We start from the raw sequence: 115,343 nt of genomic DNA, 5'->3' as shown, positions 1-115,343 counted from the left end.
AGAGCGGGAGCCTCCCTTTGCAGAGAAGTCCCGCTCTTGTTCAACATGCAAAAGACCCGGTCTTAGACGCCGGAAACCTTGGCCACTTCAGCAGCAAAGTCATCAACGGTCTTTTCAATGCCTTCGCCCAGGTGGAAGCGGTCAAAACCAGCCAGCTTGACGCCAGCTTTTTTAACAACGTCCTTCACGCGGGTTTCGCCGTCATGCACCCAAACCTGTTCCAGAAGTACCACTTCTTCGTAGAACTTGCGGATACGGCCTTCGACCATTTTTTCAATAATGGCTTCAGGCTTGCCGGATGCACGGGACTGTTCGATCAGAACAGCGCGTTCACGCTCGACTTCTTCCTGGTTCAGGCTGCTGACATCCAGCGCGGACGGACGGGTAGCTGCAACATGCATGCCAACCTGGCGGCCAAGCTGTTCAATGGCTTCATCAGCCGTCGGAGCTTCAATAGCTGCCAGAACGCCAATTTTGCCCAGACCGGGGCGCAGAGCGCCATGCACGTAAGTTGCCACCACACCAGACGGCACGGTGAACACGCGTGCGCGGCGCAGGGTCATGTTTTCGCCGATGGTGGCGATCAGGTGGGTCAGTTCGTCAGCAACGGTGCGGCCCGTGTCCAGCGTAGCTGCCTTGATGGCTTCCAGATCATCACCAACCTTGAGTGCAACCTGAGCAACGGATTCCACAAAGTTCTGGAACGCTTCGTTACGGGCAACAAAGTCGGTTTCGGCGTTGACTTCCACCATGGCGGCGGTTTTGTCGCCAGAGGCAACGGCAACCAGACCTTCTGCTGCCACACGGCCGGATTTTTTGGCGGCGGCGGCAAGGCCCTTGGTGCGCAGCCAGTCAATGGCGGCTTCAATATCACCCTGCGCTTCGTTCAGCGCCTTTTTGCAATCCATCATGCCTGCGCCGGTTTTTTCGCGCAGTTCCTTGACCAATGCTGCGGTAATTTCCGCCATATTCCTACTCCTTAGAAAACCGCAACGCGCCCCTGGCAGGGCGCGTGGCAGAACATTCCGTTGCCTGTAAAAACCACAGGCATCTCATGCAAAAAAACAGCCCGGTTTAAGCCGGGCTGTTTTTTAAAGGCTTCAGCCTGCTGCCGGAGCTTCTTCCGCCACCGGAGCCGCTTCCAGAGCGGGTTCAACCGGCAGTTCTTCAGATGCACCCACGTCATGGCCCGCTGCACCCAGTTCGGCGGAAATACCGTCGAGCACGGAAGCGGAAACGAGGTCGCAGTAAAGGCCAATGGCGCGAATGGCGTCATCGTTGCCGGGGACCGGGTAGGTCACGCCGCGCGGGTCGGAGTTGCTGTCCAGAATGGCCACAACCGGGATACCCAGCTTGTTGGCTTCTTCAATGGCCAGCTTTTCCTTGTTCGTGTCGATCACGAACAGGACGTCGGGCAGACCACCCATTTCCTTGATACCACCAAGGGAGCGTTCCAGCTTGTCGCGCTGGCGGGTCAGTTCCAGCACTTCCTTCTTGGTCAGGCCGGAAGTCGCGCCTTCGAGCGTTTCTTCAATCTGGCGCAGACGCTTGATGGAGCCCTGAATGGTCTTCCAGTTGGTGAGCATGCCGCCCAGCCAGCGATGGTTGACGTAGTACTGACCGCAGCGGCGTGCTGCTTCTGCAATCGGATCCTGTGCGGCGCGCTTGGTGCCAACGAACAGAACGCGGCCACCGCCAGCTACAACATCGCGAATCGCCTTAAGGGCGCGGTCGAGCAGGCCAACGGTCTGCTGGAGGTCGATGATGTGAACCTGGTTGCGCACACCGAACAGGAACGGCGCCATGCGCGGGTTCCAGCGGCGTGTGTGGTGACCAAAGTGAACACCAGCTTCAAGCAGCTGGCGCAGTGTGAAATCGGGCATCGCCATGGGGCGTATTCCTACCTAACTGGTTAAACCTCCGCGAGACACCACCCAGCCATCTGACTGGGCACCAGAGGTGTATGGCCCCGCGTGTGTTATACCCCGGCCTGCGCCGGGGCGGCTCTATATGGCGTTTTTTGGCCCTGCGGGCAAGGCCAAAAAGTGCGTTCAGCCCTGCTTGAGCGGTTTGGCGTAACGGTTGGGCACCCCGCTGCGGGCCAGCAGCTCGCGCAGGCTTTTGACAACAGGGAACACTTCCACGTTGTGGTCCCCGCCCAGTTCACGCCACGCGTTCTGTTCCATTTCCACAATTTCGCGGTCTTCTTCAAAGATGCGATGCGTAAACAGACCCAGCACCGGCCATGCCATATCAAGCAGGAAAGTCCATTTGGGCTTTTTAACCGACAGCAGACCAAACGCCTGAGTAACCTGCTGGGTTTCCCCCAGCGGCAGGTAACATGCCCACAGGTCCATGATCAGGTCGCCGTCTTTATCGTGGATCTGGAGCGTCTGGTACGGATAGGTGGTGCGGATGGACACGACCTCTTCCACCGGCTGTTCGCGCCCGTCATCATGGTGTTTGCCAAAAATCAGGGCTTCGGCCAGCGGCTGGTTGCCCCCTTTGCGCGCAAAGCTGTAGCGGGCTTCCATAAAGTTGTCGCCCTTGTCCTGCCCCAGAAAACGGGCCGTGATGGAACCCATCTGGCGGCGGTGCAGGAACTGATGGTTCATGTCCATCAGGTTTTCATGCATGAACGTGTAGTGGCACTTCAGGCGCGGACTGAACTGGCGGGTCTTGTATTCGGGGTTCCCCACCTGCGCGATGTCGGGCACGGGCACCTTGTCCGCCAGTTCTGGGTCACCGGGGAAGATAAAGATCAGCCCGCTTTTTTCGCGGCAGGGGTAGGATTTAACCGGGCGGCCCACACCTTCCTTGTTCAGGTAGGGCACGGTTACGCATTTGCCCTGCTGGTCAAACGCCCAGCCATGATAACAGCACTTGATGCAGCCCTTATCGTCCACAACGCCTTTGCTCAGCGGGACCTGGCGGTGGGCGCAACGGTCTTCCAGCGCATAGACCGGGCCGTATTCGGGGCGGATAAGCGCAATGGGGTGGCCTGCAAAGCGGGCGGCAAATGCCTTGCCCTGCCGTACCTTGCTGGACCATGCCACAGGGTACCAGAAATTGGGATCAACATCGATCTGCCTCAGATCATAACGGGGGGCATGACCCTGCTCCGCCTGTTGCTCCGTGGCTGTTGCTGCCTGTTGCATGGTGTCACCTCATCAGAATACCACAGACCGGCTGTTCCGATGCATATCATTCCGGCCTGAAAAGGACGGGCGAACGATTGAGCATTCAGGCAGGTCTGCACAAGCCCTTATCGTCGCATGCCTGCCCTCTAAACGAAAAGGGCATAAATCAAAACCGGCTTATACGCTCTGCCGCAGGCATTGCTCCAGCTGCGCGGTGTGTGGTTCGTCCACCGGCAAGGGCCTTCCGTCCAGTGCGGTCACCACCCGGAGCGAAAGGGAGTTGACCAGCCACACGCCGCGTGCGCGCAACAGGTCCGCCGGGGCAAGACGGGCCTCGCGCACAAGATTCTGCTCCAGCAGGCGCTCACGGGCAATGCCCGCCAACGCACCTTCGGCCCCATGGGGCGTGAGCAACCCCGCATCCGTTGCCACCAGCAGGTTACTGATTGTACTTTCCGCCACCCGCCCCTGCGTATTGAGCAACAGCGCATCCTGCGCCCCCAAACGCTCGGCCTCCTGCCGGGCCAGAATACCGGGCAGATAATTCAGGCTCTTGATATAAGACAGGGGAGAAGCCTCATCCCGCCGGATCAACCGGCTGGTCACGGCCTGAATATGGGCAAGACTGAACTCCCCCGGGGCCGCCGTGAGCAACACGGTAGGGTGCGGATGAACCGGAGGCAGCAGCCCCCTTGGCCCCTCCCCGCGCGCCACGCTCAGCCGCAGCACCGCGTTTTGCAACCCGCATGCCTGTAGCAGCGCCGTGGCCGCCTCCTCCACCACACCCACCTGCGGCACGGGCATGCCCAGCACACCTCCGCCCGATGCCAGACGCGCCATGTGCCGGGGCAGATGCAGAACCTGCCCGCCAACCGCGCGCATGGTCTCAAACAGGCCATCACCCAGCGTAAAGCCACGGTCTGCCGGGCTTATGCAGGCCTCATCACGCGCGAGGAGTGCACCATTGAGCCAGACGACGGTCATGCTCCCTCCGCAAAGGCAGCAAAAGGGGCGAGCTTCAGGCGCATTTCCTCATATTCCTTTTGCGGGTCGGACAGAATGGTAATCCCGCCCCCCGTGCCCATACGCAATTGCCCCCCATGGGCAACAAAACTGCGGATGATCACGGAGCTATCCATCCGCCCATCCACACCAAGGCAAAAAACCGTCCCACAGTAAGCCCCACGGGGTGTGGCTTCCAGTTCGTCAATAATTTCCATGGCGCGGTGTTTGGGCGCACCTGTTACGGAGCCGGGCGGCAGGGTCGCTGCCAGCAGGTCAAACACATCACACCCCTGCCGCAAATGCCCCTGCACTTCGGAAACAAGATGGTGCACATGCTCAAACCGTTCCACCGCCCATAATTCTGGCACACGCACGCTGCCAATACGGGCAACACGCCCGATGTCATGGCGCATGAGGTCCACAATCATCAGGTTTTCAGCCCGTTCCTTGTCGTCTGCTGCCAGAGCTTGAGCCAGAAGCAGGTCCTCCGCCCCGCTCTGGCCCCGTGGGGCTGTGCCTTTTATGGGGCGGGTTGCCATATGCCCGTGCCGGTCAACCTGCAAAAACCGCTCTGGCGAGCATGAAAGCAGCGAAAACCCTGCCCCACAGGATAAAAACGCACCAAAGGGTGCCGGGGCCACCTGCCGCAACCGGCGATACAGGCCAGATGCACACACATCTGCTGGCAGGTCCGCAACATGCTGGCAGGTAATGTTAACCTGAAAAATATCCCCCTGAGCAATATAGCGTTGCGCCGCACTAACTGCCCGGCAGTATTCTGCTTGTGTCTGACTGGCACGCAAATGCAGCAGGGGCACCTGTGGCGCAGGCTCCGCGCGTTCAGGCAGGGCGGACCAGAGTGCCTGAGCCTGCTCACGAGCATGGGGCGTTAACCCGCCACGCGCCAGCCCTGCCAGCACCACCTGCCGGTTTTTGCGGTCCCATACATAAGCATGATCGTAAAAAGCTGCGGAAAATACAGGAGCATCCCCTTCCCCATGCCGGGACGGAACACCTTGCAGGGCCCGACCAAATGCGTAGCTGGCAAAGCCAACCCAGCCACCGCAGAACGGCACATCAGCCTGATAGGTACCAACCTTGAAACCTGCCTGTATTTTACGCAGAATATCCAATATCTGCTCAGGCGTTCCTCGAGCCTGAGACACCCCATCCACTTCCACTCTATCTGCAAAAACCTGTAGGGTATGGCGTGGATTGTGGCAGAAGATACGCCACCGGCTGCGCGCGTCCAGCACTCCGCCACTATCGAGAAAAGCGCACCACGGGGCACCGCCCCACAGGGCCAGAACCGTATCCGGCTCCCGCCATGGCAGGGTGCGCGTCCATGCCACGGGCTAGACCTGCTCCACGCGGGAAATACCATTCAGGGTACGCAACTTCTGCCCGAGCAGAGGGGTCACCTTGTAGCCACCACGCAACCGGATTTCCACATCGCAGCTTTCAGCCACACCGGGCAGCAGCACAATGCGGCCTGCTCCGCCTTTCTGGTCGCTCAGCACGGTTTGCAGGGCAGGCAGAGCTTCTTCCTTTTCCAGCCATATCCGCAATTCGCTTTGGCCTTGGGCGGCTGCGTCCTCCAGCTCCACAATGTCGGACGCGGTTATGCGCATGGCCTCGCCCTCCAGCTTAAGCTCGGCCGTAACCAGCACAGCCCTGCCCGCCACCAGACTTTCCCGCACACGGCCCAGCACTTCGGAAAATACCGTGACCTCACACCCACCTGTGGCATCGGACAGGCGTACCCATGCCATTTTATTGCCTGTGCGGGTCGGGCGTTCCTTGCGGTCCACCACGCAGCCCGCAATTTTAACCCGCCCTACCCCGGCTTCTGCCGCGGCAAGCAGTTGGGAGGATTTAACAACCCCCAACCTGCGCAACACGGGGCCGTAGGAATCCAGCGGGTGGGCTGTCATATGGAAGCCGATTGCTTCTGCTTCCATGGCCAGTTTTTCAAACTCCGGCCAGTCCGGCCCTTCGGCCAGACGCAGGGGTTCCTTCTGCCCGCCACCACCAAACAGGCCAATCTGGCCAGATGCCGCCTCCTGCGCCTGACTATGGGCACGGCGCAAAAGGGCATCGGCAGAATGAAAAACACGCGCCCGGTTTTTATCCAGACATTCAAACGCGCCTGCCTTGGCCAGATTTTCCATTTGCATGCGGTTGATGTGTTTGGGGTCTATGCGCGTTGCAAAATCGGCCAGATCGGCAAAAGGCTTGTCCCCTCTTGTGGCAACCAGAACCTCCATGGCCCCAAAACCAACTTTTTTAACCGCGGCCAGTGCATAACGAATGCCATATTCACCATTGGGCATGACCTCCACGGCAAAGTCGGCCTCTGAACGGTTGATGTCTGGCGGCAGCACGGCAATACCCATGCGCTCGGCTTCCTGCCGAAGAGCGGCCAGTTTTTCCGTCCGCTCCCGCGCGAGTGACATACAGGCCGCAAGGAAGGCCACAGGGTGGTTAGCCTTCATCCATGCAGTCTGGTAAGAGACAAGAGCATAGGCCGCAGCATGGGATTTGTTAAACCCGTAATCCGCAAACTTGGCCATGAGGTCGAACACCTCTACCGCCTTGTCGTGGTCTATGCCGCGCCCGGTCGCCCCTTTGGTAAAGATCTCGCGCTGGTGGTCCATTTCCGCACGGATTTTTTTACCCATGGCGCGGCGGAGCAAATCTGCCCCACCCAGACTGTAGCCCGCCATCTTCTGGGCAATCTGCATGACCTGTTCCTGATAGACCATAATACCGTAGGTCTCTTCAAGAATATCGCGGATTTCCTCGTGCGGGGGTTCCCATGCCTCTCCATGTTTACGGCGGCAGTAATCGGGAATATTGGCCATTGGACCGGGGCGGTACAGGGCCACGGCGGCAATCAGGTCTTCCAGCCGGGTGGGGCGCATCTGCTTGAGAACATCGCGCATGCCAGCACCTTCGAACTGGAAAACGCCTGCCGTATCCCCCCTGCTGAGCATGTCATAGGTTGGCACATCATTGAGCGGGATGCTCGCCAGATCCACCTCCTTGCCCATGCGGTGGATAAAATCCACACCGCGTTTGAGAATGGTCAGTGTTGTCAGGCCCAGAAAGTCGAACTTGACCAGACCGGCCTGCTCAACAAACTTCATGTTATACTGAGTAACCAGCGTATCGCTCTTGGGGTCTCGGTACAGTGGCACCAGTTCCACCAGCGGGCGGTCCCCGATCACCACCCCGGCGGCATGGGTGCTGGCGTGGCGGAACAGCCCTTCAAGCTGCTGGGCAATTTCGAGCAGTCTGCGCAAAGCCTCGTCGTTATCACGCATTTCCTGCAATTTGGGTTCGCCTGCTATGGCTTCCTTGAGCGTAACAGGCTTGGCAGGGTTGTTGGGAATAAGCTCGGCCACACGGTTGACCATGCCATAGGGCAGCCCCAGCACACGCCCCACGTCACGCACGGCCGCACGGGCCTGCAACTTACCGAAGGTAATGATCTGGGCAACCCGGTCGCCCCCATATTCACGCCGGACATACGCGATCACCTCGTCTCGCCGGTCCTGACAGAAGTCGATATCAAAGTCAGGCATGGAGACACGTTCGGGGTTAAGAAACCGTTCGAACAGCAGGTTGAAGGGAATGGGGTCAATATCCGTAATGGTCAACGCCCATGCCGCCAGTGAACCTGCACCCGAACCACGCCCCGGCCCTACCGGAATATCATGCGCCTTGGCCCACTGGATAAAGTCCGCCACGATCATGAAGTAACCGGGGAACCCCATTTTGGAGATAATATCCAGCTCGAATGTCAGCCGTTCGCGGTAGCGGTCCTGCGTTGCGTCATCCAGCGTCATGGAGGCCATGCGGCGCTCCAGCCCTTCCCACGCCATGGCGCGCAGGGTCTGGTCCTCGGTCGCACCTTCACGCACTTTGGGGCAGACGGGCAGGAGGGGTTTGCGGGTTTCCACCTTTATGGCGCAGCGACGGGCAATTTCGAGCGTATTGTCACACGCATCGGGCAGGTCCGCGAACAGGGCGCGCATCATCTGCGGGGGTTTGAACCAGTGTTCGGGGGTCACGCGGAAGCGGTCTTTTTCCGCCATGGTGCGGCCCTGGGCAATACACACCAGCGCGTCATGCGCCTCGTACATTTCCGGCTTGGGGAAAAAGCACTCATTGGTGGCCACAAGTGGTAGACCAAACTGGCTTGCAAGGCCCAGCACACCCGGCTCCACCGCTTTTTCCACAGCCAGCCCGTGGCGGTGCAGTTCCACCACCAGCCGGTCGCCAAACGCTTCCTGCATACGGGCCAGCCAGCGTGTGGCCTCGTCCTTCTGCCCTTCGGCCAGCATCTGGAACAGCGGGCCGCGTGTGCCGCCACTAAGCAGCATCAGCCCTTCGGCGCGTGCGCAGAGTGTGTCCAGCGTTACAAACGGGTCAGACGGGTCGGATGTCTTGAACCCTTCGGATGAGAGGAACTGGAGATTGGTCAGCCCCACCTCGTTCTGGGCCAGCAACACTACCGGCTCAGCCGGGGCACCGGGCTTGTCATTGCGGGCAGGCAGGCCGATCTGGGCCCCGATAATGGGCTGAATGCCACTTTTTGTACAGTACTGCGAAAATTCCAAAGCGCCGAACAGATTGCCCGAATCGGCAATAGCCACGGCAGGCATATGCATTTCCTGCGCGAGGGATGCAATTTCCGGCACCCGGATTGCCCCCTGGCTAAGCGAGTAGGCAGAGTGCACACGAAGATGAACAAAATCAGCGTAGGACATACGCCCCCTATAGCACAGGCCCGGCCCCTCTCCACCGGGTTGTCTGCACTTTAAATCCCGCATGCTGTAAAACCGCCCTCTCTGGAACCGCGCGCCAATCAGCACTACAATGCGGATATTCCTGCCCTGTCCGGGCAATCCCCTTATGGGGGTTCATCTGTTTTTCAGGATTTTTCATGCGGATTATCAGATCCAGAACCGAACTGGCCACACTGGTAGCCCAATGGCGCAACGCGGGCGAAACCATAGGTTTTGTGCCCACCATGGGCTCGCTCCACAATGGCCACCTTACCCTTGTTAACGCATTGGATGGGCAGGCCACGCGCCGGATTGTGAGTATTTTTGTCAATCCGATCCAGTTTGATAACGCAGCCGACTTCCAACTTTACCCCCGTGGGCTAGAAGCCGATGCCGCCCTGCTGGAAGGCACAGGCAAAGTGGATGTGCTTTACGCCCCGGACGGGGCAGAAATGTACCCTAAGGGTTTTGCAACCCGCATTACAGTTTCCGGGCTGGATGGCATGTTGTGTGGCGCGGACCGACCGGGCCATTTTGATGGCGTTGCAACGGTTGTTACCAAGCTGCTGCTCCAGACCGGTGCCGACATAGCCGCATTTGGCGAAAAAGATTACCAGCAGCTCTGCCTGATCCGCCGCCTTGTGCAGGACCTGAACCTGCCCGTGCGCATAAAACCCGTACCCACCGTGCGCGAGGCCGATGGACTTGCCCTGTCCTCACGCAACCGCAGGCTCACCCCCCAGCAGCGCGAACAGGCTCCTTACCTGCCTGCGGCATTACGGGCCTGCATTGCGGATATTCAGGCTGGCAAAGCGGTTGATGCCTGCCTGCAATCCTGCCGTGAAAACCTGAAAATCCATGGATTTAACGTGCATTATCTGGACCTGCGCTCGGGCAATACACTCCTTACGACCGAAACGCTCATACCCGATGCACGCCTGTTTGTTGCCGCAAGTCTGGGCGACATCCGCCTGATTGACAACATGGCGGTTGCGTAAACTCCGTTACCTACCAAGCCTTTTTGCACAGGAAAGACAACAGCATGAGCATAACCCGCCTTGAACCTGAAGAACGCCTGAGTGGCGCTGTTATTCACAACGGTCTGGTCTATCTGGCGGGGCAGGTCGCGGATGACGCCACACTGGATGCGCAGGGGCAGATGGAAGATATTCTGCGTCAGGTGGATGCCATTCTGGCCAAAGCCGGAACAGATAAAAGCCGCCTGATTTCAGTCCAGATTTTTCTGGCCGACATGGCCGATATGGCAGGCATGAACCGCGCATGGGATGCATGGCTGGACAAGGGCAACAAACCCGCCCGCGCCACGGTAGAAGCCAAGCTGGCTGATCCGTCCTGGAAGGTGGAACTCACCGGCGTTGCCGCTCAGGCCTGAGCCCACACCCCACATTCCGCCGCCCGTGCTGGCACACCACTCGGGCGGCAAAGACATGCGCGAACTCACACAGAGCGTTTGAAGCTACGGTGTAGGGATTTATATTTTAGGGGGGAATAAGTGTGGCTCCCGAAGTAGGACTCGAACCTACGACCCAGCGATTAACAGTCGCTTGCTCTACCAACTGAGCTATTCGGGAATAATTATTTTACAACCACTTAGCGGCATTTCAGGGCATAATCTTTTTCAAGATGCCGCCCGTTGTGCTGCTGAATGGGTGTATAACGGCAACCCTTTGAGGGTGCAAGACCCTTTTTATATTACAAAATGTTAATCAAACTTCCCCTGTAAACGCCCCCCCGTTTGCCCCGCCGTTTCCGCCCGCACCGTCTCTACCAAAACCCCTACCGCTGCCTGTTGGCCCATGCACGGGGCAGTATGACCTACCCTCGCGCCGCACATTTTGCGCCGCATCCAAACTGGCAGAACACATACCTGCGTACACATCGCCAGAATGTACAAAGAGCTTTTAAAAAACCTTTCCAAAACAACAAACAATAAAAATAATAGTACAGTTTCCTCCTCACCACTACGGCCATAAGGCTCTGGCATGCTCCTGTTTTTTTGATTTTCTGCCCCCTTAACCGGGACACCTCCGCCAACACGGTGTAAGATAACGCATATGAGCGCACCCGCACCTTCCCCCTTTTCACGCCGTGCCCTGCTCTGGGGGGCCGGAAGTTGCGTTGCCGCAGGTGGCGTTGTGCTTCTGGCCAGCCAACAGCACCCCCGCAAGCCCCGCAAACAGCCCGATGGCGTTTACCGCAAGCTCCGGATTGCCTGGCCAGAGGCCGCCATGTCCCCCGTGCTGGCAGCCGCACTGGAGAAGAACTTTTTTGCCCAGTATAATCTGGACGTGGACCCCCTGCCCAATATCCATAACGGGCAGGAAGCGCTTGCAGCACTGGCGCAGCAAAAAACCTCTTACGCGCTGGCCCCTGCTCTCACATGGCTTCAACACCTGCATTCGGGGTTGCCGGCTCATCTGGTTATGGGGGTACAGTCGGGCAGCCGCCGCCTGCTGGTGCGGCGGAGCAGCGGCATTACACGGCTGGACCAGCTTATGGGCCGCAACGTGGCGGTGCCAGACCAGAACGCGGCAGACAAACTGTTCTTCTGTATCATGATGCGCCGCAAGGGCATGGATGCACTCAACCACATCAACTGGGTTGACCTGCCCATCCCGCAAATAGAACAGGCTCTGCATGACCAGACAATAGAAGCTGTGGTCACGCATGATCCCGATGCGTGGAGCCTGCTCCAGAACTACCCGGACCTTCTGTACGAACTTGTTGGCAGCGATACAGGCCATTACGCCGCACGCACCAGCCTTATTCTGGGCGTTGCAGACACCGCACAGGACAAAGACCCCACAGCCGCCACGGCACTGGTCATGGCCTTGCGCGACGCGGCCCTATGGGTCAACACCCACCGCGATGATGCCGCAACCCTGATAGCCGATAACGCCGCCGGTCTGCCCGTTGCCAGTGCCCGCAGCATGTTGCGCAACGAGCCGGTTATCCGCCCCCTTGTCGGCCACGGCCTGCGTGAGCAGATCGCGCAGTACTGCGATGAACTCCAGCTTGTGGGCATGATGGCCGATGGAGAGGATTCCACCGCCCTTGCCCGTGCCTACACCTTGAATGTTCTTCACGAATAAACGGCTTTTTCTAACCGGCTGCCTGTATCACACGCTCAGGCAGAATGACCGGAACCACTTTACAGGGAACGCCCCTTCCTGCCCCGCCCCTGCCTGCGCGGCAGGCGCACCTCGCTGGCCAACACGCCCAGAATAACCAGCGCGCCACCCGCCAGCGCTCTGGCTGGCAGCATATCCCCCGCCAGACGCCCCACCAGCCCGGCCCATACGGGCTCACCCGCATAAATAAGTGTTGCCCGTGTGGGAGAAACTGTTTTTTGCGCCCAGTTCATAACCAGTTGAATAACCGCGCTCATGGCACCAAGGCCCAGACCGGGCAGCACCCACCACCACGTCAGAGCCGGTACGTGTTCGTGCATAATGGGCATGGCAGCAAATGCCAGCAGCCCGGCAACCAGCAACTGCACGATCGCTACCCGAAAACTGTTAATGGCGGGGGAGGCAAAACGGCTGATCAACACAACTTCCATCGCAATAGCCACAGCGCTGACCAAGGTTACAACCTCCCCAAACTGGAGGTGCATATGGGCTATGGCCTGCGGGCCGGTTAGCAGCACCAGACCGGAAAACGCAAACAGCACCCCCAGCCACACCATAAGATGAGGGGGTTTGCGCAGGAAAAACCACTGCAAAAACGGCACAATAGGCACATACATGGCCGTAATAAAGGCCGACTGGCTGCTGGAAATGCTCCCAAGCCCCAGAGTTTGCAGCGCATAGCCAAAAAAAATGGCCACCCCCACACAGGCCCCCGCCTGCACTTCCCGCAGGGTCAGGTCCAGCAGCAGGCGGCGGAACAGCAGCATGGAAAGCAGAGCCGCCGTGGTAAAGCGCAGCCCCACAAAAAACATGGGCCCCGTGTAACGCATGGCCGTATGCACGACCAAAAACGTTACCCCCCACAGAACGGTAATGCAGACCAGAGCCATCTCCTCACGCGAGAAGCTCCGGAATACACGTTTCTCCCCCGCAGGTAGCGGCGCGGGCTGGGGCTGGTCAGGCACGTTCAGGCACTCCTGGCCGGGCCTTGGAACCTGCCCGACCGTATGATTACGTTAATCCGCCCACAAAGCGCGCAATACGCTGGCAGGCTTCGGCCAGAACCTCATCCGAGGTTGCGCAGGACAGACGCAGGTAGGGGGACTGCCCAAAGGCGCTACCGGGCACTGTTGCCACGAACTCTTCATCCAGCAAAGCTGCGGCAAAGTCGTGGTCAGTCTCTAGCAGGCGTCCGGCGGCTGTTGTGCGCCCAAGGCAGGCGGCCACACCGGGATAGGCATAAAAAGCCCCTTCGGGCATGGCGCAGGTCAGGCCCGGCACCGCACGCAGGGCCTGCACCACGTTGGTACGGCGGCGGCTGTATGTGGCAACCATGGTCTGTACAAGGTCCGGCGGCCCATCCAGTGCGGCAGCGGCAGCCGCCTGCGCAATGGAACACACCCCCGATGTGGCGTTCCCCTGCACACCGCGCATTGCGGTTAAAAGGTCGGCTGGTCCACCGGCAAACCCCACGCGCCACCCGGTCATGGCATAAGCCTTGGAAACACCATTAAGCGTAATGGTGCGGTCCTTGAGGTCGGGCGCCACGGCGGCGATTGATGCGGAGCGTGCTCCGTCAAACACCAGATGTTCGTATATTTCGTCCGACAAAATCCATATATCGGGGTAATCGCGCAGGACTTTGGCAAGAGCGGCCAGATCCTCGGCCGGGCAGATGGCCCCGGTAGGGTTGTTGGGGAAGTTCAGCACAACCCAGCGTGTACGGGGCGTAAGAGCCTGCGCCAGCACATCTGCCCGGAGCCTGAACCCGTCCTCCTCCCGGCATGGAGCAAACACCGGCGTGGCCCCGAACATGCGCGCAATCAAGGGGTAGCTGACCCAGTAGGGTGTTGGCACCACCACCTCGTCCCCCGCGTTCAGGGTCGCCATGAAGGCGTTGAAGATGACCTGCTTGCCCCCGTTGGAAACCATGATCTGCTCGGGCGTGTAGTCCAGCCCGTTCTCCCGCGCGAACTTGCGGGCAATGGCCGCCTTGAGCGCGGGCGTACCATCCACAGGGGGGTATTTGGTCTGCCCGGCCAGCGCAGCCTGATGGGCGGCTTCCACCACCGCAGGCGGCGTTGCAAAATCGGGCTCGCCCAGAGCAAGCGAGATAACCGGCCTGCCCTCCGCCTTGAGAGCCCGGGCGCGCCGGGCCATCTCTATTGTTGCGGGGGCTGGCAGGCCATTCAGGCGGTGCGCAAAACTCCGGGACATGGTTTACAGCAGACCTTCACAAAAATTCTGGATCCGGGTGCAGGCATCCCGCAGGCTCTGCGTATCGGTTGCGTAGGAAATACGCATATACCCCGGATACATGAAGGCCGACCCATGCACGGCTGCCACGCCTTCTTCTTCCAGAAGGGCCGTTACAAAATCCTCATCCGTTTTAAGCAGTTTTCCGCCAGCGGAGGTTTTGCCAAGGCATTTTTCAATGCAGGGAAAAACATAGAACGCCCCTTGGGGAACATCGCATTCCATGCCCTTGGCCTGATTGATCATGCTGACCACCATATCACGCCGCCCCTGATAGGTATCGACCATGGTCTGGATAAAGTCCTGCGGGCCGGTCAGGGCTTCCACCGCTGCGGCCTGCGCAATGGAGCAGGTATTGGAGGTGGACTGCCCCTGCAACTTGTTCATGGCCTTGGTCAGTTCCACCGGCGCGCCGGAAAAACCAATACGCCAGCCGGTCATGGCATAAGCCTTTGAGACACCGTTCATGGTTACGGTGCGGCTGCGCAGGCGGGGTTCGACCTCCACGAATGTTGCGGGGCGAAAACCGTCGTACACAAGCTTGGCGTAAATATCGTCCGTAAAAATCCACACATGCGGGTGGCGCAGCAGCACATCACACAGCGGGCGCAGGTCTTCGGCCGAGTAGGCAACCCCGGTGGGGTTACAGGGCGAGTTCAGGAACACCCATTTGGTGCGCGGGGTAATGGCGGCTTCCAGCTCATCCGCCTGAAGGCGAAAACCGTTTTCGCGCTTGCAGGGCACCACCACGGGTACGCCTTCGGCCAGCGTGACAATATCGGGGTAGGACACCCAGCATGGCGCGGGAATAATGGCCTCATCACCCGGGTTCAGGGTCGCCATCATGGCATTGTAAATGATCTGCTTGCCACCGGTGGAAACAATAACTTCCTCAGGCGTATAATCCAGCCCGCTATCCAGCTTGAAGCGCTCTGCCACGGCCTTGCGCAGTTCAGGCGTGCCGGCCACATCCGTATAACGGGTCTGGCCTGTGGCAATGGCCTTTACGGCGGCCTGAGCAATGTTGTCGGGTGTGTTGAAGTCCGGCTCACCCGCAGAAAGGCTGATAATATTCCGCCCCTCTGCCTTCAGCGCCCGTGCACGCGTTGAAATGACGATTGTCTGGCTAGGACTGATCCTGTTCAGGCGGTCAGCAACAAGGCTCATGGTTTTCTTACTTTCCGACACAATATTTTAAGGCACTCGGCACCTACGCGGGCACAGACCCGGACAAAGGCGGCAAATGCGCTGCTCCGGCGCGCACAGTAATCCTCTTCCGGTCAGGGCGGAACCGGAGATTCCACCTGCTCTGTCTTTTTTGTTCTGCGCGGGCTTTTTCCCTGTCATGCAAAAGGGGGGGCAGTGGGCAGGAACACCTAACCCTGCAAGGGCGCGCTGCCATGGGGAGCCGCCGCAAACACGGCCTTGTCCCGCACCTGCTGGGCACTCAGCCCGCTCTGGCGCATGGCGCGCACGCTCAACGCACCATCACGCTTGGCCAGACGGCGGCCTGTGGCATCGCACAGCAGGGGGTGGAACGCGTAATGCGGGGCGGGCCAGCCCATAAGGGTCTGCAACAACCGGTGTAGGCTGGTGGCGGGGCGCAGGTCCTCCCCCCGTGTGACCAGCGTGACACCCTGCGCAGCATCATCACACGTCACGCACAGGTGGTAGGATGCAGGCACGTCCCGCCGGGCCAGAACCACATCGCCAAACAGTTCGGGGTGGCAGGGGACCGGGCCACAGGCCAGATCATGGTAGGTGAGCGGACCACAGGCCCCTGCCCCGCCATGCTCCCCGCCACTCCGGGTGCGGGCCAGCGTGCGGGCACACTCCATGGCGCGCGCCATATGCAGGCGCAGCACGTATGGCTGGCCCTGCGCCATACGCTGCGCCCGTGCATGGGCATCCAGCTGGCGGCAACGGCCGGGGTAGAGCAGGCTGCCATCGGGGGCGGTATGGGGTGCGGAGAACATGGCCGCACTCTCCCGCGCAATATCCGATCGGGTGCAAAAGCACGGATACAGCACGCCCATATGCTCAAGCGTGTCCAGCACGGCCCTGTAAACCGCCATACGGGTAGACTGGTACAGAACCGGCCCATCTGGCACCAGCCCGAGCCATGCGAGGTCTTCCAAAATGGCGGTGGCAAAGGCAGGTTTGCAGCGCTGGGGGTCTATATCCTCCATCCGCACCAGCCATTGCCCCGCAGGCTGCGCGAGGGTCCAGCCGAACAGGGCGGACGCCACATGGCCCAGATGCAGCGCCCCTGTGGGGCTGGGGGCGAACCGCGTAACCCATTCTGTTTTGCAACGATCATTGTACTGTAATCGAATAGTCATATTAATCTTACCAGATCTATAAAGCTGTCCGATATCGGTGACTATTGGCCCACATTTTCTTGCCACACCTCTTTGCGTCTGCAATAGTCCTGCCGGTAATTATCTCGACGACGCACTTCTGCTGGCGGTCGGCTTGAGTTGTTCTGACCCCTTCGGAACTGTGTTCTCGTGCTAACGAGGAGACACATCTTGGCCGATGGCAGTACTCTAAACTATCCAGCCCTTGTTCTGAATGCAGACTTCCGACCACTTTCCTATTTTCCGCTTTCCCTCTGGGCATGGCAGGATGCCATAAAAGCGGTGTGCCTGGACCGGGTTTCGGTCCTGAGCGAATATGACATGGAAGTGCATTCACCCCGCCAGGCCTTCCGCCTGCCCAGCGTGGTGGCCCTCAAGGACTATGTGCCCGCCGCCCGCAAACCGGCCTTTACGCGCTTTAACGTATTTTTGCGCGACAACTTTTCCTGCCAGTATTGCGGGGAGCGCCACCCCACGCAGGAACTGACGTTTGACCACGTTATTCCCCGCTGCAAGGGCGGGCGCACAAGCTGGGAGAATGTTGTTACCGCGTGTGGCTGCTGCAACCTGCGCAAGGGCCCGCACATGCCGCACCATATTGGCATGCTGCCCCGCCGCACCCCTGTACGCCCCACATCATGGGAACTACAGGAAAACGGACGGGCTTTTCCACCCAACTACCTGCACAAAAGCTGGCATGACTATTTATACTGGGATGCGGAACTGGAAGGTTAAACCCGCCCACACGGCCTAGCGGGTGTAGGTGTAGCCGTATTCATCCGCCAGTTTTTGCAGGTCCGGTGCGCCCTTCAGGTCAAGGGGGAGCGGCTTGGCCTTGGCCTCGCCCAGCACAAAACCATTATTGCTCATGCGCTGGCAGGTATTGGCCGCCAGTGGAAAACTCAAAAACATGGGGCCAGCCATCTGCTTGTGCAGGCAGCTTATATCCGTATCCAGCATGGGCACACGCCCGATTTCGGATGAACACCCAGCCAGCAGCAAACCGCCCGCCGCCATTACACCCAGAGCAAATTTGTTTGTTTTTTGCGTCACGGACCAGCTTACCTCTGTTTTTGCCTGTCGAGCGGCTTTTAAGCACCGGTTACTCCGGCACACCCCATGGTGCCATGCCTGCCCCCCAACAACCAGAGAGCGCAGCTCACGCCCCCTTTCCGCTGGCTGCATGACACGGCACAATGCCGCTCAGCTTACCTCGTAACCAGCACCACGAATGGCGTCCCGCAGGGAAGAAACACCAACACGTGCGGGGTCATACGTTACCTTGACCTCACCATTGGCCAGATTCACATCCGTACCATCCACACCGTCAATTGCGGCCAGCGCACGTTTTACGGACGAAACACAACCGTCGCATGTCATTCCTTCGACCATAAAGCTCGCTGTCGTCTGGCTCATTGCGTTTGCATCCTTTTTACAAAATTCCATACATGGCGTTTTTACACGGCCATTCTGCTTCTTCCATAACGCAACTCCGCCTTGATGCGAAACAGTGATGTGCAGCCCATACCTGCCCCAAAGCATGATATAAGACCCACATGCCCAACTTTGCGCCCCCTCAACCCGCCACGGAGCCTGCACGCCCCCTCTGGCGGAACAGCTTTATGCACCGGCTTATGCTGGCAACCCTGATCAGCCAGATGGAAAACCGCCTGCTGGCCGAAAACAGCGCCACACAGACGCTGGAACACTGGCTGCGCGAGCACGCACTCCTTGGCGCGCATGAAACCCTGCGCGCCGAGCGTGAAGCCGGTGCCCACAGCCCCTGCCCGCCCGACCTGCTCGCCGCACTGGACCTGCCCACCACACAAGGTGGTCAAAACCTGCGCTACCGCAAAATACGGCTGGCAGGGCACAACCGCATTTATTCGGAAGCGGAAAACTGGTTTGTGCCAGAGCGCCTGACAAAAGCCATGACCGAGGCACTGGAGCAAACCGACACACCCTTTGGCCGTGTTGTTTCCCCCCTGCGGTTTACCCGTCAGCTGATCCGGCGGGAAACCCTATGGTCCCCCTTGCCAGATTTGTGGGAAATGCAGCCCCACCCGCCAAACAGCACAACGGGGGCAGACCCACTGGCTCTACCCCCGCATCTTTTCCGGCATATTGCCCTGTTACGGACCCATGTCGGCACGCCGTTCAGTCTGGTGGTGGAAACCTACACCCCGCAGGCCTTTGCCTTTACTCCGCCCCCTGTGCGTTAAACACCGCACAGGCCAGCAGAGGCAGCACCAGCACTCAGGCAAACGCCTGAGTGTGGGTGAAACTGTTTGAAAGATGCGGGTTACGCATCTTCCCCCATACGGGTCTTGTCCACAAAAGTTTCGGTCGCATCATCCAGCGCGCGGGTTTTGCGCCCGCCGGGGCCATGCACGTACAGGTCGTTACGGTCCACCTTGTCCACCGCATCGGGCTGCACGGGCATAAGGTAGCGCGCAGGGCGCTGGTGGTCGGCAAGCTGGAGTTCGGGGTTAAAGACCGAGTTGAACTTCCACAGCATTTTAACAAAGTTGGTCTGGCCGTTCTTGAGCAGGTTAACCGCAATCCCCGCCGTGTCCTTGAGTGCCTGCCAGCCCATATGTTTGGTGTTGAGCACCTGCTGGGTCTTGACCAGTTCTTCATAAAACTCGGGCAGAGGCAGGGTGGTGGGCAGCACGGCATGCTGAATATCAAACAGGCGATAGTCACGCGTGGTCAGGCGGCGTGCTTCCTTGTGCCAGATTTCCGTCCCCGGATAAGGCGTTGTGACGGAAATGTTCACAATATCGGGAATTTCCAAGCACCACTGCCGCACAGCTTCAAACCGCGCACGATCCCACGATGGATCGGCAATGATATTGATGGCCACGATCAGCCCTAAAGAGCGGGCATATTCAAGGGCCTCAAAGTTCTTGTCGAGTGAAACACGCTTGCGGAACTGCTTGAGCCCTTCCTCATCCACCGCTTCCAGACCGATGAAGATGTAGGAGAGACCGATCTCGCTCCAGACCTTGAACACTTCCTTGTTGCGCAGCAGCACGTCTGCGCGGGTTTCGAGGTAATATTCCTTTTTAATGCCACGCTTTTTAATTTCGTTGGCAATGGCCATGCCGTGTTCTTCATGCACAAAGGCCACGTCATCCACAATAAAGATGCCGGGTTCCTTGATCTCCTCCAGCTCATCCGCAATGACCTGCGGGCTGGCCGTGCGGTAGGAGCGACCATAGAAGGTCCAAGCCGAGCAGAACGTGCAGTCCCACGGGCAGCCACGGGCAAATTCAATGGAAGCTGCGGGGTCCAGCGTGCCAATAAAGTACTTGTTGCGGTGGCGCAGCAGGTCACGCGCGGGGCGGACCTCATCAAGCGATTTGACAAAAATGGGGGGCGGGCCTTCCCCGTCCAGCGTAATGGTGCCGGGGACTTCCAGAATATCCGTGCCGTTCTGCACCGCATCCAGCAGCAGGCCGACCGTAGCATCGCCCTCCCCTTTGAGAATGCAGTTGACTGTCCCTTCGGAAAGATCAAGCACATCTTTGGCGATAAACGAAACCGAATGCCCGCCAATAAACTGGAACACCTGCGGGAAGCGGTAGCGTGTTTCACGACACAGATCGAGAATTTCCGGCACATTGGCCAGATAGCTGCCCGAGTAGCACACGGCATCGGGCTGGAACTCGTCAACCAGCTTCCAGTAATCTTCGTGCGTTTCGGCCTGAAGGTCGATAATCCGCACGTCGTGTCCGGCATTCCGCGCAGCACCTGCCACCAGTTCCAGCCCCAGCGGCTCCAGCCGCAGGAAAACCTTGGTGTACATCAGGGCGCTGGGATGAACCGCCAGAACTTTCATGACATTCCTTTCTGCCTACTGCGGGCCGGGAATGCGAACGGCATCCCGCCTTGCCCATAACGCTCGAGCATAAGAAATGATTATATAAGAAATGCACCCCATTGCCCTATCCTGCAGCCGGGTATCTCCCATGCGCAAGACGTCTGGCTTGGCGTTTAAACGCCATTATGGCGGCCCCGACGTATGCGCAAGGCACAACGCCGGGGTGTGACCTGCCAGAATTAGGGCAGGATTTCCGTTTCTGCAAAGAAGAAGCGGATTTCGTTTGCAGCATTTTCCGCGCTGTCGGAACCATGCACGGAGTTTGCTTCAATGCTTTCAGCAAACTGGGCGCGAATGGTCTGGGGGTCGGCCTTTTTGGGGTCGGTTGCACCCATGACTTCACGGTTTTTGGCAACGGCGTTTTCGCCTTCAAGCACCTGCACCACAACCGGGCCGGAGATCATGAAGGACACCAGATCGTTGTAAAAAGGGCGTTCCTTGTGCACAGCGTAAAAAGCGCCAGCCACAGCGTGGGACAGCTGGACGCGCTTTTGCGCAACAATGCTCAGGCCTGCATCTTCAAACACGGCGTTGATCTTGCCGGTCAGGTTACGACGGGTTGCATCCGGCTTGATAATGGACAGAGTACGTTCTTTAGCCATAAGGCCCTCCTTGGGTATAAACGCAGATATCCGCCTTGGTCTGGCGAACGTTCAGCGTTTCCATCTAGAGCATATCGGCGCTGGCTGGTAGGTACCACACAGAATGTAATGAACAATTCCAGAAGAAACGAGACTTGAGTTGAGCCTGCTTGTCATCTCCAACCTTAGCCTGCGTATGGCTGGCCGCGTTCTGCTGGACCAGGCGAGCCTTTCCATCGACCCCGGCCGCAAGGTCGGGCTGGTCGGGCGCAATGGTGCTGGCAAGTCCACCCTGCTGGCCGCCATTGCGGGGGATATTGCCCCCGATGGGGGGGAAATCCGCCTATCCTCACGCGCGCGCATGGCCCGCGTTAAACAGGAAGCCCCAGCAGATGGCGCCAACCTGCTGGACACCGTTCTGGCAGGCGATACCGAGCGCTCAGCCCTGCTGGCCGAGGCCGAACAGGCCACAGACCCCATGCGCCTTGGCGAAATACACGAACGCCTGCGCGCCATAGGAGCAGACAGCGCTCCCGCGCGTGCCGGGGCCGTGCTGGCGGGGCTGGGCTTTAGTGCTCAGGCGCAGATGCGCCCTGTATCGGACTTTTCGGGCGGGTGGCGCATGCGTGTCTCGCTGGCCACGGCCCTTTTTCTGGAACCTGACCTGCTGCTGCTCGACGAACCCACAAACCATCTGGACCTTGAGGCCACACTCTGGCTGGAGGACTGGTTGCGCCGATTCGCAGGGGCTGCACTTATTGTCAGCCATGACCGTGGCCTGCTCGATTCCTGCGTGGACGCCATCGCCCATCTGGAACGCGGCAAGCTGAGCCTGACCCCCGGTGGCTACGAAAATTTTGTCCGAATCCGTACCGAACAGGCGTTGCAGCAGACCCGGCAGGCCGAAAAAATTGCCGCCCGCCGCGCTCATATGCAGTCTTTTGTGGACCGCTTCCGAGCCAAGGCCACCAAAGCCAAACAGGCACAGGCCCGGCTCAAGGCGCTGGAAAAACTGCCCGTGATCGACGCTGTGGTGGAAGATACCGCTGCGCACTTTTCCTTCCCCGAGCCCGAGCAGCTCCCTCCCCCCATCCTGAGCGTCAACCGCGCAAGCGTGGGGTATGAGGGCAGGCCTGTGCTGAGCAACCTCTCCTTCCGGCTGGATATGGAAAGCCGGATTGCCCTGCTTGGCGCCAACGGCAATGGTAAATCTACCCTCGCCAAACTGATAGCTGGCCGCCTTGAGGCACTTTCGGGCGATGTGGAGCGCAATGCCCGGCTCCGGGTTGGGTATTTTGCCCAGCACCAGACCGAAGAACTGCATCTGGACCAGACCCCGATCGAGCACATGGCGCGTGCCCTGCCCAAAGCCACCATGCCGGTCGTACGCGCGCAGCTAGCCCGGTTCGGGCTGGATGTGGACCGGGCGGAAACTGCGGTCAAAGACCTCTCGGGCGGGGAAAAAGCCCGCCTGCTGCTGGCCCTTGCCACGCGAGATGCCCCCCAGCTGCTTATTCTGGACGAACCCACCAACCATCTGGACCTCGATGCGCGTGATGCGCTGATCCGCGCTCTGGCGGATTTTGAAGGGGCCGTGGTGCTGATCAGCCATGACCCGCATCTGGTGGAACTGGTGGCGGACCGGCTGTGGCTGGTGGCCGATGGGCAGGTCACCCCGTTTGAAGGGGATATGGCCGAATACCGCACATGGCTGCTTGAGCGTAGCCGCGCCAGCAACCGCCCCAAACAGGACGCCACAAGCCAGAACAGCCGCAAGGACGAACGCCGCGACCGGGCCGAAATCCGCAAGGCACAGGCTCCCTTGCGTAAAATTGTTAAGGATGCGGAAGCCAAGCTGGCCAAGCTGGCCCTTGAGCGCACAAAGCTGGAAGCCGCACTGGCTGACCCGGCTGTGTACGAACCGGGCAAGGCGGCAGAAGTAACCCGCCTGAACACCCGACTGGCCGCCATTGCCAAAGAGGAATCCGAAGCCGAAGAACGCTGGCTAACCGCCGAAGCCCAGATGGAAGAGGACACGGCCAGCGCCCCATAGGCGCAACCCGGTGCCTCTCCACCTCCCCTTTTCCGGTTGGGCTGGGGGGGGCTTTCAGGCCGTTATGGATGTTGTGGAAGAGGTGTAATTCACATCGTTCTCCTCAAGCACCTTGCGAAGAGACTTAAGCGATTCAATGTTTTGCTGGACGTTGAAGACGCCGTTTTTTTCCTGATAATCCAGTAACGAATCAATCATGGCGTACATGTTGGTTGAGCCACTCACGAGCTTTCCGCCATTCACGCCTTCCAGCGCATAGCCATCCATCAGAGCCATTGTCACACTTTGGTGGAGCGAAATCTTGCCCTCCAGCGACAGCTCCCGCCGTGCGGATTCCATTTCCTGCGGTGTCATGTTGCTGAAATCCAGCCCGAGCGATTTCCTGTTCTGGCTTTGCTGGGCCGCGCTCGCCGGGCTGTTCAGGATCTGGTAGGGGCTGCTGATTTCCATGCTCACACACCTTCAGTATTGATCTGCTTTTTGCACCTGCCCGCTCAGGGTTATAAATAAACAGCAAGCTGGTCGAGTAAAAACCACGGCAATACCTCCGGTAACGGCCCTATGCGCCCTCCGGGCCGCAAAGCAGCCCTTATGCACGCACAAGGCCTGTTGTTTGGCTTACGCAGCACCACCTTCTGCCAGCGCGGCTTTTCTGGCGTCCAGCGTTTCCACCCGTAGCGAGAGCAGGAAAAGCACCAGCCCCACGAGCGAGAGCGCCATACCGGCCCAGCCTGTGGCTTCCAGCCCAAACCCCACAGCCAGCACCATCCCGCCCAGCCAGGCCCCAATGGCGTTGGCAAGGTTGAAGGCCGCGTGGTTCATGGAGGCGGCAAGGGTCTGTGCATCGGCCGCCACATCCATCAGGCGGACCTGCATGGCCGGGCCAATGGCAATGCCACCACCAAGCATAAAAACGGCCAGCGCCGTCAGCCAGACCGAATGTGCAACCAGTGCAAACAGCCCCAGTGCAGCGGCATTCCACAAAAACGCAAAAATGGTTGCCCATTTCAGGTTCCTGTCCATCAGGTGGCCACCTGCCCATGCGCCCGCACACATGCCAACACCCCAGAGCGCCTGAAAAAGCGGCACGCCCCAGAGCGGCACATGGGTCACATCCTGCAATGTCACGGAAAAATAGGTGTACACGCAGAACATGCCGCCACACCCCACCGCCACGGTGCCCATGACGTACCAGACCTGCTTGCGTGAAAACGCACCAAGCTCCGACAAGGCCGAGCGCGCCCGGTTAGGCGCATCATACGGCACCCATGCCAGCACCATAAGGCAGCACGCAACGCCAATAAGACCAATAAACAGGTAGGACAGCCGCCACCCGAAATACGACCCGGCATAAGTGGCAAAGGGAGCCCCCACCACATTGGCAATGGTCAGCCCTGAAAAAACACGCCCCACGGCCCGCCCACGGTAGCCACGGTCCACCAGCCCCGCAGCAACCAGTGCCGCAACCCCCATAAAGGAGCCATGCGGCAGCCCGGTTACAAACCGCGCCAGATCAAGCATACCCAGCGAGGCGGCCAGTGTGCCCAGTGCATTGGCTACGGCAAACCAGCCCATAAGCAGCACCAGCAACTGCTTGCGCGACATTTGCGCGGCCATGACCGACACAACAGGAGCCCCCACCACAACCCCCAGAGCATAGGCCGAAATAGCCTCCCCCGTGCGTGGAATACTGGCATGCATGCTGTCCGCCATCTGGGGCAGCAGCCCCATTGCCGCAAATTCTCCCGTGCCGATGGCAAAAGTGCCCACCGCCAGAGCGAGAATGGCTTTGGAGGCAGCCGCCAGCCCACCGTCGTTCCCGCCAGACATGTCCGTTTATGCTCCTGCAACTATATAAAGAATTTTCTTCTCACATCCGTGCATGAATGGATAAGAGTACACAAAAAAGTAAGACATCGTGTGCTTACAGATTAACGAACGGACAGCCGTTACACAGCCTCCCCCGATCCTGAAAGAGTTTTCTTGCATGCCATCCGATAGCGGTTCCCCTCCCCCACCCACACCACGGCCGGACTCGCCAGTGTTTGGCCCCGAACATATTGCCCGCATCCTGCGCCTGTCCGTGGGGGCTGTGTGTATGGGCCTGCTCATATGGCTTTTGGGTGATGTGCTTATGGTGGTGTTTGCCTCCGTGCTGTGTGCGGTGGTGCTTTACGGGCTGGCCCGCATCCTGCGCCGCCACCTTGGCGTGTCGCACGCATGGGCGCTCAGCATTGTCGTGCTGGCCCTGCTATCCAGTGCCGCCCTGCTGGTCTGGAACAGTGGCCCCGCCATTGTGAGCGAGGCCATCCGCCTGCAAGAAGCCCTGCGCCAGCAGGAAATGGCCTTGCGGGGCACCCTGCAGGGCACACCCACCGGGCAGATGATCCTCAACTACCTGCCTGCCTCCCTCGGGGGGCACCATACCGGGGGCGATAGTGGTCTGGCCTCGCTTGGCTCACGTATTGCCGGGTCCATGACCGGCATACTGGGCTCTGCCTTTGGTGCCATAGGCACGCTGGTTGTGGTACTGATTGCCGGGCTGTATTTTGCCATGTCCCCCGCCACCTATGCCAATGGCCTGCTGCGTCTGGTGCCAGAAGAACGCCGCCCGGTCATCCGGCAGTTGCTGCTGCGCGCGGGGCAGACCCTGTGGGCATGGGTTGCCGGCCAGTCGCTGGACATGCTGGTGGTTGGCACGCTCTCGGGCATCGGGCTGTGGTTTATTGGCGTGCCTCTGGCACTGGCACTGGGTGTACTGGCGGGGATGTGTAATTTTATCCCCTATATTGGTGCCATTATGGGGGCTGTGCCTGCCCTGCTGCTTGCTCTCTCGCTCGGCACGCGTGAGACCATTATGGTGGCCGTGCTGTATAGCGTGATCCAGTTTTTTGAAGGCAACGTGCTTGCCCCCGTTATCCAGCGCCATGCGGTGCAGATGCCACCGGCCCTTACCGTGCTCTCCCAGACTTTGTTCGGGGCTATTCTGGGCTTTCCGGGGCTGATTTTTGCTTCCCCCCTTACGGCGGTTCTGCTGGCAATCCTTGATTCCCTCACAAAACCCCTAGCCGAAACAGACCGTATATGAAACATTTCCGCACTAACCCGTGACAAGAACATATATTCCTTGTAAGAATTTGGTAATCCGTTTGGGTAATTGAGGTCTGTCTATGCGTGTTCTTCTAATAGAAGATGATCAAACGGTCCGTAACTTTGTTGCCAAGGGTCTGTCCGAAGCAGGTCATCTGGTGGAACAGGCGGCAGACGGCAAGCAGGGGCTCTCCCTTGCCTGCCAGGATAAGTTCGATGTCATCATCCTCGACCGTATGCTCCCCGGTGGGGTGGAGGGGCTCCATATTCTGGAAACCCTGCGCCGTGAAGGGAACCTGACCCCTGTTCTCCTGCTGTCCGCTCTGGCGGATGTGGACGAGAAAGTCGCCGGGCTTAAAGCGGGTGGGGATGACTACGTAAGCAAACCCTTCTCCTTTTCCGAACTTCAAGCCCGGCTGGAAGCCCTTGTGCGGCGCAACCGCAACGAGGCCCAGCCCCTGACCAAACTGAGCGTGGGCGATCTGGAAATAGACCTGCTCTCCCGCGCTGTGCGCCGGGGTGGGCAGAAAATAGACCTGCAACCGCGCGAGTTCCGGTTGCTGGAATTTTTAATGCGTCACACCGGGCAGGTCGTAACCCGCACCATGCTGCTTGAAGGCGTGTGGGACTACCACTTTGACCCGCAGACCAACGTGATTGACGTCCACATCTCCCGCTTGCGCCAGAAAATAGACAAACCTTTTGAGCACGCGCTGGTGCATACCGTGCGCAACGCCGGATACATGCTGCAAGAATGACCGGACCAGGCCGATTTATGCAGACCATTTTACGCAAGGTCCGCATACAATCCGTCAGCCTGCGTTTTGGTCTTGTTTACAGTGTTCTGTTTATCAGCTCCGCCATACTGTTCCTGTCGTTTGTATGGTGGGGCACCATTGGCCTGCTGGAACAGCGCGTACGCCACTCCATTGCGCTTGATGCCCATGCCCTGCTGACAGAATGGCGACATGACGGTATTCTGGGGCTGGAAAACCTGATCAGCAACCGTCTGGCGCAGGATATAGACGACAACGCCCTGTACCTGCTGAGTGCACCGGACGGCAAACTGCTGGCTGGCAATCTGGCCCACTGGCCCGTACGGCTCGACCCTACCCAGATATGGCAGACCCTGCCCGTGCTCCGTGATGGGCAACTCAACCTTGCGCAGGTCCGCGTATGGACGCTGCAAGGCGATTACCTTCTGCTCATCGGGCGCGATATTAGCGAACGCACCCAGATCCAGCGCATGCTCACCGATGCCATGGTCTGGACCTGCCTTATGGTCGGGTTGCTGGCCATTGGCGGGGGCTGGGTTGTGCGCATCCTGTTCCGGCGGATCATCCACTCCATCAACCGTACAACCCTTGCCATTACGCAGGGTGATATGTCCCGCCGGATTCCCGTATCCGGCATGGGGGACGAACTGGACGATGTGGCCCTGACCATCAACCAGATGCTCGACCGCATTACCCGGCTGATGGATGGGGTCAAACAGGTTTCCAACTCCATTGCCCATGACCTGCGCACCCCCATTGCCCGTGCCCGTGCCGAGCTGGAAGATGCCTCCCGCTCCGCCACAAGCGAGCAGGCTCTCCGTGCTGCCATAGATCAGGCCGTGGTCAATCTGGATAACGTGACCGGCATTTGCGAAGCCCTGCTGCGCATTGCCCAGATTGAGGCAGGCACACGCCGCTCGGCCTTTGCCATATTCGATCTGGCCACCACCTTGCGCGACATTACGGAATTGTATGAAGCCGTAGCAGATGACCACGGCCTTAAATTACGGACAGATTTACCCCCCCACCTGCCATTCTGGGGGGATCAGGCCATGTTCCAGCAGGCTTTGGCCAATATTCTGGACAACGCCATCAAATTCTCCCCCCCACAAGGGGCCATAAGCCTGAGCGCGTGGCATATTCCCGCCCCGCCCGCTACGGAGCGTGAGCAGTCAGGCACCATCCGCATTATGGTGGTGGACAGGGGCATTGGCATGAACGAAGCAGACCTTGCCCGGGCATCGGAACGCTTCTTTCGGGCAGAGCGGGCGCGCCATACCCCCGGTTCGGGGCTGGGTTTATCCCTTGTGCAGGCCATTGTGGAACTGCATGGCGGCACATTGCGTTTGTCGCACAACAACCCCGGTCTTGCGGTGACTATAGATGTGCCCGCAATACATGATTATCCAGATAAAACCTAAACTATACGTAATATTACAATGATGACGTAAATCTATTAACGTTAATAGATCGTTTTTGGTGGATAGTTTTGTTGAAATAACATGCAATTGCGTCTCTTAGTGTCTCTATGAATTTCCGCTTACCCCTTGTTCTGTCATTAGCTTTGGCGTGCGTTATTACGGGCGGTTCCGTCACCCTTGCCAGTAACACGCACCTGCCAACATCGCTGCCGTTTGGCTGGCACTTTTTTCCCGCTCCCAGATTATCCACCCCAGTTGTTGTTACGTCTGACAGTCTCTCCTTCTGCCTTGAACTTGCCCATTTGATAGATTCATATTCAGCCACGAAGTCTTCTGCCTCCGTCTCCAGCCTGAAGGCGGAAGGCATAAACCTTTGCGAAAACGGGCATGTCCGTCCCGGACTGGTGCGCTTGCGCCGCGCCCTACTGAATGCAGAAGGAGCACCATCGTGACTCTCCTCCCATCTTTCAAATCCATGGGTCTTGTGGCTCTGGCTTCGGGCATGGCCGTGCTGGCCCACACGCCTGCCGCCCATGCCGAGGACAACAAAGAGCCTTATACCCGGCTGGAAATCCATGCCACAGGCACAACAGAAGCGGCACCAGACAAGCTGAGTGCGCGCTTCCGGGCGGAAAGCCAGAACAAGAATGCGGCCTCCGCCCAAGGGGGTGTCAATGCTGTGGTCAAAAAAGCCACGGATGAAGCCGCCAAAAATGCCGACATCAAAGCCGCCGTCCTCCAGTATTCGGTGTACGAGACACGGCCCGAAAAAGCCTCCCCCTACTGGACTGCCAGCCAGACCCTGAGCTTTTCTGCCACAGATGGCAAAAACCTGCTGCCACTGGCCGGGCAACTGCAGGCCAAGGGGCTTATTCTGGAAGGGCTGGACTGGTCACTTTCGGACGAAAAACGCCAGAGCCTGTTTCTGGAAGCCGAAAAAAAAGCCATTATCGAGCTTAAAAAACAGGCCGATACACTTGCGCAGTCCCTTGGCCTCCACGTAGCCCGGTTTACGCAGATCAGTGTTTCTGATCAGGGCTACCCCCACCCTATGCCCATTATGCTCCGGGCTGCTGTTGCCGGTGCGGCAAACGATTCGCTTGATGCCAGCCCCTCCAGCACGGCGGAAACCCAGACCGTGCGCGCGGACCTGCGGGCAACCGTTCTTCTCGAACCCTGAGCAGACCTCTGGGGTCGGGTATCATAGTGGTAAGCTGCGCCCCAAAACCGGGGCGCATAAACGCTGCATAAAAGACTGCACGCACAAAAAAACCGCCCGGGGGCCAACCTCGGGCGGTTTTTTATAACCAGTCCAGACAGAAAAATGCTTAGCGCGGTGCCAGCACCATAATCATCTGGCGGTTTTCAAGGCGAGGCATCTGCTCAACCTTGGCCAGTTCATCAATCTCTGTCCGAATCCGTTCCAGGACCTTGATCCCCAGTTCCTGATGCGCCATTTCGCGCCCACGGAAACGCAGTGTGACCTTGACCTTATCCCCGTCGCCAATAAAGCTTTTCACAGAGCGCATCTTAACCTGGTAGTCATTTTCGTCGATGTTCGGACGAACCTTGACTTCCTTGATTTCAATAACTTTCTGTTTTTTCTTGGCTTCGTTGCGCTTTTTCTGCTGCTCGTACTTGAACTTGCCGTAGTCAAGAATCTTTACTACCGGCGGCTCAGCATTGGGGCTTATTTCCAGCAGGTCCAGCCCAACGCCATAGGCACGGGCAAGCGCATCACGCACGGACATAACGCCCGCCATTTCGCCTGTTTCATCAATCAGGCGAACCTGCGGCACACGAATTTCTTCATTCACGCGCGGCCCTTCTTTGCTGGGTGCCGCGGGGTAAGGGGATCTGACTATGGTCGGCTCCTGTAATACATTTCAAAAACAAACAGAAGCACCGTTACCCGGTGCTCCGCCTGCGGTTAGTATGTGCGCAATTCTCCGCTGTTTATCAAGCGGTCCATGCAATAAATCAGGGGCATTGCAGCATTGCCACAAAAACCCGGCCTGCTTCACGCCTTTTTGCGCAGGTCAGGTGGTGTCGCTTCGTGGCTGAGTGCAGCAATGGCCTGATCCAGCGTTAGCACCTCCTGCGCCTGCGAGCCAAGGCGGCGCATGGCCACAGTACCTTCCTCTGCCTCGCGCCGCCCGACGACCAGAATAACCGGTACGCGGCCTACGCTATGCTCACGGACCTTGGCGTTGATCTTGTCGTTACGGACATCCGCCTCAGCCACCAGCCCGGCATTACGCAGGGCCGCGGCAACATCCTGCGCATAGGGTGCGGCATCGCTGACAATGGAGGCCACAACCACCTGAACAGGTGCCAGCCACAGCGGGAAGCGCCCAGCGTGCTGCTCGATCAGAATCCCGAGGAACCGCTCGAACGAGCCCAGAATGGCGCGGTGCAGCATAACGGGGCGGTGCTTGGCCGAGTCCTCGCCCACATAGCTGGCATCCAGCCGTTCGGGCAGAACAAGGTCCACCTGCAAGGTGCCACACTGCCAGTCGCGGCCAATGGCGTCACGCAGCACGAATTCGAGCTTGGGACCGTAAAATGCCCCCTCACCCGGGTTATATTCGTACTCGACCCCGGCAACGGTGCAGGCTTCCTTGAGTGCGGCTTCGGCCTTGTCCCACACCGCTTCGCTGCCTGCGCGCTGTTCTGGGCGGTCAGCAAACTTGACGCGTACGTGCTCAAACCCGAGGTCCTGGTACACTTCGTGCAGCATCTTCACAAACTGTACGGTCTCGGCCGCAATCTGGTCCTCGGTGCAGAAGATATGCGCATCATCCTGCGTAAAGCCACGCACACGCATCAGGCCATGCAGAGCGCCCGAGGGTTCGTAACGATGGCAGGCGCCAAATTCGGCCATGCGAAGCGGCAGCTCACGGTAGGAGCGCAGCCCATGGCGGAAAATCTGCACATGGCACGGGCAGTTCATGGGTTTGAGGGCGAGGGTTTTATCCTCATCCTCCACCGTGGCGACAAACATGTGGTGGCGGTATTTGTCCCAGTGGCCCGATGCCTCCCACAGACCACGGTCCACCAGTTGGGGGGTACGCACTTCCTGGTATCCGTGGCGGGTCTGTGCGCGGCGCATGTAGTCCTGCAACACGGAATAAACGCGCCAGCCCTTGGCGTGCCAGAACACCTGCCCGACGGCCTCTTCCTGAAAATGGAACAGCCCCATCTCCCGCCCGATGCGGCGGTGGTCACGCTTTTCGGCTTCCTCAAGCTGGAGCAGATAGGCGTCGAGTTCCTTCTGGTCGCGCCATGCGGTGCCGTACACGCGGGTCAGCATGGGGTTGCGGTGGTCCCCGCGCCAGTAAGCGCCAGCGACCTTCATCAGCTTGAAGGCGGTTCCCACATCCTTGGTGGTGCGCAGGTGGGGGCCACGGCACAGGTCCAGCCACTGGCCCTGCCGGTAGATGGAAATATCTTCCGTTTCCGGCAGGTCACGAATCAGCTCGGCCTTGAACGATTCGCCGCGTTCTTCAAAAAACGCAATGGCGGCATCACGCGGCCAGACTTCGCGCTCGAACGGCTCGGCCCGTGCCACGATTTCCTTCATCTTGGCTTCGATGGCGGCAAAGTCTTCGGGGGTAAACGGCTCGGCACGGAAAAAATCGTAATAAAACCCGTGTTCAATGGACGGGCCAATGGTCACCTGCGTACCGGGGAACAGCTCCTGCACGGCCTCAGCCAGCACGTGGGCGGCATCGTGGCGGATCAGTTCGAGCGATTCCGGGTCCTTTTTGGTAATAAAGCGGACCTTGGCATCGGCTTTTATGGTCTGGCGAATATCGCTGAGCTGGCCGTCCACTTCCATGGCCAAAGCGGCCTTGGCCAGTCCTGCACCAATGGACTCTGCCACCGTAGTGCCCGTAACTGGCCCGTCAAAACTGCGAACAGAACCGTCGGGCAGGGTGATAGCGGGCATAGGTGCAAGCTCCAAAAGGATAGGAAGAATAAAAGCAAAGAGTGTTTAATGGCGCTACCAGAGCGCGGCTGCAACCCTCTGCACCGAAAGGAATGCAAGATCACGCGCCCATAACACGTCCACCTGCCCCGGCGCATACCCCAAAGGGGCTGTGCGCGCAGGCGTACTGTCACGCGAAAACAGGACAAGGCAGCGGCACCCAACCTCGGCAGCCAGATGCATGGGGCCTGTATCGTTCCCCACCGCCCCCCATGCCCGTGCGGCAAGGCCCGCCAGGTCGGGCAGGCTGGTCTGGCCTGTCAGGTCCAGCGCCTGCGGGCAGTGCCGCAGGATCTGTGCCGCCAGAGGCTGCTCCCCGGCACTGCCAACCACAACGGGGGTTATGCCGTGCGCTACCATCTGGGCCGCCAACTGGCCGTAATGCCCGGCAGGCCAGCGTTTGGCGGGGCGATGGGGCGCCGCACCGGGTACCAGCAAGGCATAGGGCTGGGGCAGGTGCGGCCCACCACCCACCAGCCAACCAAGGTCGGGCCGGTCCACCGGGGTAACGCCCGCCATGCGCAACTGGTCACGCTGGCGGGGGCGTGTGTGCATGATGTCCCGCCACGGATTGGCGTGGGGCAAGGCTGCACGCCCCACATGCCCGGACCACACCGGCCGCCCCGCCAGCCAGAAATACCGCGCAGTGCGCCCCGATGTCTGCAAATCATAAACCCGGTCATACCCACGCAACTGCCGCCTTAGGGTGCGTAGCCCGGCAAGGTTGGTCCAGCGGGGGCGGTGGTCCACTTCCACATGGTCAAACCATGGGGCAAGGCGGGCCAGATCCACAAAGGGGCGGGTTGTCAGCAGGGTTATGCGGGCTTTGGGGTGTGCGCGCCTTATGGCCTCGAACGGGCCAAAACTCTGCACAAAATCCCCCAGCGCACTCAGCCGGATAACCAGAATACGCTGCGGGTCCAGCCCCGGCTCTCCGCTCATGGAGAATCGGGGTCTGCCGCCATTACGGCCAGATCCTGACGGGCCATGTCTGCCTCGTGGCTGTCGGGGGAGAGGTCCAGCACCTTCTGCCAGTCCTGCTGCGCACCAGTGGCATCGCCCTTGCGTTCGCGAATAATCCCGCGCTCCAGCAGGGCGGCTGCACTGTCTGGCGCCACAGCCAGAGCATGGGCAACATGCTGCATGGCAAGGTCAAGCCGCCCCATCTTGCGCTCGGCCTCGGCCAGCAGAACATAGGCTTCGGGCATGGCACCGGGCTGGTGGGCTATCAGGGCCGTAAGTTCCTGCTCCGCCAGATCGGCCCGGTTCTGGGCCAGCACGCTGCGCGCCCGGGCAATTTGTAAGGACTGGTCATGGGGTTGGGCCAGCAGCCCAAAATCCGCGCTGGCCTGCGCTTTGCCCGGCACTCCGGCGGCAAGCCATGCCTCGGCGGCCTCATCCTCCAGAGTTGCACGCAGGGCTGGCGGAGGCACATCCCCCTTGGGTGCGGTCTGGTGGGCCAGTTCATCCAGCTCACGCGCGGATTCGTCTTCATCCCCCGCTTCAAGCAGGGCCAGAGCGTGGCAGTGCCGGGCATCCCGCCCGCCGCCATGGTGCAGCCAGTCCAGCGCGTAATCCCGCGCGCCGTAGGGGTCATCACCGATCATGGCCATGCAGGTGGTCACGGACCAGACCTGTTTTTTATCCCCCGACGCCTGCTGCGTGCGGGCCTGTGCGACATCTTCAAACGAAGATGCTCCCGCCAGAACAACAGCGCCAGCCAGCATGCAGGGCAAGGACCGACGCGCAGAGAAAACTGCTTTCATAGACCATCCATAGCAAACTCTGGCCCATACTGGTCAAGCGCGGACCCCAGCATGTTCAGAATATGGCACTTTTGCCCCTGTGCGTGATAATAGGAGCACCATGGCCAGTTCTCTAAGCTCTCCTGTTATTTTGCAAATTCTTCCTGCCCTGCAGCAGGGGGGGGTTGAACGCGGCACGCTGGAAATGGCGCAGGCCATTACTCAGGCCGGGGGCAAGGCCCTTGTTGCCAGCAGCGGTGGCCGCCTTGTGCCCATGCTGCGGAGTCTGGGGGCAGAGCATATTACCCTCCCCGAATGTGGCAGCCGCAACCCCGCACATGTCTGGAAGAATGCCCGTGTACTGGCCCGCATACTGGGCCAGCACAATGTGGCTCTGGTGCATGCCCGCTCCCGCATTCCCGCCTGGACAGCCAGAATGGCGTGCAGGCGTACCCGCACCGCGTTTGTCACCACATGGCATGGCGTGCATGCCAACACCATGCCGGGCAAAAAGCTGTATAACTCCGTGCTGGCCAGCGGGGACCGGGTTATCGCCATAAGCGCGCATATCGGGCGGATGCTCCACAAGGACTACAATGTACCTGCCACCCGCCTGCGGGTTATTCCGCGCGGGGCGGATATAGGGCAGTTCAGCCCCCATGCGGTCAGCGGGCAGCGCATGCACCAGCTTGCCGAACAATGGGGCATTCCCGCAGGGTCAGCCATTATTCTCATGCCCGGCAGGCTTACCGGCTGGAAAGGGCAGACCCTTGTGCTGCAGGCACTGGCGCAACTGGAAGCCGGGCTGCCCGACCAACCATGGCACTGCGTGTTTGCCGGGTCCGACAAGGCAGACGGGCGCTACGTGCAGGAACTCACCCAACTGGCCAGCAGCCTTGGGCTGGACGACAGAATCCGCTTTGCCGGCCACTGCGAGGACATGCCCGCCGCCATGGCACTGGCCACCATGGTGCTTGTGCCCTCCCTCCGCCCCGAACCCTTTGGCCGTGTTGTGGTGGAAGCACAGGCCATGTGCCGCCCGGTTATTGTCTCCCACCATGGGGCGGCGGTGGAAACGGTGGAGAATGGTGTAACCGGTCTGTCTGTTCCTCCCAACAATGTGGAGGCACTGGCCGATGCCATGTTGGCCGTACTCAACGCCCCGGCAGCCTCACTCGTCCATATGGGCACGGCCGCCCGGCAGGCAGTTGTGGCGCACTACACAACCGAGGCCATGCAGCACGCAACATTGGGCGTCTATGACGAGTTACTGGGCACCCGGCTGGCCCCTGCCTTCCTCCACACCAAAAATGAGACCGCCCCCTTTCAGGACCACGGTCTTGCGGGGTAAGACACACTCTTCCTTCCTCCACCCACAGGGCAGAGCATGAGTGCCGCATCCCCCTCCACGCAGCCCCTTTTTGCCCAGACGCCGCGCAAGCTGGCCTTTATGGCCGCCCCCACGCATGAGGCACGGATGGAGTTTGACCGGCTGGTAGCCCATTACGGCAACTGCCACCCTGGCGATGCGGAAATTATTGTCTGCCTGGGGGGGGACGGCTTTATGCTCGAAACCCTGCGTGTGGTGCTGGAAACACAGCTCACCGCCCCGGTGTATGGCATGAACTGTGGCTCCGTTGGGTTTTTGATGAACCCGATGGACGAAGAAGACCTGCCCCACCGCCTTTTTCACGCACAGGCGGCCACCCTGCACCCGTTGCGCATGACCGCCACCACCAGCAGCAATGAAACGCACGAAGCGCTCGCCCTGAATGACGTGTACCTGTTCCGCCAGACACGCCAGGCCGCCAAGCTCCGCATAGATGTGGATGGGCTGGTCCGTGTGCCTGAGCTGATCTGCGATGGCGCATTACTGGCAACACCGGCAGGCTCCACCGCCTATAACCTTTCCGCTCACGGGCCTATTGTTCCGCTTTCGGGCAATCTGCTCCCGCTTACACCCATATGCGCCTTTCGGCCCCGCCGCTGGCGTGGCGCGCTGCTGCCCTCCACCGCCCATGTAGGTTTTACGGTCATGGAGGCCGAAAAACGGCCCGTGGCTGCTGTGGCCGATTCGGTAGAAGTGCGCAACGTGACCTCGGTTCAGGTGCGAGAAGACCGCAACCTGACCGTAACCTTACTGTTTGATCCGGGGCAGACACTCTCCGAACGTATTGCAGAAGAGCAGTTTTCCGCATGACTGCGCGCCGTTTTGCCCCACCTTGCCAGAATACCCCGTTTTATCCCTCCCACCTTCTGGGCTAGTCTGCACTGCAATGAAAAAAATGTTCTCCCTTTCGTGCCGTCTGTCCCTGCTCTGCGCCGCAGGGCTGGTCGGAGCGGGCACAGCCCATGCCCAGATCACGACCAACACACAGGCACTCGACAGTCTGGCAGATGCACAGCCCCCCGCGGCCTCCAGAACAGCCGCCACGCAGGCAAGGCAGAACACACCCCAGCACCCGCACGCTCAGCGCCACGTAGTCCCCCGGCCTACGCCGCGGCCGCAGGCACAGATCTCCACACCCGGAACCACCCAGCCAGCCGCCACGGCAAATGCTGCCGCCCCCCGAACCACGCCACCAGCACCAGCACCAGCACCAGCACCAGCACCAGCACCAGCAGGGCAGAACACGCAGCCATTGCCAACGCCAGCAGGTAATCCCGGCACGGCCCAACCTGCTCCTGCTCCTGCTCCTGCTCCTGCTCCTGCTCCTGCGGGTGGGACTGGCACCGCGCAGGCACAACCGGTTGCAGCCCCTGCCCCGGTACGCCCCGCGCCGGAAGCCACTATCCCCAATGCGCCACCGGGCGTGCCGCAGCTTACCCCGCCTCCCTCCGATGTGGAGGTGCACCCCTTCCCCATTCCGCCGCAGCCTGCCGTGCAGCTTCAGGCGACCGGCACTCTCACGCCCATTCCCGGTGGTGTGCGCCTGACATTTGCCCCCGGCTCGGCCGACCTTAACCCCGAAACGCATCAGGCCATTCTGGCATTCGGGCAGAACCTTGCTTACAAGCCGCATGTTCGCGCCCTTGTGGATGCCTATAGTTCAGGGTCGGCGGATGACCCCTCACTCCCACGGCGCATGGCTCTTGCCCGCGGCCTGGCAGCGCGGAGCGTGCTGATGAACGGCGGAACGCCTTCGACCAGAATTTATGTGCGGGTTATTGGTCAGCCCCAGAACGCCAAGCCGGATGCGCCACAGGACTATATTGATATTTACCAGTCTGACATGGAGCCATAACGCGGCATAAGCCGCTACGGCGTACGGCTCGCCCCCAGCCTGCCGGGGGCGATGCACAAACCACTCAGATTGTAAGGTAAAGGTGGGCAGCAGGCGGCATTACGCGCCTGCTTTTTGCTCTTCCATACGGATACGGGCCTGTGTGGCCAACTGGTCCACCAGTTCGTTCTCCGGCACGCCAGAGTGGCCCTTAACCCAGTGCCATGACACATCATGCGGTTTGGCCGCATCCAGCAGGCGCCGCCACAAATCCATATTGGCAACAGGATCCCCCGCCGCATTGCGCCAGTTCCGGCGAACCCAGCCTGTATGCCAGCGCGTAATGCCGTTCCGCACATATTCGCTATCGGTATGCAGGTTAACGGTGCAGGGCTTGGTCAGCGCTTCCAGTGCTTCAGCGGCGGCTGTCAGTTCCATGCGGTTATTGGTGGTTGCCAGTTCCCCGCCCGAGAGTTCGCGCTCAACGCCCTTGCAGCGCAGCAACACCCCCCAGCCGCCGGGGCCGGGGTTGGGCTTGCACCCGCCATCTGTCCAGATTTCAACCTGCATCCGGTTTTCCGGGGTTGGGGAAGAAGGTTCAGAGTCCATAACCACCCACAGTCTGCGTTGCCAGATGGAACCTGAGCCGTTTGAGGTAATCCAGCGGTTTTTTGGGCGTGACCAGCGCATCGGCCGGGGTGTTGATCCAGTCGTACAGCCGGGTCAGCAAAAAGCGCATGGCCGCACCTTGGGCCAGAACCGGCATGGCATAGCACTCGGCCTCATCAAGCTTCCGCACTTCCTCATACCCCAGCAGCATCTGGCGGGCGAAGGTCACGTTAAACGCGCCATCGGGCTGGAAGCACCACGCGTTCAGGCAGATGGCCACGTCGTATGCAAGGTAGTCCGTGCAGGCAAAATAGAAATCAATCAGCCCCGATACACCGTGGTTGAGGAAAAACACGTTATCGGGGAACAGATCGGCATGAATTTGCCCGCGCGGCAGGGTTGGGTTGCCACCGTGGCCCGGCCATGCGGGCACAATACGGGCCAGAGCCTGCTCCAACTCCGCCTGCAAACCCGGCTGCACCGTGTTGGCCCCACCCGCGCAGCTTTGCAGCAGGGGTGCCCATGCGGTTGGCCCCAGCGCATTGGCACGCTCTGGGGCATAGGACCGGCCTGCCGCATGCAGTTGCGCCAGCGCACGGCCAAGAGGGCGGCAATGCTCGCCCCGCACCGTACGCGGCCAGACACCGGGCAAAAACGTGGTAATGGCCGCAGGACGGCCCGCAAGGGTTTTTAGCGTTTCCCCCCGCCGGTCTGCCACCGGCTGCGGGCAGGTAACCCCTTCCCGCGCAAGGTGCTGCATCAGACCCAGAAACCAGGGCAGTTCGCGCGCATTCACCCGCTTTTCGTACAGAGTGAGAATAAAATCCCCTTCGGTTGTACGCAGCTGGAAGTTGGTGTTCTCCACCCCCTCGGCAATGCCACGGAACGACACCAGATCCCCAATGGCAAAATCTGCCAGAAAGTCCTGCAGCGCCTCGTCGCTAACGTCCGTGTAAACGGCCATAAACCACCTTTAGCCCAAGGGTGCGGGAAGACGGAACGTTACGTTTTCTTCCTTCACGATCCGTTCTTCAATGCACAGGGTGTAACGCTTGGCCATTTCTGCCAGCATTTCCTGCACCAGAGCTTCCGGTGCGGAGGCACCCGCCGTAATGCCCAGCGTACCCACGCCATCAAGCACGGACCAGTCCAGCGCATCCAGGCGGGGCACCAGCAGGGCACGGGCAGCGCCAGAGCGTTCGGCCACTTCCCGCAGACGCTGGGAGTTGGAAGAGTTGGGCGAGCCAATAACAATAACCAGATCGCACTCGGGGGCTATGGTCTTGACCGCTTCCTGCCGGTTGGTGGTGGCGTAGCAGATATCCTCGCGCTTTGGCCCTTCGATCAGGGGGAAGCGCTCACGCAGGATGTCCACGATTTCTGCCGTATCATCAACCGAGAGGGTGGTCTGGGTAATAAACGCCAGCATGCTCGGGTCCGCAGGCTGCACGCTGCGGGCTTCGTCTGCATCGTTGATCAGGGTTACAGCCCCGGCGGGGAGCTGGCCCATGGTGCCCACAACCTCGGGGTGACCGGCATGGCCGATCATGAGGATATGGCGGCTTTCCGGGCCACCTGCGGCATAATGGCGCTCGGCCTCGCGGTGGACCTTGGACACCAGCGGGCATGTGGCATCCAGATACAAAAGGTTGCGGCGCTCGGCTTCGGCCGGCACGGTCTTGGGCACGCCATGGGCGGAAAAAACAACGTGACCATCTGCGGGAACTTCGTCCAGTTCCTCCACAAAGATGGCACCCTGTGCCTCCAGCTCCTCTACAACGGTGCGGTTATGAACGATCTCGTGTCGAACATAGACCGGCGCGCCGTAACGGCGAATGGCTTCCTCCACCACACGGATGGCGCGGTCCACCCCGGCACAAAAGCCGCGCGGGCCAGCCAGAAGGACCTTGAGTGAGCGGCCATGCTGCGTATCCGCGGTCTGGGTGGTGGTAAGGGTGTCAGTTTGATCGGGCATGGTGTTCCCCAAAGTTGCAGCGGACTGTATAGAGAAGATAACTGGCTATGAAGACGCATACTGAAAACAGGCTACGCCCGAAACCCGGTAAAGGCCGTGGCAGTTGTGGCCTACGCAAAGGACGCATGTGATGCAACCCGTTTTGCAGCATTCAAGACGTGAAACACGCGCGCTGCCGGGCGTTGCGGGTTGGTGCGTCACCTATTTTTGTTCCTCCACCCCTTATAATGCCGGATCACTCCATGCCTTATGATCTTACCCGCCTGCGCCGCCTGCTCCCCCGCGTAACTGCTTGTGGCGCACTGGCCATGGGCCTGCTGACAACTCTGGCGGCCTGCAGTGGCGGAGAAAGCGCCTCCATGGAGTTCGCACCTGCCTGCCCCATTACACATATCCCCTCCGAGGCAGCGGACTATTACCTGTATAACGGGAAAGGTACCGGTTTTGGTGATCTGGTGGCGCGGGCCAGTATTGTCAAGCTGGAGGGAGAATGCTCCGCCGGTGGCCCCAAGGACCTGAAGACCCGAGTCGTACTGCATATTACGGTTGAACGCGGCCCAGCCTCCTCTACCGAGATGCTGAACATACCGTGGTTTATTGCCGTGATGCATGGCGACCGGATTGTGAACAAGCACATCTTCCGCCACACCGTTACGTTCCCGGCCAACCTTGCAACGTTTGACACCACCAGCAAGGTGGTCACGATCGACCTGCCAATTCCCCCCCGCAATGTCGATTCCGACTACCGGTTCGAGGTGGGATTCCAGCTAAGCCCACGCCAGCTTGAATATAACCAGACGCACCTCAAACGGGCGAACTATCAGGCTTACTAAGCAAATTGGGGTGCGCAAGGGAGCATCCGCCCTTGTGCACCCCACCGTTACAAGCCTGTAACGCGCGCCCCGCCCATTAGGTGGCGGGCGGTGCGTCAGGGGGGAAGCGGGCCTCTTTTATGGCGGCATTCTGCCGGTCGGTCAGGGCCTGCTCATCAAACCCTTCCACAATTTCGTGGAACAGTTCGCTCCAGTTCATTTTAACCTTGAGCCGCATAAACACCGACCCAAGCCCAATGGCCGAGCGGTCCACCAGCACAAATTCGCGCGGCAGGCGCACACCCCCTGTTTTTTGCAGCCCTTCATGCACACGGCTCAACACCTCGCGCCCGTGTTCGGGGGTGTTCTCTTCCTGAATGTAACGCTCACGGTTATCCATGAGCGGGGCATAAAGCAGGCTTGCCCATTCATTGAGCACACGCACCTTCTCGCGCGAGAGGTCCTTGAAGCCCCATGCCTCGTACGCATGGGCGGCCAGGTCCTCATCCTTCGTGCGCAGGGCGTTGTACAGGTCGATATTGCCCTTGATGAACGAGGGCCGGAAAATGCGGATCGCCCCAAAATCCAGCAGGTTCAGCCCGCCATCCTCACGCACGGTAAAGTTGCCCATATGCGGGTCACCATGCACCACACCATACTGGTAGAGTGGCACGTACCAACCCCGGAACAGGGCACGGGCAATTTTCTTTTTCTGCTCATCTGAAAGCCCGGCCTTGATGGCGGCATTCAGGTTCTGGCCAGCAACCCATTCCATAGTCAGCAGGCGGCGGGTACTCAGCTCATCTACCGGCAGCGGTACGGTCACATCCGGGCAGTCACGCAAAATGGCGTGATAGAGGCGCATATTGGCGGCCTCACGCCGGTAATCCAGCTCTTCCCGCAGGCGTTCGGCCAGTTCTTCCACCACATCATCCTGACGGATGGCATTATCGAGCTTGTGGTAAACACCAATAGCCATGCGGAACTGCTTGAGGTCCGCTTCCACTGCCGAGTTCATGTCCGGGTACTGGAGCTTGCAGGCCACGCGGCGGCCATCGGCCAGAATGGCTTGGTGCACCTGCCCAAGGCTTGCGGCCGCGGCGGCCTCCTTGCCAAAGGCGCGAAAGTTTTTCTCCCACCCTGCTCCAAGTTCCGCCGTCATGCGGCGGCGCACAAAGTTCCAGCCCATGGGTGGTGCGTTGGACTGGAGCTGGGCCAGTTCCTCCGCATATTCTTCCGGCAATGCGCCGGGTATGGTGGCCAGAAGCTGCGCGGCCTTCATGAGCGGGCCTTTAAGCCCCCCCAGCACGGATTTAAGGTCTTCCGCGTGGGTCAGGCCTGTAGTGCGGATCCCCATTTTGTGCCCGGCCATACGTGCGGCAATGCCCCCCACCGTGCCGGTGGTCTGCACCATACGCCGCAATTCCCCGAACATGCCGGAGTTATCAAGATCACGCGCCATGCTCTGCCTGCTCCAACTGGTCAATAAAGCCGGAAATCACATCCAGCCCCTTGCGCCAGAAACCGGGGTCCGAGGCATCCAGCCCGAAGGGGGCCAGCAGTTCCTTGTGGCGCAGCGTGCCACCGGCTTCCAGCATGGCGATGTATTTGTCCTGAAAACCCGGAGCCCCTTCGCTGAACACCTTGTACAGTGCGTTTACCAGACAATCCCCGAACGCATAGGCGTACACATAGAAGGGGGAATGGATAAAGTGCGGGATATACGCCCAGAACACATCGTAATCAGGGGTAAAGTTAAAGGCCGGACCAAGGCTTTCGGTCTGCACCGCGCGCCAGATTTCACCAATCCGTTCGGGCAGCAGTTCGCCTTTTTTCCGCTCGTCATGCACGCGGGTTTCAAACTCGTAGAACGCAATCTGGCGCACCACGGTGTTGAGCATATCCTCCACCTTACCAGCCAGCAGCAGGCGGCGGCGGGCGGGGTCTTTTTCCGTATCCAGAAGGGACTGGAAGGTAAGCATCTCCCCAAACACACTGGCGGTTTCGGCCAGTGTGAGCGGGGTGTCGGACATCAGGTAACCCTGCTTTGCCGCCAGAACCTGATGCACGCCGTGCCCCAGTTCGTGCGCCAGCGTCATCACATCCCGAATGCGGCCGTGGTAGTTGAGCAGAATATACGGGTGGGCCGATGGCACGGTGGGGTGGGCAAACGCGCCGGGGGACTTGCCGGGAGCGGGCGGCACATCAATCCACGGGCTGCTCAGGAAGGTGTTGATCACCTTGCCCATGCGCGGGTCAAACCCGTCATACGCCTTCTGCACAATGGATTTGGCTTCAGTCCACGGAATCTGGCGGTCCTCGCAACCAGGCAGGGGGGCGTTGCGGTCCCAGTGCTCCAGCTTGTCCAGCCCCATCCATTTGGCCTTGAGCGCATAATAACGGTGGGACAGACGCGGATAATCCGTGCGCACGGCTGAAACCAGCGCATCCACCACGCCATCTTCCACCATGTTGGACAGATTGCGCGAGGATGTGGGGCGGGCAAAATGCCGCAACCCGTCGGATATGGATTTGTCCTTGGCCAGCGTGTTGGTAATGAGCGCAAACAGGCGCACATTCCCTTCAAACACGCTCCCCACAGCCTTGCCTGCGCGCTCGCGCACTCCACGGTCTGTATCGGACAGGCGGTTAAGCGCATCGCCCACCGTCATGGTCTGCCCATCCACCGTAACCCGCAGAGCGGCTATGGTTTCATCAAACAGGCGGCACCATGCCTGCGCGCCGGTTACGGATTTTTCCAGCAGCACTTTTTCCACGTCATCGCCAAGCTGGTGGGGGCGGTACATGCGCACGTCACGCAGGTAAGGCTGCCAGCGGGCAAGAGCGGGATCGTCCATTTTGGCCTGAAGGTCGGCCTCTTCCAGCCGGTTGAGTTCCAGCCCGAAGAACAGGAGGTCGCTGGAAATATCGGTCAGCCGTTCGTTAATGGACTGGCTGAAGCGGCTGATGGACGGGTTGGACGAATCCGCAGCAAACAGCAGCGAGGCATAGGAGCCTGCCCGGCCCAGTTTTTCCTCTATCTCTTCAAACTCGCTCATGGCCTGCGCCAGCTGCCCGCCGTTCAGGCTGTTCAGGCGGCCCAGATACAGCTTGGCAAAGCTTTTGGCAGCCGCGGCAGCTCCAGCCAGATCGGCCTCCAGTTGCGGGTCGTCCATGCCCGCGTACAGGGCCGACAGGTCCCAGCGCGGCAGGGCAGCAGCGCTCTGGTCGGAGGAAGGGGCAGGTCCGGCTTCCGCCGCCATGAGCGGAAGTGACAGCGAACGGGAAAAATGCGCGGTATGTTCCATGCCCCCACTCTACCGCGCAAATCCACCAGAGGCGAGAGCCCTTGCATGCAAAGACAAGGCACCAGAACGGCAAAACGGGCGAGAGCCATAAGCCCCCGCCCGTTTTGTGCACGCATGCCCTGTTAAGGCTGGTTCAGGCCGATTTGGCCTGTTCTGCGCCTTCAACATCAAAGCCGATGATTCTGGCGTAGTCGCGGGGCACAATCTGCCAGAACTGGGGCAGAACCTCGTCCCACTTATGCAGCAGCATGGAGGCGTAGGCCGAGCCGGTTTCCTCCACATGGCGTTCCACCAGAGCACGCAGGCTTTCGGCCCATTTGGGGTCGGTTACACGCGACCACAGCAGAGCTTCGGGGTTGATGCGCTTGGTAAAGCCCCCATTGCTGTCCAGCACAAAGGCCATGCCGCCGGTAAAGCCTGCGCCAAAGTTGTCGCCCACTTCACCCAGCACCACAACGGTACCACCGGTCATGTATTCGCAGCAGTTGGAACCGCAGCCTTCAATAACCGCTGTCGCGCCAGAGTTACGCACGGCAAAGCGTTCACCAGCCTGCCCTGCGGCATACAGTTCACCCGCTGTAGCGCCGTAAAGCACCGTGTTGCCAATAATGGCGTTCTGGTTGGACACAAGCGTAGAGGACGGAGACGGGCGAACCGTAATGGTCGCGCCCGAAAGGCCCTTACCCACGTAATCGTTTGCATCGCCCAGCACTTCCAGCTTGAGGCCCTGCACCGCAAACGCCCCAAGGGACTGCCCGGCCGAGCCGCGCAGGCGCACGGTCAGGTGGCCCGGAGCCAGCGTTTTCATGCCGAACTGACGCACGATGAGGGAGGAAATGCGCGTGCCAATGGCGCGCTGGGTGTTCTGCACATTGTAGTGCAGCTGCATTTTCTCACCATGGTCAAACAGCGGACGGGCATCGTTGATCATCTGCGCGTCCAGCGTATCGGGCACCTCGTTACGGCCTTCAAGCGTGCAGTAACGGGCAAACGGCCCCGGGTCTGCCTGCGAAAGCAGGGAGTTCAGGTCCAGATCGTCCAGATAATCCGCCCCGCGGGAAACCTGACGCAGCAGGTCCGTGCGGCCGATAATCTCGTTCAGCGTACGGAAGCCAAGGGAGGCCAGAATGTTCCGCACATCCTCCGCAATGAAGGAGAACAGGTTGATCACCTTTTCCGGCGTGCCTTCAAACTTGGCGCGCATGGCCGGGTCCTGCGAGCACACGCCAACCGGGCAGGTGTTGGAGTGGCACTGGCGCACCATAATGCAGCCCATGGCCACAAGGCTGGCCGTGCCAATACCAAACTCTTCCGCACCCAGCATGGCGGCGATCACCACATCACGCCCGGTCTTGATGCCACCATCGGCACGCAGGCGCACGCGGTGGCGCAGGCGGTTGAGCATGAGAACCTGATGCGTTTCCGCCAGCCCCAGCTCCCACGGCAGACCCGCGTATTTGATGGAGCTGACCGGGCTTGCCCCCGTACCACCGGAATGGCCGGAAATAAGAATGGCATCGGCCTTGGCCTTGGCCACACCCGCGGCAATGGTGCCAATACCCGAACGGGCCACCAGCTTAACGGTTACGCTGGCATCGGGGTTGATCTGCTTGAGGTCATAAATAAGCTGGGCCAGATCCTCGATGGAATAAATATCGTGGTGCGGCGGCGGGGAGATCAGCGTAACCCCCGGCGTTGCATGGCGCAGCTTGGCAATAAGCTCGGTGACCTTGAAGCCGGGCAACTGCCCGCCCTCACCTGGCTTGGCTCCCTGGGCCACCTTGATTTCCAGCTCGCGGCAGTCGTTCAGATACTGCGCGGTCACCCCAAAGCGGCCAGACGCCACCTGTTTGATGGCGGAGGATGCGTTATCCCCATTCGGGCGTGGCTTGGCGCGTGCCGGGTCTTCCCCACCCTCACCGGAATCGGATTTTGCGCCAATCCGGTTCATGGCGATGGAGAGGGTCTCATGCGCTTCAGGGCTGAGTGCGCCGAGCGAAATGGCAGGCGAGATCAGGCGTTTACGCAGCTGCGTAATGCTTTCCACCTCTTCTACCGGAATAGGCGTGCGCCCTTCGCGGAAGTCGAGCAGGTCACGCAGGGCCACGGGCGGCTGGGCACGCACGGCATCGGCATAACGCTGGTAAATGGTAAAGCTGTCTGTTGCCACGGCAGTCTGGAGCATATGGATCAGCCCGCCATCAAATGCGTGCTGCTCCCCACTGCGGCGCAGTTTGTACAGCCCGCCAACCGGCAGGGTGAGCGCGGAAGCCGAACCCCATGCCTGCTCGTGGAAGCTGAGCGCGTTGCGGGCAATACCCGACAGGCCAATACCGGAAATGCGCGAAGGCATACCGGGGAAGAACTCCGCCGTAAGCGCGCGGGACAGGCCCACGGCCTCAAAGTTGCAGCCACCACGGTAGGACGCCACAATGGAAATACCCATTTTGGACATGATCTTGAGTAGACCCTTGTCCACCGCCTTGCGGTAGCGCTCCATGCATTCACGCAGGCTGCGGCTGCCAAACAGGCCACGACGATGGCGGTCTGCAATGCTTTCCTGCGCCAGATACGGGTTAACCGTTGTGGCGCCCACACCAATGGTCACGGCAATGGCATGCACATCCAGCGCCGTGGAGGTGCGCACGTTAAGCGAGGTAAAGGTACGCAGGGACGTCCGCACCAGATGCGTATGCACGGCCCCGGTGGCCAGAATCATGGGGATGGAAGCCCGGTCGGGGGACTGGCCTTCATCCGTCAGGAAGACATGGGTGCAGCCACCCCGCACACTTTCCTCCGCCTCGCGGCGGATGCGGGCAATGGCCTCACGCAGACCGGCCTCACCATCCTTTGCGGGGAAGGTGCAATCAATCACACTGGCGGACGTACCGCAGAAGCCGCGCAGGGCCTCATACTCGCCCGAGGTCAGAACCGGGCTGGGCAGTTGCAGCATGTCGCACTGCTCGGCCGACTGGTCGAGAATGTTGCCAAGGTTACCCAGACGCGTGGCAAGGCTCATCACCCCCGATTCACGCAGGCTGTCGATGGGCGGGTTGGTCACCTGGCTGAACATCTGGCGGAAATAGTGCGACAGGCCACGGTAACGGGGCGACAGCACGGCCAGAGGTGTATCATCCCCCATGGAGCCAATGGCTTCGCTCGCGTCTTCCACCATCGGGTGGAGCAGGGTTTCCAGCTCTTCCAGCGTGGTGCCTACGGCCAGTTGGCGGCGGCGCAGCTCATCGCCCGTGTAGTAAACCGGCTCGGTCACTTCGGAGCGGACAAGATGGCCGATCTTCTGGGTGCGTTTGATCCAGTCAGAAAAATCCTGACGGGAGGACAGCACATCCAGCAGGGCGCTGTTGCCGTAGAGTTTGGCGTCGTCCAGATCCACGCCAATCATCTCGCCCGGGCCAAGGCGACCACGGCTGACAATGGCGTTTTCAGGCACACGCACCATACCGGTTTCCGAACCCACAATCAGCAGGTTATCGGTTGTAACCGTATAGCGCAGCGGGCGCAGGCCGGAGCGGTCCAGCCCGGCCACAACCCAGCGGCCATCGGTCGCGCACAGGGCGGCGGGGCCGTCCCACGGTTCCATAACCGCGTTGCAGTAGGTGAACATATCCCGGTGTTCGGGCTTCATGGCCGCATTGCCGCCCACGCTGGCGGGGATCATCAGCGCCTTGGCTGCGGGCGCATCCCGCCCGGCAAAGGTCAGCAGTTCAAACACGTTATCCAGCGTTGCCGTATCCGACCCGCCGGCCTGCACCAGCGGCTTGATGTCCGCCATCCACGGGTCCAGATCCGGGTGAGACAGCCGTGTTTCGTGGCTTTTCATCCAGTTGATGTTACCCGAAATGGTGTTGATTTCACCATTATGGGCAAGACGGCGGAACGGCTGAGCCAGCTTCCATGTGGGGAAGGTGTTGGTCGAATACCGCTGGTGGTAAATGGCAAAGCGGCTGACAAAACGTTCGTCCAGCAGATCCGGGTAGAACTCGGTCAGATGCTCGGCAAGGAACATGCCCTTATAGATAAGGGAGCGGCAGGAGAGCGAGCAGATATACAGGTCCACCTGCGCCGCAATGGCAGCCTTTTCTATCCGGCGGCGAATAACGTAAAGGTCGCGCTCAAACGCTTCCTCCGTTTTACCCGGCAGGTTGCGGATAAGGATCTGCTCGATTTCGGGGCGGGTTGCATTGGCTTTTTCACCAATGCAGGAGGTGTCGATCGGCACCTGACGCCAGCCGTAAATGCCATAGCCAAAGGCCAGAATCTGGGTTTCGATAATCTGGCGGCACTGTTCCTGCGCCACAAAATCGGTCTTGGGCAAAAACACCTGCCCCACGGCAATGGGGCCATCGCTCGGGCGGTCGCCCGTGCTGGTGATGGCGTCAGCAAAAAACTCCTGCGGGATTTCTACATGAATGCCCGCGCCGTCGCCCGTTTTGCCATCGGCATCAACCGCGCCACGGTGCCAGATGGCTTTAAGCGCGGCAATACCGGCTTCCACCACCTCACGCCGGCGCTTGCCGTCCAGTGCCGCCACAAGGCCCACACCGCAGGAATCGCGTTCGTCCGCCGGGTCATACAGCCCATCCAGCGCCTGTACGTTGGCGTCCCACGCCTTGAGAAACTCTTCACCGCTTTCAGCGGAAACAGTGTGCGAAAACTGTTTCATATCCATTATCCCTGCTCCGCCGTACGAGCCATTGCATCGGCCTTGATCCACTCATGGATGCTCTGGGCGGCTTCCCGCCCGTCCTTGATCGCCCACACGACCAGACTGGCCCCACGCACAATATCCCCTGCCGCAAACACACCGGGCAGCGAGGTCATGAAGCTTTTCTGGTCCACCTTGAGCGTACCCCAGCGCGATGCCGCCAGAGCGGGCTCATCCCACAACTGCGGCAGGGGTTCGGGGTCAAAGCCGAGGGCTGCGATCACCAGATCCGCTTCCAATGTAAAGGAAGACCCTTCCAACGGTTCCACCGACTGGCGGCCCGAAGCATCGGGCAGGCCCAGCTTCATGCGGGATGCGCGCACGCCTGTTACGTGGGTGTCGCCCAGAAAAGCTTCGGGGGCGGCCAGCCATTCAAACTGTACGCCTTCTTCTTCCGCGTTCTTCACCTCACGCGTGGAGCCGGGCATGTTGGCGCGGTCGCGGCGATAGAGGCAGCGCACCGATTTGGCACCCTGGCGGATAGCCGTGCGCACGCAGTCCATGGCCGTGTCACCACCACCCAGCACCACCACGTTTTTACCTGCGGCATCCAGCGCCTGCGCCTCATCAGGCAGGACATCCCCAAGGGAGCGACGGTTGGAGGCGGTCAGGTAATCCAGCGCCTTTTCAATCCCGGCAAGGCCCGCACCGGGGCCACCAATTGCGCGGGACTTGTACACGCCTGTTGCGATCAGCAGCGCATTATGCCGCCCACGCAGTTCAGCAAAGGACAACTCGCCCGGGCCGTTGCCAATACCCTGCCCCAGATGGAAGACAACACCGCCCTCCACCAGCAGTTCATGCCTGCGGGCCACAATGTGCTTTTCAAGCTTGAAGCCGGGAATACCATACACCAGCAGGCCGCCCACGCGGTCATACCGGTCATAGACATGGACCTGATAACCCTGCGCACGCAGCTGGTCTGCCGCGGCCAACCCTGCGGGGCCAGCCCCGACGATCCCTACGGATTCGGCGCGCTCACGCAGGGGGCTGACCGGCTTGACCCAGCCGTTTTCAAACGCCGTGTCCGTTACAAACCGCTCAACCGCGCCAATGGTCACGCTCTCGAACCCCGGTTCGATCACGCAGCTTCCTTCACACAGACGATCCTGCGGGCAGATGCGGCCACAGATTTCGGGGAAGGTGTTGGTAGCGGAGGAAACACCATAAGCCTCCTCCAGCCGGCCCTGCGCCGTGAGCATCAGCCAGTCGGGAATGTTGTTCCCCAGCGGGCAGTGAACAGAGCAGAACGGCACGCCGCACTGCGAGCAGCGGCTAGCCTGTTCGGTGGCCTGTTCTGGCTTAAAGTCGTCGTAAATTTCGTCAAAATCCGTCCGCCGCTCAGCCGCCGTGCGTTTTTGTGGCTGCTTTTGCGGAACGGAGACAAATTTCAGCATCTTGGTTGTCATACGCCATCCCCGGCTAACAAGGGCGCGGCAGACAGTCCTCGCCCCCCCCTAAAATCAAGCAGGAGGGAAAGTGCCTGTTATCCTTCCGGATAAAAAGACAGCATTGCTTACCTATTTTAATTTTAGGCCCGGAATGGCGTTAAATGGCGTATTTTTTATAAAATAATTGGTTCCATTCCGGACCTTTATGAACCCAACCTACCGTTGTGGAACAAAAACCCCGGACCGACCGCCGCCAGCCCTGTACCGTTCCAGATAGAAGGGCACACAGGCCGCCACACTGCGCGGCACAATACCCAGCACCTCGAACCCCGATTCCGTTGGCGGCACAACATTATCCTGCGAGAGCATGAGCAACTGATCGCGCGTGAGCAGCTTGCCGGGCAGGCGCTCCAGCACCGCTGCCTGCAACCGCGCCAGCGCCAGAGGCACACGCATAACGGGCTTGTCACGCTGCGTCTGCTGCAATGCGAACTCGGCAATATCCTGCATGGTCATAATATCTGGCCCGCCAAGCAGCCATTCCCGCCCAGCCAGTTCGGGCGTGGTCGCCAATTGCGCCACGGCCTGCGCCACATCCCCCACATAAACAGGCTGCACGCGGGTAGTTGCCCCATAGACCGGCATAAACGGCAGGTAGCGCGCCAGCGTACCAAACAGATTAAAGAATTTGTCTTCCGGCCCAAAAATAACCGAAGGGCGAACAAGGGAGGCATCCGGACGGAACTGCCTGACCAGCTCTTCCCCCGCAGCGCGGCTCCGCCCGTAGGCAGAGGGCGCATCGGCCGAAGCACCAAGGGCGGACATGTGCACATAGCGCGCAACCCCGGCCTCCGCCGCAAGGCGGGCCACGCGCCCCGCCCCTTCCACATTGACCGCCTGCAAGCTCTGCGCGGAGGAGGAGGACAGAACCGCCGCAAGGTTGACCACCACATCCGCCCCGCGCACGACACAGGCTACCGTGCTGTTATCCAGCACCGAGGCATAAAAAGGCGCAACCTGCCCCACCCGCCCCATGGGGCGCAGCAGGGCACCCTGGTCCGGCCTTCGGCTGGCAACACGCACCGTGTACCCGGCCTGCGCCAGACACTGCACAACATACTGGCCAACAAAGCCATTCCCGCCCAGCACGGCCGCAGTCTTGTTCCCACTCATGCCCGCATTCCCTTGCTTCAGTCTCTTGCGCTTCACGCAATACATGCACTGTGTTGCATTCGCTCCCAACAGGCCAGAGGAGGGGCCGACACAAATTCGTCAAAAAAAATCATTTTACCTGTTGACGGTAGCATGCGTGCGGGGTAAATGCCTCTTCACCAGCCCGGAACACTCCGGGTTGCCATTTGAGCCCAGATGGCGGAATTGGTAGACGCGCAGGTTTCAGGTACCTGTGACCGAAAGGTTGTGGAAGTTCGAGTCTTCTTCTGGGCACCAAATTCTCCCCCGGGAATTTGTCAAGCAAAGCAGCCCCCGCAAGGGGGCTTCTGCTTTTCTGGCCTCCCGCTTTACTCTCCCCTTTTCAAAAATACTGATGCCCTGTGCGCAAGCCGCCAGCATTTTGGCAGCAAGCTATTCCTAGCCACCCCGGCAACAGCACACACCCCAAAATAGTTTCAGCCTGCCAGCCCCGCACCAGCAGAGGCAAAATACAGGTTAACGGCATGGCACATGGCCCCTGCCACCATAGCCCTGTGCCCTGCCTGCCGCAGAGCCGCCTCATCCAGCCTGTTGGACATAAAGCCCATTTCCACCAGAACCGAGGGAATCTGTGCGGATTTAAGCACCGCAAATGCCGCATGGCGGTGCGGGTGCGTTAAAAGCTGCACGCGGGACTGAAAAGCAGACACCACCGCCTGCGCCATATGCGAGGACCCCTTGCGGGTTTCCTCCGTTACCAGACTGGCCAGAATACGCTGCACCTCGGGCGAAGCTCCGTGCACCATGGGGCCACCAAAGCGGTCTGCACTATTTTCTGTACGGGCCAGATCTGCCGTCTGGCTGTCCGATGCCCCGTGGGCGTGGGTGTACACGCTCGCCCCACGCACACTGGCATTATGCAGCGCATCTGCATGCATGGACACAAAAAGAGACGCCCCGTGCTGCTGGGCCATATCCACCCGCCCGTCCAGCGGAATAAAGTGGTCACTCGAGCGCGTAAGGGCTACGCGGTAGCGCCCCGTTGCCAGCAACTGCCGCGCCAATTCCTGCGCTGCGGCCTCGGCCACGTGCTTTTCATAGGTACCGGAAAAACCAATGGCACCGGGGTCTTTGCCCCCATGCCCCGGGTCCAGCATGACCAGCGGCTTGGGTGGCTGGGCGCGCCCGACCACGGCAGGCGCATGCACCGCCGCAGTATGGTGCGCCGTACGCGCACTGGCTGGAGCCAGAGAACTGGCCACAATACCAGCCCCCACCGCCCCGCCTGCCGCAGTGGTCAGGAAGGTTCTGCGCGGCACGGACAGGCTCTGCGGTGCAGGGAGCAGCAGGTGCGTATCCGACCAAACGTGGTCCGGCCTGTGCGGTGCCATCAAGCGCGCCTTTATCCTTGGGTTATCTGGCGGACACTGTGCCCGAAAAATGGCAAAAAAATAACCACCCATTTACACCCCAAAGCCTTTATTACGAATAGCTTGCAGTCTTGCTGTATTTGGGTCATGCTTAATGTGCATGGCATCTGGGCATTAGTGTACCTGCCGTGCACCCTGCTTGTAGCCTTTTGGGCGTTGTGTTTGCGCGGCATGCCCCGCCACCACCCAGCACCCGGAAGCCGAGCAAAGTGATGATTGAAGGATACACGACCATAGCTCGCCCCATTGCCCTGAGTATCTCGGCCAGACCACAGGCACCAGCATGCCTGCCGGGTACTGGCGCGCGGCTGCCAGCGGGCGTTGGGTGCACCTTCGGTTTTCCATTTCACGCCTGTTTATACCCGCTGGAAGCGCCCCTGCTCCGTGCTGCGCCACGTTGGCAAAAGCACCGCTCAGGCTGGCCACCAGCGCACCGGAGTTTTTCTTTTTATGTCAAAGCGGATGCTGATCGACGCAACACACGCAGAAGAAACGCGTGTTGTTGTGATGGACGGAAATAGACTCGAAGATTATGATGTTGAATCTGCTGCAAAAAAGCAGCTTAAAGGCAATATCTACCTCGCTCGTGTTATTCGTGTAGAACCCAGCCTGCAAGCTGCCTTTGTAGAATATGGCGGCAACCGGCACGGCTTTCTCGCCTTTAGCGAAATTCACCCGGATTATTACCAGATCCCGGTAGCTGACCGCGAAAAACTTCTCGCCCTTCAGGCCGAAGAAGAAACGCTGATGGACGACGCTGGCTCCGATTCCGATGAGGACGAAGCCACCGCCCACAACGCGGATGCCGAAGCGGATGAAACCTCCAGCACCGCCGAGAACGACGGCGCCGAAGGAGATGAAGACCGGCAGGAAACACCCGAATACGTAAGCGGTGAAACCGATACGGGCGAGGAAGCGCTTATTCAGAAGCGGATTGCACGCTTCCTGCGCAACTACCGTATTCAGGAAGTTATCCGCCGCCGTCAGGTTCTGCTGGTGCAGGTCGTCAAGGAAGAACGTGGCAACAAGGGTGCAGCGCTCACCACCTACGTCTCGCTCGCCGGCCGTTACTGCGTGCTCATGCCCAACGCGCTGCGTGGGGGCGGTGTTTCCCGCAAGATTACATCCGTGGCCGACCGCCGCCGCCTGCGCGATATTGTAAGCAGCCTGAACCTGCCGCGCGGCATGGCCATGATCGTGCGCACCGCAGGTGCCCAGCGCCCCGGCCCCGAAATTACGCGCGACTGCGAATACCTGCTCCATCTGTGGGACGACATTCGCGAGCACACGCTCCAGTCCATGGCCCCGGCCCTAATTTATGAGGAAGCCAGCCTAGTCAAACGCGCCATCCGCGATGTGTACACGCGTGATGTGAGCGAGATTGTGGTGGATGGTGAAAGCGGGTGGAAAGCCGCACGCGACTTCATGCGCATGCTCATGCCCCAGCACGCCGAAAAAGTGCGCCTGTGGAGCAAGGAGCATCAGCCGCTCTTCACCCACTACCATGTGGAAGGGCACCTGGATGCCATGTTCTCCCCTGTGGTGGCGCTGCGCTCGGGTGGGTATCTGGTCATCAACCAGACCGAAGCACTCGTCGCCATTGACGTGAACTCCGGCAAGGCCACCAGCCAGCGCAATATTGAAGAAACCGCCTTCCGCACCAATCAGGAAGCAGCGGACGAAGTGGCCCGCCAGCTCCGCCTGCGCGATCTGGCCGGGTTGATTGTCATTGACTTTATTGACATGGAATCCCGCCGCCATAACGCCACCATCGAGCGCCGCCTGAAGGACGCCCTGCGCCACGACCGCGCCCGTATCCAGATCGGCTCCATATCGCATTTTGGCCTGCTGGAAATGTCCCGCCAGAGGCTGCGCCCGTCTGTGGCAGAAGCGGCCTTTACGGTCTGCCCGCACTGCAACGGCACCGGCATGACCCGCAGCGTGGAAAGCTCCGCCCTGCACGTGCTGCGCTCCGTGGAAGAGGAAGGCGCACGCCGCCGCGCTGGCGCCATTACGGTGCATGTGGCGGCCGAGATTGCCTTCTACATCCTCAACAACAAGCGTGACTGGCTGGCCAATATTGAGCAGCGCCACCAGATGGAAGTGCTGTTCTCGCCCGACAACACACTTCCCGCGCCGGAAATCCGCATCGAACGCCGCTCCCCGGCCCGCCCCATGGCAGCCGCACAGCAGCACGCGCTGCCTCCGGTTGAAAATGTGGATGTGGATGTTCCCTCATCCGCTCCCGCAGCCACACCTTCCAACCCCACCCCAGACACGGCAGAAGCCGCCACAGGGGATGAGGAACCACGCCGCCGCCGCCGTCGCCGTCGTCGCCGTGGCGGGAATGGCAACGGTAATGCGCAGGGCCAGAATGGTATGCCCGCTTCCGCCGAAACGGACGCGGAAGACACCGAGGAACCCGCAGCAAACGAGGCCGCTCCAAGTGCCCCCGCACAGCAGCAGGGCGCCGATGGGCAGCACCTTGTTCCCGGTCGCCGCCGCACACGCCACTCCCGCGTGCAGCGTCAGGCTCCCGAATCGGGGGCAGAACAGCGCGTGACCATAGAGGAAGGCCCCGCTCCCCGCCCGCAACGCGCGGTCTGGACCGGGCCAACCCCTGCCAACCCGTTTGGCGATGGGCCGGATATTTTTGAACTGCTGGAAAACAGTGCGCAGGCCAAGCCCGCCCCTGCCCCCGCAGCCAGAGAACCCGCCCGCAAGGATGTGGTGGCCGAAGCCGCACCAGCCCCGCAGGCAGACGCACAGGTTGAGGAGCAGGAGGCCCCCAAAAAGCCAACCCGCCGCCGCGCCACGCGCAAACCTGCTTCCGCCAAGGCCGAGGCACCGGCGGATACGGCAGACGCACCGGCAGAACCCAAGGCAGCAGCCCCAGCGGCCGATGCGGGTGAAACTGCCGAGGCAGCTCCCAAAAAGCCGGCCCGCCGCCGCGCAGCACGCAGCAGAACCGCTGCTGCAAGCACGGAAGCCGAAACGGTGCAGGATACCCCTGCTGCACAGGGCGCGGAGGAGGAGGCCCCAAAAAAGCCAACCCGCCGCCGCACCACGCGCAAAACCAGCGCAGAGGCCGCACCGCAGGCAGACGCCACGACCGCCCCTGTCACAGAGGAAAAAGCCGAACCTCTGGTACAGCCGATCGTGATTGAAGACAGCCCACCCGCTACCCGCCGCCGTACCGGGTGGTGGAAGCGCTAAAACCCGCACTGTCTTTTCCGGGTGGAGGAACGTCTTCCACCCGGAAAACAGGCTGCCGGTTTTTCTTCCCGGCCACCTTGTGCTAGGAGAGCAGGCCGCATTTCAATGCCTTGCCTGCCGGAGTTTGCATGAACCAGCCCTTTCCAGACCCCCAGACCGCCAACGCGCTCGGTGCGGGCCATGACGGGCAGATGGTTCTGGCCCTGCCCAAGGGCCGTATTCTCAAGGCCGTAACCCCCCTTATGGCGGGTACCGGCATGGCCCCTTCGGCCGATTGCCTTGGCGATAGCAGCCGTAAGCTGCGTTTTTCCACCGAAGACCCCGGCGTGGACATCGTGCGCGTTCGCTCGTTTGACGTCGCCACCTTTGTTGCCGCAGGCGGCGCGCAGGTCGGCATTTGCGGCTCTGACGTGCTGATGGAATTTGACTACCCCGAAATTTATGCACCGCTGGACCTTGGCATAGGGGCGTGCCGCATTGCCGTGGCCCAGCCAGCCCACCTGCCGCATGACCCGCAGGAATGGGCCCGCTGGTCGGAAGTTCGGGTGGCGACCAAATACCCCGCCATTACCCGCCGCTTTTTTGCCGCACGCGGTATTAACGCCACCATTGTGCACCTGCACGGTGCGATGGAACTGGCCCCCATGCTTGGCCTGTCCCGCCTGATTGTGGATCTGGTGGATACCGGCTCCACACTGCGGGCCAACGGGCTGAAAGAGGTTGAGACCATTGCACAGGTTTCCAGCCGCCTGATTATCAACCGCACGGCGCTCAAAACCCGCCCTGACCAGATTGACTGCATTCTCTCCCGCTTCCGCACGGCGCTTGCGGGCACCACAACCGCTGCAAAATAATGTGTAAGGCAGATCGGATTCCATGAAACGGCTTAATACGCGTGATGCCGGTTTTGAGAGCGCCTTCAACGCGCTGCTGACCAACCGGGAAGAACAGGGGCAGGAAGTTACAACCCCCGTGGCCAAAATTCTGGCCTCCGTGCGCAAGGAGGGCGACGCCGCCCTGTGCGCCCTGACCGAACGCTTTGACCGCCTGCCCGTAACCCCGGCCACGCTGGCCTTTACAGCGCAGGAAATTGCCGAAGCCACGGCACAGGTCAGCCCCGAACTGCTTGAAGCACTGGACGTGGCGGCCCGGCGGATTGAAAGCTTCCACCAAAAGCAGCTTCCATCCGACATGCGCTACACAGATGCCGAGGGCATGACTCTGGGCATGCGCTGGATTCCACTGGATGCGGCGGGGCTGTATGTACCCGGTGGCAAGGCGGCTTATCCCTCCTCCGTGCTGATGAACGCCATTCCCGCCAAGGTGGCGGGGGTCAGTCGGCTGGCCATGTGCGTGCCAACGCCTGACGGGGTGATCAACCCGCTGGTGCTCGCCGCAGCCGCACGCGCAGGCGTGACCGAAATCTACCGGGTAGGTGGCGCACAGGCCGTTGGGGCCATGGCTTATGGCACCCAGACCATCCGCCCCGTTGACCGCATTGTTGGCCCCGGCAACGCCTATGTGGCCGAAGCCAAGCGGCAGGTCTTTGGCCATGTGGGGATTGATAGCATTGCAGGACCGTCCGATGTGGTGGTCATTGCCGATTCGGGGTCCGACCCGCGTGTGATCGCACTCGACCTGCTGGCGCAGGCCGAGCATGACGAGCTTGCACAGGCCACCCTGATTACCCCCGATTCAGCTTTTGCCGACAAGGTCATTGCGGCTGTGGATGCAGAACTTAAGGTTCTCTCCCGCACGGCCATTGCCAGTGCAAGCTGGGCCCGTAACGGGGCTGTGCTGATCACCCGCGATCTGCTGGAAGCCGTGGAACTGGCCAACCGTCTGGCACCCGAACATCTGGAGCTGATGGTGGATGACCCCGAGGCCCTTTTTGTCCATGTCCGGCACGCGGGAGCCGCATTCCTTGGCCGTTTCTGCCCGGAAGCGGTAGGCGATTACGTGGGGGGGCCAAACCATGTTCTGCCCACATCACGCACCGCGCGCTTTGCCTCTGGCCTGTCGATTTACGACTTCATGAAGCGCACCACTTTCCTTTCCGGCGGGCCGGATGCCCTGCGCCGGATTGGCCCTTCCGCCGTGGCTCTGGCCCATGCCGAAGGGCTGCAAGCCCACGCCCTTAGCGTTTCTGCCCGGCTGGATGCCCTGGCAGAGCAAACACCTAATGCTTGACCGCCAAGCGCCCCTCAACCATATCTGCTGACCAAACTCCCGTCAGTTTCAACATACACGAAGGATGCAATGTCTAAAGAAGACATGATCGAATTTAGCGGCACAGTGACCGAACTGCTGCCTAATGCCATGTTCCGCGTAAAGCTGGACAACGAACACGTTATTCTCGCCCATACCAGCGGCAAGATGCGCAAGAACCGTATTCGCGTTCTGGCGGGTGACCGGGTGAATGTGGAAATGACCCCTTATGACCTGTCCAAAGGTCGTATCACCTTCCGCTTCAAGTAAGCATGACTTCCTCCGGGCAGACACAGGCGGGGCAGGCCACAGCCCCTCTGCTGGTTCTTGCGTCCGCCTCCCCCCGCCGTATTGCTTTGCTGGAACAGATCGGGCTTGTGCCCGACCGCGTTCTGCCTGCCAATATTGACGAAACACCCGCAAAGGGTGAAACGCCAAGGGCCTATGCCCAGCGCGTGGCAACCGAAAAAGCCAGATGCGTTGCCGCAACGCTGGAAGACCCTGCTCTGGTACTGGCAGCCGATACGGTGGTGGCCCTTGGCCGGCGTATTCTGCCCAAGGCCGAAGACCGGGAGAGTGCACGCTTCTGTCTGGAGCGTCTCTCTGGCAGGCGGCACACCGTGCTGACCTGCGTTGTGGTTGCCCCCACAGCCAGCTGGCCCCTTGGGCGGCATGGCGCACGGCTGGTGGAAACCGCCGTAACATTCTCCCGCCTGACACCGTACCAGATTGATGCCCTGCTGGATGCGGGGGACTGGTCTGGCAAAGCGGGCGGGTATGCCCTGCAAGGCCATGCGGCTGGTTTTATCCGGGCTCTGTCCGGGAGTGCCTCGGGTGTTATTGGCCTCCCCTTGTTTGAAACAGGCCAACTCCTGCGCGGGCAACCCGGTGGCTGGCTAGCGTGAGCCTGTTCCTGCGCATTGCCACCTTCCCCGGCGAAATGCGCATTGCCGTTACCAAAAACGACACGTTGCTGGATTTTGCGCTCTGGCGCCCCGCTGCCCCGGACATGGTGGGCAGCGTATACCACGCCCGCATAGAAGCCCTGACCCCAGCCATGGGGGGCGCTTTTGTTGCGCTTGGTGGTAACCAGAGCGGTTTTTTACCCTTGCAGAACAACGCCCCTAAACTAACGGAGGGGCAGGCCGTCACGGTGGAGGTCAGCCGTGCCGCGCAGGGTGGCAAGGGCCTGCGCCTGCGCCTGCTGGCCGCTGACGTAGCCTCAGAGCAAAAGGGGCTTGTAACCCCCGGCCCCACACCACTGGCCCGGCTGGCAGCTTTGTGGCCTACCGCTGCTGTGGTGGTGGACAGCCCGGCAGCAGCAGCCCTTATTCCACCCGCACTCCGTGACCGGCGTGAACCGGGTTTTGCCCCCTACCCCGACTCCATAGCCGCAGCCTGTGATGCGCTGGAGGAACCGCTTGTTGCCCTGCCCGGTGGTATGGAAGCAACCATAACCCCCACCCCTGCCCTGATCGCGATTGATATGGACGCGCCCCCCGCACAAACGGGCCGTACCAAACAGACCGCGCAATTTGCTGCCAACCGCGATGCCCTGCCCGCACTTATGCGCCAGATCCGGCTACGCAACCTGTCTGGGGCCATTCTGATAGACCCGGCGGGCCTTGCCACCCGCAAGCGCCAGGCCTTGCTGGAACCGGTTAATGCCGCGCTCAAGCCAGACCCGCTTAACCCGCGCTGCCTGGGCATTACTGCCCTTGGGCTGATAGAAATTGTGCGTGCCCGTATTTACCCTTCCCTGCCCGAGCAGCTGAACAGCCCGCACGGCCGCGCGCTGCGTGTACTCCGGCATATTCTGGTGCATGCCCCCCAGACAACGCAGATAACGGGTGGAGCAGGCATTATCCGCGCACTGGAGCAGGACCCCGAAGCCGTGGCCGACTGCGCACGCCAGCTTGGCCACAAGCTGAGCCTGCACACAAACCACGCTCTGCCCGATTTGACATGGACTGTTCAGGAATCCTGATGAGCAAAGCCGCCAAATGCCCGATCTGCGGGCAACCCAGCACCCCTGACTACCGCCCCTTCTGCTCCCGCCGCTGTGCGGATGTGGACCTTGGCCGCTGGTTTGGCGGCAACTACCGCATTCCCGGCGAACCTGTTCAGGAACCGGATGGTGAAAAACCTGAAATAAATGATGAAACATGACTTGATCTCTACAGCGAGCTGAGATAAATCCTTTCTCACGCCGCAAGGCTGCGGTGCCCAAGTAGCTCAGTTGGTAGAGCATGCGACTGAAAATCGCAGTGTCACTGGTTCGATCCCGGTCTTGGGCACCATCTCATTTCTTCCCCCTTTAATTTCAATGAGTTTTTGGCGCTTTTCGTCCCACTCTGCATTTTCCGCGTTATTGTGGGACATTTGGTGTCCCTGCATCCGCGCGAACGCACTCGCTGCCAGCCGCTTCTGATCGGCTGCTAACGTGTAGCGTTGAACCTCTTTCAGTGACCGATGCCCGGTGACAGCCGCGATCTCATGGGCGGTGCATCCCAGTTCAGCCAAACGCACTGCGGCTGCTTTGCGTAAGCCGTGTGATGCACAATGTGGCAAGCCTGCTTCATTGCACCAGTCGCGGAAACGATTGCCGAAACTTTCCGCCGTGTATGGTTTGCCATAGGCGTTGAGGATAAAGGTTTCACCTTCCATCGTGCCGGGTGTGGCATCGATTATCCGCAACAGTTCAGGGAAAAGTGGTAGCGTCAGGGTAACGGGCTTCTTTTTACCGTTCTTTACCTGGGTGAATGTCAGGAAACCGTCTCTGGTATCCTTCATCCCAAAGCGCACAACATCACTCCGGCGCTGACCTGTGTAAAGCAACAGGGCCAAGGCCAAACGGGCTTGAGAGCCTACTGGATGCGCCTGTTCAAACTTCTGTATTTCTTCCGGGGTCCAGCTATGAAAGCCTGTTCCCGATGGTGGAATATAAGATACATCCGCCGCCGGATTTTTGCCCAGCATTCCAACCTGAACGCCAAAGGAAAAAAGCTGGCGTAATGCTTTCAGAATACCATTACCGGCCTCTGGTTTACCTTCCTTTGAGTCTCGCAAAGCCAGCACATGCTTGGGCATGATGGTCGCAACCTGAAAAGAACCGCACCGTTCGCACAATCCATCGAGAACACCACGGCGCACGTATTTGGTGCGAGCATCCAGCCGCACGAACATGCCAGAGCTATAGTAACGAACACACAGATCACGGAAACTTCCCGGTATAATGACTTCTTTACTTGGCGCTGGCAGAATTTCTCCCGCCATAGCCATGCGGTATTCTTCGTCAAACTCCGGTGTGCCTGGTATCTGGTGCAGACGCACTTTCCGAAAACCGGGACGGCGCAGATAAACCCGCACATTGCCGTGCCGGTCTGTATCTTCTGATACGTATTTATAGCGCCGCTTTATCTGTATCATTTTCCGACAATCGCATCCCATTCATTTGGCGCTTCCTGCGTTTCCGCCTGTGCGGAATATTGCAGATCAGTGCCGGTCATTTTAGCAGCAGCAGAAACAAGAGCAGGGCGAAACCAAAGGGAAATGGAACCAACCCGAACAGGTCTTGGCACCAGACCTTGCTCCACCATCTTGTCAAAAGTTGTTTCACTTACATCAAAAAACGCAGATGCAGCTTGACGCCTAAGAAAGATTGGCAAAAGTCCCGGCGGCAAATGGTCATATCGCGACTTCACGCTGCATCCTCCTGCTTGGGGTTGTATCCCTCCTGCTCGCGTATTTCATCCACAGTCAGGATTTGGTTCTGAATGGCAATGCCATAGGACTGCCAGCGGGTGGCGTAGTCACCACGCATCAGGCTGGACAGATCTATGTGCATCTCGAACGGGCTGGACGCACCAAACACCGAGCGCTTGAACTCCGCCTCTATCTTGCGCGCCCACGGCAGCAGCGTGTTGGTGGCGAACCACAGGCTGGCCTGTGCTGCGTTCGTAAACGTGTTGTTGCTGTAGTCCTGCACGATCGGCGGTGGAACGCCATAGACCCGGCAAAGCTCCTGCACGCTGAACTTGCGGCTTTCCAGCGCTTCTGCATCCTCTGGGCTGATGCCGATGGATTGCCACTTCATGCCGTTGGACATGACCATGACCTGGCGAGCATTGCCGGTGCCGGAGAACTTGCTCCGCACTTCCTCTTTCAGGTCTTTTATGGCGTCATTACCGGGGCGGGCTGTCTCGAAAGTGATGATGCCGCTAGGCGTGGCCTGATTTTGCCACATGGACAGGCTGTAATCCTGCAACGCGGCCGCACCCATATGCACATCCCTTGCCCTGCTCAAACGACTGCGGCCGACAAGTCCATCGTCCGAACGGTCGCGCAGGTGGAATACCTCATCGTCCAGATAAGTGCGTGTTATGCCCTGCCATGCAACCACGGTGTAACGCAGGCGACCGGATGCCAGCCGGTCTACCTGGACGCATTGCCACGGAACGGGTGTTAGGCCAGACGGACGCCCTGCCCCGTCATAATCCACCACAAGCACCGCATTGCCAGACAGCAGCACGCTGCCCATGACCCATTCCACCAGATCGGGCCATGTCTGGGTGCGGTTGGGCTGACGTATCAGCCGCGCCACGGGGTGACTGGGGGCTTCCGTGCGGGTGTTACCGGACGTGTTGTAAACAAACACGTCCAGCGACCCTATGCCGCTGCCAATGGCGTTGACGCAGGCCAGAACGGTTGACAGCCCTTCTGGATTGCCGGGACCACGTGGGAACCACAGGCTGGGCATGACGGGTTCGGCGGCAACGCTATCGCGCTTTTCGGAGCGGCTAAAGAGACGGTCAAGAAAGCTCATCTGAGCGTCTCCAGAAAGCGCAAGCGTTGCGCTGGGGTCATGCCCGCCCGACGACTTCGGGCGGAAACACTGGTGTCACCGTAGGCAGGAAACGCCTGCACGACACTGATTTCCACCAGATCGACCTCAAGCAGTTCCCGCTTGTCTGTCCCGCTCCACTCGTCCTTCTGCACCCGAAAGCCAAAGGACATGCCGCCCAGGTCGCGTCGCTCCGCCAGTGCGAGAACGTCATGACCAAGCTGGGTGTCTGGCACGGCAAGCTCAAAATGCAGGCCGTAAGTGTCCTCCCGCAGTTTGAGGGAGCCGGATGCCGTGCGGCCCAGCAGCCGGGTCGGGTCATGATCGACCAAAGCCAAAATATCCGGCTTTGAGTAAAGCGAGTTAGCAAACGCGCCGGAACGGATGCTTTCGGAAAAATTCCCAATAGGAGCCGAAACACCGAACACGGCGGCATAGCCTTCCAGTTTGCGACCGGCAGCGCGGAATTCCACGCTGCACGAACGCCTTTCCACGAAGCTGGTCACGCGGGTCATGGGGTGATGCCTGTCAGGGTCAGCAGGGTCTGGGGCCGCACGACCAGAACGTCCGCCCGCATCCACGCCACGAAGCCGATTTGGCCGTTTTCGGCGTAGATTTCGTTCAGCACCGAGATTTGCAGACTTGTCCGCATACCCACGTAGACTTGGCTAAAATCGCCCATGACAATGGTGCTGGCGTTATTGCCCGCGCCCTGGTCAACAGGAACTGACGTGGTGGTCAGGCGCGGAATGGAGGAAACGTCAGCCGGGGCGGAAAGCGGGTTGCCGTTGGCATCCTTGAAACCGCGAATTGCCCGGTTGGTGCGCGGCGCCATAATCATGGCCGACACCTTGCCCGCGTTCACGTTTTCCAGATCAAGAACGCCGTCAAGGATTGGGTCCCAATTGCTCAGCTTGCCGGTAAGAGCTGCTGTCTGGACGCCTGCCGTGTTGACAATGCCGGTCGGACTGTTAGCCGTGCCGTCACCAAACAGAATGGCTTGGTCCAGCGCCAGCGCGCCCGATGCTGCAAAAGCCGTGCGGATGATGCTATCCACATTCTGCCCATCTTCGAGCAGTTCGCGGCTGATCTTGCAGCGTAACGCCCATGACTTGGCGGTCATTTTGACCTGGCCAAAGGTGCTTTCGTCCTCGGCAATGGCCGCATTTTCTGCACGCCATGCACCCACGGGCGTTTTGGTCAGGCGTCCAAAGGTAAGGCTTTGGCTGGACATGGGAACCGTGCGGCACCCTGCCCGAAAGGACACCGTGGCAGCGCGCAGTTCATCAAGAACGCCTGCTGCAACCGGCACCGGCACCAATGCACCGCCGGAACCAATGGAGCTTTCGGACATGACCCGGCGTTCCAGTTCGGTCTGCGGCCCACGATAGAGTGCGCGCAGGAAGCCACCGAGGCCAAGCTCCTGTGCCCGGCTTTCCGTGTCAGGCAGGAAGCTGGCAAGGTTATGCCGGGCTTCCAGAACCGGGACGCTCTGCCCGTCCTGGCTACGCAGGAACAGGCCGTCAAAGCCTTCGGGTGTTTGTGCTGGCAGATCGAACCCGGCCACCCGGATTTCCGGTTGGGTGGGTGCGCCGCCGCCTACGCGGTCAGCCGGGGCTGTGCGGTCCAGTTCGTCAATCTGTGTCTGGCGAGCCATACGGGCTTCCAGTGTGGTCAGTTCGCTGGAGAGTTCCGTCCAGCGGTTTTGTGCTTCCGCTGGCAGAGCGTCCGGGTTTGCCATGTTCAGGGCGCGTAGTTCGGTCGCAATTTCTGCTTTGCGGGCCTGCATTTCTCGTAATGTCATGATTTTTGAACTTCCTTCACTACGTCATAAGCGTAGTCAGGTGCAGCGTCTGTGCTTTTCAAATGCACAGGCGCAATGACCCCTTGATCGATAAGTTGCTGAAAGACTGCCCGAATATCTTCAAGGTGCCCGTCAACGGCGATGGAGATTGTAGAGCGGGCCATTTCGCGGTCTGCTTTAGGTGGATTGCGGTCAAAATCCACAAGGTTGCCGTTTTCATCCTCAAAAATTGGGATGCCTGCTGGATAACTGAGATTGCAGGGGAACCTGACTTCGACCAGTCTCAGGCCACGAGGCGCGGGAGAGTTGGCCCATGTCCTGACATGGCAAGCCATATCTCCAGCCCATTTATGATCAAATCCTGTGCCGCTCAGATGAAAAAACACCCGCAGCCCAAGAATATCGACCTCACTGAAAATCCGTCTGCTTCCGGGAACAGTAAAAGGGGCGCAGCGGTAGAGCCCTTTTGAGATTGCCTCGTTGATAGCAAGCTGTGACGTGCGGTTAATGGCTGCGGCAACCCTCACCGGCACTTGAGGAATTGGTAGGAGTTTTTTTGTCATGTGATACGAAACCTTAAAACCTATGGAAATCACCCACAGGTGTTATGGCGTAAACTAAATGTTTTTGTCCATAGGTTTTTACGCAATCGTCGGGCAAAGTTCGGCAAGGTTGTCTTTGGGGCCAAGGGCAATTAGCTCCTGCATAATGTTGCCGATCATCGCTATGTCCCAGTTTCCGCTGTCTCTGGACAGGTAATTGCCCCTATCCCACGCAGCAAAGGCGCGTGCTTTTGCGATAAATCCCTTTAAGGTGGTGGCTTTTATCGCCTCTATTTGATCGAATATTTTGCGTTCCTGTTCGTAGAGAGCTTCCAGCTTTGGCTCTACGGCTTTTTCCTGCTCAAAGGTTTCGCAAGTTGCGTGCACTGCATTCACTGCGAATTCCATCCTGATGAATTCTTCGCACAGCGCTATAAGCCGCTCCTCAGATGTGGGGAGCGACTTCGCTTTGGGTGCTGCGGTCAGGGTTTCGGGTTTGGCCAGTCCGGCGGCGGCGATGCCTGCCAGCGCGGTGGCTCCGAGTGCGGGGAAAATTTCACGGCGAGACAATGAGCGCATGACGTGCGGCTCCTGTAGCAAGATTGCCGGAGCAAGCGCAGTTATCAGGCTGCACAGACTCCGGGGGTGATAAACCTGGCTACAGACAGGCCGGTAAGGCTTTAAGGTTGCCCTCTGGACATACCCTTACCGCCCCCGGAGAGAATTCGTATGTGCGGATTTCTGCTTTCGTGCAGCGCCCGCTGTAGCATCAGGAGTTATCAGCTCCGTTGCCGAACCTGCCAAAGCCGGAGTCTGGTGTCAACATCACAAGGCGATCACGTCAAAAAATAATTCTTCCTCGGCGGGTTCCCGTGCAGCAAGCCCTACGGCCACCACGCTGGCCACCAGCGGGTCAATACGGCCACGGGCGCGTTGTTTGGACAGCTTGCGGTTGCCAGCAGGGTCCGTGTCCAGCGCGGCGTTGCTGACAGCCCAGCGCAGGAGCGGATTGCCTGTGTGCTTGAGGGTGCCTTGCAGCACCACCGTCTCGAACGCGGTAATGGCAGGCGATTGGTCCTTAAAACCCATGCCGACCGGCACCATTGGCAGGGTAATGCCCTCTCGGTCACAGACTGCCAGAAAATCGGACAGGCACCAACGGTCGGACCCGATGGATACCACGCCCAGCCCGTCTATGGCCTCGGCAATCCATACGGCCAGCCATGACCTGTCTATCGCCCGGCCAGGTATGAGTTCTACCAGCCCGGCAGAAACCCATTCGGCATAGGGTGCGTGGTCTTCCGCCTGCTTGGTCTGCACCAGCTCACCGGGCAGGAACGCCTTGACGACCAGCTTGCCAGTCTCGGGCCAGTAGAAGCTGAACGCGGTCAAGTCGCCTGCCCCTGCGGCCAGATCAAGCCCACAGAAGCATGGACCTGCTGCATCGGCCTCTCCCGCGCAGGCGTCCCAGTCATCCGGGCGCAGGAAGCGCACGTCAGCCGCTATCGGCTGATTTAGTGTTGATTTTCACTGAGAACTGGGTTCTTCCGCACTTTTCGTGATGATGTTTTTTGATTATGCGGGCTGAAGGACACGCGCCCTGAGGAGTTCGAAGCCTGCTCTTCCGAACATGGTTCGCTTGATCATTTTCAGTCGGCTGATCTGTCCTTCAACCGGGCTGGTTGTCCAAGGTGTGACAAGAGACGCTTCAATGGCAGCCGCATCCCGTTCAAGCGCGGGAATCAGACGTGACAGCAGCGTCGTCTTTCCTTCTTCCAGCAGAGCCTTCAGATCGCCTCCCGTGCAGGTGTCACCCCTTTTACAGAGCAGGGTCTGCATTTTCCTGAGCCAGCAGAGTGTGACGGCAAGGTGCGGTTCAGCTTCCAGAAGGGCAGGAACCAGCAGTCCCTCCTGTCCGGCAGATAACGGATCCTCTGCGAGGAGAAGCCGCGCAAGTCTGCGTCCCCGAGGTGCAACGACATGCGCGGAAGGAACGGGTTTCGCGGAACATCCCTGTCGCGTCGCCACCCATTTCCAGACGGTGCCATATTGTCCTGCAAAGCCCTGCTCCAGGAGTTCCCGCCATAGCTGACGACTATTGCGACATCCTTCGGACCATCTCTTTTCCAGGTGGGCTGCGTAAGGCACGAGTATGCTGCGTAGCGGAACCGTCCTTTTCCATGGTGGTGCATGGCCCCGCTGAAACCAGCGCCGCACGGTTTTTCTCTCTACCCCGATCGTTGTGGCGATAGCCTGAATGCTGTGTCCCTCTGCTTTCAGGGCAAGAGCTTCCTTGAAAAGAATATCACGTCGTTCCCCAGAGGCTGACCTGACGACCGCCTGCGCCTCTTCTGGATGCGCTCTGATTGTTTCAGATATTTTGCTTACTGCCGTTGATACGTTCAGCTGTCGTGTCAGGGTCCTCACTGTTGTCGTAAAACGGTCCAGAATGCTGACAAAAGCGTCTGACAGGTTCTTCAGCAGATGCCAGCGGTCTGTCACCTGAAGAGCGGATGGTGCGCCTCTGCGGCATCCGTCTGCATAAGCACCGGCACGGTCTCTGGCAATGATTTCAATACCGGGATGGACCTGCAGCCATCGGGCAAGGGTATCAGCGTCCCGATCTGGCAGGAGGTCAATGACATCATTTTTCTCAAGATCAACCACAATCGTTCCATAGTGATGTCCCCGCCGCCATGCCCAGTCATCCACCCCCACCACACGTGTACGGGCCATGCCTTTTGTGGTGTTCTGCGCACGTGAGAGAAGACGGCGGACAAGAGTATCGGCGCTGATGGGGCAACACAGGCGCACGGTCATTCGTGCTCCAGCGGAACCGCCCAGGGTATGGGCGATATAATAATGAAGATCGGCAAGACGTGTGGTCTGTCTGCCATGACGCACGGTTATCCCCTCAAGGGGCATGACAAACGTCCGACGTGGACAAAGCATCGTCTGGCAGAAAAAGCGCGGCACAGAAACGATCAGCGTGGCTGGACGGCCCTGCCATGGAAGATCCGCGAGTTTTCTCTGATAGAAACTGTGAATGCGTCGTGTCGGGCACTGACAGTCCGGACACACTGCACTCCGCTTTCGCAGACCGACTTCGATCTCCACTCTGTTGTCCAGTGCAACAACACGACGAACGACGAGGGAACGGGGAAGATCAAGAGACCGAAGGCGTGACACTGGGGAATATCCATGAAAGTGAACGACTTTCTGGATTTCCCAGTTCCGGAACCTAAGTACAAGATACCCATCACGAAAAGTGCGGAAGAACCGAGAACTGACCCGGGTTTTTCATCAGGAATTGACCCAGCCAGATGCTATTTCAGGCACAGTCGGGCGGGCGGTCAAGAAGAGGATCTGTCCTTTCTGTTTTTTGACGCGGCGGTGCTGGCGCGGAACCTGTAGCTGTCATTTCCTGTCTCGAGGATATGACAGTGATGGGTCAGCCGATCGAGGAGCGCCGTTGTCATCTTCGGGTCACCAAAGACGTCTCCCCATTCACTGAAGCTCAGATTGGTTGTGATGATGACACTGGTGCGCTCGTAGAGGCGGCTGAGCAGATGGAACAGCAGGGCGCCCCCAGACGCACTGAAGGGGAGATAACCGAGTTCATCAAGGATCACGAGATCCAGGCGGAGCAGCCTGTCGGCAATCTGCCCGGCCCGGTTGGCGGTCTTTTCCTGTTCGAGCGCATTGACCAGATCGACCGTTGACCAGAAGCGCGCCTTCTTGCGGTGATGGGTGATCGCCTGGATGGCCAGCGCGGTCGCCAGGTGGGTTTTCCCGGTTCCCGGACCGCCGATCAGCACGACATTTTCAGCACGCTCGATGAAGTCCCCGCTATGGAGCTGGCGGATCATGGGCTCGTTGACCTGCGTATCGGCAAAGGAGAACCCGGACAGGTCCTTGTAGGCGGGGAACCGGGCGGTCTTTGTCTGGTAGGCGATGGAGCGCACTTCGCGTTCGGCCAGTTCCGCCTTCAGGAGTTGTGAGAGGATGGGGATGGCCGCCTCGAAGGCAGGTGCCCCCTGCTCGATGAGGTCGGCCGTGGCCTGGGACATGCCATACATCCGCAATCCACGGAGCATGACCACAAGTGAAGCAGCCGCAGGATCATGACGCATGGCGGCTGTCCCTTCGCAGGATGTCATACCGCCCTGTATCGGCGCACGGTTCGTGTTCGAGCACCAGGGCCTGTGGGGCATCGAGCCGGGGAACCACGGTTCTCTTGGCATCGATCAGGCGATGAAGCGTATTGAGAACATGGGTCTTGGTCGCCACGCCGTCTTCAAGTGCCAGTTCAACCGCGCAGAGGACAGCCTGCTCATCATGCTGCAGCACAAGGGCCAGGATTTCAGCCATTTCCCGGTCGCCTCCAGGCCGCCTGAGCAGTTGATCCTGCAGGGTCCGGAAGGCGGCTGGCAATTCGGTAAACGGCGCGCCATTGCGTAGGGCGCCCGGTTTGCGCTGGATGACCGCCAGATAATGCCGCCAGTCATACACCGTGCGGCCTGGCACACCATGCGAACGCGTGATGATCCGGTCATGCACGCACAGAACTTGCCCTTCGGCGATAATGCGCAGCTTGTCGGGATAAACCCGCAGGCTGACCGGACGATTGGCAAAGGAGGCCGGCACGCTGTAGCGGTTGCCATCGAACTGGATCAGGCAGGTTGGTGAGACGCGCTTGGTCTGTTCGACAAACCCGTCAAAGGGACGCCCCGGCACCATGAGGTGAGGACGCTCGCTAGCATGGACCTCGGCGATGCTCCGGGCCAGTTCGATATGCTGCAGCCGTTCCCAGCAGTCCAGGCAGCGGGCTTCCAGCCAGGCATTCAGCGCCCCCAGATCAGGAAAGGCAGGCAGATCCTGCCAGATCTGGCGCCGGGCATCCTGCACGGTCTTCTCGATCTGCCCTTTCTCCCATCCGGCTGCCGGATTGCAGAAGGTCGTCTCGAACAGGTAATGGCTGGCCAGGGCCATGAAGCGCAGATTGACCTGACGTGCCTTGCCAGAGCCAATCCGGTCCACGGCGGTCTTCATGTTATCAAAAATACCCCGCCGTGGCACGCCACCGAGCACGCGGAAGGCCTCGGTCAGCGCATCAAAAAGCATCTCGTGGGTCTGCAGGGGATAGGCCCTGAGTATGAAGGCCCGGCTGAAGGACAGTTTGGTGTGGGCAACCTGCAGCTTGACGCGACGGCCGGCAATGACCGCCCAGTCCTCGCCCCAGTCGAACTGGAACGCTTCCCCGGGCTGGAAGCACAGGGGCACAAAAACACCCCGACCCGTTGTCTGGCGTGCCTGGTGCTGTTCGTGTTTCCACTGCCGGATGAAAGCGGCCACCCGTCCGTAGGATCCATCATAACCCAGTGCCACAAGGTCTTCATGCAGTCGTCGCGCCGTGCGCCGATTCTTGCGGGGGCGAGCGGCTTCCAGGACCAGCCATCCCCTCAGCCTGTCAGCAAACGGGTCCAGTCGGCTGGGACGTTCGGGGACCTGGAACCGCGGTTCAATACTCTGTGCCCGGAGATATTTCCGGATCGTATTGCGTGACAGTCCCGTCCGGCGTTCGATCTCGCGGATCGGAAGATGATCCCGGCAGTGCCACCGGCGGATCACACTCAGAAGCTCCATGTCAATCACTCCAAAAACCCCCCAGCAGATGATGCCGGGGAGTGTGAAGGCATGGGTCAAATCTCGATGAAAATTTCCGCCCTACCCGGGTCAGTTCTCAGTGAAAATCAACAGCGGGGCCATGCACCACCATGGAAAAGGACGGTTCCGCTACGCAGCATACTCGTGCCTTACGCAGCCCACCTGGAAAAGAGATGGTCCGAAGGATGTCGCAATAGTCGTCAGCTATGGCGGGAACTCCTGGAGCAGGGCTTTGCAGGACAATATGGCACCGTCTGGAAATGGGTGGCGACGCGACAGGGATGTTCCGCGAAACCCGTTCCTTCCGCGCATGTCGTTGCACCTCGGGGACGCAGACTTGCGCGGCTTCTCCTCGCAGAGGATCCGTTATCTGCCGGACAGGAGGGACTGCTGGTTCCTGCCCTTCTGGAAGCTGAACCGCACCTTGCCGTCACACTCTGCTGGCTCAGGAAAATGCAGACCCTGCTCTGTAAAAGGGGTGACACCTGCACGGGAGGCGATCTGAAGGCTCTGCTGGAAGAAGGAAAGACGACGCTGCTGTCACGTCTGATTCCCGCGCTTGAACGGGATGCGGCTGCCATTGAAGCGTCTCTTGTCACACCTTGGACAACCAGCCCGGTTGAAGGACAGATCAGCCGACTGAAAATGATCAAGCGAACCATGTTCGGAAGAGCAGGCTTCGAACTCCTCAGGGCGCGTGTCCTTCAGCCCGCATAATCAAAAAACATCATCACGAAAAGTGCGGAAGAACCCAGTTCTCAGTGAAAATCAACATGCTGCTTTTCTTTATTTTGATGTGTCTTTCATGGTCTGGGTGCTGCTTGGGCCGCTTGGCATAGCCATATCACATGACCTGCACCTGAACTCCGGCCAGAAGGGGCTTCTGGTGGCCATGCCTGTGCTTGCAGGTGCTTTGCTGCGGGTTGTTGCTGGCGCACTGGTTGACCATTATGGCCCGCGCCGTGTTGCCATAGGCATGCAGTCTTTTGTTATTGCGGGGCTTGCCGCTACGTGGGTGCTGGCACCACACAGCTATGCCGGTCTGTTTCCCGTAGCTTTTGTTCTGGGTGTGGCTGGGGCTTCCTTTGCTGTCGCTCTGCCTTTGGCATCTGGCTGGTATCCTCCGCAGTATCAGGGCACGGCACTGGGTATTGCCGGGGCTGGTAATTCCGGCACGGCGCTTGCCTCCCTGTTCGCGCCCGGGCTTGCGGCCCTTTATGGCTGGACCAACGTGTTCGGGCTGGCCACGCTGCCGCTTGTTCTTGTGCTGTGTGCCTTTATCTATCTTGCCAAAGAACCACCCCGCCGCCCGAGCGCTGGCCTTGTGGCGTGGCTCCCGGTTTTGAAAAAAGCCGATTGCTGGGCTCTGATGTTCTTTTACGGCGTAACATTTGGCGGCTTTGTTGGGCTGGCCTCCTTCCTGACCATCTATTTTAATGACCAGTATGGCCTTTCCCCCGCAGTGGCTGGGAGTTGCACCGCGCTGGTGGTGTTTGCTGGTTCCTTTATCCGCCCGCTGGGTGGCGCACTGGCAGACCGTATTGGGGGCGAGCGTGCGCTGTGCATACTCTATGGGGCCGCAACCGTTATTTTTGGCCTGATCGGTTTGGGGCTGCCTACGATCTGGCTGGCGTTCCCTGCTTTTTTCGCGGGCATGCTGGTGCTGGGTCTGGGGAATGGTGCCGTTTTCCAGCTTGTTCCCACACGTTTTGCACAGCAGGTGGGCATATTGACCGGGCTGGTCGGCATGAGTGGTGGGGTTGGCGGGTTTTATCTGGCCTCCTCTCTGGGAGCCGCACGGCAGGCAACGGGGTCTTATAGTCTGGGGTTTCTGGCTTTTGCCGGTATCGCTCTGGTGGCCCTTGTCTGCGTTTCCATCTGCCGCAGAAGCTGGAACAAACCAGCCGATGCACATGGGTCTGACACGACCGGCCTTTCCGCAATTTCCTGATCTTCCTTACAGCCACGGATTATGACACGTGACCTTGAACAAGAATCGCGTGCGCCCCAGGTGCGCCCTTTTTCAGACCTGGCCAATCTCGGTTCATGCGGCTGTGCTGCTGGGCACTGTGGGGCTACACCCCGCCTTGGCGCAGGCTGCCAGTGCTCCCGCGCAGGATACAACCCCGACTGCACGCCAGACCATTGTGGCGGTGGAGAAAAACAACACGCCCAAACCCGCAAAAGCGGGGGGGCACATCCCCCATACACAGGATTGGGGGGTGTTCAACGCAGGCAAGCAGGCTGCCAGCGGCTTTGGAACAATGGCAGGCTTTGGGCAGGTCCGCTGGGCCGAGGACTGGAGCGATCTCGCAAATGTTCCGCTGTCAAAAAGAAACAAGGACTGGTTCAATCGTCTTAAATACATACGCCTGAATAACACAGGTAGTATCTGGCTCTCCCTGAGTGGAGAGGAACGGCTACGCTATATATTTGAAAACCAGCCCATGATGGGCACCGCAGGCAAAACCAACGCCAACCGCGTGCTGTTGCGCAACATGTATGGTGCAGACCTGCATCTTGGTGAACATGTGCGCGCCTATGCCGAGTTTTTGTGGGGTGTGGCCGGTGGCTCCAATTACTACGGGTATCAGGCAGGCACACAGCGCGAGCGGCTGGACCTTCAGCAGGGGATTCTGGAGGTAAAGGGGCATCTGCTGGGGGCGAGCATGGGGGTTATTGGCGGGCGGCAGGTGTTTGTGGATGCGCCGGTTTCCATGCAGTCTGCCCGTGACCTGCCCAACGTGCAGCAGACATGGGACGGCGTGCGTGGCTACGCGGTATGGAAGTCCTTCCGTGTTGACCTGTTTGACTTCATGCAGACCAATAAAACGCCGGTTGATGTATTTGCGGATGGCACAAGTTATAATGCCCGCATGTATGGGGCCTATACTTCCACGGCACTACCATCATTTTCTTTCATGAAGCAGAAAAGCCAGCTTTTTGCCGATGTGTTTTTTATTGGGTACCTGTTTAACGGGGCCAATGCGGCTCTGCCGCTTGCCCAGACGGGCAAGACGGAAGCAGGCTCCACCCGCAGGGATAATATAGGCGGGCGTCTGTGGGGGAATGCAGGCCCGTTTGATGTCAATCTGACCGGGGTTTTTCAGGGTGGGCAGTTTCGTCCTGCGCAAAAGGATGCGCAAACCCGCCCGGTCCGGGCATTTGCGGTTAACGGCAGTATTAGCTGGAATGCAAAAAACCTTCTGGGGAAACCCTCTTTCGGGATTCAGGCCGATGTGTTTTCCGGCGGGAATTACAACAGCAAGAATGGTGCAGTTGGCACTTTTGCAACACCGTATGTCGCATTGCCATATTATAACGATGTTACACTCGCCCTGACATCCCAGAACCTTGTGGGGGTTGGCCCGCTGATTACAGCCGCTCCCAAACCCAACCTGCGCCTGAGGCTGCACGTGCCGGCCTTTTGGCGTGAGAGCACACAGGACGCCGTTTACGGAACAGGCAAGACCTATGCCTGGCGCAATAACCTGCATGGGGGCTTTGTTGGAGTTTCTCCCCAGGTGCAGGTTGCCTGGAGCTTTGCCCCACATTTTACATGGACGCACGATATTGCAGGTTTTGCCTCATCTCACGGCATGCGGGAGGCCGGGGCCAAAAGCGGCATGTTTTATATGCAGACCATGGAGTTCAAGTTCTAGGTCCGTATGCCATGAGCCGGGGCAGCTTTTGGCGTGATATGTGGTTCCCTATTTATTTTATTTCGTGTAAGGAACTAATTGGAAGCATCCCATAACAGTTACCGTCAACGGCGGTGGTAACGGGTTAACGGCGAGTTGTTCAGGGGTCAACGGCGGCTCCTTGGCCTGAACAAGGCGTGTTTGCACACAGTGCAAACGCAGGAACCGTTCCATAATGGTGCAGCGTTTTTCCCATTCTGTTTTCTGTAACATGCGTTCTTCCCTGTGTGCACGCCTCCTGCGGGGGCGGTTGCACGCTTCCGGGCAGCCTTGCGCGCATATGGGCATTTGCGTTGCCACCCCCTGTTCCCAAATTGCGAGGAGTTACTGACCATGGCCACTACCGGCACTATCGTTATCATCGGCAATGGCATGGTGGGGCACTACTGTGCAGAACAGCTGGTCATGCACGGCCTGCACGAAAATTGCGCCATCCACGTATTTGGCGAGGAACTGCACGATGCATATGACCGTGTGCACCTGACCGAATACATGACCGGGCAGGATGCGCTGGCCCTGCGCCTGCATGCGGAAGATTTTCATGCAGCACACGGCATTACCCTGCACCGTGGGGTGCGCGTGAGCAGCATAAACCGGCAGGCACAGACCGTACACAGTGCAGAAGGCGCTTTGCAGTACACAACCCTGATTCTGGCAACCGGCTCCACCCCCTTTGTGCCTCCGGTGCCCGGAAATACCGGTACGGCAGGGCTTGTTTACCGGAATCTGGAAGATCTGGACCTTATCCGCGCAGCAGCACAGGGTGCACAGCACGGCACGGTTATCGGGGGTGGTCTGCTTGGGCTGGAGGCCGCCAACGCCTTGAGAATACTGGGCCTGCACACAAGCGTTATCCAGCTTGGCGGGCACCTTATGTCTGCCCAGTTGGATAAGGAAGGCGGGGATGCGCTCAAATGCCGGATCGAGGCATTGGGGATAGATGTGCGCACATCCCACGCCACAAAGCAGATTGTGCCGGGGCAGACCTGCCGGCACCGCCTGATTTTTGCAGACGATACGTTCCTTGAAACCGATATGGTGGTGTTTTCCGCCGGTATTCGTGCGCAGGACCAGCTTGGGCGTGAGTGCGGGCTGGAGGTGGAGGCACGCGGCGGTATTGTGATTGACCAGAGCTGCCGTACGTCAGACCCAGCCATTTTTGCCGTTGGGGAATGTGCCTCCTGGCAGGGGCAGGTTTTTGGTCTGGTTGCGCCCGGCTATGCCATGGCCCGCACGGTTGCATCCATTCTGGCTGGCGAGGAAGCCGCTTTTACCGGGGCAGACATGTCCACCAAGCTCAAGTTGCAGGGTGTGGATGTAGGCTCCATTGGCGATGCCTACGGGGCAACACCGGGGAGCAGGAGCTACCGCTTTATAGGCGAGGCAGATGGCACCTACAGGCGGCTTGTGCTGTCCGGGGATGGTACCCGTGTTCTGGGTGCCGTGCTGGTGGGGGATAATTCGTATTATGACACCATTCTCCAGTACGTGCAGAACGCGATCAAACCCCCGGCCGACCCGGCAGCACTTATTCTCCCGCGTGGGGAAGGGGCGGAACTGCTGGGGGCCGATGCCCTGCCCGATACGGCCATGGTCTGCTCATGCCATAACGTGACCAAAGGGGCGATCTGCGCAACAATAGATGCCGGATGCACTGATCTGGGGGAACTCAAGCAGACCACAAAAGCCAGCACAGGGTGCGGCGGGTGCGCCGCCCTTTTGAAAAGTGTTTTTGAAACGGAGCTGGAAAGCCGGGGCATTACGGTTGATCGTAGCCTGTGCGAGCATTTTTCCCATACCCGGCAGGAGCTGTATTCTCTGGTCAGGGTGCATGGTATCCAGACATTTGAAGAGCTGATGCAGCAGCATGGCCATGGCGGTCTGGGGTGCGACATCTGCAAACCTGCGGTTGGGTCCATTCTGGCTTCGGCCTGGAACAAGCCCATAACGGACCCGCTGTATATTCCCCTGCAGGACACGAACGACACGTTCATGGCCAATATGCAAAAGAACGGCACCTACTCGGTGGTGCCACGCATAGCCGGGGGGGAAATTACACCGGACAAGCTGATCGTGCTGGGTCAGGTTGCAAAAAAATATGATCTCTACACCAAAATTACCGGTGGGCAGAGGATCGACCTGTTTGGTGCGCAACTGCACCAGCTGCCAGAAATCTGGACCGAACTGCTCGATGCAGGGTTTGAAACGGGGCAGGCTTACGGCAAGTCCACCCGCACCGTAAAATCATGCGTGGGGAGCACATGGTGCCGTTACGGTGTGCAGGATAGTGTGGGCAAGGCCCTTGATCTGGAAAACCGCTACAAGGGGTTGCGCTCGCCCCACAAACTCAAGTTTGCGGTTTCTGGCTGCACGCGTGAATGTGCGGAGGCACAGAGCAAGGATGTGGGGGTTATCGCCACAGAAAACGGCTGGAACCTTTATGTCTGCGGTAATGGCGGCATGCGGCCGCGCCATGCGGAACTGTTTGCAACCGACATCGATTCAGAAACTCTGATAAAATATATAGACCGTTTTCTCATGTTCTATATCCGCACGGCCGATAAACTCCAGCGGACTTCTGTCTGGCGTGAAAATCTGGAAGGCGGGCTGGATTACCTCAAGGACGTGATCATCAACGACAGCCTTGGCATTGCCGAAGAGCTGGAACGCCAGATGCAACTGGTGGTGGACCGCTACCATTGCGAATGGCGGGACGCACTGAGCGACAAGGACAAACTCAAGCGCTTCCGCACATTTGTAAACGATGCCCGCCCAGACCCCAACATTCGCACCGTGGCCGAGCGTGATCAGGTCAAGCCCGCTGCCAATCTGCCCGAGGCAGGGAGCCTTGCAGGCCCGCAGGCATGGACGGAACTGTGCGCGCAAACGGACCTTGTGGAAAAATCCGGTGTGGTCGCATGGTGCGAGGGTAATCAGGTTGCCCTGTTCTATGTTCCGGCCACGCAGGTTGAGTCCGCCTGTGTGTATGCGCTGGATAACCATGACCCGTTTTCGCATGCCAATATTATTGGCCGTGGGCTGATAGGGGAGATCAAGGGGCAGCGAGTTGTGGCCTCACCACTGTATAAGCAGCACTTCCGTCTGGAAGATGGCCAGTGTCTGGAGGATGCATCGGTCCGGCTGCGCACATGGGATGCACGGCTGGTGGACGGCAAGGTGCAGATCAGGGTGCGCGCCGGGCAGGGCGCGCCTGAACTGACGCCTGCCTGACGTGGCCATGCCTGATACTTCATTCCGTTCTGTCTGCCCGTATTGTGGCGTAGGGTGCGGGATTATTCTGGATGTAAAGGATGGAAAAATTGCAAAGGTGCGGGGTGATGCCGCGCACCCTGCCAATGCCGGCCGTTTATGCACAAAAGGCAGTTCGTGCGATAAGCCCTTATATGCGCAGGAGCGTTTAAAAACCGCCTTGTTGCGCCCGCAGCGTGGGGCGGACGCCGTGGCGGTTCCGCTTGAACAGGCTATTGGCAAAACGGCGGCAAGGTTACGCAGTATTCTGGATACACATGGGCCGGACGCACTTGCGTTTTATGTGTCCGGTCAGATGTCTGTGGAGGCACAGTACCTCATTAACAAACTGGCAAAAGGGTATGTTGGAAGCCAGTATATAGAATCCAATTCCCGCCTGTGCATGGCAGCGGCAGGTACAGGCTACAAGCTCTCGCTCGGGGCAGACGCACCACCGGGCAGTTATGAGGATATGGACTGCACCAACCTGTTTTTTGTCATCGGGTCCAATATGGCCGATTGCCACCCGATCCTGTTCCTGCGTCTGATGGAGCGGAAAAGGGCCGGGGCCAAGCTGATTGTGGTGGACCCACGCAAAACGGCCACGGCGGAAAAGGCGGACCTGTACCTGCCCATCCGCCCGGGAACAGACCTGGCCCTGCTGAATGGTCTTTTGCATATTCTTGTTGAAAATGGAGACATAGACAAACAGTTTATCACGCAGGCAACCCGTGGGTGGGATGCCATGCCTGCATTTCTGGCAGAGTATGCGCCCAGCACTGTTGCCGAAATAACCGGCCTGCCTGTTGCAGATATTATGACCGCCGCCCGCTGGATTGCTCAGGCCGGGGACTGGATGAGCCTGTGGACCATGGGGCTGAACCAGAGCGTTGCGGGAACATGGAATACCAATGCGCTATGCAACCTGCACCTTGCCACAGGCACGCTGTGCAGGCCCGGTTGCGGCCCGTTTTCCCTGACCGGCCAGCCCAACGCCATGGGGGGGCGCGAAATGGGCTATATGGGGCCGGGGCTACCGGGGCAACGCAGCGCGCTGGTGGCGGAAGACCGCGCGTTTGTGGAGGCACAGTGGAAGCTCCCCCCCGGCACCCTGCGGGATGAGGGGGGCAATGGCGCCATTGCCATGTTTGAGGCCATGGAAGAAGGCCGCATAAAAGCCTGCTGGATTATCTGCACCAACCCTGTGGCCACTGTTGCCAATCGCGGCCATGTCATCCGGGCATTGGAAAAAGCAGATTACGTGGTTGTGCAGGACGCTTTTGCAGATAGTGAAACCACAGGATTTGCCGATAGTCTGCTCCCAGCCGCCCTTTGGGCAGAAGCGGATGGCGTGCAGGTTAATTCCGACCGGACCATGACCTTGGCACAAAAGGCGGTTGCTCCACCGGGGGAAGCACTGGCCGACTGGGAGCTTATAGCCCGCGTTGCGTGCGCCATGGGGTTTGAGCAGGGTTTTTCCTTTACTTCCGCCGCTGAAGTGTTTGCTGAACTCAGCCGTTTTACAAACCCCAAAACCGGCTATGACTGTGCCGGAGTGAGCTATGAGCGCCTGCGTCAGGGCCCGGTGCAGTGGCCTGCTCCTGTGGGGGACACGCAGGCCCGCCACCCGGTGCGCTACGTACCGGCCGGGCAGGTGCTGCCGGTTTTTCCCACCCCCGATGGGCGTGCGATTTTTTACGCGCGCCCGTGGATGCGCCCGCAGGAATGGCCAGATGAGCAGTTCCCCTTTGTGCTCAACAGTGGCCGACTGCAACACCAGTGGCATACCCTGACCAAAACAGGCCGTGTTGCCAGCCTGAACCGCCTGAACCCCGGCCCATTTGTGGAGGTTTCGGTGCAGGATGCACAGTTACTTGGGTTGCAGGCGGATGATCGTGTCAGGGTGACGTCCCGCCGTGGGCACATTGTTCTGCCTGTTCAAATCAGCCAGCGCGTGGGGGCGGGGCAGTGCTTTGCCCCATTCCACTGGAATGACCGCTTTGGCCCGGACATGGCCGTCAATGCGGTTACGTCGGATGATGTGGACCCGCTCTCTCTCCAGCCTGGCTTCAAGCTCTGTGCCGTTAAGCTGGAGCGGGTTGTGCCAGATGCCTTGCCGCCCTCAGCCCCCCGTCAGGAAGAAGGAAGTGCCCCTATGCCGCTTGATACCCTGATGCGTCATTTCTCCCTTGATGATCCTGCCCTCCAGCCAGACTTGCCCGAACAGGCCAGAATATGGCTGAAAGGTTTTCTGGAAGGGTTGCGTATGGTGCCCCCACAACCCGGTCTGGTGCCGGATGTACCCGCATCCGCTCCCCTGCCTGTGGAGGCGCGGAGTTATGTAAACGGCCTGCTGGCGGGCCTGTTCAGCCGTGTGGGGGAGGCATGTGCCCAGCCTCTTCCCCCGAATGTTCTTGCCGTGCGGCAGAGCATCCGGGTTTGGTGGGCATCGCAGACTGGTCGGGCGGAGGCGCTGGCCGCTACCGTGGCTGTCTGGTTGCGGGAGGCCGGGTATACGGTGGAACTCGCCTGTCTGGATCACTGCAAGGATGCGGACCTCGGGCAGGGGAAGGCGATTTTTGTTGTCTCCACTTTTGGGGATGGAGATCCCCCCGATTGTGCAACCCCATTCTGGGACACCCTGCGTGCGCGTAAGGAGGCACTGACAGGCCTCTCCTGCGCGGTTCTGGCGTTGGGGGATTCCTCCTATGCCAGTTTCTGCGGGTTTGGCTGTGCGCTGGATGGTCGCCTGCGGGAGCTGGGTGCCTGTATGATCATGGACCGCGTGGACTGCGAACCGGATTTTGAGGATACCGTAGAAGTCTGGCGTGGTCAGCTTCTGGCTGTGCTGGACAGCACAATACCCCCAGTGGCCCCACCCGCCGGAGGGGAGGCCGCACCCGCTACCACGCTGCCCGAGCCCAGAGTTGGCACAAGGGATGCGCCGGTTATTGCCCGCCTTGCACTGAACGAACGCTTGTGTCAGGGCGCTGCCAGCAAGGATACGCGCCGTATTGGTCTGGACCTGGGTAAGAGCAGCCTGGACTGGAAGCCCGGAGATGCGCTGGGGATATGGCCCTGCAACGCAGTAGAGGTTGTCAAAACCGCTCTGGCGGCACTGGGCCTGCCAGCGGATACTCCCGTGACCCTAAAGGGCGCAGGCACCGTTGGGCTGCACGATGCCCTGTTGCGCCATTTTGATCTGGCACGCCCCAACCCGGCAATGCTGCACGCACTGGGCCGGACCGAAAGCGGCTACCTGCCCGAACTGTTGCAGAAGGCCCGCCTTGATGTTGCAGCACAGGATGTGCCCGCCCTGTTCCGCAGGATGCAGCCCCGGCTTTATTCCACAGCCTCTTCCCCGCTCGTGTCGGGGCGGGTGGTGGAACTGACTGTTGGCGTTAATAACGATCCGTGGCCCGGTGTGTGCACAAACTGGCTTGCCGGGTTGCCCGCGGGGGCCGATGTGCCGGTTTTTGTTCAACCCACAACGCATTTCCATCTTCCCGCAGATGGCGGGACGGATGTGATCATGATCGGCCCCGGCACGGGTATTGCGCCATTCCGCGGTTTTTTGCAGGAACGTGAAGCCCTTGGCGCAACAGGGCGCAACTGGCTGTTTTTTGGCGAACGGCACGCTCAGGAAGGATTTTACTATCAGGAGGAGCTGGCCCGCTTTGCGCATACCGGGTGCCTGACACGGCTTGATACCGCATTTTCGCGCGATCAACCCAAGCGGATCTATGTGCAGGACAGGATGGAGGAAGCCGGGGCAGAGCTATGGAACTGGTTGCAGGCCGGGGCTTTCCTTTATATCTGTGGAGATGCGGCGCGTATGGCGCGTGATGTGGATGCCGCATTGCGCCGTATTGTGGCACGGCATGGGGCCATGCCAGCAAGCCAGGCAGATGATTATGTTGCCGGGCTGACCAGAGGGGGCCGCTACCTGCGAGATATTTATTAATGGATAAATATCCTGCCCCATCCCCCATGCGCACCCCCATCAAGGTGCTGGTTGCCGATGAAAACCCCGGACGGGCAAAGGCCTTGTCCGATACGCTACGGGCGGACCCGTCGCTTGATGTACAGTCCGTTCCTGTTGGCATGAGCCTGATAGAAGCCGTACACCAGTACTACCCCGATGTTGTGCTTGTGGACATGGCCCGCGCAGACCGTGATGCGCTGGATAGCGTGCGCGCACTGTCTGTTCCAGCACTGGAACGGCCCATTGCCCTGTTTGTGGATGAGGACGATGTGGACCTTATGGAAACCGCGTTTGATACTGGGGTATGCTCCTACAATGTTCTGGATGCCCCTCCGGATGATGTTAAGCCGCTGCTCCGTGCAGCCATTGCGCTCTATGCGCGTTTTCAGCGCACGCGGGCGGAACTCAGTGCCGCACAGCAGGAAATTGAAGAGCGCAGGATTATTGATCAGGCCAAAAAGCTGTTCATGAAAAATGAAAAAACAAATGAAACACAGGCATATCGCTGGTTCAGAGGGCGGGCGATGCAAACATCCCAGCGTATTGTCACCGTGGCCACCCAGTACCTCGCCGCCCAGCAGAAAAGCGACACACCATGACCAGACCTCTCCGTATCGGGTTGTTGCGCCTGTCTGATAGTGCGCCCGTTATGCTTGCCCATAATGCGGGCCTGTTTGCACAATACGGGCTTAGGACGGAACTGGTGGTTTCTCCCTCATGGGCCAATATCGCAGATGGTCTGGTCTGGAAAACACTGGATGCAGCCATTATGTTTGCGCCACTGGCTATGATGACCTCTTTGGGCAGGCGTGGGCATATGCCAGCACTCAAGCCCCTTGCGACGTTAAGCTATGGGGGCAACACCGTTATACTGCGTGGCACCAACCCGCTGATGGGCCAGTGGCCCACGGGGGATAAAGGGCGTGAGGCCTTTGAGACATGGCGCGCTACAATCGGCCGCCGTCCAAGGCTTTCTGTTGTGCATATGTATTCAACCCATTTTCTTATCCTCAAGCGGTTCCTGTTATCCATAGGGGTGAACATGGAGCAGGATATTGAAATTCAGGTCATGCCCCCGCCTGATATTATCAGCGCCCTGATGAATGGCTCCATAGATGGCGGGTGTGTCGGCCCGCCATGGGGGACAGAAGCATGCCTGCAAAACCTTGCTTTTCTGGCTGGTGGTTCTCAAACTGTTATGCCGCGCCATATTGAAAAGCAGTTTGTTGTACCACAAGGCACGTCTCAAAATCAGGATGTCTGCAAAGCAATTATCAACGCGCTGAACGATGCCACGATTTTTTTGCGCAATGCGGAAAACAGGCAGACTGTTGCACATGACCTAGCCGCACCGCTGGAAGAAAAAGGATTAAACCTGCCCGAAGCCGCAACCCTTAAAACCTTGAGTGGCGAAGGCCTTACAGAAAAAACACATTATATCCATGGCCATACAGAAGCAGGGAATGTGGCGTGGATGCTGGATGACATGCAGGGGCTGGGCTGGATCACTCAAACGGAACACAGTTTTCTGGAAGAAAAATGGAACGTGCCATTGTTGTTTTAAGCAATGATGGCACGCTTCTGTGCGCATTCTCTGGTTGGTATGGTGGGGCGCAATCAGTGGAGATGGTCCACAGGAAAGTGGAACAAAACCTGCCATGCAATTTATTGAGTGCAGACAGAATTTTGAAATAGAAGGCAATATATTACAAGAAGGCGTGACGCTCATAATGTGGGGAGCGGATGGACAATGTCTGACAGACGAGACAAGAAATCCGGTGTATTCGATTTTTCACTCAACCCGATAAAGGACTAGTCATGTTTGACCTGTTTTTAGAAAAAAGTGATAATTTCTATGATGAAGACGGGTACTGGGGGAAAATAATCATCAATGATTTCAATGAGAGGTTTTTTTCGAATACAACTTTTTTCGATAAAGCTTCTTACCAGAAACAATGGCGGCATGCTGCAGAGTTACTTTTAAAGAAGAAAAAATCTTATTTCCTAGTTTCTGTTGGTAATCCGATTACATCTAATTTTTTCATGTCTTGGCCGTGTTATTTGCAAGGCGATATTGTTTATTTGCAAAATAAGATGATTCTTGCTGATCAACATCCATTGGATAAAATAATTTCTAATGAGGCTGATTTGGGAGATTTAAGGTTTATCGATGAAGATGATCAAAAAATATCAACTTGGGAAACCGACATACAGTCATTTGTTAATTTTAAAGATAAAATCAATAAAATCCAAGAATGATAATTCAATAGAAACTTCGAAAAAATATTGATTAAAGAAGCAAGTATCAGAGTTTAGTAGCAATTTTGACGAAGCCAACTGGAAGGCCAATTACGGACGCACTTTGCTTGGGGTGGCCGGAAGCACTGGCATTGTGGCTCCGGGGCATAGGAATATAGCCGTTTCTGGCTTGGGGGCAGCGATAGCGTGGGAAGTCAGTGGTCTCGGCGCAGGCTGTTGCCTGTGGGCTGCCCTGCAATGTAGTAGCCCGAACACGCAGACAATTCCGGTCCGTGTAATGATGAACAAGTCTTACCGATGCAGTTTCCGCATCGGGGGCAGCACCTGGCAGAAGCCAGACAGATGCCATTCTCCACCGGGTGGGAAGGTGCTCACTATTGAACGAACACTTGGGCTTCTTGCTGTTGAAGTTGTTTCCATCGCTCTGGAAGTGAGTGAGGAGATGGCAGCCAGCGGGCGCCAGTGTTGTTCCAACTGTCGCAGTGCCCTTGTAGGCGGGTGTAAAAATGCGAACACTCACAAAGAGCGATGAGCACAAATTACATCAAATTGTCACGGGAGATGCAGTTTACTGCGTTATAATGGTGCCCAAGACCGGCCTCGCTAAGCCCAATAAAAACAAATAGTTATGAGGTGGTGGGGCAGAATTTCCGCCACCTTTTTGGTTCTTCCGCACTTTTCGTGATGGGTATCTTGTACTTAGGTTCCGGAACTGGGAAATCCAGAAAGTCGTTCACTTTCATGGATATTCCCCAGTGTCACGCCTTCGGTCTCTTGATCTTCCCCGTTCCCTCGTCGTTCGTCGTGTTGTTGCACTGGACAACAGAGTGGAGATCGAAGTCGGTCTGCGAAAGCGGAGTGCAGTGTGTCCGGACTGTCAGTGCCCGACACGACGCATTCACAGTTTCTATCAGAGAAAACTCGCGGATCTTCCATGGCAGGGCCGTCCAGCCACGCTGATCGTTTCTGTGCCGCGCTTTTTCTGCCAGACGATGCTTTGTCCACGTCGGACGTTTGTCATGCCCCTTGAGGGGATAACCGTGCGTCATGGCAGACAGACCACACGTCTTGCCGATCTTCATTATTATATCGCCCATACCCTGGGCGGTTCCGCTGGAGCACGAATGACCGTGCGCCTGTGTTGCCCCATCAGCGCCGATACTCTTGTCCGCCGTCTTCTCTCACGTGCGCAGAACACCACAAAAGGCATGGCCCGTACACGTGTGGTGGGGGTGGATGACTGGGCATGGCGGCGGGGACATCACTATGGAACGATTGTGGTTGATCTTGAGAAAAATGATGTCATTGACCTCCTGCCAGATCGGGACGCTGATACCCTTGCCCGATGGCTGCAGGTCCATCCCGGTATTGAAATCATTGCCAGAGACCGTGCCGGTGCTTATGCAGACGGATGCCGCAGAGGCGCACCATCCGCTCTTCAGGTGACAGACCGCTGGCATCTGCTGAAGAACCTGTCAGACGCTTTTGTCAGCATTCTGGACCGTTTTACGACAACAGTGAGGACCCTGACACGACAGCTGAACGTATCAACGGCAGTAAGCAAAATATCTGAAACAATCAGAGCGCATCCAGAAGAGGCGCAGGCGGTCGTCAGGTCAGCCTCTGGGGAACGACGTGATATTCTTTTCAAGGAAGCTCTTGCCCTGAAAGCAGAGGGACACAGCATTCAGGCTATCGCCACAACGATCGGGGTAGAGAGAAAAACCGTGCGGCGCTGGTTTCAGCGGGGCCATGCACCACCATGGAAAAGGACGGTTCCGCTACGCAGCATACTCGTGCCTTACGCAGCCCACCTGGAAAAGAGATGGTCCGAAGGATGTCGCAATAGTCGTCAGCTATGGCGGGAACTCCTGGAGCAGGGCTTTGCAGGACAATATGGCACCGTCTGGAAATGGGTGGCGACGCGACAGGGATGTTCCGCGAAACCCGTTCCTTCCGCGCATGTCGTTGCACCTCGGGGACGCAGACTTGCGCGGCTTCTCCTCGCAGAGGATCCGTTATCTGCCGGACAGGAGGGACTGCTGGTTCCTGCCCTTCTGGAAGCTGAACCGCACCTTGCCGTCACACTCTGCTGGCTCAGGAAAATGCAGACCCTGCTCTGTAAAAGGGGTGACACCTGCACGGGAGGCGATCTGAAGGCTCTGCTGGAAGAAGGAAAGACGACGCTGCTGTCACGTCTGATTCCCGCGCTTGAACGGGATGCGGCTGCCATTGAAGCGTCTCTTGTCACACCTTGGACAACCAGCCCGGTTGAAGGACAGATCAGCCGACTGAAAATGATCAAGCGAACCATGTTCGGAAGAGCAGGCTTCGAACTCCTCAGGGCGCGTGTCCTTCAGCCCGCATAATCAAAAAACATCATCACGAAAAGTGCGGAAGAACCGGGGCGGTTCTTCCGCACTTTTCGTGATGGGTATCTTGTACTTAGGTTCCGGAACTGGGAAATCCAGAAAGTCGTTCACTTTCATGGATATTCCCCAGTGTCACGCCTTCGGTCTCTTGATCTTCCCCGTTCCCTCGTCGTTCGTCGTGTTGTTGCACTGGACAACAGAGTGGAGATCGAAGTCAGTCTGCGAAAACGGAGTGCAGTGTGTCCGGACTGTCAGTGCCCGACACAACGCATTCACAGTTTCTATCAGAGAAAACTCGCGGATCTTCCATGGCAGGGCCGTCCAGCCACGCTGATCGTTTCTGTGCCGCGCTTTTTCTGCCAGACGATGCTTTGTCCACGTCGGACGTTTGTCATGCCCCTTGAGGGGATAACCGTGCGTCATGGCAGACAGACCACACGTCTTGCCGATCTTCATTATTATATCGCCCACACCCTGGGCGGTTCCGCTGGAGCACGAATGACCGTGCGCCTGTGTTGCCCCATCAGCGCGGATACTCTTGTCCGCCGTCTTCTCTCACGTGTGCAGAACACCACAAAAGGCACGGCCCTTACACGTGTGGTGGGGGTGGATGACTGGGCATGGCGGCGGGGACATCACTATGGAACGATTGTGGTTGATCTTGAGAAAAATGATGTCATTGACCTCCTGCCAGATCGGGACGCTGATACCCTTGCCCGATGGCTGCAGGTCCACCCCGGTATTGAAATCATTGCCAGAGACCGTGCCGGTACTTATGCAGACGGATGCCGCAGAGGCGCACCATCCGCTCTTCAGGTGACAGACCGCTGGCATCTGCTGAAGAACCTGTCAGACGCTTTTGTCAGCATTCTGGACCGTTTTACGACGACTGTCAGGACCCTGACACGACAGATGAACGTATCAACGGTCGTAAGCAAAATATCTGAAACAATCAGAGCGCATCCAGAAGAGGCGCAGGCGGTCGTCAGGTCAGCCTCTGGGGAACGGCGTGACATTCTTTTCAAGGAAGCTCTTGCCCTGAAAGCAGCGGGACACAGCATTCAGGCTATCGCCACAACGATCGGGGTAGAGAGAAAAACCGTGCGGCGCTGGTTTCAGCGGGGCCATGCACCACCATGGAAAAGAACGGTTCCGTCACGCAGCATACTCGTGCCTTACACAGCCCACCTGGAAAAGAGATGGTCCGAAGGATGTCGCAATAGTCGTCAGCTATGGCGGGAACTCCTGGAGCAGGGCTTTGCAGGACAATATGGCACCGTCTGGAAATGGGTGGCGACGCGACAGGGATGTTCCGCGAAACCCGTTCCTTCCGCGCATGTCGTTGCACCTCGGGGACGCAGACTTGCGCGGCTTCTCCTCGCAGAGGATCCGTTATCTGCCGGACAGGAGGGACTGCTGGTTCCTGCCCTTCTGGAAGCTGAACCGCACCTTGCCGTCACACTCTGCTGGCTCAGGAAAATGCAGACCCTGCTCTGTAAAAGGGGTGACACCTGCACGGGAGGCGATCTGAAGGCTCTGCTGGAAGAAGGAAAGACGACGCTGCTGTCACGTCTGATTCCCGCGCTTGAACGGGATGCGGCTGCCATTGAAGCGTCTCTTGTCACACCTTGGACAACCAGCCCGGTTGAAGGACAGATCAGCCGACTGAAAATGATCAAGCGAACCATGTTCGGAAGAGCAGGCTTCGAACTCCTCAGGGCGCGTGTCCTTCAGCCCGCATAATCAAAAAACATCATCACGAAAAGTGCGGAAGAACCGAGAACGGTTCTTCCGCACTTTTCGTGATGGGTATCTTGTACTTAGGTTCCGGAACTGGGAAATCCAGAAAGTCGTTCACTTTCATGGATATTCCCCAGTGTCACGCCTTCGGTCTCTTGATCTTCCCCGTTCCCTCGTCGTTCGTCGTGTTGTTGCACTGGACAACAGAGTGGAGATCGAAGTCGGTCTGCGAAAGCGGAGTGCAGTGTGTCCGGACTGTCAGTGCCCGACACGACGCATTCACAGTTTCTATCAGAGAAAACTCGCGGATCTTCCATGGCAGGGCCGTCCAGCCACGCTGATCGTTTCTGTGCCGCGCTTTTTCTGCCAGACGATGCTTTGTCCACGTCGGACGTTTGTCATGCCCCTTGAGGGGATAACCGTGCGTCATGGCAGACAGACCACACGTCTTGCCGATCTTCATTATTATATCGCCCATACCCTGGGCGGTTCCGCTGGAGCACGAATGACCGTGCGCCTGTGTTGCCCCATCAGCGCCGATACTCTTGTCCGCCGTCTTCTCTCACGTGCGCAGAACACCACAAAAGGCATGGCCCGTACACGTGTGGTGGGGGTGGATGACTGGGCATGGCGGCGGGGACATCACTATGGAACGATTGTGGTTGATCTTGAGAAAAATGATGTCATTGACCTCCTGCCAGATCGGGACGCTGATACCCTTGCCCGATGGCTGCAGGTCCATCCCGGTATTGAAATCATTGCCAGAGACCGTGCCGGTGCTTATGCAGACGGATGCCGCAGAGGCGCACCATCCGCTCTTCAGGTGACAGACCGCTGGCATCTGCTGAAGAACCTGTCAGACGCTTTTGTCAGCATTCTGGACCGTTTTACGACAACAGTGAGGACCCTGACACGACAGCTGAACGTATCAACGGCAGTAAGCAAAATATCTGAAACAATCAGAGCGCATCCAGAAGAGGCGCAGGCGGTCGTCAGGTCAGCCTCTGGGGAACGACGTGATATTCTTTTCAAGGAAGCTCTTGCCCTGAAAGCAGAGGGACACAGCATTCAGGCTATCGCCACAACGATCGGGGTAGAGAGAAAAACCGTGCGGCGCTGGTTTCAGCGGGGCCATGCACCACCATGGAAAAGGACGGTTCCGCTACGCAGCATACTCGTGCCTTACGCAGCCCACCTGGAAAAGAGATGGTCCGAAGGATGTCGCAATAGTCGTCAGCTATGGCGGGAACTCCTGGAGCAGGGCTTTGCAGGACAATATGGCACCGTCTGGAAATGGGTGGCGACGCGACAGGGATGTTCCGCGAAACCCGTTCCTTCCGCGCATGTCGTTGCACCTCGGGGACGCAGACTTGCGCGGCTTCTCCTCGCAGAGGATCCGTTATCTGCCGGACAGGAGGGACTGCTGGTTCCTGCCCTTCTGGAAGCTGAACCGCACCTTGCCGTCACACTCTGCTGGCTCAGGAAAATGCAGACCCTGCTCTGTAAAAGGGGTGACACCTGCACGGGAGGCGATCTGAAGGCTCTGCTGGAAGAAGGAAAGACGACGCTGCTGTCACGTCTGATTCCCGCGCTTGAACGGGATGCGGCTGCCATTGAAGCGTCTCTTGTCACACCTTGGACAACCAGCCCGGTTGAAGGACAGATCAGCCGACTGAAAATGATCAAGCGAACCATGTTCGGAAGAGCAGGCTTCGAACTCCTCAGGGCGCGTGTCCTTCAGCCCGCATAATCAAAAAACATCATCACGAAAAGTGCGGAAGAACCCAAATCTCGATGAAAATTTCCGCCCTACCCGGGTCAGTTCTCAGTGAAAATCAACAAGCAGCAAGCAGAGTGCGGGGATTACCAGCTTTGAGGAAACCTCTATCCATAACACTAATACCTAGTGCCGGACTAAACGTCAGGCACGCCCACCATGGGCAAGAAGGCCATCATTGGCCCCCAATGTAGATATCATCATGACCTTATGGATCGAATGCCAGCGTTGACATTTACCAGATCTGACCCAAGGATGACGGCATATCATTCCGATGTCAAAATGTTTCTGTGCGCAGGCGACATCCTGGCAGGATGCTGTTTGTTTTTTGCCACACAGGCCGCACAAGGAGCCAAGCCATGCAGCAGCAAGACACTCTGCAAAGAGTGTAGTCCATTCAAAATGTTTTTAAAGAAGCCCGCCCTGCGCAATTCTGCGCAGCTTATTGGCATCACGCACAACCAGCATCTGGCGGGAGCGGGCCAAAAGCCCCACCTTCTCCCACGCGGCCAGCAGGCGGCTGGCGGTATAGAGCGTTGTGCCCGCCAGTTCCGCCACATCCCTGCGGCGCAGGGGAATACAAATCTCACAAGCCCCGGCCTGCATGGCGCCACTCTGCTCAACCAGCATAAGCAGGGCATGGGCAATGCGCTGCTCTGCGCTCTGGGTTGCCATTTCACGCAGGCGGTTTTGAACATTGGCAAGCCGCTGCCCGACCATGCCGATAATGTTGATCGCAATTTGCGGGGAGTTCATGGTCAGCGCCATAAAGTCCGCTTTTGACCAGCTTGCAATATGCGAGGGCATCGCTGTTTCAGCGTCCGCCGGGTAATACCCTTCGGTAAACAGCGCGACGGTGCCAAACATCTCCCCCGGTGCAATCATGCGCATGAGTGCCTGCGCGCCATCGCTCCCGATCTGGCGGATACGCACCGCCCCCACAAGCACCGCATAGGCCCGTTGCGCCACTGCTCCCTGCGTGAACACACCAGCCCCACCGGGCAGAACATCAACCCGCGCCAAAGACGCAACATGCGCTGCCACTTCGGGCGGCAACCCCTTTACCAGACCCAGTGCGCATATGGCCCTGACCGTATTCTGCGAAGGCGTTTTTTGCTCAGACATGCCATGACCCATACACCCCTTATGCCGCGCAGGGTATTCATGCCACGCATACGATCAGACCGGCGACCAGCCATGGCTACCCGCCACCGCACCAAAAACGGTTACCAGACCCAGCACCAGCAGAACAATATGCGCGCGATGCAAGGCGGTAAAAGCAGCATCCGGGTCACGCTTTGCCCAGACATTAAAGCGCCGGTGGAGAACAAGAGGCTCCGCAATAAACAGAACAATGGCAAACACCAACCACAACCCCACCATGGCGTGCATCCACCAGAAACCGGGTTCAGCAAAACGTGCCCAGAGGTCCATTTTCATGACCATAAAAAGTCCGCTCAGCCCGACCAGAACCACAGCACCGCGCGCCTGCCACACAAAACGACGCTCAAAAGCCTGAAAAGCCGCAAGCCTGTCCGCCCCGAACACACCACAGCGCAGGGCAGGCAAAGCCGCTGTTGTCGCCATGGAGACCCCGCCAATCCAGATCACGACCCCGATCACGTGCAGTGCCCGGGCAATTGCCAGTTCGTTCATCCATCCCTCCTTGGGAAGATTGCCATATTTGCCTGTCTCACCATATTTCTACTGCGTTGGGGGCGTGCCGGGTTTGCGCTGGCGCAACCTTTCTGCCAGTCGCATCAGATAGACTGTGCGCAACATCAGGCTGTTAAGGAGGCTCATATTATGAGCAGGCTGCCACTAAACGAGGACGGGCTGGCAACACTTGTAAACGCCTTTTACACACGTGTGCGCGCGGACCCCGAGCTTAGCCCCATTTTTGAAGATGCCGTGACCAACTGGCCTGAGCACCTGCAAACGCTCACGGCTTTCTGGTCTTCCGTCATGCTGGGTACCGGGCGTTACAAAGGCCAGCCGGTGCCCGTGCATATGCAACACCGTGACCGGATTACGCCAGAACTGTTCGATCGGTGGCTGGCACTGTGGGGTGAGACCACCTCCACACACATGCCAGCAGATGTGGCCGCTGTTCTACAGGACAAGGCAGCCAACATTGCCAGAAGCTTGCAGCTTGCACTCTCTTTTTACGCCAAACGGGCCATGCCCCAGCGCAACACAGCACCTTGAGGCGCTGTTCCCCGGAAAAATGATACCCATGACCGAAGTCCTGCCCTATCGCTCCACACCCGTATTCAATCAGGACACGCTACCTGCTGCTTTGCGCACGCGCCATAATACCAAGGCGGGTGTGTGGGGCGTGATCCGTGTGCTTGAAGGGGAGTTGAAGCTCACTTATCTGGCCCCTCCATCTGAACTTCTGCTGACACCGGCCACCCCCGGCCTGATCGAGCCGCAGCAGCCTCATTTTGTAACCCCCATGGGCAAGGTGGCGATGAGGGTGGATTTTTACGATCAGCCCCCTCCCCCTTCCGCGTTCTCAGCCTCCAGTCCTGAACAGGTGTGAGCAGGTTTTTCCCATACCAACGCGGACAATCCTCCCGCGCGGCAACCCGGCCAAAATGGCGTTCCATGCAGCAGAGGACTGGCCTGCCGCATAGGATAAGCGGCTCCTCCCGCCCTGAATAAACATAATTTATGTAAATAAAAATCAAACAAATGTTGTTTTTTGTAGGATAAATAACGCTGTTAAGAAAATAATATCAAATATAGATAGAGAAAGATTAGAATATTATTAATTAATTATTATTAAGGTTTTCTCCGGACATTTCTATTAAGCCCGTCAGGAGACAGCCGCATGTTGGGAAAATGCCTTACAATTTTCCGCAAACCACACGTTAACGGGCTTAAGGTTTATCTTTTTACCACGTCGCTGTTTGTTTCTGTTCCCGCTTTCGCTGCCAGCAGTGCAACGGATTATACCGTTGCTGCGGGCTCGAATTACTCGGTCAGCAATAGCCAGAATATAAACCTGACCAACAATGGCAGCACATTTATTAACTCATCGGGGAGAATTGCCGGCACAACAACCAATAATGGGATGTTAAATAATTCAGGAACGCTCAACAATACAACCAACAGCGGAACATTCTACCTGACCAGAGGAACAACCGGCAGTATTGTCAACCTTGCCTCCGGGTCCATCCGCGCCACATTTGGCACAATGGGGGACGTGAACAATTACGGCAGCATGACGCTCTCAGCCGCAGAAACCCTGAATATTATCAACCAGCAGGATGCAACATTCTCAAACCTATCCGGCACCATAAACGGGAGTTTTGAGAATTCAGGCACAGCCAAACTCTCCGCCACCGCAATACAGGGGGGGCTGACAAACCACGCATCGGGCACCTTTACAACCAATAGCATAATAGGGAGTGACGTAAGCAATTCGGGCATACTTAACCTGAATGGCAGCGCCATGGTTCAGGGCAATGTTGTCAGCGATGGCGGCACGGTCACACTTTCGGGTATGGGCGTTTATGTGCTGGGCACGCTGGAGGCCAACGGGGGCACATTCAATGTTATTAATGGTGCGGTAAACGCCCTTTCCGGCACGGCAAATGGCACCCTGACTGGCACCCTGATCATCAACCGTGCGGGCAACGCGCTCTATTCCGGCGTTATGTCCGGGCCGGGTGGCATATCGCTCTCTGGCGGGGTTCAGTCCTTTTCAGGGCAGAATACATATACGGGGATGACCGCAGTCAGCGCCAATGCTGCCCTGAATCTATCCGGGTCAATCGCTGGCAGCCTGACCAACAATTCGAGTGCGGCCAACCCCACCATTATTACCAGCACCGGCAAGGTTTTTGGGAATGTGCTCAACATTGGGCAGCTTACCGTTAACGGGACCATTGGCGGGCTGGTGAACAACTCCAACACGGGGGTTATTCAGGCCGCCAGCAATGCGGTTTTTGAACAGTCCCTTATAAACTCCGGCACGGCCACACTCAGCAGTTCCTCCGTTATCAAAGGCAACGTAACAGACACCACCGGCTCCACCTTTAACCTGACCGGGTCATCCCAGGTTCTGGGGGATGTCAACAATGCCGGGACGGCAAACATCAATACCAATGCAACAGTTGTTGGAAACTTTACAAACTCGACAGTCCTGAACATGGATGCCGCAACCATACAGGGTGCCCTTTCCAACATTGGGGTCATGACCATTCAGAACAACTCCCATGTTGGAAGCGTGGAAAACAAAAGTGGCACGGCAACTTTTTCCGACAGCACAATAGCGGGTGCCGCGGTCAATGATTCCGGCGGCACACTCACACTCAATGCTGGCACCGTGGACAGTGTTGCTAACGCAGGCACGCTGTTACTCGCCAAAAACAATACGGTCCTGCACAACACAACCAACACGTCCGGCACCCTAACGTTGGATGGGAACACCATAAACGGGCAGCTTCTGGCCAATGGCGGCACTTTTGATGTCACGGCAAACGGCGCAACCATTGGGTCTTTAAGTGGTTCGGCCAACGGCACTCTGGACGGGCTGCTTACACTGGCCACGGCAGACAACACCTACTCCGGCACGCTCTCCGGCACTGGTGGGGTGAGCGTAAGCGCATCCGGGACACAGGTTTTTAGTGGCAATAATGCCTATACCGGCACCACCCAGATCACATCGGGCATTCTAGCCATCAATGGTGACCAGAGCACAGCCACCGGGGATACACTGGTAAACGCCACAGCCACTTTATCTGGCACCGGCACACTGGGGGGGAATACCGTCATACAAAGTGGGGGCACCCTGACCCCGGGTGATGTGACCAGCCATGTTGGCATCCTGAGCATGGCACAAAACCTGACACTGGCGAGCGGATCATCCCAGAACTTTTATCTGGGGCAGACCAATATTGCTGGCGGCGCCTATAACTCTCTGGTTGCCGTGCAGGGAGACCTCACCCTTGGCGGCACGCTCAGCATTACGCCCAATACCGCCGGGCCAAACGTAAACAATAACAGTCTGGACCCCGGCCTTTACCGTTTGTACACATACGGTGGCACATTAAGTGGTGCCGCAGACCAGACACTGGCCCCAACAAGCGTTGCCCCCGGTGCTACGGCATCCTTGCAGACATCCATTGATCATCAGGTCAATCTGGTTATCAATTACGGCAACCTGACGTTCTGGGATGGTGGAAGCACCACCAACCGGAGCAACAACACGGTAGATGGCGGCTCCGGCACATGGGACGCCCAGACCGGCACCAATGACCTGAACTGGACCGACAAAACAGGCCAGACCAACGGGCCGTGGGTTAATGGCCAGTTTGTTGTTTATGCCGGCAATGCCGGAACGGTAACCGTGCAGGACACATATAACGGCGTTACAAACAATGTTGTCGCCAGCGGCATGCAGTTTGCCAATAATGATGGCAAAATATACACGGTAACCGGGGATAATATTTACGCAAACAGCGCGTCCACTCTTATCCGTGTGGGGGATGGCACTACGGCTGGGGCCTCCATTACCGCCATACTGGATACGGTGCTGAATGACCAACTGGTTTCTGGCGGTACATCTCTGGTAAAAACGGATCTGGGAACCCTGATTATTACCAAGGACCAGACCTATCAGGGAGCAACATCCATTAACGGCGGTGTATTGCAACTGGGTAATGGGGGCACGTCCGGTGCCCTTGCCGCTGGCACTGCCATCCACAACAACGGCGTGCTGGCCATAAACCACAGTGGCACCTTTACACTGGCGCAAAGTATTGATGGCACAGGTGGTCTGGCACAAAATGGTGCCGGCACAACCGTGCTGAGCGCAAACAGCACCTACACGGGGGCCACCACCGTAACACAAGGCACGCTGGAGGTGGATGGGTCCATTACCTCTTCATCCGTTGATGTCAGCAATGGTGGCACCTTAAGCGGGTCTGGCTCCGTGGGGGATACCGTTATTGGTTCTGGTGGCACCCTTGCCACCCCCGATGTACAAAACAGTGTTCGGGTGGCAGGAAATTTGCAAACCGCGCAGAACTCCACACTCGCCCTTCAGGGCACGGACCAGCTTTCGGGCAAGGTCTTGAACCTTCAGGGCACGCAGTACCAGCAGTTGCAGTCCAACACACTCAGCGTTGCGGGCAGTGCTGCCCTTTCTGGCACTGTTGTTCTGAATGTTACGCCTGCAACCTCGTTAAAACTGAATGAATATTATACCATTCTCACAACAGGCAACGGATTTTTGCAAAAAACCTACTCCCTGCAAACCAACCTGAGCAGCCCTTACACATTTATCTCACCATCGCTGTATTATAACGGGAATGATCTGGACGTGCTTATGGCACGCAACAGTCTGAGCTTTGCCTCTGTCACCAATACCCGCAACGAGCGCGAAACCGCACAGATGCTGGACCGCGTGCCCCAGAGCAGCGCCATTGTGGGGGCTATGGAGCACCTGAATGCCGCACAGGCCCGCCGGAGCATGAACACGCTTTCGGGCGAGGTGCATGCCTCGGCCCGTACCGCACTTGTGCAGGACAGCTTCCTGTTACGTCAGGCTGCCATGGAACGGCTGGATACAGCAGACTGCAACAAAGGCTATGTGGACGATACCCTGCACACGGCATCGCTCAAAACCGGCCGCAAGGATGAAGGCTGCCTGAGCGAACAGACCGTCTTGTGGGGGCAGGCTTACGGCAGCCTTGGCCATAATGGGGGCGATGGCAATGCCGCAGCCCTGCACCATTCCACCACCGGTTTTATCATGGGGGTAGATACCCCCATACTCAACAACACATGGCGCATTGGCAGCATGCTCAGCTATGGCCGCACCATGTTTGATGTAGGGAGTGGGCGTGGCTCATCCGGCCATGGCAACACGGTAAGCCTTGGGGGGTATGCAGGCACACACTGGGGTGCACTTACCCTTAAACTGGGTGCTGCCTATACGTGGAATATGCTGAGCCTACAACGCAATGTTGCTTTTCCCGGTTATGCGGACCGCCTTTCAAGCAGTTATCTTGGGGGCACCGCACAGGGGTTTGGTGAGCTGGGTTACCGCCTTTACATGGGCCGAAGCATAGCCGAACCTTTTGCCAATGTGGCGTATGTCAACCTGCACACCAATGGCTACCATGAACATGGCGGGGCAGCAGCCCTGCGGGGGGCGGGAATGGATACGGGGGTTACGTTTTCCACCTTTGGGGTCAAGGCTTCTTCCAGCTTTCATGCGGGCAGGCTGCTGTTAATCCCACATGGCTCGGTGGCGTACCGGCACGCATTCGGGCTGACAACACCCACAACCCATATGCTGTTTGCCGCAGGAGGCAGCGGCAGCATGGATATTGCAGGCACACCCCTCTCAACCGATGCTGTGGTGCTGGATACGGGGCTGAGCGCCAGACTGAGCGACCGCATAAAAATCGGTCTGTCCTATACCGGTCAGTATGGTGCGCAATCGGTGGAAAGTGGTGTAAAGGCCAGCATGTTGCTGAAGTTCTAGGCTATGCCCCACCAGCCTTATAAAACTGGCAGAACCTGCACTGTTTTTTTCAGGTTCTGTGCCTAAAGGTGCAAGCGCATATGGGTGCGCAGGTCATTGCACCGTTTGGCATACTGGGATGCCTTGGATGCGGTGAAGTAATTGATCAAAAACGCACCCAGCAGGGAGCCGAACGAAATAACGGTCAGCAGTTCCCCTGTAAACAGGATGGGAGCATCATAGTGCAGGGCGGAATACCACAGCAGGCCTATGCTCAGCACCGCGCCACAAAACCCGAGCACGCCGGTTGATTTGAGCAAGGAATCCTCAATACTCTCAAACGCCGATGTCTCCCGCCACAGGTCAAACAGCTTGCGGTCCACATCATCCACAGCGGCGGTGTGTTCCTTTATTTCAACCTCCGTACGTTTGTGGGGGTTTTTGCGGTGAATATCGAGTTCCTGCCGGGCCTTGGCAAACACGCGCCGCCGCTCCTTGATGGCGGGCAGGCTGATGTCCACAAAGCTGAGAATAGCCACGTTAAGACCGGCCGATAACTGCACAACGGCTTGAAAATCGCCCCATGTCACGCTCATTTTTTGGCACCTCCCCCCTGGCTCACCTGCTGATCGGGCTTCCTTTTATAAAGCAGGATGGGGGAAATAAAGGGGGCGTGCAGGCATGCCCGTCATGCCCGCCCCCATACCACACCGTCCCCTATGGCAGCGGTGCGGTCTGGTACAACGAAACACGCAGCCCCCCATGGGGCACGGGGGCTTCGGGCGGCAAAAATGGCAGGCCGGTACCATGGGCAAGCTTTGCCTCGGTCGTGACAATAGCCACACGCCAGCCCGAAAAATGCGCCAGCATGGTCTGCCCAAACGCACTGTAAAGGGGGAGCAGGCTCTGCTTGTCCCCTATGCGGGTGCCATAGGGTGGATTGGCAATAACCAGCCCCGCAGGCCCCGGTGGTGGCCGCAGGGCGCTGATTGTGGTCTGGGCAAAGGTTGCATAGTCCTGCACGCCTGCGCGTTCAGCGTTGGCGCGGCTCATGGTTATGGCGCCTGCATCCCGGTCGCTCCCATAAAAATGGACCAACGGTGTGCGTTCGCTTTTAACCGCGCGCATCTGCTGCCATGCCTGTGCATCAAAGGTCGCCAGTTGTTCAAACGCAAAATGGCGCGCCCGGCCGGGGTTAAGGCGGGCGGCAATTTCGGCGGCCTCAATCACAAACGTACCCGAGCCACACATGGGGTCCAGCACTGGCTCCTGCCCGTTATAGCCACACTGGCGCAGGAACAGGGCCGCCATTGTCTCCCGCAGGGGGGCGCGGTTAATGGCCTGTTTGTAGCCGCGCCTGTGCAGCAGATCGCCCGATGTATCCACGCTTATGGTGCAGAGATTCTGCTCAATACGCGCACGCACCAGCACTGGTGCGTCATCCGCCTGTGTGGCCCTCAGCGTCTGGGCAATGGCTTTGCCTATGCGCTCGGCCGCAGCACCGGCATGGTACACGCGCGAGCCTGCACAGCTTGCCTCCACCCGGAAGGGTACATCGGGGCGCAGAACGTCCTGCCACGCAACCTGCCGCGCGCGCCGGTCGAGCTGGGACAGGTGCACAACGGGAAAAGACGCTATACGCGCCAGAACCCGGCTGGTCCCACGCACCCACAGGTTTGCGCGCCAGACCTCCGGCCACCCACCGCGGATAACAACCCCGCCGGGCACGGCCACGGGCTGTTTGAACCCTTTAAGCCGCACCTCCGCGCACAACACGGATTCCAGCCCCGGCACGGTGGCCAAAAAGATCTCAAAGTCCTTGTCTTTCGTCATGACGCCTGAATGACAGGAAGCCAGCCCAACGGCAACTTTATCCTTGCGCCCCCCATATGCGGATCTGTGCGCAGGGGGGAGTTGAGATACAGCCAAAGCCGTGTATAATTGTTGCGAAATCGAACGATTAAGCAGGAGTTTTTCATGAAAAAAACCATTCTGGCTGTGCTTGCAGCAACTGCGGGCCTGTCCGGCCTTGCAGGGAACGCACACGCAGCAGCCGATGGTGCGCAACTGTTCGCAACACACTGCGCCATGTGCCACCAGAGCACCGGCAGCGGCGTGCCCGGGCAGTTCCCTCCGCTTAAAGGCCGTATCAACCAGATTGCAGCCACCCCCGAAGGCAAAACCTACGTTATTCACGTACTGCTCAACGGCCTGGCAGGCAGCCTGAAGGCTGGCGGCATGTCCTATATGGGTTACATGCCCTCCATGGCCGCCATGTCGGATGATGATATTGCAGCACTGCTGAGCTACGTTTCCGCCCTGTCGGGCGACGCTTCCGCCCCGGCCTTTACTGCGGACGAAATCAAGAGCGCGCGTGCAACCCCACTCCAGCCCGGCCAGATTCTGGAAGAGCGCAACACGCTTAACGCAGCCCACCCGCTGCCATAAGCCCCTGCACCATTACGGGCAGACCATCAAAAAAGCCTCCCGCAGCACTGTGCGGGAGGCTTTTTTGTGACCCCCAGTCCCTTGAAGGGCCGGGGGTAACAAAATGACTTACTGGGCCGTGTAGCCGCCATCAATCACCAGTTCACTCCCGGTCATGAACTTGGATTCGTCAGACGCCAGATACAGAATGCCGTAGGCAATATCGTCCGGCTCACCCAGATGGCCAAGCGGATGCAGGTCCACCAGCTTCTGGCGTGCTTCTGCGGCATCGTTGGTCAGCCCCTGCACCATGGGGGTCCAGATATAGCCCGGATGCACGGAATTGACCCGAATCTTGTAGCCCGACTTGGCACAGTGCAATGCGGCAGATTTGGTAAACAGGCGCACGCCGCCCTTGCTGGCGTTATAGGCTGCAAGGGTAGGGTCCCCCACCAGCCCTTCAATGGAGGACAGGTTGATAATGGACCCGCCCCCTGCTTTTTTCATGGCTTCAACCGCATACTTGGTGCCCAGAAACACGCTGTTGAGGTTGATGGACTGCACACGCTGCCAGTCTTCCAGGCTCGTGCTTTCCACCGTGCCATTATAGGCAATACCGGCATTGTTGACCGCAACATCCAGCTTGCCAAATGTCTGCTCCGCCAGATTTACGGCGTTCTGCCAGTCTGCTTCCTGCGTAACGTTGAGTTTGACAAACAGGGCCTCGCCCCCTGCGGCCTTGATTTCGGCTACCGTGTTGTGCCCGGCTTCTTCCTGCAAATCAGCCACGACAACCTTGGCACCTTCCTTGGCCAGCAGAATTGCGGTGGCCTTGCCAATACCGTTGGCGGCCCCTGTAACAATGGCGACTTTTCCTGCTACGCGGGTCATGTATCTGCTCCGTGGTTTGTTCTGTCCTGTAATTACAAACGCAAACCGAAGCCTTTGGCCTTGATGCCCGTCAAAAAAATTGTTTTCTTCACCATATTTTCAAAAAAATCAGTTCTTTACCCCGCATTATCGGGTCATATCCGGCGTAAAGGCTGCATGGGCTTAACTCATGCCTCGTTTTTCTGCGCTTTCCATGCTGCCAGTGCCCGTGCGCGCGCTACGCCGTGGTCCACAATGGGGCTGGGGTAGCCAGTCGGCTGCAACAGAGTTGCCTGCCATGGGGTATGAATATCGGGGCCACGCAACCCCGCCAGTTCGGGCACCCAGGTACGGATATACGCGCCATCGGGGTCGAATTTCTGCGATTGCAGGATGGGGTTCATAATCCGGAAAAAAGGTGCGGATTCCACCCCGGTTCCAGCATTCCACTGCCAGTTCATGGGGTTGCTTGCGGGGTCATAATCCACCAGCGTATGGGCAAACCAGCGTTCGCCCTCGCGCCAATCAATCAGCAGGTGTTTGACCAGAAAAGACGCCACAACCATCCGCACCCGGTTGTGCATAAGACCCGTCTGCCAGAGCTGGCGCATGCCCGCGTCAACCAGCGGGTAACCCGTGCACCCCTTTTGCCAGCGTGCCAGCCCCTTGGGGTCCACCCGCCATGGCATTGTATCAAACTCAGGCCTGAGGTTGCGCGTACTCATATCCGGGTGTTCCCACAACAAGGACCACGCAAACTCCCGCCACCCGATTTCGGAGAGGAACTTACTCCCTCCATCCTGCGCGCCTGCCGCCGCCACGGCGTGCCAGATCTGTGCGGGTGTTATCTGGCCCGTGCGCAAGAAAGGAGAAAGCTCGGACGTTGCATCCCTGCTGGGAAAATCCCTGTCGTGCGCATAGTTTTGCAGGGCATGGGCAATAAAGTCATGCAACTGGGCGTGTGCATCCTGCTCGGCAAAAGCGTGGTAGGGCCGCATGGCCTCGGCCCAGCCTGGCAGGTTCTGCACCGCGGCATCGGGCAAGATCTGTGCATCTGGCAAGGCCAGGCATGGGGCAAACGCCATACTTGGGGGAACCGGCAAGGGGGCCGGGTAATGGGCCGTAGCACTGGCCGCACGCCAGAATGCACCAAAAACCTGAAAAGGCTGCCCGGCCTTGCTCCGCACGGTCCATGGCTCATGCAGCAGGCTGCCCGGCGTGCTGTGCACTGCCACACCCATCTGTTTAAGCTGGGCCTTGAGCCGGGTATCCGTAGCCTTACCCGCCGGGTCGTAGCGACGGTTCCAGAACACCTGCGTACACCCGCCTTCACGCACCAGTTCGGGCAGAATCTGCTCGGCCTGCCCCGTAAACAGGTGCAGGCGGCCGCCATATGCGCGCAAGGCGTGGTCCAGCGCCTGCACACTCTGGGCCTGCCACCAGTCCAGCGCGGTTGTGCAGGTCTGGCCAGCAGGGCGTATAAACACGCACCACAGGGGCTGGCCGCTCCGCACAGCATTGGTCAGGGCAAGGTTGTCGGCCAGTCGCAGGTCATCGCGGAACCAGACCACAACGGGGGATGGGCTGGTTTTATCCATACCGGCACCTGTTACGCGCATGGTGGCCGCGTTAGTTCACCGGACCATCGGACAGACGCACAAGCACCTTGACCGGGTTGCCGTTGTCATCTGGTCCTACGTAAAAATCGCGCCATGTGTTGCGCGTAAAGATCCATGTTTTGGAGAGGTTAACCCCAAGGGAGCTGCTTTTGCATGGCGGGCTGCCATCCCCCGGCTGGCTGTTGGCACACTGGGCGGCACTCCCCCCCTTGGTGGGCAGGTACACGTTGGTTTCCAGCGTAGCTGTGCGGCCGTTCAGGCGGACTGTGCCCTCCACCCCGACTTTTTTGCTGACCTCCAGCGGCGCTCCCCCCTGCGGCGGTGCGCCCTGCACCACTACATCGGAAAAATTGGCCGGGTTGACCGAACACACTTCAGACGCAGCGGTGCTGATGGTGTGTTCCACGTCATTGACGGTCACCACCACATGCACATCAATAATGTAAACCGGGCCGGATACACACAATGTGCTCTCGCCATCATTGGCGGCATAGGGCGAACGGGGCACGGATGCCGCCCGTGCTGTGGCAGCAGGCACAAATGCAGCGACTGACGCAATAAACAGGCAGGATGCCACAACAAAAAGTTTCTGCTTCATCACCACTGCCGAACCCTTTATCCACCGTTTGTAAAAAAGCTGTCCTGAATACCACGCGCAATCTGGCATGAATGGCCAAGAATAAACAGTCTGTCCGCGCGCGAGAAGCACTTACCCGCAGCATAAACAGGGGAGAACAGCCCGGACGTGTCTAACCCAAAGCGGGAAAGTGTCTAACCCAGCCTATAAACCGCAGTTTTTAGCTATTTTTACAGGAGAATGGTGGACCCGACGCGATTCGAACGCGTGACCTTTGCCTTCGGAGGGCAACGCTCTATCCAGCTGAGCTACGGGTCCGTTGGCCCATCTCCTAACCTAAAGCGGGGGGCGTTGCCAAGCCTTTATCTTTCATATCCGCCCGAACAGGCCAGCACCGGCAGAATAACCCCTGCAAGGGGCCTCCACAGGGCTTAGGGAGGAACAACGCCATCCAGTCTGGCAGGCAGGAACCATGCCGGGCTACGCCCACCCAGCCCGCTGGCTCCCTGCTCCTGCGCCAGCCATACGGCGGCGGTTATATCACCCCCCGATGGCAAAAACCGCTCTGGCTGGCTGATCCAGCTAGCAATATCCCCCAGAGCCAGCGCGCCGCGCCGGTCACGCAGCAGCAGGTGGTGCCCTCCGGTTATCAGGTCCAGCCGGACTGGCGGTGGCAGTTCCCCCCATGCCTGCGCCATGGCCTGCGGGGGCACAAGCTGGTCCTGATCTCCGTACAGGCACAAGACGGGGCCATGCACCCTTGGCGCCGCACGTGCTGCACTGCGCATGAGGGCCACCAGCCCGCGCAGGGCTTCCAGCCGGGTCTGGCGCAGGGTGAGTGGGTCATAATACAGGCGGATAAGGGCTGCGGGGTTATCGCTGGCCACAACATGCACCGGCAGTTCGCGCCCCGTGACAAAACGCTTGGGAAACAGTGTGGCCAGCACATCCAGCGGAACATCCGCCCCCATTCCAAGGTCCCACACAGCAGGGGCCAGCAATATGGTCCCTGCAACCTTGGGGGCATCCGGGCCGGACATAAGCAGCATAAGCACAGCGCCCCCCATGCTCTCCCCCATAAGGTAAAGCGGCACGTCGGGGTGGGTCTGCCGGATCCGGGCTTCCTCCTCACGCGCATCGGCAACCAGTTGGGCACTTCCGGCCCAGCCCCCACGTAGGGGGGCGGCCCCAAAACCGCGTATGTCGGGGGCAACAAGTGTAATCCCCTGTGCTGCCAGAGCCGGGGCGGAGTACTCCCATGCGTCCTTGCTGTCATTAAACCCGTGCAGGGCCAGCACAACCGCGCGTTCATGCCCATGGGCCTGCCACACCCGCACGGGTATGGCTGCACCATCCCGCAGGCTTATCACCCCATCAGGCGGAACAAGGCGGGCGGCGGCGGCGTACCGGGGGGGAGGAACAGGTGCGGGGGGCGGCACACTGGCGCAGCCTCCAAGCAGAGCCAGCCCACATGCAAACAAGGGCAAAGCCCTGCTCCAGCGCCGGAGTAAGCCTTTGCTCACGCGTATGGGAAAAGATGCCTGCTGCACAACCACGGCTACAATGCGTATCATCCCCCCAGACTTTGCGCCACACCCGTACCTGCCAACCTGATACGAGGCTTTTTGAACCCATGCTTATCCAACCGGCAAACCCCATCCCCCGCCCCCGTCTGGGGCATGTGGAAACCATTCTGGTCGATCAGCGCAAAATTGCCTGCGATGGCGGGCTGGGCCAGTTGGGGCACCCGCGCGTCTGGCTCAGGATTGGTGGGCACCAGACGGTCTGCCCATACTGCTCGCGCCTGTTTGTGCTCCAGCCCGGTGCCGCAGCCGACTCCGGGCATTAATCCGGCAGCGGGCACACGATCCATTTCCCACACAGCCAGGCTTTGCGTATGCTGGCCCTCTGGACCCATACCCGTGCTGAAAGCTGACGTTGATGCGCCGCCCTGCCCGCTCCGCCACCCAACTCCCTGCCCCCAAGGTTGCGTGCTCCGCACCAGCGGCTGCCAGCACGCGCACCCCCCGCCCTCTGTTTTTGCGTGGTTCTGACCAGGTGGCACGGCTTGCAACGGGGCTGGCAGGATTACTGGGGGTAGCACTGGCCTGCACCGGCAGCCTGCCCCATGCAGCACAAGCTGCGCAAAGTGCGCCTGTGGTCAGTGCCCACAGCACCGCCACCCTGATTACGGACGCCAGCACGGCCAGCGCCACTGCCCCGCTCCATGTTGCCCTGCGCCTGCAGCTCAAGCCCGGATGGCACACATACTGGCTCAACCCCGGGGATGCAGGAGACCCTGCCAGCCTGAGTGTCACCGCATCGGGCGCATTACAGGGCACCGCCCAGACCATTACCTGGCCCACGCCCCAGCGCATAAGGGATGCCTCCCTTATGTCCTACGCCTATACGGGGGATGTTGTGCTGCCGGTTACGCTGCACCTACAATCCAGCACGCCAGACGCACACGGCTGGACAACCCTGAACGCACAGGCAAGCTGGCTTGTATGCGAGCAATCCTGCATTCCCGAAGACGGTACATTTACCCTGACCCTGCCCACAGGGGCTCCGCTGGCCTCTGCTCAGGCATCTCTTTTTGTGCAGGCGGCCCAGCATACGCCTGTGCCTTCCCCCTACCCGGTTACAGTCAGCCCTGCTGGTGTATTGCATGTGCTCGCACCGGGCCTGAACCGGCAGTCCGTGGGGAATGCGTGGTTCATGCCCCAAGAACGCGGGCAGATTACCGAAGCCGCACCACAGGCCCTGACATTTGATGCCAATGGGTTGTCCCTCCGCCTTGAACCCACAACAGGTTTTGCCCGTAACAAACCTCTGGCGGGTATTCTGGTCCTGCAAGCACCAGACGGAACCGAGCGCGCTCTGAGCATACAAGCCACCCCACAGGCGGATACACCAGCCCCGGCACAGAGCGCGGCCCTGGGTGGAGTGCCACGCGCAATACCAACAGCAGCTCCGCCAGCAAGCACAGCCCAACCCGCCCCCACACTGCCCGAAGAGCAAAACGCTGCCAGCCCCAGCCCAGCCCCCGACACAGCCGCCTCTACAGGTAACGCACCAGCGGAGGGGGGCAACACAACGCGCGACCTGCTCCGCTTTATCGTACTAGGGTTACTTGGCGGGCTGGTGCTAAACCTGATGCCCTGCGTTTTTCCCATTCTGGCCATGAAGGCGCTGGCCGTAGCCCGTATGGGCCAAAGCGAGCGCAAGCACCAAAAACAGAGTGCCATAGCTTACGCCGCCGGGGTTATTGCGGGTTTTACAGCCCTTGGCGCACTGGTCATGGCGCTACGGGTTGGGGGGAATGCTACGGGCTGGGGGTTCCAGTTCCAGTCCACCGTATTTGTGGGCATGATCACCTGGCTGCTCTTTGCCATGGCGCTCAACCTGCTGGATGTATTTGCCTTTCTTCCCCCCGCTCTGGGCAATGCCTCCTCCCGCAAACACGGGCTTGCGCATGATGTGCTGACCGGCCTGCTGGCTGTGGTTGTGGCCTCCCCCTGCACGGCCCCGTTCATGGGGGTTGCCATTGCGGGAGCCCTTGCTGGCCCGCCGCTTACCGGGCTGGTGGTGTTTGCAGCCCTTGGCGTTGGGCTGGCAGCCCCTTACGTGCTGCTGGCCTTTAGCCCCGCATTGGCCAGCCACCTGCCGCGCCCCGGTGCATGGATGGACTATTTACGCCAGTTTCTGGCGTTCCCCCTGCTCGGGACTTGCGTGTGGCTGCTCTGGGTTGCCACGGTGGAAGGGGGCGCCACAACAGTATTGCTGCTGTGTTCGGGCATGGTATGTCTGGCGTTTGCCGCATGGGTGTATGGCATTGCCCAAAAGCGCCAGCGCCACATGGGCCACAGCCGGAGCTGCACGGCCCTGTATGGTGTGGCCCTGCTGGGGCTGCTGGGGGCTATGGCGCTGCTCCCTGCCCTGCAACAGCAGGCGGCACAGCAGCCCGGCACGGTGCAGGCTTTACCCAGCGGGACAGAAGCTTTTTCGCAAAAGCGGCTGGACGCCCTGCATGCCGCCGGTAAACCCGTGTTTGTGGATATGACAGCGGCATGGTGCATTAGCTGCCTTGTGAACGAGCGCGTGGCCCTGAACACCGACGCCACAAAAGCCGCAATGGCCCGCTACGGCGTAACGGTCCTGCGCGGGGACTGGACCCGGCGGGACCCGGCCATAACGGCTTTTCTGCACGCGCATGGGCGCGACGGTGTGCCGTTTTACCTGTTTGTACCCGCACAGGGTGATGCCGTGGTGCTCCCCCAGATTCTAACCCAGGGGCTGGTGCTCCGCACCATAACCCCCATACCCTGAGAGCCACGGCACGGCTCCACCCCACACCAAGCCCGTGCCAGCAAAGCTGCGGAGGGCTTAATGTGTGGTGGTGGAAAACAGGTTGATGACCACCACACCAGCCAGAATAAGCGCGATGCCCGCAATGGCCGGGGCATCGAGCGTCTGTTTTAAAAACACCGCGCCAATAACCGAAATCAGCACAATGCCAACACCCGACCACAAGGCGTACACAACGCCTGCGGGCAGGGTTTTAAGCGGGATGGACAGGAAGTAAAACGCGCACCCATAAGCCAGCAGGCTGATGGTCGCAGGCAGCCAGCGCGCAAACCCCTGAGACGCGGCAAGGCAGGCCGTGCCAATCACTTCCGCCACAATGGCAATGCCCAACAGCAGCAGGGGTTTGTGAGTCATCCCCACAAACCCGAAGCGAGAGTAGCGCGCCCGACGTTACGCAATGCGCTCAAGACCACCCATATAGGGGCGCAGAACCTCCGGCACGGTTATGGACCCATCCTCGTTCTGGTAGTTTTCCATCACGGCAATTAAGGTACGCCCTACAGCCAGCCCGGAACCATTGAGGGTATGCACAAATGCGGGGGCGCCACCGGCCTGCGCACGGTAGCGTGCATTCATACGGCGGGCCTGAAAGTCGCGCGTGTTGGAGCATGACGAAATCTCGCGCCAGGCGTCCTGCCCCGGCAGCCAGGCTTCAAGGTCAAACGTCTTGGCCGCGCCAAACCCCGTATCCCCCGCACACAGCAGCATGCGGCGGTAGGGAATGTTCAGTTTTTCCAACACAACCTCGGCACAGCGGGTCATGCGCTCGTGTTCGACGTCACTTTCCTCCGGCGTGGTCACGCTGACCATTTCCACTTTTTCAAACTGGTGCTGGCGCAGCATGCCGCGCACGTCCCGCCCGGAGGCCCCGGCCTCGCTACGGAAGCACTGGCTGAGTGCGGTCAGGCGCATGGGCAGGGCGGAGCCATCCACAATATCCCCCGCGACCGAAGCACTCAGCGGCACTTCGGCTGTGGGAATAAGCCAGCGGCCATCCTCCGTTCTAAAGGACTGGTCTGCAAACTTGGGCAGCTTGTCGGTGCCGTACATGGCATCATCATTCACCAGCACGGGCACCTGTGTTTCCGTGTAGCCATGCTCCGTGGTGTGCAGGTCTAGCATAAACTGACCAAGAGCGCGCTCCAGCCGTGCCAGTGCGCCGCGCAGCACCACAAAGCGCGAGCCCGAAAGCTTGGCCGCCGTGGCAAAATCCATCTGGCCCAGAGCCTCGCCCAGCTCAAAATGCTGTTTGGGGGCAAAGGCAAACTCGGGTCTGGTGCCCCATGTCTGCACCACCACATTTGCGGTTTCATCCGGGCCATCAGGCACGCTCGGGTCCAGCCGGTTAGGCAGGGTGGCCAGCAGGTTGGTGGTCTGGTTGCCCAGAGTGTCCACCTTCTCCTTCAGTCCTTCCATGTCCGCGCGCAGGCTAGCGCCCTCGGCTTCCAGCCCGGCTGTGTCTCCCCCTGTGCGTTTGAGGGTGCCTATCTCCCGCGCAAGGGTTTTGCTGCGGGTCTGCTTGTCCTGCAAAAGGGTCTGGGCCTGCCGTTTTTCCTCATCCCATGCAAGAAGCTGCGCAGAGACGGGGGCCATGCCCCGGCGCGCCAGATCTGCATCAAACGCCGTGGGGTCGGCTCTTAGGGCGCGGATGTCATGCATGGGTCAGGGAACCTCCTGCTCGGGGTTGGTCGTATCCGCCAGCGGCCGTTTAGGCTCGATCAGGCGGGCACACAGAATGGAAATTTCGTAAAGCAACACCAGCGGCACAGCCAGACCGAACTGGGTAATGGGGTCGGGCGGCATAAAAATGGCCCCAAGCACAAACGCGCCCACAATGGCGTAGCGGCGGAACTTGCGCAGCATGGCGGAGGTCACAATACCCACACGGGCAAGCAGGCTGAGCACCACCGGCAGCTCGAACGCAATGCCAAACGCCATGATCATCTTCATGACCAGAGACAGATATTCCGACACCTTGGCCTGAAGTTCGATCTGTACCTGATCGCCCCCCGCACCCGGCGTCTGGAACGACACGAAAAACCGCCATGCCACAGGGAAAATAAAGTAATACGCCAGCGCCGCCCCGGCTACGAACAGCACAGGCGTTGCGATAAGGAACGGCGCAAAAGCCCGTTTTTCCGAGCGGTAAAGCCCCGGCGCAATAAACATCCACGCCTGTATGGCCACTATGGGAAAAGACAAAAACGCCGCCCCGAACAGGGCCACCCGGATATAGGTGAAAAACGCCTCATACAGTGCGGTATAAATCAGGTGGGGCTGCTCCCCACGCTGGCGCATGATCTCGCCTAACGGGCGGGCCAGAAACAGATAAATATCACCCGCGTAATGGTAGCACAGGGCAAAGCACACAATAAACGCAGCCCCCGACCACAGCAGGCGGCGGCGCAGCTCCAGCAGATGCTCCAGCAGGGGCATGGGCTGGTCGTGGATCGGGTCTTCTTGATGAGGGGCGTTATCGCTCATGCCTGCGGGTCCGTTGTCGTGCTGGCGGGTCCATATGCTGCCGTAACGGCCTGCGTTCTATTCTCGGCCTCTTCCCCTGCTGGCTCTGCGCCCGCCGGGGTGGGTTGCTCTGGCGTAAAGGGAGGCGCAACGGCCTGCCCCGTAATGGGCTGGTCCTCCAGCCCGGCAATAACGCCGGGGGCCACGCTATGGCCTGCATGCATAAGCCGCACGGGGGGGAGGATGGCAGGCGGATGCAGCCTGTCCTGCTCACGCAGGATGCGGCGCACAATAATGGGGGGCAGTTCGGGGGGAGCACTGTCCACCTGCCGGTCCTGCACACTTTCCTGCCATGCCGGAGCGGAGCCGTAGTGCTCATGGCCCATAGGCGTGGTGGCATAGTCCGCTGTTGCGGGGGCGGGGCTTGCCGAGCGGGGTATGGCATCCAGCGCTCTGGGGCCGGAGGGGACAAAACGCTCGGTTACGGGTGGGGCGGATACAGCCCTGTTCAGGCTCCCATCGCTATCCAGCGCCTTCATGATCCGGCCGCGCACGTTCAGGTTTTTCAGGTCCCGCACATGCTCGCTTACCTCGGACAGGTCAGCCTCACGCACCACCTCATCAAGGTGGGACTGGAACTCGCTGGCCAGCGCACGGGCTTTTTTAATGCCTTTTGCAAGCCCGCGAATAGCAACCGGCAGGTCCTTGGGGCCAATAACAACCAGAGCCACCGCGCCGATCAGGGCGAATTCCGACCATGCAAAATCAAACATACCAAGCCCCGTTCACGCCCACCCCATGCGACCCACAACATAGTCCTGCAACACAGTCAGGGCGTGCATCTCTATCACGGACCATCGGGGGCGGGAACCGCAACCTGTGCAACCTGCTCATCTGCCGTGCCGGTTGCGGGGGGGACCTCTGGCTCTTCCCCCGCCTGCTCCGGGGTATCCCCCGGGGAGTGGGGGCCCTCATCAGGCCCTTGCCCCGCGGCCTGAAACGCCATGGCCGACTGGGGCAGCCCGCCCTCCCCCGGATTTTGGGGCACATCCACCATAAGCTCCTCACGCCGAGGCATGTCGGAGAGTGCGCGCAGACCAAAATGACGCAAAAAGTCGGCCGTGGTGCCCCACAGGACCGGCCTGCCCGGTACCTCCTTGCGGCCACGCGGGGCAATCAGCTCCGCTTCGATCAGGGTATCAAGCACATTCTGCCCAAGGCTTACGCCACGAATTTCTTCTATTTCCACACGGGTACAGGGCTGGTGGTAGGCAATAATGGCCAGTGTTTCCATCACCGCGCGGGGCAGCCGCCTTGGCCGCTCCAGCACGCGGGTTAAAAGCGGTGCCAGATCGGGGGCGGTACGGAACTGCCAGCCACCGGCCACCTCTACGGGGAATACGCCCCTGCCCTCATAACGGCGGCACAGTTCGGCCAGAACAGCCGCCACAAAAGCCCCCAGGTCTTCCCCCCCCGTGGGCATGATCTGCCTGCCTTCCAGCAGGTCCGCCAGACGGCGGGCGCTCACGGGTTCGGTCGAGGCAAAAATAAGGGCTTCGGCCAGCCTTACGGCTTCATCCGGCACAGTCAGGGGGGCGGGGGTGGTCATGCGTCCTGCTTCTTTTCTCTGGTGTGCCTAGGCGTGGCGTCCTCTGCGGGGGTGGGGTCTTCCTCCGGTTCGGGCTGCGGGTCGGTGGCCTCTGCCTGCTCATGCGGGCGGAGCATGATCTGGCCAAAGGTTTCATCCTGCCGCAGTTCAAGCCGCCCGGTCTTGGCCAGTTCCAACCCTGCGATCAGGGTGCCAGCCATGGCGGCGCGGCGCTGGCGCAGGGCATCCTCCCCCTCCGCCTGACCGGGTAGGCTGTCTGGTAGAAAAGCGTCCAGCGTGCTCCAGCCCGGTGGGGTTTCGCCCAGCAGGCGGGTCAGCCTGCTCAGCGCATCCTGCACGGTCCAGAACCGGATCGTGCGGGGGGCGTAAATCCGCCTGCGTGCGGTGCGTCTTACACAGGCAAGGTAAGCCCGCATAAGCTGGGCCATATCCAGCGCCAGACCGGAGCGGTCCACCTCCACCAGATTTTCGGGCAGGCCACGGGCAAACACATCACGCCCAAGGCGGGGCCGTACATCCAGCCAGCGGGCCAGCTCACCCATGCAGGCCAGCTCTATCAGCCGTTCTTGCAACAGCTCGGCGGCTTCCTCCCCCTCCATGGCCAGTTCGTCATCGGCGGGGAGCAGCAGACGGGATTTGAGCCATGCCAGCCATGCGGCCATAACCAGCCAGTCTGCAGCCAGTTCCAGCCGGACACGGCGGGCATTTTCCACCACAGCCAGATACTGTTCGACCAGTTGCAGAATGGAAATCCGGGCGAGGTCCACCTTTTGCGCCCGCGCCAGATCGAGCAGAAGGTCCATTGGCCCTTCAAACCCCTCCAGCCGCAAAAGCGGTACACGTGGCACGTGGTCCTGCGCTGCATCATGCAGCGCAGTGGTTTGCGGGTCTGCCGGTTTGTGGGCAGGAGGGGGCTGCGTGCCCTCCCCTGCCGGATGCACAGTTTGGGATTCCATCAGGCGTTCCACAGGTGGCGTCAGGGACGCACCACCATGCAGGCCATACCACGCTCACGCACCGAGGAGCAGAAATCCTTTGCATCCGCCACGGCACCAAAGCCCAGCACGCGCAGGCGATAGAACGTGGCGTTATTCTGCTCGGTACGGACAAAGGCGGGGGTCACACCACCGAACAGGGTTGGGTAACGGGTTTTGAGCCGTGCCCATTCCTTCTGGGCTTCTGCCTCAGTTTGCAGGGCTGCCAGCTGGACCTGATACTTGCCCCCTGCCGTACCATGTGGAGCAGTTGCGGCTTTTTTGGCCGCAGGTTTGGCAACCGGAGCGGCTTCCTCTTCCCCATCGGAGGCATCATCCGTGGGAATGGGGGCTTCCTTAAGCGGTTCGGGCACTGCGGCCTCGGCTACGGGAGCGTCCGCCCCCTGCGCGGGCAAAGCGGCGGAGGGCACAGGCTTAAGGGCTGCGCCATCGGCCTGTGCGGCATCCTGCGCTGTGGGTTCAGCTGCGGGAGCCGCAGGTGCAGGTGCAGCCGCACCCGCTGCCGGAGTGGTGCCTGCATTATCCGCCGCTACGGGGGCTGGGGCACCCACCGGGGCAGGCTGGCCACCGTACTGGGCAGCAAGGGCTGCGGGGTTGGGTTTTTCAGGCGCGGGCACGGGGTGGCCCTGCTGGTTTGCATCTGCATCAGGCAGGGCCAGCGTATCAAGCTGCATACCGCCCGGATCAACCGGCTTGGTGCGCATGGCAACCGGGGGGGGCCCCATAACGGGAATACCGCTCTGGTGGTGGCCCAGCACGGCCCAGCCACCAATACCCAGCACCAGCAACCCGCCCAGCCCGGCCGCACCGTAAGCCAGACGCCGCGTGCCGGACTCACTGCCCAAAAAGCTGGTGAACATATCCATCAGCTTGCTGCCACCGGCCAATTTGTTGCCTGTTGCCGAGCGCGTGGCGGGTTTGTCGTCATAATCCATGCTCATGCGCTCACGCGCACGGCTGATCCGTTCTTCCACCGTAGAGCTGGGGCGGTCATCCTCACTCATCAGCGCATTTCCTCCACCGGGTCCACACCCATAACCGCAAGGCCGGAGCGGATCACCGCCGCCGTAGCCGCCACAAGGGCCAGACGCGCGCGCGTGGCTTCCACCGCACCAGCCTGCAGGAACCTCAGGGACGCATCATCACGCCCACGGTTCCACAGCGCATGAAAATCACCCGCCAGTTCGGCCAGATAGAACGCAATACGGTGCGGCTCCCGCGCAAAGGCAGCGGCTTCCACCATACGCGGCCATTCAGCCAGACGGCGCACCAGAGCCATTTCCGCGTCCGAGGTCAGGCTGTCCAGCGTGGCGGTGGCAAGGGCTGCGTTGTCCACTGCGCCGTAGGCCCCTTCTTCTGCGGCACTGCGCAGCACGGAGCGGCAGCGGGCATGGGCATACTGCACATAAAACACGGGGTTATCACGCTGCTGGGCCACCACAAGGTCCAGATCAAACTCCATCTGGGCATCGCTCTTGCGGGTGAGCATGGTAAAGCGCACGGCGTCACGCCCGACTTCGTCAATCAGGTCCCGCAGGGTAACGAACGTGCCTGCACGCTTGGACATTTTGACCGGCTGACCATCACGCAGAATATGCACGATCTGGCACAGCAGCACTTCCAGCGGTACGGTATCCCCCGTAAGGGCCTTTACGGCGGCCTTCATGCGTTTGACGTAACCGCCATGGTCCGCACCCCACACGTCAATCATGACCTGTGCGCCACGGGCGACCTTGTCCATGTGGTAGCCAATATCATTGGCAAAGTAGGTGTTGGTACCATCCGACTTGCGCAGCGGGCGGTCCACATCATCCCCAAAGCTGGTGGAGCGGAACAGGAGCTGTTCGCGCTCTTCCCAGTCTTCTGGCAGTTTGCCTTTGGGGGGCTCCAGCACGCCGTTATACAGCAGGTCGGCCTTGGCCAGCTGGTCTATGGCGGTATCGGTTACGCCACGGGCCAGCACGTCCGCCTCGGACGAAAACACATCGTGGTGCACGCCAAGGGCTGCGAGGTCTTCCTTGATCGCGCTTAACATATGGGTCACGGCAAAGCCGCGCACGGTTTCCAGCCATGTTGCAGCAGGGGCTGGCAGGGGTGCGCCGTCCACGTCCACTTCGGCCAGCTTGTTGCCAAACTCGGCTGCCAGTGCCTCACCCACGGGAATGAGGTATTCGCCCTGATATTGCAGGCCACCGGGGGCAAGGGCCGAAAAATCGTCCTGCGTCATTCTGGTGCCCAGCACCTGCAGGTAGCGCCAGTATGCCGCCCATGCCAGCGCCTTGACCTGATTCCCCGCATCGTTGATGTAGAATTCCTTGGTCACGTCAAACCCGGCCTTGGCCATAAGGTTGGCCAGTGCATCGCCTACCACGGCACCGCGGCAATGGCCGACATGCATGGGGCCGGTGGGGTTGGCGGATACGTATTCCACATTCACCCGCACACCCTTACCTGCTGTGGACTGACCATAGGCCTCACCCACAGTCAGCACCACGGGCAGCACGGCCCGCAGCACGGCGGGTTGCAGGGTGATGTTGACAAAACCGGGCCCGGCGGCAGCCACGGCAGCAATGCCTTCCACCTTTTGCAGGGCGCTGACCAGATCAGCCGCAATATCGGCCGGTTTGCGGCGCGCAGCCTTGGCCAGCAGCAGGGCGGCGTTTGTTGCCATGTCCCCGTGCGCGGGGTCACGC

At 59.3% G+C, this 115,343-nt stretch carries 96 protein-coding genes, 4 tRNA genes and 1 pseudogene (2 of these 101 cut by a window edge); 41 read left to right on the top strand and 60 right to left on the bottom strand.

Translation table 11 applies throughout. The features are described 5' to 3' along the window. The 7 genes from recO to dnaE all read right to left on the bottom strand — a co-directional run. Positions 1 to 23, bottom strand: the start of a protein-coding gene (gene recO, locus LKE65_RS07265; RefSeq protein ID WP_278741800.1) for a DNA repair protein RecO. It extends 736 nt beyond the left edge of the window; only the first 23 of its 759 coding nucleotides appear in the window; the start codon lies at positions 21 to 23; the stop codon falls past the left edge of the window. A gap of 39 nt (positions 24 to 62) precedes the next feature. After that, on the bottom strand, positions 63 to 968 hold the full coding sequence (gene tsf, locus LKE65_RS07260; protein WP_086645622.1) for a translation elongation factor Ts: 906 nt from the start codon (positions 966 to 968) through the stop codon (positions 63 to 65). A 132-nt stretch (positions 969 to 1,100) separates the two neighbouring features. Beyond that, positions 1,101 to 1,889, bottom strand: a complete 789-nt coding sequence (rpsB, locus tag LKE65_RS07255; RefSeq protein WP_086645623.1) for a 30S ribosomal protein S2 — start codon at positions 1,887 to 1,889, stop codon at positions 1,101 to 1,103. Between the two features lie 162 nt (positions 1,890 to 2,051). After that, positions 2,052 to 3,158, bottom strand: a complete 1,107-nt coding sequence (locus LKE65_RS07250; RefSeq protein WP_278740855.1) for an aromatic ring-hydroxylating oxygenase subunit alpha — start codon at positions 3,156 to 3,158, stop codon at positions 2,052 to 2,054. A gap of 159 nt (positions 3,159 to 3,317) precedes the next feature. Next, a complete protein-coding gene (locus LKE65_RS07245) occupies positions 3,318 to 4,124 on the bottom strand; it encodes an aminotransferase class IV (RefSeq protein WP_278740854.1) in 807 nt (268 codons plus the stop codon). Continuing rightward, the gene (locus tag LKE65_RS07240) at positions 4,121 to 5,497 is read right to left on the bottom strand and encodes an anthranilate synthase component I family protein (protein ID WP_278740853.1); all 1,377 of its coding nucleotides are present in this window, start codon (positions 5,495 to 5,497) and stop codon (positions 4,121 to 4,123) included. Before LKE65_RS07240 ends, LKE65_RS07245 begins: the two co-directional genes overlap by 4 nt. 3 nt (positions 5,498 to 5,500) lie before the next feature. After that, entirely contained in the window at positions 5,501 to 8,920 is a 3,420-nt protein-coding gene (gene dnaE / locus LKE65_RS07235; RefSeq protein WP_278740852.1) for a DNA polymerase III subunit alpha, read from the bottom strand. Positions 8,921 to 9,096: 176 nt separating this feature from the next. Between dnaE and panC the strand changes: the two genes are divergently transcribed. Both panC and LKE65_RS07225 read left to right on the top strand, forming a co-directional pair. After that, positions 9,097 to 9,936: a pantoate--beta-alanine ligase gene (panC, locus tag LKE65_RS07230; RefSeq protein ID WP_278740851.1), complete on the top strand. Its 840-nt coding sequence runs from the start codon at positions 9,097 to 9,099 to the stop codon at positions 9,934 to 9,936. 44 nt (positions 9,937 to 9,980) lie between these two features. Then, entirely contained in the window at positions 9,981 to 10,331 is a 351-nt protein-coding gene (locus LKE65_RS07225) for a RidA family protein (protein WP_086645629.1), read from the top strand. Positions 10,332 to 10,454: 123 nt separating this feature from the next. Here LKE65_RS07225 and LKE65_RS07220 read toward each other — a convergent pair. Next, positions 10,455 to 10,530 (bottom strand) — tRNA-Asn (locus LKE65_RS07220). Positions 10,531 to 11,013: 483 nt separating this feature from the next. On the opposite strand from LKE65_RS07220, the gene LKE65_RS07215 reads away from it, so the two are divergent. Then, on the top strand, positions 11,014 to 12,051 hold the full coding sequence (locus tag LKE65_RS07215; protein ID WP_095349248.1) for an ABC transporter substrate-binding protein: 1,038 nt from the start codon (positions 11,014 to 11,016) through the stop codon (positions 12,049 to 12,051). 59 nt (positions 12,052 to 12,110) lie between these two features. Here LKE65_RS07215 and LKE65_RS07210 read toward each other — a convergent pair whose 3' ends face one another. The 4 genes from LKE65_RS07210 to gluQRS all read right to left on the bottom strand — a co-directional run bounded on the left by LKE65_RS07210 (position 12,111) and on the right by gluQRS (position 16,688). Continuing rightward, a complete protein-coding gene (locus LKE65_RS07210) occupies positions 12,111 to 13,055 on the bottom strand; it encodes a DMT family transporter (protein WP_306460210.1) in 945 nt (314 codons plus the stop codon). Positions 13,056 to 13,101: 46 nt separating this feature from the next. Then, positions 13,102 to 14,307, bottom strand: coding sequence for a pyridoxal phosphate-dependent aminotransferase (locus LKE65_RS07205; RefSeq protein ID WP_278740850.1), 1,206 nt, complete (start codon positions 14,305 to 14,307; stop codon positions 13,102 to 13,104). 3 nt (positions 14,308 to 14,310) lie between these two features. Beyond that, on the bottom strand, positions 14,311 to 15,513 hold the full coding sequence (locus LKE65_RS07200) for a pyridoxal phosphate-dependent aminotransferase (protein ID WP_086645633.1): 1,203 nt from the start codon (positions 15,511 to 15,513) through the stop codon (positions 14,311 to 14,313). 209 nt (positions 15,514 to 15,722) lie between these two features. Next, complete coding sequence (gene gluQRS / locus LKE65_RS07195) at positions 15,723 to 16,688, bottom strand: tRNA glutamyl-Q(34) synthetase GluQRS (protein ID WP_278740849.1); 966 nt, start codon at positions 16,686 to 16,688, stop codon at positions 15,723 to 15,725. A 189-nt stretch (positions 16,689 to 16,877) separates the two neighbouring features. On the opposite strand from gluQRS, the gene LKE65_RS07190 reads away from it, so the two are divergent. Continuing rightward, on the top strand, positions 16,878 to 17,441 hold the full coding sequence (locus LKE65_RS07190; protein ID WP_086645635.1) for an HNH endonuclease: 564 nt from the start codon (positions 16,878 to 16,880) through the stop codon (positions 17,439 to 17,441). 15 nt (positions 17,442 to 17,456) lie between these two features. Here the strand turns inward: LKE65_RS07190 and LKE65_RS07185 are convergent, their stop codons facing one another. Further along, positions 17,457 to 17,723 carry a hypothetical protein gene (locus tag LKE65_RS07185; protein WP_086645709.1) on the bottom strand — a complete coding sequence of 89 codons (267 nt, stop codon included), beginning with the start codon at positions 17,721 to 17,723 and terminating at the stop codon, positions 17,457 to 17,459. A gap of 186 nt (positions 17,724 to 17,909) precedes the next feature. Beyond that, entirely contained in the window at positions 17,910 to 18,122 is a 213-nt protein-coding gene (locus LKE65_RS07180) for a heavy-metal-associated domain-containing protein (RefSeq protein WP_025826709.1), read from the bottom strand. 140 nt (positions 18,123 to 18,262) lie between these two features. Between LKE65_RS07180 and LKE65_RS07175 the strand changes: the two genes are divergently transcribed. Then, entirely contained in the window at positions 18,263 to 18,928 is a 666-nt protein-coding gene (locus LKE65_RS07175; RefSeq protein ID WP_278740848.1) for a hypothetical protein, read from the top strand. Between the two features lie 80 nt (positions 18,929 to 19,008). Here the strand turns inward: LKE65_RS07175 and hpnR are convergent, their stop codons facing one another. Further along, positions 19,009 to 20,550: a hopanoid C-3 methylase HpnR gene (gene hpnR / locus LKE65_RS07170; protein WP_086645637.1), complete on the bottom strand. Its 1,542-nt coding sequence runs from the start codon at positions 20,548 to 20,550 to the stop codon at positions 19,009 to 19,011. A 221-nt stretch (positions 20,551 to 20,771) separates the two neighbouring features. Beyond that, positions 20,772 to 21,194 carry a nucleoside-diphosphate kinase gene (gene ndk / locus LKE65_RS07165; protein ID WP_086645638.1) on the bottom strand — a complete coding sequence of 141 codons (423 nt, stop codon included), beginning with the start codon at positions 21,192 to 21,194 and terminating at the stop codon, positions 20,772 to 20,774. 139 nt (positions 21,195 to 21,333) lie between these two features. Here ndk and LKE65_RS07160 point away from each other — a divergent pair, with 139 nt between their 5' ends. Next, positions 21,334 to 23,226: an ABC-F family ATP-binding cassette domain-containing protein gene (locus LKE65_RS07160; protein WP_278740847.1), complete on the top strand. Its 1,893-nt coding sequence runs from the start codon at positions 21,334 to 21,336 to the stop codon at positions 23,224 to 23,226. A gap of 54 nt (positions 23,227 to 23,280) precedes the next feature. Here LKE65_RS07160 and LKE65_RS07155 read toward each other — a convergent pair whose 3' ends face one another. Both LKE65_RS07155 and LKE65_RS07150 read right to left on the bottom strand, forming a co-directional pair. Continuing rightward, positions 23,281 to 23,676, bottom strand: coding sequence for a hypothetical protein (locus tag LKE65_RS07155; protein ID WP_194301282.1), 396 nt, complete (start codon positions 23,674 to 23,676; stop codon positions 23,281 to 23,283). A 168-nt stretch (positions 23,677 to 23,844) separates the two neighbouring features. Then, positions 23,845 to 25,056 carry an MFS transporter gene (locus tag LKE65_RS07150; RefSeq protein WP_278740846.1) on the bottom strand — a complete coding sequence of 404 codons (1,212 nt, stop codon included), beginning with the start codon at positions 25,054 to 25,056 and terminating at the stop codon, positions 23,845 to 23,847. Between the two features lie 157 nt (positions 25,057 to 25,213). Here LKE65_RS07150 and LKE65_RS07145 point away from each other — a divergent pair, with 157 nt between their 5' ends. The 4 genes from LKE65_RS07145 to LKE65_RS07130 all read left to right on the top strand — a co-directional run bounded on the left by LKE65_RS07145 (position 25,214) and on the right by LKE65_RS07130 (position 29,693). After that, complete coding sequence (locus tag LKE65_RS07145) at positions 25,214 to 26,314, top strand: AI-2E family transporter (protein WP_086645641.1); 1,101 nt, start codon at positions 25,214 to 25,216, stop codon at positions 26,312 to 26,314. 82 nt (positions 26,315 to 26,396) lie between these two features. Then, a complete protein-coding gene (locus LKE65_RS07140; RefSeq protein WP_086645642.1) occupies positions 26,397 to 27,074 on the top strand; it encodes a winged helix-turn-helix domain-containing protein in 678 nt (225 codons plus the stop codon). A gap of 17 nt (positions 27,075 to 27,091) precedes the next feature. Continuing rightward, positions 27,092 to 28,513: a sensor histidine kinase gene (locus LKE65_RS07135; protein WP_278740845.1), complete on the top strand. Its 1,422-nt coding sequence runs from the start codon at positions 27,092 to 27,094 to the stop codon at positions 28,511 to 28,513. Positions 28,514 to 28,961: 448 nt separating this feature from the next. Beyond that, entirely contained in the window at positions 28,962 to 29,693 is a 732-nt protein-coding gene (locus LKE65_RS07130; RefSeq protein WP_233129054.1) for an SIMPL domain-containing protein, read from the top strand. Between the two features lie 148 nt (positions 29,694 to 29,841). Here LKE65_RS07130 and infC read toward each other — a convergent pair whose 3' ends face one another. The 4 genes from infC to LKE65_RS07110 all read right to left on the bottom strand — a co-directional run bounded on the left by infC (position 29,842) and on the right by LKE65_RS07110 (position 34,270). Then, on the bottom strand, positions 29,842 to 30,378 hold the full coding sequence (infC, locus tag LKE65_RS07125; RefSeq protein ID WP_059024330.1) for a translation initiation factor IF-3: 537 nt from the start codon (positions 30,376 to 30,378) through the stop codon (positions 29,842 to 29,844). Between the two features lie 155 nt (positions 30,379 to 30,533). Beyond that, positions 30,534 to 32,465, bottom strand: coding sequence for a threonine--tRNA ligase (gene thrS, locus LKE65_RS07120; RefSeq protein ID WP_086645645.1), 1,932 nt, complete (start codon positions 32,463 to 32,465; stop codon positions 30,534 to 30,536). A gap of 54 nt (positions 32,466 to 32,519) precedes the next feature. Next, on the bottom strand, positions 32,520 to 33,446 hold the full coding sequence (locus tag LKE65_RS07115; protein WP_278740844.1) for a glycosyltransferase family 9 protein: 927 nt from the start codon (positions 33,444 to 33,446) through the stop codon (positions 32,520 to 32,522). After that, a complete protein-coding gene (locus LKE65_RS07110; protein ID WP_086645647.1) occupies positions 33,443 to 34,270 on the bottom strand; it encodes a hypothetical protein in 828 nt (275 codons plus the stop codon). The genes LKE65_RS07115 and LKE65_RS07110 overlap by 4 nt, the downstream gene beginning before the upstream one ends. Positions 34,271 to 34,370: 100 nt before the next feature. Between LKE65_RS07110 and LKE65_RS07105 the strand changes: the two genes are divergently transcribed. The 3 genes from LKE65_RS07105 (at position 34,371) to LKE65_RS07095 (ending at position 37,494) form a co-directional block, all read left to right on the top strand. Next, positions 34,371 to 35,600, top strand: coding sequence for a glycosyltransferase family 4 protein (locus tag LKE65_RS07105; protein WP_278740843.1), 1,230 nt, complete (start codon positions 34,371 to 34,373; stop codon positions 35,598 to 35,600). A gap of 36 nt (positions 35,601 to 35,636) precedes the next feature. Continuing rightward, positions 35,637 to 36,449: an NAD kinase gene (locus tag LKE65_RS07100; protein WP_278740842.1), complete on the top strand. Its 813-nt coding sequence runs from the start codon at positions 35,637 to 35,639 to the stop codon at positions 36,447 to 36,449. Between the two features lie 85 nt (positions 36,450 to 36,534). Beyond that, entirely contained in the window at positions 36,535 to 37,494 is a 960-nt protein-coding gene (locus LKE65_RS07095) for an OmpA family protein (protein WP_278740841.1), read from the top strand. Between the two features lie 99 nt (positions 37,495 to 37,593). Here the strand turns inward: LKE65_RS07095 and rnhA are convergent, their stop codons facing one another. From rnhA to ispH, 3 genes are read right to left on the bottom strand one after another with little or no spacing between them, the layout of a single operon-like run. Then, positions 37,594 to 38,082, bottom strand: a complete 489-nt coding sequence (gene rnhA, locus LKE65_RS07090; protein ID WP_086645651.1) for a ribonuclease HI — start codon at positions 38,080 to 38,082, stop codon at positions 37,594 to 37,596. Further along, on the bottom strand, positions 38,072 to 39,046 hold the full coding sequence (locus LKE65_RS07085; protein WP_278740840.1) for a homoserine kinase: 975 nt from the start codon (positions 39,044 to 39,046) through the stop codon (positions 38,072 to 38,074). Before LKE65_RS07085 ends, rnhA begins: the two co-directional genes overlap by 11 nt. A 9-nt stretch (positions 39,047 to 39,055) precedes the next feature. Further along, positions 39,056 to 40,057 carry a 4-hydroxy-3-methylbut-2-enyl diphosphate reductase gene (gene ispH, locus LKE65_RS07080; protein WP_086645653.1) on the bottom strand — a complete coding sequence of 334 codons (1,002 nt, stop codon included), beginning with the start codon at positions 40,055 to 40,057 and terminating at the stop codon, positions 39,056 to 39,058. 242 nt (positions 40,058 to 40,299) lie between these two features. Here ispH and LKE65_RS07075 point away from each other — a divergent pair, with 242 nt between their 5' ends. Beyond that, a complete protein-coding gene (locus LKE65_RS07075) occupies positions 40,300 to 40,890 on the top strand; it encodes a hypothetical protein (RefSeq protein WP_086645711.1) in 591 nt (196 codons plus the stop codon). Positions 40,891 to 40,966: 76 nt separating this feature from the next. Here LKE65_RS07075 and LKE65_RS07070 read toward each other — a convergent pair whose 3' ends face one another. From LKE65_RS07070 to LKE65_RS07050, 5 genes are all read right to left on the bottom strand, one after another. Further along, positions 40,967 to 42,331 (bottom strand): ABC1 kinase family protein, encoded by a 1,365-nt coding sequence (locus tag LKE65_RS07070; protein WP_086645654.1) that lies wholly within the window; start codon positions 42,329 to 42,331, stop codon positions 40,967 to 40,969. Then, positions 42,321 to 44,177 carry a M3 family oligoendopeptidase gene (locus LKE65_RS07065; RefSeq protein ID WP_408744037.1) on the bottom strand — a complete coding sequence of 619 codons (1,857 nt, stop codon included), beginning with the start codon at positions 44,175 to 44,177 and terminating at the stop codon, positions 42,321 to 42,323. Before LKE65_RS07065 ends, LKE65_RS07070 begins: the two co-directional genes overlap by 11 nt. Positions 44,178 to 44,310: 133 nt before the next feature. Beyond that, positions 44,311 to 48,867: a glutamate synthase large subunit gene (gene gltB / locus LKE65_RS07060; protein WP_278740839.1), complete on the bottom strand. Its 4,557-nt coding sequence runs from the start codon at positions 48,865 to 48,867 to the stop codon at positions 44,311 to 44,313. Further along, positions 48,867 to 50,312 carry an NAD(P)-dependent oxidoreductase gene (locus LKE65_RS07055; RefSeq protein WP_086645657.1) on the bottom strand — a complete coding sequence of 482 codons (1,446 nt, stop codon included), beginning with the start codon at positions 50,310 to 50,312 and terminating at the stop codon, positions 48,867 to 48,869. The genes gltB and LKE65_RS07055 overlap by 1 nt, the downstream gene beginning before the upstream one ends. Positions 50,313 to 50,510: 198 nt before the next feature. Further along, positions 50,511 to 51,467: a complex I NDUFA9 subunit family protein gene (locus LKE65_RS07050; RefSeq protein WP_278740838.1), complete on the bottom strand. Its 957-nt coding sequence runs from the start codon at positions 51,465 to 51,467 to the stop codon at positions 50,511 to 50,513. Between the two features lie 189 nt (positions 51,468 to 51,656). On the opposite strand from LKE65_RS07050, the gene LKE65_RS07045 reads away from it, so the two are divergent. Continuing rightward, positions 51,657 to 51,743 (top strand) — tRNA-Leu (locus LKE65_RS07045). 179 nt (positions 51,744 to 51,922) lie between these two features. Here the strand turns inward: LKE65_RS07045 and LKE65_RS07040 are convergent. Beyond that, a complete protein-coding gene (locus LKE65_RS07040) occupies positions 51,923 to 52,837 on the bottom strand; it encodes an N-acetylmuramoyl-L-alanine amidase family protein (protein ID WP_408744090.1) in 915 nt (304 codons plus the stop codon). 489 nt (positions 52,838 to 53,326) lie between these two features. On the opposite strand from LKE65_RS07040, the gene LKE65_RS07035 reads away from it, so the two are divergent. The 8 genes from LKE65_RS07035 (at position 53,327) to LKE65_RS07000 (ending at position 60,600) form a co-directional block, all read left to right on the top strand. Beyond that, positions 53,327 to 56,092 carry an Rne/Rng family ribonuclease gene (locus LKE65_RS07035; protein WP_278740836.1) on the top strand — a complete coding sequence of 922 codons (2,766 nt, stop codon included), beginning with the start codon at positions 53,327 to 53,329 and terminating at the stop codon, positions 56,090 to 56,092. Between the two features lie 128 nt (positions 56,093 to 56,220). Beyond that, the gene (gene hisG / locus LKE65_RS07030; RefSeq protein ID WP_086645659.1) at positions 56,221 to 56,946 is read left to right on the top strand and encodes an ATP phosphoribosyltransferase; all 726 of its coding nucleotides are present in this window, start codon (positions 56,221 to 56,223) and stop codon (positions 56,944 to 56,946) included. Positions 56,947 to 56,968: 22 nt separating this feature from the next. Further along, positions 56,969 to 58,282: a histidinol dehydrogenase gene (hisD, locus tag LKE65_RS07025; RefSeq protein WP_278740835.1), complete on the top strand. Its 1,314-nt coding sequence runs from the start codon at positions 56,969 to 56,971 to the stop codon at positions 58,280 to 58,282. Positions 58,283 to 58,351: 69 nt separating this feature from the next. Continuing rightward, positions 58,352 to 58,570 carry a translation initiation factor IF-1 gene (gene infA, locus LKE65_RS07020; RefSeq protein WP_003623225.1) on the top strand — a complete coding sequence of 73 codons (219 nt, stop codon included), beginning with the start codon at positions 58,352 to 58,354 and terminating at the stop codon, positions 58,568 to 58,570. 2 nt (positions 58,571 to 58,572) lie between these two features. Then, complete coding sequence (locus tag LKE65_RS07015; protein ID WP_278740834.1) at positions 58,573 to 59,205, top strand: Maf family protein; 633 nt, start codon at positions 58,573 to 58,575, stop codon at positions 59,203 to 59,205. After that, the gene (locus LKE65_RS07010; protein ID WP_278740833.1) at positions 59,202 to 60,287 is read left to right on the top strand and encodes a ribonuclease E/G; all 1,086 of its coding nucleotides are present in this window, start codon (positions 59,202 to 59,204) and stop codon (positions 60,285 to 60,287) included. The genes LKE65_RS07015 and LKE65_RS07010 overlap by 4 nt, the downstream gene beginning before the upstream one ends. Beyond that, positions 60,284 to 60,469 carry a DNA gyrase inhibitor YacG gene (locus LKE65_RS07005; RefSeq protein WP_408744089.1) on the top strand — a complete coding sequence of 62 codons (186 nt, stop codon included), beginning with the start codon at positions 60,284 to 60,286 and terminating at the stop codon, positions 60,467 to 60,469. Before LKE65_RS07010 ends, LKE65_RS07005 begins: the two co-directional genes overlap by 4 nt. Positions 60,470 to 60,524: 55 nt before the next feature. Beyond that, a tRNA-Phe gene (locus LKE65_RS07000) sits at positions 60,525 to 60,600 on the top strand. A 139-nt stretch (positions 60,601 to 60,739) separates the two neighbouring features. Here LKE65_RS07000 and LKE65_RS13545 read toward each other — a convergent pair. Continuing rightward, a pseudogene (locus LKE65_RS13545) lies at positions 60,740 to 61,279 on the bottom strand (tyrosine-type recombinase/integrase); the annotation flags it as partial. 99 nt (positions 61,280 to 61,378) lie between these two features. Between LKE65_RS13545 and LKE65_RS06995 the strand changes: the two are divergent. Then, complete coding sequence (locus LKE65_RS06995; RefSeq protein ID WP_278740831.1) at positions 61,379 to 61,696, top strand: hypothetical protein; 318 nt, start codon at positions 61,379 to 61,381, stop codon at positions 61,694 to 61,696. A gap of 29 nt (positions 61,697 to 61,725) precedes the next feature. Here LKE65_RS06995 and LKE65_RS06990 read toward each other — a convergent pair whose 3' ends face one another. The 10 genes from LKE65_RS06990 to istA all read right to left on the bottom strand — a co-directional run bounded on the left by LKE65_RS06990 (position 61,726) and on the right by istA (position 71,135). After that, complete coding sequence (locus LKE65_RS06990) at positions 61,726 to 62,004, bottom strand: helix-turn-helix transcriptional regulator (protein WP_048853811.1); 279 nt, start codon at positions 62,002 to 62,004, stop codon at positions 61,726 to 61,728. Next, the gene (locus LKE65_RS06985) at positions 62,001 to 63,125 is read right to left on the bottom strand and encodes a phage portal protein (protein WP_278740830.1); all 1,125 of its coding nucleotides are present in this window, start codon (positions 63,123 to 63,125) and stop codon (positions 62,001 to 62,003) included. The genes LKE65_RS06990 and LKE65_RS06985 overlap by 4 nt, the downstream gene beginning before the upstream one ends. After that, on the bottom strand, positions 63,122 to 63,658 hold the full coding sequence (locus LKE65_RS06980) for an HK97 family phage prohead protease (RefSeq protein ID WP_278740829.1): 537 nt from the start codon (positions 63,656 to 63,658) through the stop codon (positions 63,122 to 63,124). Before LKE65_RS06980 ends, LKE65_RS06985 begins: the two co-directional genes overlap by 4 nt. Continuing rightward, entirely contained in the window at positions 63,655 to 64,947 is a 1,293-nt protein-coding gene (locus tag LKE65_RS06975; protein WP_278740828.1) for a phage major capsid protein, read from the bottom strand. Before LKE65_RS06975 ends, LKE65_RS06980 begins: the two co-directional genes overlap by 4 nt. Beyond that, positions 64,944 to 65,510, bottom strand: coding sequence for a hypothetical protein (locus LKE65_RS06970; protein ID WP_278740827.1), 567 nt, complete (start codon positions 65,508 to 65,510; stop codon positions 64,944 to 64,946). The genes LKE65_RS06975 and LKE65_RS06970 overlap by 4 nt, the downstream gene beginning before the upstream one ends. Positions 65,511 to 65,588: 78 nt before the next feature. Beyond that, positions 65,589 to 66,068: a hypothetical protein gene (locus tag LKE65_RS06965; protein ID WP_278740826.1), complete on the bottom strand. Its 480-nt coding sequence runs from the start codon at positions 66,066 to 66,068 to the stop codon at positions 65,589 to 65,591. A gap of 246 nt (positions 66,069 to 66,314) precedes the next feature. Further along, positions 66,315 to 66,983 carry a terminase TerL endonuclease subunit gene (locus LKE65_RS06960; protein WP_278740825.1) on the bottom strand — a complete coding sequence of 223 codons (669 nt, stop codon included), beginning with the start codon at positions 66,981 to 66,983 and terminating at the stop codon, positions 66,315 to 66,317. A gap of 81 nt (positions 66,984 to 67,064) precedes the next feature. Continuing rightward, positions 67,065 to 68,678, bottom strand: a complete 1,614-nt coding sequence (locus LKE65_RS06955; protein ID WP_278739923.1) for an ISL3 family transposase — start codon at positions 68,676 to 68,678, stop codon at positions 67,065 to 67,067. A 164-nt stretch (positions 68,679 to 68,842) separates the two neighbouring features. Further along, positions 68,843 to 69,622: an IS21-like element helper ATPase IstB gene (istB, locus tag LKE65_RS06950; protein ID WP_025437151.1), complete on the bottom strand. Its 780-nt coding sequence runs from the start codon at positions 69,620 to 69,622 to the stop codon at positions 68,843 to 68,845. Continuing rightward, positions 69,612 to 71,135: an IS21 family transposase gene (istA, locus tag LKE65_RS06945; RefSeq protein WP_165926476.1), complete on the bottom strand. Its 1,524-nt coding sequence runs from the start codon at positions 71,133 to 71,135 to the stop codon at positions 69,612 to 69,614. Before istA ends, istB begins: the two co-directional genes overlap by 11 nt. A gap of 51 nt (positions 71,136 to 71,186) precedes the next feature. Between istA and LKE65_RS06940 the strand changes: the two genes are divergently transcribed. Genes LKE65_RS06940 through LKE65_RS06930 form a run of 3 tightly spaced genes read left to right on the top strand, consistent with a single transcriptional unit; the run spans position 71,187 to position 74,818 of the window. After that, positions 71,187 to 71,873, top strand: a complete 687-nt coding sequence (locus tag LKE65_RS06940; protein ID WP_278740824.1) for a hypothetical protein — start codon at positions 71,187 to 71,189, stop codon at positions 71,871 to 71,873. Between the two features lie 22 nt (positions 71,874 to 71,895). After that, on the top strand, positions 71,896 to 73,107 hold the full coding sequence (locus LKE65_RS06935) for a nitrate/nitrite transporter (protein WP_278740823.1): 1,212 nt from the start codon (positions 71,896 to 71,898) through the stop codon (positions 73,105 to 73,107). A gap of 49 nt (positions 73,108 to 73,156) precedes the next feature. Continuing rightward, positions 73,157 to 74,818, top strand: coding sequence for an alginate export family protein (locus LKE65_RS06930; protein WP_278740822.1), 1,662 nt, complete (start codon positions 73,157 to 73,159; stop codon positions 74,816 to 74,818). Positions 74,819 to 74,875: 57 nt separating this feature from the next. Here LKE65_RS06930 and LKE65_RS06925 read toward each other — a convergent pair whose 3' ends face one another. After that, positions 74,876 to 75,070, bottom strand: coding sequence for a hypothetical protein (locus tag LKE65_RS06925; RefSeq protein WP_003631118.1), 195 nt, complete (start codon positions 75,068 to 75,070; stop codon positions 74,876 to 74,878). A gap of 120 nt (positions 75,071 to 75,190) precedes the next feature. Between LKE65_RS06925 and nirB the strand changes: the two genes are divergently transcribed. From nirB to LKE65_RS06885, 8 genes are all read left to right on the top strand, one after another. Further along, a complete protein-coding gene (gene nirB, locus LKE65_RS06920; protein ID WP_278740821.1) occupies positions 75,191 to 78,088 on the top strand; it encodes a nitrite reductase large subunit NirB in 2,898 nt (965 codons plus the stop codon). A 7-nt stretch (positions 78,089 to 78,095) separates the two neighbouring features. Next, positions 78,096 to 82,070 (top strand): bifunctional nitrate reductase/sulfite reductase flavoprotein subunit alpha, encoded by a 3,975-nt coding sequence (locus LKE65_RS06915; RefSeq protein WP_278740820.1) that lies wholly within the window; start codon positions 78,096 to 78,098, stop codon positions 82,068 to 82,070. Further along, positions 82,070 to 82,690: an ANTAR domain-containing response regulator gene (locus tag LKE65_RS06910; RefSeq protein WP_086646655.1), complete on the top strand. Its 621-nt coding sequence runs from the start codon at positions 82,070 to 82,072 to the stop codon at positions 82,688 to 82,690. The genes LKE65_RS06915 and LKE65_RS06910 overlap by 1 nt, the downstream gene beginning before the upstream one ends. Then, complete coding sequence (locus tag LKE65_RS06905) at positions 82,687 to 83,655, top strand: ABC transporter substrate-binding protein (RefSeq protein WP_278740819.1); 969 nt, start codon at positions 82,687 to 82,689, stop codon at positions 83,653 to 83,655. The genes LKE65_RS06910 and LKE65_RS06905 overlap by 4 nt, the downstream gene beginning before the upstream one ends. Positions 83,656 to 83,909: 254 nt before the next feature. Next, complete coding sequence (locus tag LKE65_RS06900) at positions 83,910 to 84,350, top strand: hypothetical protein (protein WP_278740818.1); 441 nt, start codon at positions 83,910 to 83,912, stop codon at positions 84,348 to 84,350. A 755-nt stretch (positions 84,351 to 85,105) separates the two neighbouring features. Then, positions 85,106 to 86,719 (top strand): ISL3 family transposase, encoded by a 1,614-nt coding sequence (locus tag LKE65_RS06895; RefSeq protein ID WP_278739923.1) that lies wholly within the window; start codon positions 85,106 to 85,108, stop codon positions 86,717 to 86,719. Between the two features lie 132 nt (positions 86,720 to 86,851). Beyond that, positions 86,852 to 88,465, top strand: coding sequence for an ISL3 family transposase (locus tag LKE65_RS06890; protein ID WP_278740817.1), 1,614 nt, complete (start codon positions 86,852 to 86,854; stop codon positions 88,463 to 88,465). A gap of 133 nt (positions 88,466 to 88,598) precedes the next feature. Then, complete coding sequence (locus LKE65_RS06885; protein ID WP_278739923.1) at positions 88,599 to 90,212, top strand: ISL3 family transposase; 1,614 nt, start codon at positions 88,599 to 88,601, stop codon at positions 90,210 to 90,212. 435 nt (positions 90,213 to 90,647) lie between these two features. Here the strand turns inward: LKE65_RS06885 and LKE65_RS06880 are convergent, their stop codons facing one another. Both LKE65_RS06880 and LKE65_RS06875 read right to left on the bottom strand, forming a co-directional pair. Further along, positions 90,648 to 91,364 (bottom strand): Crp/Fnr family transcriptional regulator, encoded by a 717-nt coding sequence (locus LKE65_RS06880; RefSeq protein ID WP_278740816.1) that lies wholly within the window; start codon positions 91,362 to 91,364, stop codon positions 90,648 to 90,650. Positions 91,365 to 91,418: 54 nt separating this feature from the next. Further along, positions 91,419 to 91,895: a hypothetical protein gene (locus LKE65_RS06875; RefSeq protein WP_095349275.1), complete on the bottom strand. Its 477-nt coding sequence runs from the start codon at positions 91,893 to 91,895 to the stop codon at positions 91,419 to 91,421. A gap of 150 nt (positions 91,896 to 92,045) precedes the next feature. Here LKE65_RS06875 and LKE65_RS06870 point away from each other — a divergent pair, with 150 nt between their 5' ends. From LKE65_RS06870 to LKE65_RS06860, 3 genes are all read left to right on the top strand, one after another. Further along, positions 92,046 to 92,447, top strand: a complete 402-nt coding sequence (locus tag LKE65_RS06870) for a group III truncated hemoglobin (RefSeq protein ID WP_278740815.1) — start codon at positions 92,046 to 92,048, stop codon at positions 92,445 to 92,447. A gap of 28 nt (positions 92,448 to 92,475) precedes the next feature. Beyond that, the gene (locus LKE65_RS06865; RefSeq protein WP_278740814.1) at positions 92,476 to 92,784 is read left to right on the top strand and encodes a DUF1971 domain-containing protein; all 309 of its coding nucleotides are present in this window, start codon (positions 92,476 to 92,478) and stop codon (positions 92,782 to 92,784) included. A 291-nt stretch (positions 92,785 to 93,075) separates the two neighbouring features. Beyond that, positions 93,076 to 97,743, top strand: coding sequence for an autotransporter domain-containing protein (locus LKE65_RS06860; RefSeq protein WP_278740813.1), 4,668 nt, complete (start codon positions 93,076 to 93,078; stop codon positions 97,741 to 97,743). Between the two features lie 62 nt (positions 97,744 to 97,805). Here LKE65_RS06860 and LKE65_RS06855 read toward each other — a convergent pair whose 3' ends face one another. Both LKE65_RS06855 and LKE65_RS06850 read right to left on the bottom strand, forming a co-directional pair. Next, a complete protein-coding gene (locus tag LKE65_RS06855; RefSeq protein ID WP_086646646.1) occupies positions 97,806 to 98,318 on the bottom strand; it encodes a hypothetical protein in 513 nt (170 codons plus the stop codon). A gap of 121 nt (positions 98,319 to 98,439) precedes the next feature. Continuing rightward, on the bottom strand, positions 98,440 to 99,555 hold the full coding sequence (locus LKE65_RS06850; RefSeq protein WP_278740812.1) for a THUMP domain-containing class I SAM-dependent RNA methyltransferase: 1,116 nt from the start codon (positions 99,553 to 99,555) through the stop codon (positions 98,440 to 98,442). Positions 99,556 to 99,699: 144 nt separating this feature from the next. Here LKE65_RS06850 and LKE65_RS06845 point away from each other — a divergent pair, with 144 nt between their 5' ends. Then, positions 99,700 to 100,170: a c-type cytochrome gene (locus LKE65_RS06845; RefSeq protein WP_086646644.1), complete on the top strand. Its 471-nt coding sequence runs from the start codon at positions 99,700 to 99,702 to the stop codon at positions 100,168 to 100,170. A 108-nt stretch (positions 100,171 to 100,278) separates the two neighbouring features. On the opposite strand, the gene LKE65_RS06840 is transcribed toward LKE65_RS06845, so the two are convergent. The 5 genes from LKE65_RS06840 to LKE65_RS06820 form a co-directional block, all read right to left on the bottom strand. Further along, positions 100,279 to 101,040: an SDR family oxidoreductase gene (locus LKE65_RS06840; RefSeq protein ID WP_165925291.1), complete on the bottom strand. Its 762-nt coding sequence runs from the start codon at positions 101,038 to 101,040 to the stop codon at positions 100,279 to 100,281. Positions 101,041 to 101,207: 167 nt separating this feature from the next. Further along, positions 101,208 to 102,617, bottom strand: coding sequence for a cryptochrome/photolyase family protein (locus LKE65_RS06835; protein ID WP_278740811.1), 1,410 nt, complete (start codon positions 102,615 to 102,617; stop codon positions 101,208 to 101,210). A gap of 31 nt (positions 102,618 to 102,648) precedes the next feature. Continuing rightward, complete coding sequence (locus LKE65_RS06830; RefSeq protein ID WP_086646642.1) at positions 102,649 to 103,236, bottom strand: hypothetical protein; 588 nt, start codon at positions 103,234 to 103,236, stop codon at positions 102,649 to 102,651. A gap of 220 nt (positions 103,237 to 103,456) precedes the next feature. Continuing rightward, positions 103,457 to 103,533: transfer RNA gene (locus tag LKE65_RS06825), tRNA-Arg, on the bottom strand. 113 nt (positions 103,534 to 103,646) lie between these two features. Continuing rightward, on the bottom strand, positions 103,647 to 104,789 hold the full coding sequence (locus LKE65_RS06820; protein ID WP_278740810.1) for an alpha/beta fold hydrolase: 1,143 nt from the start codon (positions 104,787 to 104,789) through the stop codon (positions 103,647 to 103,649). A gap of 59 nt (positions 104,790 to 104,848) precedes the next feature. On the opposite strand from LKE65_RS06820, the gene LKE65_RS06815 reads away from it, so the two are divergent. Continuing rightward, positions 104,849 to 105,064 (top strand): zinc-finger domain-containing protein, encoded by a 216-nt coding sequence (locus tag LKE65_RS06815; RefSeq protein WP_086646640.1) that lies wholly within the window; start codon positions 104,849 to 104,851, stop codon positions 105,062 to 105,064. A gap of 92 nt (positions 105,065 to 105,156) precedes the next feature. Further along, on the top strand, positions 105,157 to 107,544 hold the full coding sequence (locus LKE65_RS06810; RefSeq protein ID WP_278740809.1) for a protein-disulfide reductase DsbD family protein: 2,388 nt from the start codon (positions 105,157 to 105,159) through the stop codon (positions 107,542 to 107,544). A 57-nt stretch (positions 107,545 to 107,601) separates the two neighbouring features. Here LKE65_RS06810 and LKE65_RS06805 read toward each other — a convergent pair whose 3' ends face one another. From LKE65_RS06805 to argS, 8 genes are all read right to left on the bottom strand, one after another. Beyond that, complete coding sequence (locus LKE65_RS06805; RefSeq protein ID WP_086646638.1) at positions 107,602 to 107,937, bottom strand: DMT family transporter; 336 nt, start codon at positions 107,935 to 107,937, stop codon at positions 107,602 to 107,604. Between the two features lie 36 nt (positions 107,938 to 107,973). Further along, the gene (serS, locus tag LKE65_RS06800) at positions 107,974 to 109,242 is read right to left on the bottom strand and encodes a serine--tRNA ligase (RefSeq protein WP_278740808.1); all 1,269 of its coding nucleotides are present in this window, start codon (positions 109,240 to 109,242) and stop codon (positions 107,974 to 107,976) included. A 3-nt stretch (positions 109,243 to 109,245) separates the two neighbouring features. Next, on the bottom strand, positions 109,246 to 110,067 hold the full coding sequence (tatC, locus tag LKE65_RS06795; RefSeq protein WP_095349286.1) for a twin-arginine translocase subunit TatC: 822 nt from the start codon (positions 110,065 to 110,067) through the stop codon (positions 109,246 to 109,248). Continuing rightward, positions 110,064 to 110,819, bottom strand: a complete 756-nt coding sequence (gene tatB, locus LKE65_RS06790; protein ID WP_278740807.1) for a Sec-independent protein translocase protein TatB — start codon at positions 110,817 to 110,819, stop codon at positions 110,064 to 110,066. Before tatB ends, tatC begins: the two co-directional genes overlap by 4 nt. 74 nt (positions 110,820 to 110,893) lie before the next feature. Then, positions 110,894 to 111,655, bottom strand: coding sequence for an SMC-Scp complex subunit ScpB (gene scpB, locus LKE65_RS06785; RefSeq protein WP_278740806.1), 762 nt, complete (start codon positions 111,653 to 111,655; stop codon positions 110,894 to 110,896). After that, positions 111,652 to 112,611, bottom strand: a complete 960-nt coding sequence (locus LKE65_RS06780; protein WP_278740805.1) for a segregation and condensation protein A — start codon at positions 112,609 to 112,611, stop codon at positions 111,652 to 111,654. The genes scpB and LKE65_RS06780 overlap by 4 nt, the downstream gene beginning before the upstream one ends. Before the next feature lie 20 nt (positions 112,612 to 112,631). Continuing rightward, positions 112,632 to 113,654, bottom strand: coding sequence for an SPOR domain-containing protein (locus tag LKE65_RS06775; protein ID WP_278740804.1), 1,023 nt, complete (start codon positions 113,652 to 113,654; stop codon positions 112,632 to 112,634). Further along, positions 113,654 to 115,343, bottom strand: partial view of an arginine--tRNA ligase gene (argS, locus tag LKE65_RS06770; protein ID WP_253527800.1) — the 3' portion only. The gene runs 110 nt beyond the window's last position; the window shows 1,690 of its 1,800 coding nt (coding positions 111–1,800); its start codon lies off the right edge, out of view — the gene reads right to left on this strand; the stop codon is at positions 113,654 to 113,656. Before argS ends, LKE65_RS06775 begins: the two co-directional genes overlap by 1 nt.

It is taken from the genome of Acetobacter fabarum (genome assembly GCF_022483405.1).
Classification (GTDB): Bacteria; Pseudomonadota; Alphaproteobacteria; order Acetobacterales; family Acetobacteraceae; genus Acetobacter; species Acetobacter fabarum.
The sequence above is the reverse complement of the archived record's forward strand: the minus strand, read 5'-3'. Positions and strand labels throughout refer to the sequence as shown.

Excerpts from the sequence above, each read along its gene's own strand:
- tsf (WP_086645622.1), bottom strand. The coding sequence starts at position 968 with ATGGCGGAAATTACCGCAGCATTGGTCAAGGAACTGCGCGAAAAAACC.
- rpsB (WP_086645623.1), bottom strand. The coding sequence starts at position 1,889 with ATGGCGATGCCCGATTTCACACTGCGCCAGCTGCTTGAAGCTGGTGTT.
- LKE65_RS07250 (WP_278740855.1), bottom strand. The coding sequence starts at position 3,158 with ATGCAACAGGCAGCAACAGCCACGGAGCAACAGGCGGAGCAGGGTCAT.
- LKE65_RS07245 (WP_278740854.1), bottom strand. The coding sequence starts at position 4,124 with ATGACCGTCGTCTGGCTCAATGGTGCACTCCTCGCGCGTGATGAGGCC.
- dnaE (WP_278740852.1), bottom strand. The coding sequence starts at position 8,920 with ATGTCCTACGCTGATTTTGTTCATCTTCGTGTGCACTCTGCCTACTCG.
- panC (WP_278740851.1), top strand. The coding sequence starts at position 9,097 with ATGCGGATTATCAGATCCAGAACCGAACTGGCCACACTGGTAGCCCAA.
- LKE65_RS07225 (WP_086645629.1), top strand. The coding sequence starts at position 9,981 with ATGAGCATAACCCGCCTTGAACCTGAAGAACGCCTGAGTGGCGCTGTT.
- LKE65_RS07215 (WP_095349248.1), top strand. The coding sequence starts at position 11,014 with ATGAGCGCACCCGCACCTTCCCCCTTTTCACGCCGTGCCCTGCTCTGG.
- LKE65_RS07205 (WP_278740850.1), bottom strand. The coding sequence starts at position 14,307 with ATGTCCCGGAGTTTTGCGCACCGCCTGAATGGCCTGCCAGCCCCCGCA.
- LKE65_RS07200 (WP_086645633.1), bottom strand. The coding sequence starts at position 15,513 with ATGAGCCTTGTTGCTGACCGCCTGAACAGGATCAGTCCTAGCCAGACA.
- gluQRS (WP_278740849.1), bottom strand. The coding sequence starts at position 16,688 with ATGACTATTCGATTACAGTACAATGATCGTTGCAAAACAGAATGGGTT.
- LKE65_RS07185 (WP_086645709.1), bottom strand. The coding sequence starts at position 17,723 with ATGGCGGCGGGCGGTTTGCTGCTGGCTGGGTGTTCATCCGAAATCGGG.
- LKE65_RS07180 (WP_025826709.1), bottom strand. The coding sequence starts at position 18,122 with ATGAGCCAGACGACAGCGAGCTTTATGGTCGAAGGAATGACATGCGAC.
- LKE65_RS07175 (WP_278740848.1), top strand. The coding sequence starts at position 18,263 with ATGCCCAACTTTGCGCCCCCTCAACCCGCCACGGAGCCTGCACGCCCC.
- hpnR (WP_086645637.1), bottom strand. The coding sequence starts at position 20,550 with ATGAAAGTTCTGGCGGTTCATCCCAGCGCCCTGATGTACACCAAGGTT.
- ndk (WP_086645638.1), bottom strand. The coding sequence starts at position 21,194 with ATGGCTAAAGAACGTACTCTGTCCATTATCAAGCCGGATGCAACCCGT.
- LKE65_RS07155 (WP_194301282.1), bottom strand. The coding sequence starts at position 23,676 with ATGGAAATCAGCAGCCCCTACCAGATCCTGAACAGCCCGGCGAGCGCG.
- LKE65_RS07150 (WP_278740846.1), bottom strand. The coding sequence starts at position 25,056 with ATGTCTGGCGGGAACGACGGTGGGCTGGCGGCTGCCTCCAAAGCCATT.
- LKE65_RS07145 (WP_086645641.1), top strand. The coding sequence starts at position 25,214 with ATGCCATCCGATAGCGGTTCCCCTCCCCCACCCACACCACGGCCGGAC.
- LKE65_RS07140 (WP_086645642.1), top strand. The coding sequence starts at position 26,397 with ATGCGTGTTCTTCTAATAGAAGATGATCAAACGGTCCGTAACTTTGTT.
- LKE65_RS07135 (WP_278740845.1), top strand. The coding sequence starts at position 27,092 with ATGCAGACCATTTTACGCAAGGTCCGCATACAATCCGTCAGCCTGCGT.
- thrS (WP_086645645.1), bottom strand. The coding sequence starts at position 32,465 with ATGCCCGCTATCACCCTGCCCGACGGTTCTGTTCGCAGTTTTGACGGG.
- LKE65_RS07115 (WP_278740844.1), bottom strand. The coding sequence starts at position 33,446 with ATGAGCGGAGAGCCGGGGCTGGACCCGCAGCGTATTCTGGTTATCCGG.
- LKE65_RS07110 (WP_086645647.1), bottom strand. The coding sequence starts at position 34,270 with ATGAAAGCAGTTTTCTCTGCGCGTCGGTCCTTGCCCTGCATGCTGGCT.
- LKE65_RS07105 (WP_278740843.1), top strand. The coding sequence starts at position 34,371 with ATGGCCAGTTCTCTAAGCTCTCCTGTTATTTTGCAAATTCTTCCTGCC.
- LKE65_RS07100 (WP_278740842.1), top strand. The coding sequence starts at position 35,637 with ATGAGTGCCGCATCCCCCTCCACGCAGCCCCTTTTTGCCCAGACGCCG.
- LKE65_RS07095 (WP_278740841.1), top strand. The coding sequence starts at position 36,535 with ATGTTCTCCCTTTCGTGCCGTCTGTCCCTGCTCTGCGCCGCAGGGCTG.
- rnhA (WP_086645651.1), bottom strand. The coding sequence starts at position 38,082 with ATGGACTCTGAACCTTCTTCCCCAACCCCGGAAAACCGGATGCAGGTT.
- LKE65_RS07085 (WP_278740840.1), bottom strand. The coding sequence starts at position 39,046 with ATGGCCGTTTACACGGACGTTAGCGACGAGGCGCTGCAGGACTTTCTG.
- ispH (WP_086645653.1), bottom strand. The coding sequence starts at position 40,057 with ATGCCCGATCAAACTGACACCCTTACCACCACCCAGACCGCGGATACG.
- LKE65_RS07075 (WP_086645711.1), top strand. The coding sequence starts at position 40,300 with ATGCCTTATGATCTTACCCGCCTGCGCCGCCTGCTCCCCCGCGTAACT.
- LKE65_RS07070 (WP_086645654.1), bottom strand. The coding sequence starts at position 42,331 with ATGGCGCGTGATCTTGATAACTCCGGCATGTTCGGGGAATTGCGGCGT.
- LKE65_RS07065 (WP_408744037.1), bottom strand. The coding sequence starts at position 44,177 with ATGGAACATACCGCGCATTTTTCCCGTTCGCTGTCACTTCCGCTCATG.
- gltB (WP_278740839.1), bottom strand. The coding sequence starts at position 48,867 with ATGGATATGAAACAGTTTTCGCACACTGTTTCCGCTGAAAGCGGTGAA.
- LKE65_RS07055 (WP_086645657.1), bottom strand. The coding sequence starts at position 50,312 with ATGACAACCAAGATGCTGAAATTTGTCTCCGTTCCGCAAAAGCAGCCA.
- LKE65_RS07050 (WP_278740838.1), bottom strand. The coding sequence starts at position 51,467 with ATGAGTGGGAACAAGACTGCGGCCGTGCTGGGCGGGAATGGCTTTGTT.
- LKE65_RS07040 (WP_408744090.1), bottom strand. The coding sequence starts at position 52,837 with ATGGCACCGCACAGGCCGGACCACGTTTGGTCGGATACGCACCTGCTG.
- LKE65_RS07035 (WP_278740836.1), top strand. The coding sequence starts at position 53,327 with ATGTCAAAGCGGATGCTGATCGACGCAACACACGCAGAAGAAACGCGT.
- hisG (WP_086645659.1), top strand. The coding sequence starts at position 56,221 with ATGAACCAGCCCTTTCCAGACCCCCAGACCGCCAACGCGCTCGGTGCG.
- hisD (WP_278740835.1), top strand. The coding sequence starts at position 56,969 with ATGAAACGGCTTAATACGCGTGATGCCGGTTTTGAGAGCGCCTTCAAC.
- infA (WP_003623225.1), top strand. The coding sequence starts at position 58,352 with ATGTCTAAAGAAGACATGATCGAATTTAGCGGCACAGTGACCGAACTG.
- LKE65_RS07015 (WP_278740834.1), top strand. The coding sequence starts at position 58,573 with ATGACTTCCTCCGGGCAGACACAGGCGGGGCAGGCCACAGCCCCTCTG.
- LKE65_RS06995 (WP_278740831.1), top strand. The coding sequence starts at position 61,379 with ATGCTTGGGCATGATGGTCGCAACCTGAAAAGAACCGCACCGTTCGCA.
- LKE65_RS06985 (WP_278740830.1), bottom strand. The coding sequence starts at position 63,125 with ATGAGCTTTCTTGACCGTCTCTTTAGCCGCTCCGAAAAGCGCGATAGC.
- LKE65_RS06980 (WP_278740829.1), bottom strand. The coding sequence starts at position 63,658 with ATGACCCGCGTGACCAGCTTCGTGGAAAGGCGTTCGTGCAGCGTGGAA.
- LKE65_RS06975 (WP_278740828.1), bottom strand. The coding sequence starts at position 64,947 with ATGACATTACGAGAAATGCAGGCCCGCAAAGCAGAAATTGCGACCGAA.
- LKE65_RS06970 (WP_278740827.1), bottom strand. The coding sequence starts at position 65,510 with ATGACAAAAAAACTCCTACCAATTCCTCAAGTGCCGGTGAGGGTTGCC.
- LKE65_RS06965 (WP_278740826.1), bottom strand. The coding sequence starts at position 66,068 with ATGCGCTCATTGTCTCGCCGTGAAATTTTCCCCGCACTCGGAGCCACC.
- istB (WP_025437151.1), bottom strand. The coding sequence starts at position 69,622 with ATGCGTCATGATCCTGCGGCTGCTTCACTTGTGGTCATGCTCCGTGGA.
- istA (WP_165926476.1), bottom strand. The coding sequence starts at position 71,135 with ATGGAGCTTCTGAGTGTGATCCGCCGGTGGCACTGCCGGGATCATCTT.
- LKE65_RS06940 (WP_278740824.1), top strand. The coding sequence starts at position 71,187 with ATGGGTCAAATCTCGATGAAAATTTCCGCCCTACCCGGGTCAGTTCTC.
- LKE65_RS06925 (WP_003631118.1), bottom strand. The coding sequence starts at position 75,070 with ATGTTACAGAAAACAGAATGGGAAAAACGCTGCACCATTATGGAACGG.
- nirB (WP_278740821.1), top strand. The coding sequence starts at position 75,191 with ATGGCCACTACCGGCACTATCGTTATCATCGGCAATGGCATGGTGGGG.
- LKE65_RS06915 (WP_278740820.1), top strand. The coding sequence starts at position 78,096 with ATGCCTGATACTTCATTCCGTTCTGTCTGCCCGTATTGTGGCGTAGGG.
- LKE65_RS06910 (WP_086646655.1), top strand. The coding sequence starts at position 82,070 with ATGGATAAATATCCTGCCCCATCCCCCATGCGCACCCCCATCAAGGTG.
- LKE65_RS06905 (WP_278740819.1), top strand. The coding sequence starts at position 82,687 with ATGACCAGACCTCTCCGTATCGGGTTGTTGCGCCTGTCTGATAGTGCG.
- LKE65_RS06900 (WP_278740818.1), top strand. The coding sequence starts at position 83,910 with ATGTTTGACCTGTTTTTAGAAAAAAGTGATAATTTCTATGATGAAGAC.
- LKE65_RS06880 (WP_278740816.1), bottom strand. The coding sequence starts at position 91,364 with ATGTCTGAGCAAAAAACGCCTTCGCAGAATACGGTCAGGGCCATATGC.
- LKE65_RS06875 (WP_095349275.1), bottom strand. The coding sequence starts at position 91,895 with ATGAACGAACTGGCAATTGCCCGGGCACTGCACGTGATCGGGGTCGTG.
- LKE65_RS06870 (WP_278740815.1), top strand. The coding sequence starts at position 92,046 with ATGAGCAGGCTGCCACTAAACGAGGACGGGCTGGCAACACTTGTAAAC.
- LKE65_RS06865 (WP_278740814.1), top strand. The coding sequence starts at position 92,476 with ATGACCGAAGTCCTGCCCTATCGCTCCACACCCGTATTCAATCAGGAC.
- LKE65_RS06860 (WP_278740813.1), top strand. The coding sequence starts at position 93,076 with ATGTTGGGAAAATGCCTTACAATTTTCCGCAAACCACACGTTAACGGG.
- LKE65_RS06855 (WP_086646646.1), bottom strand. The coding sequence starts at position 98,318 with ATGAGCGTGACATGGGGCGATTTTCAAGCCGTTGTGCAGTTATCGGCC.
- LKE65_RS06850 (WP_278740812.1), bottom strand. The coding sequence starts at position 99,555 with ATGACGAAAGACAAGGACTTTGAGATCTTTTTGGCCACCGTGCCGGGG.
- LKE65_RS06845 (WP_086646644.1), top strand. The coding sequence starts at position 99,700 with ATGAAAAAAACCATTCTGGCTGTGCTTGCAGCAACTGCGGGCCTGTCC.
- LKE65_RS06840 (WP_165925291.1), bottom strand. The coding sequence starts at position 101,040 with ATGACCCGCGTAGCAGGAAAAGTCGCCATTGTTACAGGGGCCGCCAAC.
- LKE65_RS06835 (WP_278740811.1), bottom strand. The coding sequence starts at position 102,617 with ATGGATAAAACCAGCCCATCCCCCGTTGTGGTCTGGTTCCGCGATGAC.
- LKE65_RS06830 (WP_086646642.1), bottom strand. The coding sequence starts at position 103,236 with ATGAAGCAGAAACTTTTTGTTGTGGCATCCTGCCTGTTTATTGCGTCA.
- LKE65_RS06820 (WP_278740810.1), bottom strand. The coding sequence starts at position 104,789 with ATGATACGCATTGTAGCCGTGGTTGTGCAGCAGGCATCTTTTCCCATA.
- LKE65_RS06815 (WP_086646640.1), top strand. The coding sequence starts at position 104,849 with ATGCTTATCCAACCGGCAAACCCCATCCCCCGCCCCCGTCTGGGGCAT.
- LKE65_RS06810 (WP_278740809.1), top strand. The coding sequence starts at position 105,157 with ATGCGCCGCCCTGCCCGCTCCGCCACCCAACTCCCTGCCCCCAAGGTT.
- LKE65_RS06805 (WP_086646638.1), bottom strand. The coding sequence starts at position 107,937 with ATGACTCACAAACCCCTGCTGCTGTTGGGCATTGCCATTGTGGCGGAA.
- serS (WP_278740808.1), bottom strand. The coding sequence starts at position 109,242 with ATGCATGACATCCGCGCCCTAAGAGCCGACCCCACGGCGTTTGATGCA.
- tatC (WP_095349286.1), bottom strand. The coding sequence starts at position 110,067 with ATGAGCGATAACGCCCCTCATCAAGAAGACCCGATCCACGACCAGCCC.
- tatB (WP_278740807.1), bottom strand. The coding sequence starts at position 110,819 with ATGTTTGATTTTGCATGGTCGGAATTCGCCCTGATCGGCGCGGTGGCT.
- scpB (WP_278740806.1), bottom strand. The coding sequence starts at position 111,655 with ATGACCACCCCCGCCCCCCTGACTGTGCCGGATGAAGCCGTAAGGCTG.
- LKE65_RS06780 (WP_278740805.1), bottom strand. The coding sequence starts at position 112,611 with ATGGAATCCCAAACTGTGCATCCGGCAGGGGAGGGCACGCAGCCCCCT.
- LKE65_RS06775 (WP_278740804.1), bottom strand. The coding sequence starts at position 113,654 with ATGAGTGAGGATGACCGCCCCAGCTCTACGGTGGAAGAACGGATCAGC.